This window comes from Pseudomonas sp. R3-18-08, from assembly GCF_003852065.1.
Taxonomy (GTDB): domain Bacteria; phylum Pseudomonadota; class Gammaproteobacteria; order Pseudomonadales; family Pseudomonadaceae; genus Aquipseudomonas.
Genome location: NZ_CP027729.1, coordinates 2,389,930 through 2,505,272 on the forward strand (window position 1 = coordinate 2,389,930; position 115,343 = coordinate 2,505,272).

Below are 115,343 nucleotides of genomic sequence, written 5' to 3' on the forward strand. Positions count from 1 at the left end.
CGTTGAGGTGTACGCGGCCGAAGCCGACGACAATGGCTACTGGGAGGTCAAAGGCCGCAAGTCTGACGGCACCGTGTACGAGGCGCGTATCGATGGCGCTTCCGGCAATATCCTGCGTGACCAGAAAGACTGATATACCCGCCGGGAGCCTGTTCAGGCTCCCGCATCCAGCTCTCGGCCGAGTTGACTGATCATGTAGGTCACGGAGTCGGCATTGGCCAGGATCGTGTCGATACGTTTGTCGGCATTACTCATGAAGATCGACCGGGCGTCATCCAGCGTTCGGCCACCGGTGGTGCTCAGTACCTTTGCCTTTTGCGCCGACGTAGCGTGACTGCTGCCGAAGTCTTCCCATTCCTGACTGAAATCGTCCCATGTCTTGAACAGCAGCCTGACCGGCGTCATGAGGGACAGCGCGTTTAAGCGCAGGTCCGAAAGGTCGGTCTGCATCAGCTTGGTACGCGGGGTGCTGACTTTGATCAGGTCTGGGAACGGCCGCATGCTGTCCAGGTAGGCCAGATCCTCGGTCTGGGATTTGAGATGGGTTATCTCGTGAATCAATATGGTCGCTCGTGCATGGGCCGAGATGTCGAAGGGGATGTTCAGATGATTTTGATAGATGTCCATGGGCGGGTCGAAGAAGCGGTCCAGCAAATAGATCTTCTGGCCCGCATCCTTGGGAATCACGAAAGCAAAGGACTGTCGCGGATTGTAGCGATGGGTGCCGCAGACAAAACGTTGTGAATCGGGGTTGATCAAGGTGTGGTTGGTCAACTCGTTGAGTACCTCATCGATGCGCCGCTCGATTCTTCCCACCTGATCGAGCGTCAATGTGACCACGCCGAACAACTCACCGAAAAACCGCCCGAGCCGGCTCAGGGGATCCAGGTGTGTCGCGTAGTGGAGGAGGTTGCGTTTACAGGTGACCGTGTAATAAGTCGCCACGTTGAGCGCTTCATCAATGCACTGTGCTTTCCAACTGGATAACGCGGCAATTTGCCTCATCCCCACCGCTTGGATATTGATGGAGTCGCGTTCGGCTCCTCGCGTCTGAACCTTGTCTGATAAGCGACTCAACGTTTTGCCGTAAAGTGGATGATGCCGGTCGAGGTCCAGCACCCATGCGCCCTGGGCGTCGCGTTGTATATAGGGGCCCTGCAGTTCGCCCTGGTTCAGGCGCCAACGCTCACCGGCACTTTTCACCGGGTACACCTTGCCCGCCAACGGCACGAAATGCCGGGTGCCGGTCTTGTCCCTGTACAGATGAATTTGCGTGCTCAGTTCCAGGTCTTCCAAGGCGATGTCGTGGGCTTCCAGTGCTTGCAGCTGCGTGCGGCCGGGTGCTGTCAAATCCACACCCACCTGTTTGCCCTGTTCCTCTGCGGCGGGCGCCTGCGGCAGCAGCCCGTCCAGCGCCTCGCGCAAGGATGCCAGCTCGGCCACGCCGCCGATAAAGGCCGTGAGCGCCTTTTGCCAGCGGTGTTGCTGCAAGTCTTCGGCGGAGGTTTTGAACAGTTTGTAGCTGCGCCACACCGCCAACGGGTAGGCCAGCTTGCCGGCCAGGAACTGCAGGCCTTTGGGGATTTCCTGGGTGAGCAGGCTGGTGACCGCATCCCATGCTGCCTGGCCTGATCGCGAGAACTGGGAGGTGAGCATCCCCAGGAGCATCTCGACATTGTCTTCAAACAGCCGCTTGAGCAGGTTGCCGGTGATAGGCGTTGCCCCAAAACTGATCTCCGAGCGCTCATGGCGCGGTTTTTCGTTGAGCAAATTGCGGTAAGTGGCTTGCTCGGGCGCCTCCAACTGGCCGACTACCCAGTCCTGCAGCGCACCGGGCGTGGTCAACTCGTTGAGGAACGCCGCTTCATTGGCATATTCCTTCAAGCCATGTGTGGGGCTGTAGGGGGCGTACAGGATCAGGGGGCCCGAAGCGCCGGCCTTGGGACCGATCAAGTAGCAGCCCAGCGCCTTGACCCGCGCCGCGCCTGGGGTGGCGACCAGATCGAGGGGCCGAATGATCGCCGTTACGCCCGGCACGGCGGCACGCGCCAGCGCGTCAGGCATATCGAAGATGTGTTGGATGAAGCCCCAGGCCGACGCGGACAGCCGCTCATCCAGGGTTTGTTGATGGGCATAGTGCAGCAACTGCCAGGGCAATTGCCGACAGAACAATTGACGACGCTCGCGGCTATCCTCGGACTGGCCTTTGAGGTCAGTGGTCAGTTGCTTCTGGAAGATGCCTTTCAAGTCCAGTTGTCGAACCAGTTGCACGATGGCATCGCCGTCCAGTCCCGCCGGTAGCTCGGTGGCTGTACGCGACAGTGGCTTGATGTCTTCGGCGTGCAGCTCGGGCAAGTGCCGCAGGGCGAAGTCGGTCAGGGTCTGCGCGCTGCCCTTCAAGTCGATACGACTCGGTATCAGTACGTTGTCCGGGTTGATCGATTGCCCTGGAAAGCGCTTATCGAGCAAGGTTGAAAGGGTGCTCCTGGCCGCGTCGCGCAGAGGCGTGATGCTGTGCAGGTAGTCACGCTCGTCCGGCGCGCTGATGCGGTATTGCTCGAGCAGTTCGGCGTGCAGGCGTTGCTCGCGGGGGCTTGCCATGCCCAGCCATACCGGCAGCGCTTGCAGGTTGATCAGGGCCCGCGCAATGGCAATGGACCTGGGCAGGTTGGTTGGTGGTGCCCGGCGGATGATGCTGTCCATGCAGTCCTGAAAGCGCTCTGCGTTTAATTTCATCGAGAATAAATGGTCTATCTCGTCTCGCGTGAAGTCACTGTAACTCTGTTGCCGGTCGTGCAGCAGGTGGTCGTCGATACGCCGCAGTGGGCCGAGCTGCCAGGCCTGATGGGGGACACGCTTGGAGATCGGCAGATTCTCCAGCAGGGTTAATCGCTTCAGGGGGTCTTGCAAGCGTTGCTCCACTGCTTGGCGCAGGGCCTTGATCGACCCATAGGCCTCGTAGCCGTTACGTGGCGTCCACAGCAGCGCCGTTCCTGAATGAACGGGGTCCGTGCCGCCACGTTCGGTCAGCACAAAACAGTTAGCCAGGGCCTGAGGCGTGCTCTGCGCGCCGGTTTTGAGGGTCAGGCCAAAGGCATCCGGTATGAACCCGTTCAGGCCGTGACGGGTCATCCGGGTCATGCTGTTGGCGTTCAGAACGCTGTCCAGCAGGGCGAGGCTTTGGGCCGGCAAACTCTTGTGCAGCCGTCTCAACTGCGCCTCACCGCTCAAACCCTGCAACATGCCCAGACTCAGGTGCGCCTGGTTATTCTCCAGGAGGAGATTGGGCAGTGCACGCAGGTCGTCACGTGCAAACGTGCCCAGGACTCGCTCGATGATCGAATTGAAGGTCGCGATGCTCAGGTTATGCAGCTTATAGGCGACACCGGCATGGCGGTCGCCGTAGAACCAGGTCAGGCTGGACTCGCTCAGCGCATCGGTTTGCCGGGCCAGGCGGGCAATGAAGTGCTCGACCATGCTCGATGAGGCCAGGGGCGGGCGGATTTCGCGCTCCAGGGCCTGGGTGGGGTAGGTATTGATATGAACCTCGTCGGCCTTCAGCGCCAATTGGCGCTTGGCCAACTCGGCGTCCAGTGCATGGGCCGCCAGTTCGCGCAAGGTCAGATACCGGCCGCGCTCCTCGGCCATTGCCGCCTCGATCGCCTGCAATCGCTGCAGGTGCAACTTGGACTTTTCCGCCTGGACCGTGGTGGGGCGGCCACTGTCAGTGGTGATGGGATGGACGCTCCAGCGCCCGTCCGTCTCCTGCTCCAGCAAACGGCTGTCGAGCATGGTCCGTACGTCCAGGGCACTTTCGACTTGTGCGGCCAGGTCGACGCCGCCCGCGCTGCGCCGAAACAGCCCCAGCGCCGTTTCCAGGTTGTCGAATTGCTTGGCGATGATGTCCTCGATGATTTCCTGGAACACATCGCCAGCGACGGGCTTGCCGGTCACCTGAATGTGATCCATGCCGACAAACACACTGCGCTCATCCACGGACAGGAAATTGAGCAGCTCATCTTCGTGTCCTGCGGTTTTGAGCATGCTCAACAGGGCATCGTTAAGGTCGTTCAGGTCTGCGAGTACCTGCAAACCCCGTGATTGGGTGTAGAGGTAAGCGTGGGAATTGCTGATCATCAGGGTGCTGGCCAGATCGACGTAATGTTGAAACGGCGCATGTATGCGCACCTTTTCTACGCTCAGCCGATTGTCGGAGGCGGTACGCGCGGCTTGGTCGGGAAGGAACAGCGTCCTCAGTTTTTGACTTTGGTCGGCGGTCAGAATCATTTCCTGTTGCTTGAACAGCAGGTCAACGCGGCATTTGTCACTGATAACCCGGCTGAAAAAGCGTCGGCGTGACTGGCGGCCGTTGAAGTCCTCGTTCCAGTAGGTCTGCAACAGGCTGTTCAACAACGTTGAAAGTATGCCGCTGGTTTGTTCGATCACGCTGTCCCAACGCTGCTGGTCTTGAGCCTGTTGCTCCGGGGTATGGGCGGCGGTGTCGAGACCGATATTGGAAAAAGTATGCGTCTGCTCCGTCGGCCACGCGTGATTCACATAAAAACGCAACAGCGCATCGCGCAGGGGCTCGGAGGTGACCCATCGACGGTCTTCTGCGGGCGACTCTCGGCTGAAGAAGCTCACCCGTGTATCGCGCTGGTTCAGTCCCGGGAAATAGGGGCGGGCCATGATGCCGAGCAAGGTGTCGAGCATCCCGTGCAGGCTTGGGAGTTTGCGCAACTCGTCGAGCATGACTGCTACGTTTTTCTGCTGGCCGTCCAGGATGGCTTGCTGCTGGTCCTCCATCACCGCACCCTGGATGACGGAGGTGGTCGCGGTCAGGCGCACCGCCAGCGGCAGCGCATCCTGCTCGTCGATAGACAAAAAGCGCAGCAAATCGCTGCGTTGTGCAGGTTGTCTCAGCCGCTCGTCCACTTCATTGAGCAGGGCGGTGTGGCTGTCGAACAACTCCAGCCCTGTGTACGGGGTGTAGAGCACGGCCTTTGCCTCGTCCGGCGTCGGGCTGATGACAAAGGCGCCTGCCAGTGGGGTGGGGTGTTTGCCGGTGGGGTTGATCAGCAACCTTTCCACCAGCATGGGGTACTCGTTTAAGGCCGTGTCCCTGCGTGCCGTGTCAGTGGCGTAGTACAGCGTGTGCAGCCAATTCAGATCTTTCACCGTGAAGCCCAGCGCACGCTCCCGTGGCGTGGGCTCCTTGCGGCTGACAGGATGCAGGAATTCATCGAAAAAGTAGGGCACGGTCACATTCGCCATCCGGCATCTCCATTGTTGCGCGGTTATGAACCGTCAACGTAGAGGGCGGCGGCGGGCGTGCTGCGGTAGATAACTGGCTCAGACGTCAAGCGCCCGTTGACAGCAGGCACGGAAGGCGTTGTTTAATCGTCGGTCTGGATTCTTGTTGCCTCTTCCAATTACAAAATCGGAGCTACAGATGTCTGCCCAGTCCCCGATAGTTGACAACGCGACAGCGCTCATCGGTTTCAACGACCTTGTTGGGTTGCTGCAAGCGGTGTTCGTGAAGCACGGCACCTCGCCACAAGTGGCTGCGATCCTGGCGCACAATTGCGCCAGCGCCGAGCGAGACGGCGCACATAGTCACGGCATTTTCCGCATCCCCGGTTACCTCAGTAGCCTGGCCAGTGGCTGGGTCAATGGCCAGGCCGTGCCGGTGGTGACCGATGTCGCGTCCGGCTTCGTGCGGGTGGACGCCGGTAGCGGGTTTGCCCAGCCCGCCCTTGAAGCGGCGCGAGCGTTGCTGGTGGACAAGGCCCGTAGCGCCGGCATCGCGCTGCTGGCGATTCACAATTCCCATCACTTTGCCGCCCTGTGGCCGGATGTCGAGCCCTTCGCCGAAGAAGGGCTGGTGGCCTTGAGCGTGGTCAACAGCATGACCTGCGTGGTGCCCCATGGTGCCGACCGCCCGTTATTCGGCACCAACCCCATTGCCTTTGCCGCGCCGCGTGCCGACGGCCCGCCGATCGTGTTCGACCTGGCCACCAGCGCCATCGCCCATGGCGACGTGCAGATCGCCGCGCGCAAGGGCGAACGCCTGCCTCCGGGCATGGGCGTAGACAGCCTGGGCCAGCCGACCCAGGACCCTAAAGCCATTCTGGAAGGCGGCGCACTGTTGCCGTTTGGCGGGCACAAGGGCTCGGCGCTGTCGATGATGGTCGAGTTGCTGGCGGCCGCGTTAACGGGCGGTCATTTTTCGTTCGAATTCAGTTGGGCTGATCATCCGGGGGCGCGTACGCCGTGGACGGGCCAGCTGCTGATCGTGATCGACCCGAGCAAAACCGCCGGTCAAAGCTTTGCTGTGCGCAGCCAGGAACTGGTGCGGCAGATGCATGCGGCGGGGTTGCGGCGGTTGCCGGGAGATCGGCGGCATCGCGCACGGGCGAAGTCGCAGGAAACGGGGATTGAACTTGAGGTACAGGAGCTGCAGCAGCTGCAAGCGTTGGCTGCGGTTTGAAGGGGCTGCGCCTTGGGCGCAGCCCCTACTTATCAGTGACGGCGACCGAGCAGCAGGCCTACCACCAGGCCAAAGCCTGCGGAAATCGCCACGGTCTGCCAGGGGTGACCACCGATATAAGTCTCGGTGGCATCGACTACTGGCTTGCTGCGCTCACGGACGTTGGACACTGAGTCCAGGGCTTGCTTGAGTTTGATGGCGACCTGCTCGCGCAGGGTTTCGCCTTCCTCACCCACCAGTGATGCACTGCTCTTGAGCAGTTTGTCGGATTCTTCAATCAGCGAAGTCAGTTCGCTGAAGGCTTGATCCTTGATTTGATCTTCGACAGATTGGGCGGCGGTTTTGCGGGCCATGTGTGACTCCTTGCAAGTGTAAGTGGCAGTGAACAATGGAGTATCGGGCGCGGGCAAAAGTTGCAGTTATTTTGCCGGCTACCCATTTGCGGCAAAATCGAAATCGGGTCTTTTCGACCTACAGTGTAAGATGTCACCTATTTGTGCAGCAGGTAATTCAACATGAGCTTCAATCTCGCCAACAAGACCCTCGCCGAACGCGCCGAGCTGGAAGATGAAAAGTCGCGTCTCTACGACCTGTGGCAAACCAACCTGGGCAAGGCCAAGGGCGAAGCCGCGCGCTTGTTCGGCGAGCGCGCCAAGCGCAAGGGCAAATGGGCCGAGTGGGTGCGCGCGGAACTGGACGGCATGTCGCCGCCGGAGTTTTCCAACATGGTGCGCAGCGAAGTCAACAAGCTGATGGCCGCGGCTAAATAAAGCACGCCTCGATTGCCTCGCGAACCTTCAACAGCAAGGGGTCGAGCTGGGCCTGGGTGCGCCAGCCCAGCTCGACCGGATAGCGGGGCAACGCCAGTGGGCAGGGCAGTACGCGCAAGCCGGTCAGGCGGGCGATGGCCTCGGCGGCATGCCCAGGGATCGTCGCCACCGCCGCGCTGCCCTTGAGCAGAAACGCCAAGGCGGCAAAGTGGCTGGTGGACGCGCACACCTGGCGGCTCAAGCCGTGCGCCGCCAAGCCTTCATCGGTAATGCCGATAAACCCACCCGACGACACAAGCACATGTTCGCGCGCGACGAACTCCGTCAGGTCGAGCTGTTGCTGGCCGGGCGCCAGGCTGTCCGGATCCACCAGGCAGCGATAGTCACCTTCCCCGAGCACTTGCCGACTCAGGCGCCGCTCGGCAAACCCGCCGGCGGTGATCGCCAGGTCCAGGCTGCGGTCGAGCAGGGCGCCGGCGACGATCTGGCTGTGGGTCTGGCGGAAGATCACCCGCAGCTTCGGCAGACGCTGTGCGACGCTGTCCATCAGGCGACGGCCATAGGCAATCTCGAAGTCGTCCGACAGGCCCAGCACCACGGAACGGCCCTGATAGTTCGGGCTCTGTGGATCAATCATCGCCAGGCTTTGCCGACAACGGTCCAGCGCTTCGCTGATCACCGGTTTCAATTGATTGGCGCGTACAGTCGGCGCCAACCCACGTCCCGTGCGCACAAATAGCTGATCGCCATATAGCTCGCGTAGACGCCGCAAACCGGCGCTGATGGCCGATTGCGTAACCCCCAGGCGCAACGCCGCGCGGCTGGCGCTGGATTCGTCGTGCAGGGCTTCGAAGGTTTTGAGCAGGTTCAGGTCGACCTGGGCGATATTGATTTGGCTCATATCATTCAGCACTGAGGTGGGCTTTATTCATGATCCTGCTTGGCCGGAGAATGGGCAACCCCCACTGACTTGGAGTGACCGTGATGCCTGTTTCTACTGTGGCCGCCTTACAAATGGGTTCGTTGCCGGGCGGCAAGGCCGAAACCCTTGAACAGATACTCGCCTATGAAGACGAAATTCGGCGCAGCGGCGCGCAGCTGGTGGTGATGCCGGAGGCCTTGTTGGGCGGCTATCCGAAAGGCGAAGGGTTTGGCACGCAACTGGGTTACCGCCTGCCGCAAGGGCGCGAAGCCTTCGCCCGCTACTTTGCCAATGCCATTGATGTGCCAGGCGCCGAGACCGATGCGCTGGCCGGGTTGTCCGCGCGCACGGGTGCCAGCCTGGTAGTCGGTGTGATCGAGCGCAGTGGCAGCACCCTGTATTGCACCGTGTTGTACGTTGAACCCATGGGCGGGCTTGTGGCCAAGCACCGCAAGCTGATGCCCACCGGCACCGAACGGCTGATCTGGGGCAAGGGCGACGGCTCGACGTTACCGGTGATCGACACCGCAGTCGGGCGGATTGGCGGCGCGGTGTGCTGGGAAAACATGATGCCGCTGCTGCGCACCGCGATGTACGCCAAGGGCGTACAGGTGTGGTGCGCGCCGACCGTGGATGAACGCGAGATGTGGCAAGTAAGCATGCGCCACGTGGCTCATGAAGGGCGTTGCTTTGTGGTGAGCGCCTGCCAGGTACAGGCATCGCCCGCGGCGTTGGGCGTGGAGGTCGCCAACTGGCCGGCGGATCGACCGTTGATTGCCGGAGGCAGCGTGATTGTCGGGCCGATGGGAGACATTCTGGCCGGGCCGCTGGTGGGTGAGGCGGGCCTGCTGACAGCGCGGATCGATACCGATGAGTTGGTGCGGGCCAGGTATGACTACGACGTGGTGGGGCATTATGCCCGGCCGGATATATTCGAATTGGTGGTGGATGAACGCGCCAGGCCGGGCGTGCGCTATATCACTGACTAAACGCGGTTAAACATGTGGGAGGGGGCTTGCTCCCGATAGCGGTGGGTCAGTTGCAGATAGGCTGACTGGTACACAGCCATCGGGAGCAAGCCCCCTCCCACATTGGATCTTCAGCGTTTGTCGCCCGCCGTTTACCAAGTGGCGGTGTTGGGCAAATCCAACGTGCCCCGCTCGACAAAGCGCATCGTCCCAAACAGCCCGCCCGCCAGTTTGCCGCGCAGTACATAGGGCAGGTTGTTCAAGCTCTGGGTCTGGCTCAAGCCCAAAGTCTGGCGCAATACGGTGAACGCCGAAACGCTGACCGGCACCATCAGCACGGCTTCGGAAAAGCGCGGGATGCTGCCGGCCTGGTCGCTGACGCCCGAGGCCAATGGGCGGCCGTTGACCTCCAGGTCCAGGGCCACGCCGTTGTAGTCGATTGGCGTTTCATTAGGGTTCTGCACCCGCAGCTTCACGGCGAAGCGTACTTCCAGGTCCTGGCTTTGCAGGGGTTCGATGCCGACCACGTTGATGTTGACCGGATCGCGATTGGGGAACAGCGCGCAGGCGCTCAAGGTCAGTAGCAACAGCGATAGAACCATGAGCTTGCGCATACAAAGGTGCTCCTAGTGTTTGGTGACGTCCGGGTCCTGCATGACCTTGAGGGTAGAGGACTCCGGATCGAATTCATCTTCTTGCAGCTCTATGAACTCTTCCGGCAGGAAAATGTTCAGCAAGATTGCACAGAACGCCCCCACGGTGATCGGTGATTCGAAAATGTTGTGCAGCGCCTTGGGCAGGTCGCGCAGCACTTCCGGCACGGCGGCCACGCCCAGGCCCATCCCCAGGGAAATCGCCACGATCAGCACATTGCGTCGGTGCAGCCCGGCTTCGGCGAGGATCTTGATGCCGGCCACGGCCACGGTGCCGAACATGATCAGGGTCGCGCCGCCCAGTACCGGCTTGGGCATCAATTGCAGCACCGCGCCGATCATCGGGAACAGTCCCAGCAGTACCAGCAGGCCGGCGATGAAGTACGCCACGTAGCGGCTGGCAACGCCGGTCAGTTGGATCACGCCGTTGTTCTGGGCGAACGTCACCATCGGCAGGCTGTTGAAGGTGGCCGCCATGGCCGAGTTGAGCCCGTCGGCCAACAGGCCGGACTTGATGCGCTTGATGTACAGCGGGCCCTTGACCGGCTGCTGGGAAATCATCGAGTTGGCCGTCAGATCCCCGGCGGCCTCCAGCGGCGAAATCAGGAAGATCACCGCCACCGGGATAAACGCCACCCAGTCGAACGAAAACCCGTACTTGAACGGCACCGGCACGCTGATCAAGGGCACCTGGGGCAGGGCGGTCATGTCCACCCGGCCCAGCCACCACGCCACCACAAAGCCCAAGGTCAGGCCGATCACGATCGAGCCCAGGCGCAGGAACGGGTTGTCGAAGCGGTTGAGCACCACGATGGTCAGCAGCACCAGCGCCGCCAGGCCCATGTTGCTGGCAGCGCCCAGGTCGCCCGCACCAAAGCCGCCGGCCATGTCGGTCACCGCTACCTTGATCAGCGACAAGCCCATCAAGGTGATGATGGTGCCGGTGACCACCGGGGTAATCAGCTTGCGCAGCTTGCCGATGAACTGGCTGAGCACCACTTCGATGAAGGCTGCAAAAAAACAGATGCCAAAGATCGTCGAAAGAATCTCATCAGTGCCGCCGCCGCGGGCCTTGACCATGAAGCCGGCACTCAGGATCACGCTGATAAAGGAAAAACTGGTGCCTTGCAGGCATAACAGCCCGGAGCCGATGGGGCCGAAGGTACGTGCCTGTACGAAAGTGCCGAGCCCCGAGACAAACAGCGCCATGCTCACCAGATAGGGCACTTCGCTTTCCAGGCCCAGCACGCCACCGACGATCAGGGTCGGCGTGATAATGCCTACGAAGCTCGCCAGCACATGCTGCAAGGCGGCAAATATCGCCGCCGTGAAGTGCGGACGGTCTTCCAGGCCGTAGATCAGGTCGGATTTATAGCGCGGGCGGGGGGCTTGAGCGTCAGACAAAATGAGGGCTCGGGTCAGAAAAGGGAGGCGCAGGATGCCAGAAACGGCCAGTCGTCAGAAGTGTAATAAATTATTTATAAAGCGCCTGCATAAAACGTCGACATCAGCCGATACCCCGTATAGGCCAACCTATCCATTACACCAGGGGTGGCCAAGGTCTGGGTAGCGCGTTGGCGCTGACGGATCGATTCGCGGCAGGTCGCTGCCGAACATCACTTCTGAGAGCCCCCCTTATGTCCCTGCGTCATCTGAATATTGCCCCTCGCGCATTTCTCGGATTTGCCTTCATTGCAGTGCTGGTGGTCATTTTGGGGGTATTTGCGGTCAACCGCATGACCCTGATGCGCCAGGCTTCGCTGGACATGAGCACCAATCAGCTGCCCAGTGTGACGTACCTGGGGCATATGACGGAAAACGTGTTGCGCATGCGCATCCTGTCCTTTCGCGTGTTGGTCAACCGTGAGCCGGCGGCCCTGCAGGAAGCCGAAGCCCGCATCGGCGTGTTGGTGGACAAGGTCAGGGTCGCGCAGACCCATTACGCCGCGTTGCCGGCAAATGTCGAGGAGGCGGTGTTGTATAAGGCATTCGCCACTACCTTGGACAACTACGTCAAGGCCCAGGCCGACATGATTGCCCTGTCCAGGCAAGACAAGGTCGATGAAATGCGCGCCCTGATCAACAGCCGTATCAAGGAAGGCACCGACCAGATGGGCGAGCAGTTGAACAAACTGATCGCCCTCAACGCCGCCGGCGCCAAGGCTGCCGATACCCAGGCAGAGCACAGTTACGAAGGCGCCATTACCGGCGTCATCGTGGTGTCGGTCGCCGCTGCGTTGCTGACGGTGTTGCTGGCCTGGCTGCTGACCCGCAGCATCGTCACGCCGTTGCGCAAGGCCGTGCAAGCGGCTGAAAGCATCGCCGGCGGCAACCTGACGACAACCATCGAGGACGACGGCAAGGACGAACCGGCGCGCCTGATCAGTGCCTTGTCGACCATGCAGGCCAACCTGCGTCAGACCATCCAGCACATTGCAGGCTCGGCCACGCAGCTTGGGTCGGCTGCCGAAGAATTGAGCGCAGTCACCGAAGAAGCCTCCCGTGGCTTGCAACAGCAGAACAATGAAATCGACCAGGCGGCCACGGCGGTCAATGAGATGACTGCAGCCGTGGAAGAGGTGGCGCGCAATGCGGTGTCCACCTCCGAAGCGTCCGGCCAGTCCAACCAGGCGGCGCGGGAAGGGCGCGACCGGGTGGTGGAGACGGTCGGGGCAATCCAGACCATGACCCAGGATGTGCAGAACACGGCGGCGATGATCGAAGGGCTGGCAGCGCAAGGGCGTGACATCGGCAAGGTACTGGACGTGATCCGTGCGATCGCCGAGCAGACCAACCTGTTGGCGCTCAACGCCGCGATCGAGGCGGCGCGTGCCGGTGAAGCCGGACGTGGCTTCGCCGTGGTGGCCGACGAAGTGCGGGCGCTGGCCCATCGCACCGCGCAGTCCACCCAGGAAATCGAGAAAATGGTCGCCGGCATCCAGAACGGCACCGGTGAAGCCGTGCAATCCATGCAGCAGAGCAACCAGCGCACCCAACACACCCTGGAACTGGCCCGCGCCGCTGGCGTGGCGCTGGAGCAGATCACCCAGTCGATCAGCCTGATCAACGAACGCAACCTGGTGATCGCCAGCGCTTCGGAAGAGCAGGCTCAGGTGTCGCGCGAAGTGGACCGCAATCTGGTGAATATCCGTGACCTGGCGACGCAGTCGGCAGCGGGCGCCAACCAGACCAGCGCGGCCAGCCATGAGCTGTCGCGGTTGGCGGTGGATTTGAATGGGATGGTGGCGAAGTTTGTTATCTGACCATTTGAAATGCAGGCAAAAGGTGGGAGGGGGCTTGCCCTGATGCCATTGTAGGAGCGAGCTTGCTCGCGAAGAACTCAGGGGCCCCGCGTTCATTCAGAATGAACGTGTTGCCTAGACGTTTTTCGCGAGCAAGCTCGCTCCTACAGTGATAGGGCTCGCCCCTTATTTCCAGGCACCTGGGTTCACCAGGTTCTGCGGCCGCTCTCCGTCCAACGCCTGCAGCAGATTATCCACCGCACATTTGGCCATCGCCTCGCGTGTCTCATGGGTAGCCGAGCCTATGTGCGGCGTCGCCACCACATTGTTCAACCGCAGCAGCGGCGATGCGTGGTCGAGCGGTTCTTTCTCGAACACATCCAACCCGGCCGCGCGAATGGTGCGCTGTTGCAAGGCTTCGACCAGCGCCGCTTCGTCCACCACCTTGCCCCGGGAAATGTTGATAAAGATCGTCTCCGGCCCCATCAACGCGAACTCTTCAGCGCCAATCAGCTTCTCGGTTTCAGCCGTCAGCGGCAAGGTCAGGCAGACAAAATCGGCCTCTTTGAGCAGTTCCGGCAAGCTGCGGTACTGCGCGCCAAAACGCGCCTCTACCGCAGGCTTGGGCGAATGGCTGTGGTAGATCACCGGCATGCCGAAGCCAAAATGCCCACGCTGGGCCAAGGCTTCGCCGATGCGACCCATGCCGATGATGCCCAAAGTCTTGCCGTGTACATCGCTGCCGAAGTGTGCCGGGCCGATGTTCTTGTTCCATTGGCCGGCGCGCACCATGTCGGCCAGTTCCACCACGCGTCGGGCGGTCGCCAGGATCAGCGCAAAGCCGGTGTCGGCGGTGGTTTCGGTGAGCACATCCGGGGTGTTGCTGAGCAGGATGCCGCGCTGGGTGAGGTAGTCGATGTCGTAGTTGTCCACCCCCACGGAAACGCTCGCCACCGCTTCCAGCTTCGGCGCAAGGTCAAGCAGCCCGGCATCCAGGCGCAGGCTGGCGCCCAACAGCCCGTGGGCGTTGGGCAGGGCGCTGCGCAGTTGGGCCAGGCCGGCCTCGTCCAGTGAGTCGATCAGGGTCACGTCGGCCTGCTCATGCAGGCGGGCCATCAGCGGCGCGGAGAGTTTCTTGTATAAAACCACGGATTTTTTCATCAGGAATTGGCCTTCATTTCGAGGGTAGCCACGGGCTCGCGTACGCGGTCGCTGGCGCCGGGCTTGAGGAAAATTGTCAGCACCACCGACAGCATCAACGCACCGCTCATCAACAGGTACGAAGCGCCCGGCGAACCGGTGCTGCTATTGAGATAACCCACCAGGTACGAACCGCCGAACGAGCCCAGTGCGCCCATGCTGTTGATCAGCGCCATGGCGCCGCCGGCGACGTTGGCCGGAAGGATTTCCGGAACGATGGCGAAGAACGGACCATAAGGCGCGTACATGCATGCCCCGGCGATCACCAGCAGGGTGTAGGACCACCAGAAGTGTTCAGCCCCGAGCGCGTAGGAGGCATAGAACGCGATGGAGGCAACCAACAGCGGCGGCCAGACGAAGCGTTTACGCTTTTGCAGCTTGTCCGAACCCCAGGACACCACCAGCATGCCGATCACCGCCGCCAGGTAGGGCAGGGCTGACAGCCAGCCGGCTTCGACCATGTCCATCTTCAGGCCGGCCTTGAGGATCGACGGCAGCCACAGCACGAAGCCGTAGACGCCAATGCTCCAGCAGAAGAACTGCAGCGCCAGGATGATCACCTTCGGCGAGCGAAAGGCCTCGGCGTAGTTCTTCACCGCCTTGATCCCGACTTGCTCGGCGGCCAGGGCAGTTTCCAGGCTGTGCTTTTCCGTGTCGCTCAGCCACTTGGCGTCCTTGGGACGCTCGTCGGCCAGCTTCCACCAGATAAACGCCCATAACACCGCCGGCAGGCCCTCGATGATAAACATCCAGCGCCAGCTGAAATGCTGCACCAGATAGCCCGAGACCACCGACATCCACAGCATGGTCACCGGGTTGCCGAGGATCAGGAAGGTGTTGGCCCGCGAGCGTTCCGCACGGGTGAACCAGTGGCACAGGTACACCAGCATCGCCGGCATCACCGCGGCTTCGACCACCCCGAGCATGAAGCGAATGACGATCAGCATGTAGGCATTGGAGACCACCCCGGTCAGGGTAGCCAGGCCGCCCCACAGGATCAGGCTGACGAAAATCAGCTTTTTGACGCTGCGCTTCTGCGCATAGATCGCCCCCGGCACCTGGAAGAAAAAGTAGCCGAGGAAAAACAGCGCGCCGAGCAGGGACGACATGCCCGGCGTGATCATCAGGTCTTCGGCCATCCCCGAGGCGGCGGCGAAGCCGTAGTTGGCGCGGTCCAGGTAGGCCAGGCTGTAAGTGATAAACACGATGGGCATGATGTACCACCAACGGCGGGTGGCGAGTTTCACGGTTTCCATAAGGTTGCTCCTGAGCTTGTTGTAGTTGTGGCAACAGGGAGAGTGGGTAATGGGTCAAGCAACGGATCGGCTGGGTAATTCGGCGCGGGTGGGCAGCCCTTCCATGTCGCCACGGCTCTGTACGGCGCGGCTGCCGATCCAGTTGCCGCGTTGTACCGCCTCGGGAAAGCTGGCGTTTTCCAGCAGGGCGCTGATCATGCCCACGGCAAAACCATCGCCGGCGCCCACGGTGTCGACCACCTTGTCCACGCGCACGGCGGCGACGAAGCCCTGGTCCATCTGGGTGCGGTAATACGCGCCATCGGGCCCGAGCTTGATTGCCACCGCTTCGGCGCCCTGGTCGAGGTAGAACGCGGCAATATCCGCCGGGTCATCGAAGCCGGTAAGCAGTTGGCCTTCGCTGAGGCCGGGCAATACCCAGTCAGCCAGGCCGGCCAGGGCGTTGATTTCGCGGATCATCTGCGCCTGGCTGGCCCACAGGGATGGACGCAGGTTCGGATCGAAGGACACGCTGCGCCCGGCCTTGCGCATCTGTGTCATCAACTCCACGGACAATTCGCGGGTGGCCTCGGACAACGCCGGCACAATCCCGGTGGCATGCAAGTGCCGGGCTTGCAACAGCGCCGGGCTGATGGCCGCAATCGACAGATGGCTGGCCGCCGAACCTTTGCGGAAGTACTCCACCTGAGGATCGGCGCCAGCTTCTTCGCGGGATTTGAGTTGGAAACCGGTGGGGTGCAGCGGGTCGATGGCTACGTGGCTGCAGTCCAGGCCTTCGTTGACCAGGGTATCGACCACGAAGCGCCCGAGGGAGTCGTTACCTACCCGGCTCAACCACGCGACATTGAAACCCAGGCGCGACAGGCCAATCGCGACATTGCTGTCGGCCCCGGCAATGCGCTTGTGAAACTGGCCGACCTGGGCCAGGTCGCCGGTCTGCTCGGCGACGAACATCGCCATGGTCTCGCCAAACGACAGGATATCGATCTCAGACATGGGCATTCTCCACGCGGGGTTGGCCAAGGCGGGCGAGGGTGGCGACCTGTTGCGCGGTGACCTGGATCAGGTCGTCGCCCTGCAGCGGAAACTCCACCGCCCGGGTAATACCTTGGGTCATGTGCGTGAGCAGTTGTTCCCACAGATGCAGGTCGGTGGCGCCAGGCGGCTGGGCTACCAGCTTGCCGTCCGGGCGACGGGCCACGGCCTTGCAGTGCAAGTAGTCGACGTGCCGGCCCAGCAGGCGCGCGGCGGTGAGCGCGGATTGGTCCTGCCATTGCCAGTTGCCGATGTCGAAGGTCATCCTGACCGGCAGGCCCAGGCGGTCGACCTCGGTGAAAAACCGTTGCATCGGCTCGATCCGCCCACCGTGCAGGGTCTGGTCATTTTCCACCAGCAGCTTGACCGCGTGGCGATTGAGCAGGGCGTGCAGGCTTTCGAGGTCGTTGGTGTCGGTGAAGTAACCCAGGGACACTTTCAGCCAGCGCGACCCGAAGGCCTGGGCGCGGTCCAGGGTCGCGGCCAAGTCTGCATTGGGCTGGGCACGGCCGGCGACCCAGAGTTCCAGGGGCGAGGAAAACACCGATTCCAGGCCTTGCTCGGCGGCGGCCTGGGCCAGGGTGCCAGGCGGTTCGGTGGTCAGCAGTTCTTCACGCCATTCGATGCGCCGGGCACCGGCGGCGTGCAGCAGCGCGACAAAACTCAATTGGCCCTGCTGGCGGACCAGTTCGGCGCCGTAGCTGGAAAGGCTGATAGAGACGGGATATTCATGCATTGTTGTTTACCTCTGAAACCGGTTTCATTTTTATGCGCAGAACAAAATGTGGGAGGGGGCTCGCCCCCGATAGCGTTGGGTCAGCTACAGCTAAGCTGACTGATATACCGCAATCGGGGGCAAGCCCCCTCCCACAAGGAGTTGGGTCGAGCCTCGGATGATCAGTTGGGGCAGGAAATCCAGGGTACGCGTCGGGGCTGTATCACCGCGCAAGCGCTTGAGCAGGCAGTCGAACGCACTGGCACCGATCGCCTCGGTCGGCTGGGCGAGCGCTGTGATGCCACTGCCCACCAGCGGATACCAGTCGAGGTCATCCAGGGCAATCAGGCCGATATCGTCGAATAAGTGGCAGCCCAACGCCTTGAGCGCACGGGTGCACGCCAGCGCCGCCACGCCGTTGGCGCAGAACAGCGCTTTGCGCGTGGGTTTGGCCAGGAAGATGCGCAGGTGATTTTCCAACGCGTCGTTCAACTCAAGTACTGCGCCGTTCATGTGCGGGCGGTTGGCGACTTCAGTTTTGAAACTGTGCAGGCGTTCGAGCCGTGAACTGGTGCCGTCGGTCGCCTCGCTCACCAGCAGTACCTCGCGATAACCCTGCTGCTCAAGATGCTCCAGCGCCATACGCACCGCCGCCGGGTTGTCCAACCCCACCAGGTCGCTGTGCAGCGGCTCGACCTTGCGGTCCACCAGCACCAGGGGCATTTCCCGTTGCAGTTCCAGCAGTTGGTCGAGGTGATGGCCGAGGGTGTTCACGATCAACCCTTCGATGTTGTACGAACGCAGCGCCGCCAGGTGCTGGCGCTCTTGTTCGTCATCGCGGTCGGTGTTGCATACCACCAGGCTATAGCCGTGCTGGCGGCAGGCGGTTTCGACGCCGTGCATCACGGCAATGGAATAGGGGTTGCGGATATCGGCCACCAGCATGCCGATCAGGCGCGTGCGCCCACGTTTGAGGCCACGGGCCATCTGATTGGGGCGGTAGCCAAGTTCATCGATGGCTTGCTCGATGCGCAGGGCGATGGCATCGGAGAGCAGGGCGCGGTCATCGCCGATAAAGCGCGACACGCTGGCCTTGGACACACCTGCGCGCTCGGCGACATCAAGCATGGTCACGCGGCTGCGCTGGGCGGCGGAAAATGAAGTCACGTTGGCGGGCCTTTCTTATTGGAATAGAAAATTGTGGGTCAGGCTGAAACCGGTTTCAGAAGACACCACACCGTGCGAGTCGTCAAGAAAAAACCTAATGGATTTGCGTTTGTGACCGGCTGGAATCCGACGAATGGATAGCTGCACCTGTGAGTTCTGACAGTATCGAACGGGTGTGATTGAGGCTTTAATTTCTTCCACCCCAGGCCGGCTTATACGGTGATCGCTGGTTATTCCCGGCTGCAATGTTGAGGAAATATTTATGTCCGATACCGACGAACCAGCTATCACCGCCGACAGCTCCAGGCTGTATGACAACGGGCCTCTGGCATTGGCCCCGATGATTATTCCCGGGGTGGACCCGCTGGATCCGGAGGGCCTGATTCCGGCGGCGCTGATGCTTGCACCGCTTGAAGTGCTTATTCCCCAGTGGGGGCCGCCACCAGAACCGCTGGATACACCCCATATCCTGACGCTGTTTTGGGCACGGGGCGGTGCGGTGGTCTATCGCGACTTCCTGACGATCAATGCGCCGCCCCCCCCGTTGCCGATCGAGCATCAGATGTTTGTCCCGCTGGTGGTACTGCGCGCCTTATCGGGCCCCGTTGAGCTCTATTACTCAGTCACGGACTCATTTGGCGGCGAGACTGTGCTGGACCCCAAACGCACACTCACCGTGGATATGGATGAGCCGCAGTTGTTGGATCCGGCGGATCATCTGGAGTTCGTGGTGCCCCCTTCACCTGTGATGGACGAGGCTTATCTGCTCGCCAACCCTCTGGTGGCGTTTCATGTGCCGGCTTACAGGGGGCGCAGCGATGGCGACGTCATTCACTTTTACACCTCCAATCTGGCCAACCCACCGGTCGCGCGTGAGGACGGCGTGTACGAGTGGGTATCGAGTGGCGAGCCCCTGATCGCGTATCTGCCCGCCGACGTATTTCGTCATCTGGCCAATGGTGCCGCTTATATCTTTTTTCGCATTTTCGACAAGGCCGGCAATTTCAGTGATCGCAGTGCGGGCCTTCCGTTTCAACTGGGCCTGGTCCCTTTGCCTTCTGATCTGCCGCCTCCCGAAATCTATCCTCCAGAGCTTTACACCGACTTGTTGATCAATCGCGAAGACGCCAGGGCCGGAATTTTTGTGCGGATCGGCAGCTATACCGGCTGGGCGCCGGGCGATCAGGTTGTGGTGTATTGGAAAGGCAGGCCCACATCGCTCCATCCCGTTGACGGCTCCCCCACCGATGTGCCGATTCCATGGCCGGTGTTGCGCGGACCTCTGACGGATACGCTGGCGCCGGAAACGGTGCCGGTACGCTATGAGATTATTCGCGGCACGCTGCCCGCCTTTCCTTCGTTTGCCATTCGCGTGAATGTGAACCTGACCATCGCCGGGCAGGACCACGCCAATGCGCCGGCACTGCTGAATCCGGATTTACCCCTGGCAGAGGTCCGCGGCCTGGTGTCCAACCTCCCGAATGTGGTCAACCATGATGACAACCCTGCCGGCGCACGGGCCCGAGTCTTCCTGTATGAAAAGCCGGAGCCGGGGCAAGTGCTGCGGTTTTTCTGGGACGGTGTCGGGCCGGTTGCGTCCTACACGGTGCAAGCGGGGGATGTGGAAGGGCAGTTGGTGTTTTCCACGGTCATTCCGTGGGCGGTCATGGCGGGTTTTATTCATCCTGCCTTGCCCGTGTACTACACCACCAGTAATGGTGTGAATGAGCAACAGTCTGAAAACACCTTCGTCAATGTCAATACCGGCACGCTGATCTCATTTCCAGCGCCGATCCTCAAACATACCCTGGTAGGCGGAGCCGGTTATTTAGCCTGTTGCTCAAAGCCCGAAGTGTTTTATGGCGTGCATTGGCATATAGCCAATGATCAACGCTTTGAACTTAATGATGTCGTGAGGTTTTTTTGGGCTGGATACCACACGAATAATTGGGAGGGGCCGGTGATTGAAGACTCTCGCTATGCTGAAAGTAAATCCTTTGATAGCGATTATGACTTGATCAATGGATTGGACTTTACGGTAGCGCCCTATGAAGAGAAAGTTGTACCGATGCACGACTTTGGTTCCGCTCAAGTGTTTTATCAAGTCAGGCGCCATGGCCTATTGATCGGCGAGTCCGTGCCCAGAAAAATTCGTATCGATTTAAACTATTCCGCCGGCGGCTATTGTAAGGCGGGTGACATTATTAGCTGTTCAACGACGGGGCAAGCCACCCGCGTCCTGCCTGAATAAGTTAAAGCTACTGCAGTGTTTTATAGGTTGAAGTTAGGCTGCTGTTATTGAGCGAGTGCTAGACATTTTCGCAATGTTGTAGGGCGCGGATTCTCTCGCCTCGAAGTTACCCCTACCTGAAGAGTCATGGAGATATCATGAAAAGGCAAACGTTGGACGCTATTCGCAATTTCCAAAATGAACGCAAAGCCAACCCTAGCTTGCTTGCCTTGCCTGACGCCAGGCTGGAGGGGGAGGTGCCCGGATTTCCCGGATTGATCAGCAAATCCGTCGCTCTCGCCGAAGACATGATGGTAAGCATTCCGCGGCCGGATGATTTCAGTACCAATCCGCTGGAACCTGATGTCTATACGCTGTGGGTCCAGCCCAACGACCAGGCGGACTGGGCAAACCCTATCATCGTTCCGGCGGCGAATGTCCCGGCCACCGGGCTGGAAATAAATGTTGTACGCGGGCGGCGCCCTGTCGGTATCAATAAGCTGAAATATAGAATAGATGTTTTCAGTGTTGGCAACAGTACCGAGTCCAGCCCGCAATTGCTCATCATCGATCTTGAACCGCCCTATGCAAGTTGGGTGGGTACCATCCCCGCGCCTGTTCCCCCGGTTGATTTACCCGAAAGCGTAGATGCCGATTATTTCTTGAGTAAACCCAATCAGACGGCAATCTTCAGATTCCCCGATTATGTGGGGCAAGGTAAAGCCCCAGGGGACAGGGCGCTGCTCTACTTTGCAAATTCGGATGAACCGTACTTGCCGGTACCCGGTAACCCGGACCCGTTTTGGACGATCCCCGCAGACCTCAGTTTGCCTTTACCGCTGTCGGTAGTTCAAAACCATCCGGATGCCCTGCATAGTTTGCGCTATGTGATTGTGGATGCGGCGGGTAATGAGTCAAGGTTGTCTGGCGCGTTTAACCTGGATGTGAGCCTGTTTCCCAGACCCGGCAATTTTCGGGAGCCTACCATCGACTTGGCGGTTCCCGGCGATGGTTTGATCAACCGTGCTGATGTGGCGGCACTTAACGGCGCGATAGTGCGTATTCCCCAATACGATAATGTGCTGCGCGCGGACGATGAACTGATTATTACCCTCACCACCAGCCTGGGCACGCAAACCTTGCCCGGCTTTCCGGTTGGAAGCGCAATTTTTCCGATTCCCGTGCATGTCGATTACGCGACGCTGGTCGCACTCTACGGGGCCACGCTAGGGTTGCTGCCGTTGACGGTTTCTTATGCGGTCAAGCGCCGCTCGGTCAGTTACCCGGCGGGCTTGACGGCGACGACGGACCTGGACCTGTTTGTCGTAGGCCCAACCCCGGAGGGTCCCGATCCGATCAACACCAAACTCAATCCGGTACGTGTGATAGGTGTGCGGCTGGACGGCACTGAAGGGCCGGATGACAACCAATTGACTCCGGCGCATGCGTCCAGAGATGCCATCGGGCGAATCAGACTGTGGGATGAACCACCGACACCTGACGCCAGAGACTTTACGATCAAGCTTTTTTATAACGGAAATATGGTTGATTCCCGCTTGATAACCGGTGGTGTCGCTAACGAAGAGGTCGATATGGTTATTCCGTGGGCCGCCATCTTCGACGGTAAAAACGGTACCAACAAATTGGCGTATTACACGATTGAGTCGACAGGCACTACCAATTCGCAGCAGTCGCCTCTCACACCCGTCAATGTGACTGCGATCGTTATCTCGCTGGACGCACCGCGGGTGAGAAACCTCAACGCAGCCGGCTTCATCAATTGTGACAGTTTCAGGCCTGTCGGGCCGCCCCCTGGCGACCTGGTGGTGTTTATTCCACCCAGCAATGAGTTCCGAATCAATATGGTGGTGACGCTGCATTCGCAGGGCTATAGCGATGACCTCGGAACAACGCCCGTTGGCGCTGCTGTTGGCCTGGCTACCAGGACCATCCTGACGGAAACTGACATAAACCTCGGGTTCGAAATGAATCTGGGACCTTACGCGACCATCTTCAAAACCATTCAACCAAACGCTGCTGCGCGCCTTATGGGGTCGATGAAACTCTGGTACAGCATCCCAGGTCCCTTGGACTCCGATGAGACGCTCCATCGTGCCCGTGGTCACAGAGCTGGGGCACCAGGCACTCCCGGAACTTTCTGTGATGGAACTGCCGTACCCGTTTAGTTGGGTGTAACGGTCCAGACCTAAGAGCGGCAGACCCGCTCTTAGGTTTTTTTGACAAAGAAACTATGTATTGACTCCGGGCTCAAATCCGCATTCATACGGCCGCTTAAGACTAATCCTACATAAAATGGTAACCGCTCTGGATACCTTGGCACCGCTCGATCGGCTGGCTCCCGCGCACTTTGGAACCGGCCAGATTTTTTCCGTGAAGGAATGCCAACCCAGAGGTCCATTCAATGTCAACTGTATTCAATTTCAAGCCATCGCCTTTAAGTCTGGCGTTGAAAGTCAACGCTGTCACCTTGTTGATGCTTGTAGCGCATGCCGCCGATGCCCGTGTCATCACCAAGCCTGACGATTTCGTCGTGCCTGGGCCAACTCCGGACGCGTTTGAGTTAAAACCAGGCTCCGGCTTTACCGTCAAGGGTGCCGTCACCAAGAACATTACCAGTCAGTCCGCAACCCTGACACTCGAGCCGGGCAGTTCTACCCAGGACATTACGGCCTATGCGTCCACTGTTCGTATCGACGGTTCCGATGTCATTGCGCGTAGCACCGCGAATGCCGCCGTGCAGGCCAGCGACAGCAATGTGTTGATCACCAACAGCAATATCCTCAACAAAAACGGCAGCGGGCTGGTCGCCGGCCGGCAAGACGGGTCCAAAGTGGGCTCTAAAATCAGAGTGGTCAACTCCACCATCACCGGCACGCAGCGCGGCGCCAGTGCCAGCGCCTACAGCGTACTTGACCTGGTCGATACCAAGGTTGAAGCCACCGGTGCGACCGGTGTGGGGATTGCCCTGTTCAGCGGTCAGGCCTATGCCACCAACAGCCAGATTGTCGGCGGGCAGAACGGTGTGCAAATGGGTATAGACGGCTCCTCCGGCGTACTGGGCAACAGCCTGGTGCTGGACGGATCGAGCGTTGAAGGCAAAAGCGGCGCGGCCATTCTCACCCGGCAAGGCAGCAACGCCGACATCCAGGTGCGCAATGGTTCCAACCTGATCGGCGGCAATGGCAATCTCCTCGAAGTCACCGGTGGCTCCACGGCCAACCTGAACGTGGACAGCAGCTCACTGTTCGGCGACGTGGTGGTCGAAGACGGCAGCCAGGCAAAAGTGCAACTCAATAACGGTGCCTTTCTGACCGGCCAGTTGAAGAACGTCGCCGAACTGAGCGTGAACGAAGCGTCCAGGTGGGTGCTGGTCGGCAACAGCAATGTTGACGCCTTGAAAATGGGCGGTGGCTCAGTGGAATTCGGCGCGCCAAACGAGTTTTACCAACTGGATGTGAAGAGCCTGGACGGTAACGGCACCTTCATCATGCACACCGACTTTTCCACCAACCAGACCGACTTCCTCAACGTGCAGGGCAAGGCCGAAGGCAACCACAGCCTGCTGCTGGCCGCCACCGGTTCGGAGCTGGCCAAGGGCGAGCCGATCAAGGTGGTGCACACCGAAGGCGGTGATGCGCAGTTCGCCCTGGCGGGCGGCACCGTTGATATTGGCGCCTATGATTACGGCTTGAAGAAAGAAGGTACCGACTGGCTGCTCGACCCCTCTCGTCGCGGCACCAGTACTACCGCCCACTCGGTGCTGGCCTTGTTCAACAGCGCGCCGACCGTGCTGTATGGCGAGATGAGCATCCTGCGTACGCGCATGGGCGAATTGCGCTTCAGCGAAGGCGCGGGCAACGGTATGTGGATGCGCAGCTACGGCAACAAATTCAATGTGGCGGCCAACAAGAACGGTGCGGGCTACACGCAAAACCAGAAGGGCTTCACCATCGGTGCCGACGCGCCGTTGTCCGGAGGGGATGGCCAGTGGATCGCCGGTATGATGGCCGGTCACAGCGTCTCCGATCTAAGCCTGAACCGTGGCAGCAGCGGCGAGGTCAAGAGCTACTACGTGGGCGGTTATGCCACCTGGTTGGACGCTGAAAGCGGTCTGTACTTCGACGGTGTGGCCAAGCTCAACCGGTTGCACACCGACAACAATGTGACCATGAGCGATGGCAAGAAAGCCAAAGGCAACTACGCGCAAAACGCCGTGGGTGCCTCGGCTGAGTTCGGTCGCCATATCAAGCTGGACGACGGCTTTTTCGTCGAGCCTTATGGGCAGTTGTCGGCCACCATCACCCAGGCGCAAAGCTACGACCTGACCAATGGGTTGCACGCCAAGGGTGACCGTTCCAGTTCGGTGGTCGGTAAGCTGGGTGTGACTGCGGGCAAGAACATCCAACTGGATAGCGGCGGTATCCTGCAGCCTTACTTGCGTACTGCGGTCGCCCACGAGTTTGACCAGAGCAACAAGGTGTTCATCAATGACCAGAGCTTCAATAACGACCTGTCCGGCTCGCGCATCGAGCTGGCGGCCGGTGTAGCCATGGCCGTATCGGAGAACGTCAAGCTGCATGCCGACTTCGACACCAGCCAGGGCAAGAAGATCGACCAGCCTTGGGGCGTCAACTTCGGCGTGCGGTACGACTTCTGAAGTTGTCGTTCGATTGAACAGGGGGAAGCTATGGCTTCCCCTTTTTTTTACATTCAGATCACTACACTCAGCCAGGTCGAACCCAGCAGAAGCAGGGCCATACAGCGGTTGAAGCGTTGCATGGCACTTGGCGAACGCAGGAACTGGCTTGAGCCCGCACCCAGCGCGGCCCAGGTTGCCAGGCATGGCAAGGAAATCAGGAAAAAAACCATCGACAGGGTCATTACCTGGCTCTGGCGTTCTGCACCATTACCCGCAAATACACTGACCACTGCCAGCGCCATCATCCAGGTCTTGGGGTTGATCAATTGCAGGCTGGCGGCACCGCTGAAACCCAGTCGCTTTTGCGCTGACTGTACGTCCAAGGCCTCCACTGGCGCGCTGAAAATCTGCCAGGCGAGATAGCTCAGCCAGGCCACGCCGGCCCACTGCATCGCACTTTGTACCTTGGGCAAATGCACTAGTGACTGGCCCACACCGGAGCCCACCAACAGCACAATGCCTGCTGCACCCAGGCAGGCGCCGAGGATGATCGGCAGTGCGGCCTTAAAGCCATACCGTGCGCTGTTACTCAGCACCAGGATATTGGTCGGACCCGGGGTGATGGAGGCGACAAAGGCAAACAGGATAAACGGCAACATGGCGGGCGACTCCCAACAATCGATTGATGGAGTCGATCTTCACAGGCCCGAACGCTACCTGTCTGGAACATTTGAGCAACGCTTGCGGTACGCAGCGGGCGTGAGGCCGTAGGCGCGTACAAACCAGCGGCCCAGGTGGCTCTGGTCGGCAAAACCCAGGGCAATCGCCACATCCGCCGGTTGCTCGCCCTTGCCCAGCAAATGCCGAGCGTGAGCCAGGCGCAGTTGCACCAGGTAGGCGTGAGGCGGCAGGCCGAACGCGCTCTTGAAGGCGCGGCTGAGGCGGAAGCGGTCGACACCGCAGGCCAGAGCCAGTTCGTCCATGCCGATGTCTGCGTGCAGATGGGCATGCAGGTATTCCCTGGCCTTGTGCGCCACCTGCGGCAATCGCGGGTCCTCGCGGTAGCGGATGCGCCAGTAGAGGTGGCCGGTGAGGCGCTCCAGCAATTGGTCCATGGCGCGTTGCCGCACAATGCGCAGCTCGCCGCTGTGCAAGGTTTGAAAGGCCTGGCTGGTGGCCAGGGCCAGGCGCGGATCGCCGGTCAAGGTGCTGGCGAAACTCAACTGGCTGTCCAGCGGCGCCTCTTCGAACACCGCGCTCACTTCACGCGCCAACCAGTGCGGGTCGAGGTACAGCATGTGATAGGTGAAGCCGTCCGGGGTGGGCGCGTCGCCGTCGTGCAACTCACCGGGTTCCACCAGGAACACTTGGCCCGGTACGCTGTTGTGGCGCGTGCGGCGGCAGTTGAATTGCTGTACGCCTTGCTCGGTGACGCCGATCAGGTAGCTGTCGTGCCAGTGGGGATCGTAGGCGTGGCCCTCGAAATGCGCGCGCAGGGTCTCGATGCCGGTGTCGGCGTCCTGGGACAGGTCGATCCAATTGCGCGCGGCCATAAAACACCGAGGATGAATGTGTAATGCCATTAGCGCCCAAGGGCGGCCAGGCGTCTAGAAGGTTTGTGCAACTCAGCCAAACAGGCCTGCGGCGATATTGATCGAAAACCCCAGAATCGCCGTGTTGAACAGAAAACCGATCAATGATTGCCCCAGCACTACCTTACGCAAGCCACGGGTGGCGACGCCCACATCGGACGTCTGCACCGCCACGCCGATGGTGAAGGAGAAATACAGGAAGTCCCAATAGTTGGGCGTGAGTAAGCCTTCGGCAAAACGCAGCGCCGGCTCCTTGCCGTTCCAGGTGTAATAGAGCCTGGCGTAGTGCACGCTGAAGATCACCCCGATCAGCAGCCAGGAGCCGATCACCGTCAGCCCGGTGAAGCCGTAGTGCAACAGACGTTCGGTGGGCGCCAGGTCTTTGCTGCCGACCAGTTCGAAGGTGATGGTGGCCAGGCTGGCGATGGCGGCGATGCACACCGTGAACAGCACCAGGCCGGCGTTTTCGTCCTCGACCTCGGCGATGCGCTTGACGTCCTCTGCCTTGGCACGGCTGGTCAGCCACAGCATCAGCACCAGATAGGTCCAGACCCCGGCGTTCCAGCCGATCAAAACTTTGCTGGCCAGCGTATCGGCGGGTACCAGGATGCCCACGGCGAGGCCGAGCACGGCGGCGGCTGAGAGGCGAGGGTGGGTGCGGGCGAGGAAGGGCATGGGTGCTCACAGCTAGCGATAGTTGAGCAGACTGTAACTGATCCTGTGGGAGGGGGCTTGCTCCCGATGGCGGTATATCAGTGCCAAATATGCTGACTGACACACCGCCATCGGGAGCAAGCCCCCTCCCACATTGGATTAATCTTTGTTGTGGCGCTTGCGCACCAGTTTCATCACCACCACAAAGAACACCGGCACGAACACCACCGCCAATGTCGCGGTGATCATCCCGCCAATCACGCCGGTGCCGATTGCCTGCTGGCTGGCCGAGCTGGCACCGGTGGCAATCGCCAGCGGCACCACGCCGAGGATGAACGCCAGCGATGTCATGATGATCGGGCGCAGGCGCAGCCGCGCCGCCTTCAGGGTGGCGTCGATCAGATCCTCACCCTGCTCGTACAGGTCCTTGGCAAACTCGATGATCAGAATCGCATTCTTCGCCGACAAACCGATGATGGTGATCAAGCCGACCTTGAAGAACACATCGTTGGGCATGCCGCGCAGGCTCACGGCTATCACCGCGCCGAGCACACCCAGCGGCACCACCAGCAACACCGAGGTCGGGATCGACCAGCTTTCATACAGTGCCGCCAGGCACAGGAACACGATCAACAGCGACAGGCCCAGCAGCAATGGCGCCTGGGAGCCGGACAATCGTTCCTGCAACGACAACCCCGTCCATTCCTGGCCCAGGCCCGCCGGCAACTGGCTGACCAGGCGCTGGATTTCGTCCATCGCCTCGCCGGTACTGTGCCCCGGCGCCGCTTCGCCGCTGATGGCGATGGCCGGGTAGCCGTTGTAGCGGGTCAATTGCGTCGGGCCCTGGGTCCATTTAGCTTCGACAAAGGCAGACAACGGCACCATCTTCCCGGCGTTGTTGCGTACGTTGATCTTCATCAAGTCCGCCACCTGGCTGCGCTGGTCGCCTTCAGCCTGCACCACCACACGCTGCATGCGGCCCTGGTTGGGGAAGTCGTTGACGTAAGCCGAACCGATGGCCGACGACAGCACATTGCCCACATCGGCAAACGACACGCCCAGCGCATTGGCCTGTTTGCGGTCCACTTCCAGCTGCACCTGCGGCGCTTCGGCCAGGGCGCTTTCGCGCACGTTGGCCAGGACCGGGCTTTTGCCGGCAGCTTCCAGCAGCTCGGTGCGCGCAGCCATCAGCCCCGCATGGCCAACGCCGCCGCGGTCCTGCAGACGGAACTCGAAGCCGCTGGAGGTGCCCAGGCCGTCTACCGGCGGCGGCAGGATCGCAAAGGCAATCGCATCCTTGAGCCCGCTGAAAGCCATGTTCGCGCGGTCGGCAATCGACGCCGCGGAGTCATCGCCGCCGCGCTCCGACCAATCCTTGAGCGTGGTAAATGCCAGCGCCGCGTTCTGCCCGGAGCCGGAAAAACTGAAACCCATGATCATGGTGGTATCGCCCACCCCCGGCTCACCGGCGTTGTGCGCCTCGATCTGCTCGGCCACCTGCACCGTGCGGTTCTTGCTGGCACCCGGTGGCAGCTGGATATCGGTGATGGTGTAGCCCTGGTCTTCCACCGGCAGGAAGGAGGAGGGCAGGCGACTGAACAACAGCCCCAGGCCCACCAGCAGCACCAGGTAGATCAGCAGGTAGCGGCCGCTGCGCTTGAGCGCATAGGCCACCCAGCCTTCGTAGCGGTCGGTGAGCTGTTCAAAGCGTTTATTGAACCAGCCGAAAAAGCCACCCTTGGCATGGTGCTCACCCTGGGCAATCGGCTTGAGCAAGGTGGCGCACAGCGCTGGCGTCAAGGTCAGGGCCAGAAAGGCCGAGAACAGGATCGAGGTGGCCATCGACAACGAGAACTGCTGGTAGATCACCCCCACCGAGCCTGGCATGAACGCCATCGGCAGGAAGACCGCGACCAGCACCAGGGTGATACCGACAATGGCGCCGGTGATCTGGCCCATGGCCTTTTTCGTCGCCTCCTTGGGCGACAGGCCTTCAGTGGCCATGATCCGTTCGACGTTCTCCACCACCACAATCGCATCGTCCACCAGGATGCCGATCGCCAGCACCATGCCGAACATGGTCAGTACGTTGATCGAAAAACCCAGCAACAGCATGGTGGCAAAGGTGCCCATCAGCGCGATCGGCACCACCAGCGTGGGGATCAGGGTGTAGCGCACGTTCTGCAGGAACAGGAACATCACCGCGAACACCAGCGCCATTGCCTCGAGCAGGGTGTAGACCACCTTGGTGATCGAGACTTTGACGAACGGCGAGGTGTCGTAGGGGATCTTGTATTCCACGTTGGCCGGGAAATAGCGCGACAGTTCGTCCATCTTCGCCCGCACCAGGGTCGCGGTGTTCAGCGCGTTGGCCCCCGGCGCCAGCTGCACGCTGACGGCGGTGGACGGTTTGCCGTTCAGGCGTGTGGAGAACTGGTATTCCTGGCTGCCGACTTCGACCCGCGCCACATCGCCGATGCGCACGGTGGAGCCGTCAGGGTTGGCCTTGAGCACGATGTCGGCGAACTCCGCCGGCGTCGACAGTTGGCCCTTGACCAGAATGGCGGCGGTGATTTCCTGGGTATTGGTGCCCGGCAAGTCGCCGATGCTGCCCGCCGACACCTGGGCATTCTGCGCGCTGACGGCGGCATTCACGTCGGCCGGGGTGAGGTTGAAACCGATCAGCTTCTGCGGATCGATCCAGATGCGCATCGCGCGCTCGGCGCCATACAGCTGGGCCTTGCCCACCCCGTCCAGGCGCTTGAGTTCGTTCATCACGTTGCGCGCCAGGTAATCGCTGAGCGCCACATCATCGAGCTTGCCATCGCTGGACGTCAGCGTGACCAGCAGCAGGAAGCCGGCCGAGACTTTCTCCACCTGCAAGCCTTGTTGCGTCACTGCTTGCGGCAGGCGCGGCTCTACCGCCTTCAAGCGGTTCTGCACATCCACCTGGGCCATTTCCGGGTTGGTGCCCGGCTGGAACGTGGCGGTAATGGTCGCCGAGCCGAGGCTGCTCTGGGACTCGAAATACAGCAAATGATCGGCGCCGTTGAGCTCCTGCTCGATCAGGCTGACCACGCTTTCGTCCAGGGTCTGGGCCGAAGCGCCAGGGTACACCGCGTAGATTTCCACCTTTGGCGGCGCGACGTTGGGGTATTGGGCCACCGGCAATTGCGGGATCGCCAGGAAGCCGGCCAGCAAGATGAACAGGGCCACCACCCAGGCGAAAATCGGGCGATCGATAAAGAACTGCGGCATGGCGGGTTATTCCTTTACGAGCGGGCTGTCGTCCACTTCAACTTTTTCACCGGGGCGCGCGTGTTGCAGGCCCTCGACGACAATGCGGTCACCGGGCTTGAGGCCGCTGCTGACCACCCAGCGATCGTTGATTACCGCGCCCAACTCCACCGGCTGCTGGCGCACGCTTTGCTCGCCGTCCAACAACAGCACCATGGGGATGCCGGCGCTGTCGCGGGTGATGGCGCGCTGCGGCACGCTGAGGCCTTGCTGGTCGACCGCTTGTTCCAGGCGCACCCGCACGAAGCTGCCGGGCAGCAGGTCGAGGTCCGGGTTGGGAAATTCGCTGCGCAGGATGATCTGCCCGGTGCCCGGGTCGACGCTGATCTCGGCGAACAGCAGCTTGCCCGGCAGCGGGTACAGGCTGCCGTCATCCTGGATCAGGGTGGCCTTGGCCTGGTCCTGGCCGACCTGCTGCAAGCGACCGGCGCGAAACGCGCGGCGCAGGTCATTCAGCTCGCGGGTCGACTGAGTGAGGTCGGCATGGATCGGGTCCAGTTGCTGGATGATCGCCAGCGGCGTGGCTTCGTTCTGGCCGACCAGGGCGCCTTCCGTCACCAGCGCCCGGCCGATGCGCCCGGAGATCGGTGCAGTCACCGTGGCGTAACCCAGGTTCAACCGGGCCCGCTCGACGGCGGCCTTGTTCGCGGCGACCTCGGCGTTGGTCTGGCGCAGGGCAGCGCGGGCGTTGTCGTACTCCTGGCCGCTGATGGCGTTGCCTTCCACCAACTGGCTGTAACGCTGCTCCTGCAGGCGCGCCTGGAACGCATTGGCCTCGGCTTTGCTCAGGTTGGCCTGGGCGCTGTCGAGGTCGGCCTTGAACGGGGCCGGGTCGATGCGAAACAGCACGTCGCCCTGTTTCACGTCGTGACCTTCGTTGAAGACCCGTTGCATCACCACCCCGGCCACCCGTGCGCGCACCTCGGCCATACGCGGCGCGGCGATACGCCCGCTCAATTCGCTGGTGATGGACAGGGGCTTGGCCTGCAGCGTCTCGATGCGCACTTTGGCCAGGGGCACTTGCGGCGTCTCGGCTGTGGAGTTGTCACACGCGCTCAACGCCAGGGTGAGCGCCAACAGGCAAAACGGCGCAAACAGATTCTTCGACATGCTCTTATCCCAATATTGACTGGCGCATCCTAAGGTCACCTGCGCCGTGGTGCTGTGAAGCTGTGTAGTGCGTCTGTGAAGAAATGTAAGGGTCGGGGCGCTTGGCCTCGGGGGCGTATATCCTTGCACAACCTCGCTGACAACAAAGACCAAATGTGGGAGGGGGCTTGCTCCCGATGGCGGTGTGTCAGTCACAGATGTATTACTGACACTCCCTCATCGGGAGCAAGCCCCCTCCCACATGGGGTTTGCGTACGACTTATCACTGTATTTTCTGGAAACACCTTCATGCCCAACATCCTGCTGGTGGAAGACGACGCCGCGCTCTCCGAGCTGATTGCCAGCTACCTGGAACGCAATGGCTACCACGTCAGCGTGCTCAGCCGGGGCGACCAGGTGCGCGAACGCGCGCGCCTGAACCCGCCGGACCTGGTCATCCTCGACCTGATGCTGCCCGGCCTCGACGGCCTGCAGGTCTGCCGCCTGCTGCGCGCCGACTCGGCGGGCCTGCCGATCCTGATGCTTACCGCCCGTGACGACAGCCACGATCAGGTGCTGGGCCTGGAAATGGGCGCTGACGATTATGTGACCAAACCCTGCGAGCCACGGGTGCTGCTCGCCCGTGTGCGCACCTTGCTGCGCCGCAGCAGCCTGTCGGAGCCCCAGGTGGCCAGCGACCGCATCATCATGGGCAACCTGTGCATCGACCTGTGCGAGCGTACCGTGACCTGGCGCGAGCAGGCGGTGGAGCTGTCCAGCGGCGAGTACAACCTGCTGGTGGTGCTGGCGCGACATGCCGGTGAAGTGCTCAGCCGCGACCAGATCCTGCAACGCCTGCGCGGCATCGAATTCAATGGCACCGACCGTTCGGTGGACGTGGCCATCTCCAAGCTGCGCCGCAAGTTCGACGACCACGCCGGCGAAGCGCGCAAGATCAAGACCGTGTGGGGCAAGGGCTACCTGTTCAGCCGTTCCGAGTGGGAATGCTGAGCCATGTTTCGAGTCCTGCTGCGCCTCTACCTGATCACCATCGTCACCTACAGCGCGGCGATCTACTTGATCCCCTCCCTGGTGATCCAGCTGTTCGAACACCGTTACATGAACTACAACATCGAGCAGACCCGCGGCCAGCAGAAGCTGATCGTCAAGCAATACGTGCGCGCACCGGTGGAGCGCTGGTCACAGGTCACCGAGCAGCTGGGCCGCGATTTTGCGCCGTTGAAGGTGCAATTGCTGCTGCGCCAGGATGCGCGCTATACCCCGGCGGAAGAAAAACTGCTGGAACAGGGCAAATCGGTGGTGCGCCTGGGGGAATGGGGCTGGATGGAGGAAATCAGCTCGCCGATCAATGAGCAATTCGTGGTCAAGCTGACGGTACCGCCCGATCCGTTGGACATGAACGTGCTGTATTGGGCGATCAACGTGCTGATCGTCGCGGCGCTGCTCGCCTGCCTGCTGGTGTGGCTGCGCCCGCATTGGCGCGACCTGGAACGCCTGAAAAGCACCGCCGCGCAATTGGGGCGGGGCAACCTGGCCGAGCGCACGCTGATCCCCGCCAGCTCCAGCATCGGCAGCCTCGCCTCGGTGTTCGATACCATGGCCGACGACATCGAACACCTGCTCAACCAGCAGCGCGACCTGCTCAACGCGGTGTCCCATGAACTGCGCACGCCGCTGACCCGCCTGGATTTCGGCCTGGCCCTGGCCCTGGCGGAGGACTTGCCTGCGGCCAGCCGGGAGCGCTTGCAAAGCCTGGTGGCGCATATTCGTGAGCTGGATGAGCTGGTGCTGGAGTTGCTTTCCTACAGCCGTCTGCAAAACCCGGCGCAGGAGCCGGAACGCGTGGAGGTGGTGCTCGACGAATTCATCGACAGCGTATTGGGCAGTGTCGACGATGAACTGGAGAACCCCGAGATTGTTATCGACGTGGCGCTTGACTGCGCCGTGGAGCGCTTCAGTCTCGACCCGCGCCTGACCGCCCGCGCCCTGCAGAACCTGTTGCGCAACGCCACGCGTTACTGCGACAAGCGCATCCAGGTCGGCGTCAGGGTCTGCCCCAACGGCTGTGAAATTTTCGTGGAGGATGATGGCATCGGCATTCCGCCGGACCAGCGCGAACGTATCTTTGAGCCGTTCTACCGTCTGGACCGTAGCCGCGACCGCGCCACCGGTGGTTTCGGCCTGGGCCTGGCCATCAGCCGGCGGGCCTTGCAAGCCCAGGGCGGCAGCTTGACCGCCGAGGCTTCACCCTTGGGCGGCGCGCGGTTTCGTGTGTGGTTGCCTGCCGTCGATCCAGCGATTAGAAAATAACCGCGAGACGGCGCACACTGTGGCCCCCGCTTTACCCGAAGAGAGATTGGCAATGACTGGTGTCCACACGTCCGCTCAGCAAGGTTTCTCTACCCAGGCCCGTACTTACGCGCAAGGCCGCCCCGGCTATCCGCGACAACTCACCGGCTGGCTGGCCGACGCGCTGGGCATCGATGCCCACTCGACCGTGATCGACCTGGGGGCCGGCACCGGCAAGTTCACGCGCTTGCTCAGCAGCCTGGCGCCGACGCTGATCGCCGTCGAACCGGTGATGGAAATGGGCGCCCAGTTGGTCAAGCTGCTGCCGGGCGTACGGCTGGTCAATGGCACGGCCGAGTCCATGCCTTTGGCGTCCGCGAGCGCCGATGCGGTGGTCTGCGCCCAGGCCTTCCACTGGTTTTCCAGTGAGGCGGCGCTGGCGCAGATCCACCGTGTACTCAAACCCGAAGGGCGTTTGGGGCTGGTGTGGAATGTGCGCGATGAGTCGGTGGACTGGATCGCTGCGATCACGGCCATCATTACCCCCTACGAGGGCGACACCCCGCGTTTTCATAGCGGACGTTGGCGCGAGGCCTTCACCGGTGAATATTTTTCCGCCCCTGAACTGACCTGCTTTGCCTATCACCATGTCGGCAGCCCGAAGGAAGTGATCATGGACCGCATCCTGTCGGTCAGCTTTATCGCCGCACTGCCTCCTGCAGAAAAAGCCGGCGTCACAGCGCAATTGCAGCAACTGATCGACACCCATCCCGCCTTGAAGGGCCGTGACACCGTGGCTTTTGCGTATCAGACCCAGGCGTATGCCTGCCGGCGATTAGCAGGAAAGGCATAAAGTCAGATCATATTGATATAAGTGGTTATAAGAAAAATCGCTATCCTGCCGCCAGAATTTTATAAGGCCGCAGGTAGCTGTAATGGATGTGGGTAATGTGGGTTTCGTGGTTGCCGGCCTGATCGTAGGATTTATCGTGGGCATGACCGGCGTGGGTGGCGGCTCGCTGATGACGCCGATCCTGTTGTGGTTCGGCATCAACCCGGCCACCGCCGTGGGTACGGACCTGTTGTATGCCGCCATTACCAAATCCGGTGGTGTGCTGGTGCACAGCAAGAACCGGAACATCGACTGGTCCATCACCGGTTGGCTCACTCTCGGCAGTGTGCCTGCGGTGTTGCTGACCCTGTGGTTCCTCGCCAGCCTGCACACCGACCCCAGCGCCATGAACGCGGTGATCAAACAGGCGCTGGGTGTGGTGTTGCTGCTGACCGCCCTGGCGATCCTGTTCAAGCAACGCTTGCTGGCGTTCGCCCAACGCCATGCCGGCGACGACTATCACATGCGCCCGCGCAACCTGAATGCGCTGACCGTAGTGACGGGCGTCGTCCTCGGCACCATGGTGGCGCTGACGTCCATCGGTGCCGGCGCGCTGGGTACCGTGGCACTGTTCATCCTGTACCCGTTCCTCGCCACCCGCCGGCTGGTGGGCACCGAGATCGCCCATGCCGTGCCGCTGACCCTGGTGGCGGGCCTGGGCCATGCGAGCATGGGCAATATGGATTGGCACCTGCTGGGCTTTTTGCTGATGGGCTCGTTGCCCGGCATTTACCTGGGCAGCCACATGACCGGCAGGATCCCGGACGCTGTGCTGCGCCCATGCCTGGCGGTGATGTTGATGGCGGTGGGCTACAAACTCGCATTCTAAATGTGGGAGGGGGCTTGCCCCCGATGAGGGAATGTCAGCAATACATCCATGACTGACCCACCGCTATCGGGAGCAAGCCCCCTCCCACATGTGTTTGGTAGTGTTGCTTGGATTGTATTCCAGGCATAAAAATGCCGCGTATCTCCAGGTGGCGATCACTGCTCTGGTTGACTCGCTGATTGCTTGAGGCCTGACACAATCTCCAAGGCTGTCTCAGATCCAAATGTGGGAGGGGGCTTGCCCCCGATGAGGGAATGTCAGCAACACATCCATGACTGACCCACCGCTATCGGGAGCAAGCTCCCTCCCACATTTGGAACCGGCGTCAGGCCTTGGCCGGGCCGTTGCCAATTTGCCAGACAAACGGCGGCTCAGTGCCGTTGATTACCCAGTCACCGACGATCCGCGCCTTGTAGATCAGCGGATTATGCGACGCCACCGTCCGCGCATTGCGCCAGTGCCGGTCCAGGGCCTTGCCTTGGCGCACATCCGAGGCTCCCAACGCGTTGAACAGTTGGCTGGTGGCACGCTGGATCAGCTCCGAGACCACCACCTGGGCCGTCGCCGATTCGATCTCGGCCACCACGTTGGCCTCGCGCTCGGCCACCTCATCCCCACCGAAACGTGCCAGATAAGCCCGTTGCGCCGGCAGCGCGGCCTTCAACGCACTGGCCTGGGCGGCGTAAACCAGCGCGGCGACTTCGCCGACCACCTGTTGAACCTGCGCGTCCTGGCTGACGTGCGGGGCATTGCCGTGGCTGTAGATGCGCTTGCGGCTGCGTACCTGCTGGGCCACGTCGTTGAGCGCGGCGCGGCCGATGCCGGCCAGGGTGGCCAGCAACACCAGTTGATAGAACGCGGTCTGGTATTTGAAACGCTCGGCAAAGTCGATCACGTTGTGCGCTTGCACCACCGCATCGGTAAAGCGCGTGGTGCCGCTGCCGGTGGTGCGCTGGCCAAAGCCGTCCCAATCATCGCTTTGCACCACGCCTGGCTGGCGGGTGCGGGTGGCGGCGATCACGTCGCCGCCGGTGTCGCTGCGCCGGGCGTACACGTCGATCCAGTCGGAAAACAGGCTGCCGGTGCTGTAGAACTTTTCACCGTTGAGGGCCCAATCGTCACCGTTGGGGCTGACCTGGGTGACCACGTCGCCAATCGCGACAGCGCCGATTTCTGTCCAGGCGCAGCCGACGAGGTCGCCGTCGACAAAACGCTTGAACCACAGGTCGCGCCCCGCACCCGGCGGCGCGTTCAGGCGGTCTTCGGCAAACGCGAAATGCCCGCGCAGGGCCTGGGGCACGTTGGAGTCGGCGGCGGCGAGTTCGATCAGCAGTTCGAACAGCTGCGGCAGGGACGCGCCGCCACCGCCATATTCCACCGGCACTCGCACCGCGCCAAAGCCGGCTTCCTTCAACCAGCGGATCGGCTCATGGGGCAGGGTGCGGCTGTGCTCGCGTTCAACCGCGCCGTCGGCGATGCGCTGGAAAATAGGGCGGAAACGTTCGGCCAGGGTTGTGTAGTCGACGCCGATGGACAGCGGGTTGATGACGTGTTGCTCGGTCATGGGGTTGGGCTCCTGGGCAGTGATCAAGTCCCAGGGTGGTTGCACACTCCGTGCCGGGCGCGCGGGCCCGTGTTTACGGCGCGGGGACGCCCGCCACTGTTGCTCCAGCAACAGCGTTTGGACAAAGCGCAGCGATCCATGACAGTCGCGGCACGCCGTGCAACCCCCGGGTTTTGCGCCGCAACCCGCACGGCCAGGACGTTTAACCGTGACTGGCACACTTGCTGCTCAAGCCCTGGGTACAACCCTGTGTGCGAGGAACCGTTCAATGAGTCAGCAAGCCGTGAAATTTGCCTATTGGGTGCCCAACGTCAGCGGTGGGTTGGTGGTCAGCAAGATCGAACAACGTACCCACTGGGGCATCGACTACAACCGTAAACTGGCGCAACTGGCCGAAGCCGCCGGCTTCGAGTATGGCTTGACCCAGATCCGCTTCACTGCCGGCTACGGCGCCGAAAACCAGCACGAATCAGTGGCCTTCAGCCACGCGCTGCTGGCGGCGACCACCACCCTCAAGGTGATTGCGGCGATCCTGCCGGGTCCGTGGCAACCGGCGCTGGCGGCCAAGCAACTGGCAACCATCGACCAGCTCACCAACGGGCGTATCGCGGTGAATATCGTCAGTGGCTGGTTCAAGGGCGAATTCCAGGCGATCGGTGAACCCTGGCTGGAACACGATGAGCGCTATCGGCGCTCCGAAGAATTCATCCGCGCCTTGAAAGGCATCTGGACCCAGGACGATTTCACCTTCAAGGGCGACTTCTACCGCTTCAACAACTACACCCTCAAGCCCAAGCCGCTGGGCCAGCCCGAGGTGTTCCAGGGCGGTAGCTCGCGGGCGGCGCGGGACATGGCCGCGCGCGTGTCGGACTGGTACTTCACCAACGGTAATACCCCGGAAGGCATCAAGGCCCAGGTCGATGACATCCGCGCCAAGGCAGCGGCGAATAACCATTCGGTCAAAGTCGGCGTCAACGCCTTCGTGATCGCCCGCGACACCGAGGAAGAGGCGCGTGCCGTGCTCGCCGAGATCATCGACCAGGCCGACCCGGAAGCGGTCAACGCCTTCGGTGACGCGGCCAGACAAGCCGGCAAGGCATCGCCGGAAGGCGAGGGCAACTGGGCCAAGTCCAGCTTTGAAGACCTGGTGCAGTACAACGACGGCTTCAAGACCAACCTGATCGGCACGCCGCAGCAGATCGCCGAACGCATCGTGGCGCTCAAGGCGGTGGGCGTGGACCTGGTGCTGGCCGGTTTCCTGCATTTCCAGGAAGAGGTGGAGTACTTCGGCAAACGCGTGTTGCCACTGGTGCGTGAGCTGGAGGCCAAGGCCGCGATCAAGCAGGTGGCTTGAGGTTCAAGCGCTCGCTTGCAGCGTCAATACTTCGAACCCATCGGCCGTCACCGCTACCGTGTGTTCCCATTGCGCCGAGAGGCTGTTGTCTTTGGTCACCACGGTCCAGCCATCCTTGAGGCTGCGCACCTTCGCGCTGCCCTGGTTGAGCATCGGTTCAATGGTGAACACCATGCCTTCACGCAGCTCCAGCCCAGTGCCGGGGCGGCCGAAGTGCAGGATTTGCGGCTCTTCGTGCATTTCCCGGCCAATGCCGTGGCCGCAGTATTCACGCACCACGCTGTAGCCGTTGGTATGCGCATGGTGCTGGATCGCATGGCCAATATCACCCAGGCGGGCGCCGGGCCGCACCTGGCGGATGCCCGCCCACATGGCCTCGAAGGTCATCTCCACCAGGCGCCGCGCCTTGGGGGAGACATTACCGATCATGTACATCTTGCTGGAGTCGGCGATAAAGCCACCTTTTTCCAGGGTGATGTCGATGTTGATGATGTCGCCATCCATGAGCAATTGCGTGGCGCTGGGCATGCCGTGACACACCACTTCGTTGATCGAGGTATTGATGCAGAAGGGGTAGTCATATTGCCCGAGGCTGGCCGGGCGGGCTTTGAGCTCCTGGCGGATGAAGGTTTCGACGGCGCTGTCCAGCTCCAGGGTGGAGCGGCCGGCGACGACAAAGGTGTCGAGCATGCTGAACACCTGGGCCAGCAGGCGCCCGGCTTCGCGCATGACCACCAGCTGCTGTGGCGTCTTGATCATTGGCTGCGCCCTCGGATCAGGTCGGGTTTGTCCAGCAACAGCTTGTTGATCAGCTCGTTGTAGGGCAGGTGGGGATTGAGTTCAGCCAGCAGGCCGATCTTGATCCAGAACTCGGCCTGGGCGTTGATGGAGCGGTCCATCGCGGCGCTGGCCATGCGCAGTTGTTCGTGCAGTTGGTCGGTGATCTTGACGATGCCCATAAGCTTCACTGTGTTGGGTTGATATACGAAGCGTATATGTTTCGTATGGTTTGCGTAAGTCCCTCTCGACCCAACGGCGACAGATGAATTGGTTGCCATATGTTGCTGGAAAAACCGGCCTGCGCACGCATCCTGTGGGTTAAACGTTTAATCGAAGTGGTTCGACGAGGATGCAGACAGTCAGTTTTTTCATATATAAGCGCCGTCAGCGCTTATGAAGAATGGTTACAACAGCAGGAGATTTTGCCGAGTAGGCTTATTTCTGTAGGCGTCTTCCAGGGCCGGCAAGACGTGGCAGGCAAGTGCCTGCCGGATACTTATAAAACCATTGGCAGTCTCAACAAAGGAGAGGTTAGCCATGCTTTCGGAACTAGAGCTTCGCAGCATTATTGAAGGAAGTTTCCTGCCTAAGCGGTGTGAGTGCACCAAAGCCGAAGACGCTTCACTGACAATCAAGGTGTACGACGACCGCGACCGTGATCGAGTGGACTTGGAGGTGAAAGGGATAAACGCCGACAAACTCGACAGCAGTCGCGCCATTTGCAACCTGATCGCTGAACTGCGTGAAGACCTCAAGCACAGCCACACGCCCATCCTGCAGCGAGCAGGAGGGCGCAGATTTTAAGGGTGTGCTTCGTTCAACGCTGACCTGTGGGCCTGGTATTGACCAGGCCCTCAAACCACACGGTCTTTACCAACTCATACGCACTCCGGCATTGCCGCTCACGCCCTCCTGGGCGTTGCCATCCAGGTTGGTGCTGTAGTCCGCCGCCAGGTAAACGCTCACCGTTGACGATAATCGGGCGACAAGCCCCACGCCGAGATCGGCGGTGGACGCCTTGTGATCGCTCTTGATGCGGTCCACATCATCATAAGTCACCGTGTCCCTGCCGCCGAAGGTACGCCAGGCATTGGCGCGCACGTAGGGTTCGACGGGGGTGTTGCCCACCAGGTAGCGGCCTTTGAGACGTGCGCCAAGACGGCCGGTCCAGTATTCCTGGGAATCGAACGCTACCTTGGAAATGCCGTCGTGCTGGCTGTCCAGGTCGATGGTCTGGCGGATCACCTGGACCTGGGGCTCCACCACCCACTGCTCGGACAGGGTGATCGGATAACCCGCTTCGGCGGACAGCGCCAGGGCGTGGCCCTTGGTGTTCATCTTCACGCCACGGTCGGATTTGTTTTCACCGTCCAGGCGCGTGAACATCGTGACCACATCGACGTACCCACCTTCGGAGCCGGTGAGGGTCCAGTAGGCGCCGAAATTGTCGCCATCGAGTTTGACTCGTCCCGAGCGCCGGTCCTGGAAGCCTTCGGCAAATCCCTTGACGTCGCCGTTCAAGCGGCTCTGCCCGACGAACAGGCCAAACCGTTGCAGTTGCCCGCCGCTGGTGTGCGCCGCAAAAAGGTCGTGCCCCACCTGATAGCCCTTGACGCTGCCGTCGAAGCTTGGCGATACGGTGCCCGACCAGCTTTTGTTGAAATCACTGCCATAGGCCCGCGCCCAGCCCGCCGGCACCGCGCCGGTTTCGCTGAGCAGGCTTTGCTCGCCCTGGCGGTCATGGAAGGTGCCCAGGGCCATGCGGGTCATGACCTGCGCGGCGGGGACCACTACCGAGTACACCGGTACTTCCAGGCGGTACAGCGCGATAGGTTCGGCACCGGGCACCGCCGTCGGCACGGCCGGGTTGCTGGCGGCCGATTGCGGTGAAGTGGCTGCCGCGACTTGGCTCGGCGGTGGTGCCGGGGGTTCGATCGGCGCGACCGGCTGCGCGGTCGGTGGCTCCACCGGGGGTTCATCGGGGTCGACCACCGGCGGCGTCGGCGGAATCGGCGGAACCGGCACCACCACCGGCGGAGTGGGCGGCACTGGCGGCACGGCGGGTGGCTGCACGGCCACTACCGAGGAGCGCAGGTACCAGTTGTTTTCCGTGCCGGCGGTCACGCCACCTTTAAACAGCCGGTATTCATAGGCACCGGCCGACACCGAGCCCTTGAGGGCGAAGGCATCCGTGCTGCTGACCGCGCCGTTGACGGCCTGGACCACCTCGATGCCGTTGTTCTGGGTAAAGCCACCGGCACCGCCGAGGTTGGTCACGGCCAACTGGGTATGACCGCTGAGCGTGCCATTGGACACCACCAGCTTGTCGGTGGCGGAGGTGTCGTCACCGAGCACGGTTTGCAGCCACAGTTGACCGTTGTTGCCCACGTAATTGCCATGCACCGTGAGCGCATCGGCGGCACTTGCGCTGCCGGTGGTCATGTCGATCGTGCCGGCGTTGTTCAGCGTGGCCAATTGGCCGGTGGTGTAAGGGCGAATGGCGCCTTGCGTCACGGCCAGGATGCTGGCGCCATCGATGTTGAACGTACCGGTGTTGCTGGCGCTGTCGCCGAGGAAAAAGTCACCGGCCAGGTCAAAACGCGAGGCGTTATTGAGGTTGACCGTCTCCCAGCCGACATAGCGCGCAGCGTTGCCGGAGGTGGTGTTATCCAATGTCAGCTGATCATTGCCCAGACCACCGTCAATCGACGGCGTGGCGGCCAACCGGCTTTCAGTAAGGCCGCTGAGCAAGGCGGTATCGTCACCATCGCCCATCAATACTGAAGACTGGATCTCACCGCCGTTGCGCCAGGTGAACGTGTCGTTGCCGAAACTGGCGCGGATTTCACCTTTGATCACGCCGCCGCTCACCCTGATGATGTCATCGCCGCCGCTGGTGCTGATGTTGCCGCCTACGCTGCCTGTTCCCGAGATGTCGACCCTGTCCTTGCCGAACCCGGTGACCAGGTTGCCGAGGATCTCGCCGCCGGTCATCTCGTATACGTTATCGTCCAGCTTCATGTCGACCCGGCCAATGGTGCCGCCGGTTTGTCTCGCCACGTCACCGTCGACGAATTCTCTTTCGATGACGCCGTTGGTCATCAGGAAGGTGTCGAGGCCATCGCCCTGGGCCAGGGAAGGAATTCGCCCGCCGTTCATAACGAAGTCATCGATGCCGGAGCCTTGTTGCACAGCACCCAGGATGCTGCCGGCATCAATCCGGATTCGATCTTCGCCCGCGCCGAACGTGACAGGGCCGTTGACGGTTCCCGTACCACCGACGGGCAGCGACAGACGATTGTTGCCCAGAAGATCGGTGAGTCCGGCGGTGCTGGTGCCGCTGTCGCAGACGTAGGTATCGTCGCCGGGGCCTGGGGTAAAGGCACACGCGGAATGCGCGGCCTGGGGGGTGATGTACTGCAGTGAAAGGATGCCGACAGCAATAACGGCTCGGGTTGGAAAGCCTGAGACCTTGGTCATAACGTGTCCTACGTTGTGTTTTTATTACTGCTGTTCTTTGGTCTAGCACACACCTCGTTCATCGGTGAAATTTCTGACAAAAGGTTGCAGGCCACGCAGTGCGTGGCCTGTGGGGCGCTCAGCCTAGCTGGCTGCGGTAAGGCAGGTCCGGCCCGGTGCGGGTGCAGGTCAGCGCTGCGGCGCGAATCGCAAAGCCGAGCATGGCGTCGATCTGTTCGCGGCTGAGCTGTTGCAGCCCCGCGACCGAGTCCAAGCGGTGCTCGGTCAACCAGGCGATCAGCGCCGCCTGGAAGGTGTCGCCGGCACCGACCGTATCTGCCATCACGATATCGATTGCCGGTTGCGACCAGTTGCCATGGCGGCGGCTGAACACACTGGCGCCATCGCCGCCACGGGTGAGAAATACCAACTGGCAGCGGTGTTGCAGCCAGCCTTGCAGCACGTTCTCCGGCGACTGCTCGGGGTAGAGCAGGTGCAGGTCTTCATCGCTGACCTTGATCAAGTCCGCATGCTTGACCAACTCCGTCACACGGTCGCGCCACAGCTGGATATCCGGTTGCGGGTTCAGCCGTACGTTAGGGTCGAGGCTGATCAGGCGCTTGCCGCTTTCGCGCTTGACCAGCGCCAGCAGTGTGTCGCCAATCGGCTGTACCACCAGCGAAAACGAGCCCACATGCAGCCCGCGAATCTCATCACCCAAGGGCGGCAGATGCGTCAACTGCAGTTGCCGGTCTGCACAGCCTTCGCCACGAAAGCTGTATTGCGGTGAACCATTGGCACCCACGGCCACCATGGCCAGGGTGGTCGGCGCGTCGAAGGGCACCAGGAAATCTTCACTCACGCCTTCGTCCTTGAGCACCTGTAGCAAGCGCCGGCCCAGGTAGTCATGGGAGATCCCGGCGAAGAACCCGGACTCGATTCCCAAGCGGCGCAGGCCCACCGCCACGTTGAACGGCGAACCACCGGCAATCGCCGTGTAATTGAGCTTGGCAGCCTGCCCATCGGCATTCTCCTCGCTGAAAAAATCGAACAGCGCTTCACCACACACCAGATACATAGTCACTCGCTCTTAAAGGGTTGCCACAAGCTGTTGATAGCGCTCATAGGCCTGTTGATAGGCGCTCACGTTGGCCGGCACCGGCAGGGTGCGGCTGGCCGGGTCCAGGCTCACGCATTTGTCGCACAGGCTGGCCAGGGATTCACCGGACTGGCACCACGCCGCCTGGATCGCCGCGCCCAGGGCCGCGGCCTCGCTCTGTTCGGTACAGACCACTTCGGTGTTCATGATATCGGCGACCATCTGCCGCCACAGCGGGCTTTTCGAACCGCCGCCGATCAAGCGGATGCGCAGGCTTTGCAGGCCGGTCTGGCGCAGCAGGTCCAGGCCGTAGCGCAAGCCGAAAGTGGTGCCCTCGACCACCGCGCGGCACAGGTTGGCGCGGGTCAGGTTGGACATGGTCAGGCCGTGCAGGCTGCCGGTGGCCTGGGGCAGGGCGGGCACCCGTTCGCCGTTGAGGAACGGCAGCATGCTTACGCCGTCCGCGCCAATGGGGGCCTGCTCGACCAGGGCGTTGAAGGCGTGCAGGTCGAGTTCGAACAGCTCGCGGATCACCCCGGTGGCGTTGGTCAGGTTCATGGTGCAGATCAACGGCAACCAGCCACCGCTGGAGGCGCAGAAGGTGGCGACCGACGCCTGGGGGCTGACGTTGGGCTGGTCGGCAAAGGCGTAGACGGTGCCCGATGAGCCCAGGCTCATGGTGATCACCCCAGGGGCGATGTTGCCGGTGCCGATGGCGCCCATCATGTTATCGCCGCCGCCGCTGGCGACCACCGCGTTGGGGTTGATGCCCAGCCGCTCGGCGATGGCCGGCAGGATCGTGCCCACGGCTTGATCGGCTTCAATCAGCTCAGGCAGCGCCGCCTGCAGACGACCACTGGGGTCGATGTGCGCGAGCAGCGCCACGTCCCATTCACGGCGGCGCACGTTGAAGTAGCCGGTGCCCGAGGCATCGCCGTATTCGGCGACAGCGCGGCCGGTGAGCCAGTAATTGAGGTAGTCGTGGGGCAGCAGGATATGGGCGATGCGCGCAAAGAGGTCCGGGTGCTGTTCACGGGTCCAGAGCAGTTTGGACACCGTGTAGCCCGGCGCGATGGCCACGCCTAGACGCTCCAGCGAGCCGCTTTCGCCGCCCAGATAGTGCAACAGGCGCTCATTTTCTGTGGCGGTTTCGGTGTCGCACCACAACTTTGCCGGGCGCAGCACCTGACCCTGGGCATCGAGCAACACCAGGCCGTGTTGCTGGCCGGAAACACCGATGCCGAGGATGTCCTGGCCGTCCACCCCGGCCTGTTGCAGGGCGCGGTGGGTGGCTTCGGTGAAGGCGTCCAGCCATTCCTGGGTGTGTTGCTCACGCCGGCCGTTGGCGCCGCTGATCAGGGTGTGCGCAGCGGCGCCCAGGCCCAGCACCTTGCCGCTGGAAGCGTCGAGGACGATGGCTTTGGTGCCCTGGGTGCCGCAGTCGATGCCGAGGAACAGGTTTTGCTGGGTCATGATGGAGTGCTCAGCAGTCTTATTGTTGGAGTGGTAACACAGTCAAATGTGGGAGGGGGCTTGCTCCCGATAGCAGTGGTTCAGTTGATAAATCTGTGACTGATACACCGCTATCGGGAGCAAGCCCCCTCCCACATTTCAAGCCGGTTTCTGCAGGAGGTTCTGTAGGGTCGCGCTGACGCCGTTGTCACGCAGGCTCACATAACACCGCTCGAACGCTGCCACAAATGCAGGCGAGTTGGGAATAGCCGTGCCGAAAATCTCTTCAACCCCCAGCAGACGCTGGCTGATCAAGGCGTCATCACTCACCAGCGCCTGGCAGAACGCGGCACGCGGATCGGGAATCGTGTAGGCCACGCCATTTTCGTCGACACCCTTCAAATACAAGGCCCAGGCGGCCACCACCAGCGCCGCGCGTTCGGTCTCACGCCCATCGGCGATCAGGCGGTTGATGGTTGGCACGGTGAACTTGGGAAACTTCGACGAACCGTCCGAGCACACCCGTTCCAGCTGATCGGCAATCGCCTGGTTGGAGAAGCGGTCGACCAGGGTCTGCTTGTACGCCGTCAGGTCGATGCCCGGCACCGGCGCCAGGTGTGGCGTGACGTCGAGGTCCATGTAGGCGTGCATGTAGGCGACGAACAGCGGGTCGTTCATGGTGTCGTGAACAAACCGGTAACCCTTGAGAAAGCCCAGGTACGTCAGGGCCAGGTGGCTGCCGTTGAGCAGGCCGATCTTCATTTCTTCGTAAGGCGTCACGTCATCGGTGAACTGCACGCCGACCTTTTCCCAGGCCGGGCGGCCGTTGACGAACTTGTCTTCCAGCACCCATTGCACAAAGGGTTCGCACACCACTGGCCAGGCATCGTCGATGCCGTGCTCATCATGCAGTTGCAGGCGGTGGGCGGTGCTGGTCATTGGCGTGATGCGGTCGACCATGGCGTTCGGAAAGCTCACATTGGCTTCGATCCAGTCATGCAGTTGCGCGTCGTGCAGCGCGGCGAATGCGAGCAGGGCCTTGCGGGTGACGGCGCCGTTGTGGGGCAGGTTATCGCAGGACATCACGCTGAACGCCGGGGTGCCGGCGGCGCGGCGCTTGGTCAGCGCGGCGCAGATAAACCCGAACACGGTCTGCGGTGCGCCGGGGCGCGCCAGGTCATGCTGGATCTGCGGCAGGTGGGCCATGAATTGGCCGTTGCTGTCGTCGATGCAGTAGCCGCCTTCGGTGATGGTCAGCGACACGATACGGATGGCCGGTTCGGCCAGTTTATCGATCAGGGCCTGGGCGCCGTCTTCTGCCAGCAACATGTCGCTGATGGCGCCGATCACGCGCACTTCGGTGTCGTCGGTGTCGCCCAGTTCATACAGGGTGAACAGATAATCCTGGCCGGCCAGGTCGTCGCGGGCCTTGCGGTCTTCGGCCCGCAGGCCAACGCCGCAGATGCTCCAGTCCAGGCCCTCGCCGGTGTTCATCAAGGCGTCGGTGTAATACGCCTGGTGCGCGCGGTGGAAACCGCCGACGCCGATATGCGCGATGCCCTGGGATGTACTGGCAATGGCATAGGCTGGCACTTTCACGTCGGGCGCCAACTGGGTGAGGTTCTGTTTATTCAGCTTCATAGCGTCAATACTCGCGAAATCAGGCGGCGGCGCGCAGGGGACGGGCCACGGCCACGCCGTCGGTGTCGAACAGATGGCAGTGGGCCGGGTCGAGGTGCAGGTGCAGCGTTTCGCCATATTGGCTGGCCATGTCGCCGCGAATGCGCATCGTCAAAGGCTCGTCGTTGGCGGTGATGACGTGGCAGAAGGTGTCGCTGCCCAGGCGCTCGCCGACGTCGGCGGTGACGGTCAGGGTGGTCTGGCCGGGCGTGGCGATTTCCAGGTGTTCCGGGCGAATGCCCAGGGTGACTGCGCTGCCCACGCTCAAGGTCGGGCCGCTGAGCGGCAGGCTGATCAGGGTGCCGGCGTCGAGCTGCACGTCGCAGCCCTGGCCTTCGACACGCGTGACCTTGCCCTTGAGGAAACCCATCTTCGGCGTGCCGAGAAAACCCGCCACAAACAGGTTGGCCGGCTGGTGGTACAGGTCCAGCGGCGAGCCGACCTGCTCGATGCGCCCGCTGTTGAGCACCACGACTTTATCGGCCAGGGTCATGGCTTCGACCTGATCGTGGGTCACGTAGATCATGGTCGCTTGCAGCTCTTTATGCAGGCGTGCCAGCTCCAGGCGCATCTGCACGCGCAGGGCGGCGTCGAGGTTGGACAGCGGCTCGTCGAACAGGAAGATCTTCGGGTTACGCACAATCGCCCGGCCGATCGCCACGCGCTGGCGCTGGCCGCCGGAGAGCTGCTTGGGCTTGCGCTCCAGCAGCGGGCCCAGTTCCAGAATGCGCGCCGCTTCGTTGACCTTGCTGTCTACCAGTTTTTTGTCGACGCCGGCCAGGTCCAGGGCGAACGACATGTTCTTGCGCACGCTCATGTGCGGGTACAGGGCGTAGGTCTGGAACACCATCGCCAGGTCACGCTTGGCCGGGGTCACTTCGGTGATGTCGCGCCCATCCAGCTCGATGGTGCCTTCGCTGACTTCCTCAAGGCCCGCGATCAGTCGCAGCAGCGTGGATTTGCCACAGCCCGACGGGCCGACGAACACCACGAATTCCTTGTCGTTCACTTCCAGGTCGATGCCCTTGATGATGGAAAAACCTTCGAAGCCTTTTTGCAGATTCTTGATTTTCAGGTTGGCCATGATGGGCCCTCCGCTTGGAATTATTATTTGACTGCGCCAAAGGACAGGCCGCGCACCAGCTGTTTCTGGCTGATCCAGCCAAAGATCAGGATCGGCGCGCAGGCCAGGGTCGACACGGCGGACAATTTGGCCCAGAACAAGCCTTCGGGACTGGAATAGGAGGCGATCAGCGCGGTCAGCGGCGCGGCGCTCGATGACGTCAGGTTCAACGACCAGAAGGCTTCGTTCCAGCACAGGATCAGCGACAGCAGCACGGTGGAGGCCAGGCCGCCCTTGGCGATCGGCAGCAGCACCCGCACCATTTCCTGCCACAGGGTGGCGCCATCCAAACGTGCGGCTTCGAGGATGTCCTTGGGAATGTCCTTGAAGTAGGTGTACACCATCCACACCACGATCGGCAGGTTGATCAGGGTGTAGATAATGATCAGCGCGATGCGCGTATCGAGCAGGCCAAAGCTCTTGGCCAGCAGGTAGATCGGCATCAGTACGCCCACCGGCGGCAGCATCTTGGTGGAGAGCATCCACAGCAGTGTGCCCTTGGTGCGCTTTGTCTCGTAGAAGGCCATGGAGTAGGCGGCCGGCACCGAAATCAGCAGGCACAGGGCGGTGGCGCTGAACGAGATCAGCACCGAGTTCCAGGCGTAGGCGAAGTAGTTGCTGCGCTCGTTGATGTGCAGGTAGTTCTCCAGCGTCGGCGTGAAGATGAACTGCGGCGGCGTGGCGAATGCGTCGATTTCGGTCTTGAAGCTGGTCAGTACCATCCAGAAGATCGGGAAGAAAATCAGGATGGCGATGGCCCAGGCCAGGGTGCCGAGCAACAGGCTTTGCAGGCGGCGGGATTGTTGAAGCGTCATGGCGCGGCCCTCAAGGCTTGTCAGTCAGGTTTTTGCCGATCATCCGCACCAGGATGATCGCCGCGATATTGGCGATGACCACGGCGATCAAGCCGCCGGCCGAGGCCATGCCCACGTCGAACTGCACCAGCGCCTGGTTGTAGATCAGGTAGGCGAGGTTGGTCGAGGCGTAACCGGGGCCACCGTTGGTGGTGGTGAAGATTTCGGCGAACACCGAGAGCAAAAAGATGGTTTCAATCATCACCACCACGGCAATCGGACGGGCCAGGTGCGGCAGGGTCAGGTGCCAGAAAATCGCGATGGCGCCGGCACCGTCCAGGCGTGCGGCTTCCTTTTGTTCCTGGTCGAGGGACTGCATGGCGGTCATCAGCAGCAGAATGGCGAAGGGCAGCCACTGCCACGACACGATGATGATGATCGACAGCAGCGGGTAGTGCGCCAGCCAGTCCACGGGCTCTGCGCCAAAGAACTTCCACACCGCAGCGAGAATCCCCGACACCGGGTGGAAAATCAGGTTCTTCCAGATCAACGCGCCGACGGTGGGCATGATGAAGAACGGCGAAATCAACAACACCCGCACCAGGCCGCGACCGAAGAACTCACTGGCCTCCAACAGCGCACTGATCAGCACGCCGAACACCACGCTGATCAGCAGCACGCTGCCCACCAGCAACAGCGTGTTGGTTGCGCCGGGCAGGAAGCCGGAGTCGGTGACGAAGTAAGTGAAGTTCTCCAGCCCCACGAACTGGTTTTCGCCGGGGTAGAGCAGGTTGTAGCGGATCAAGGAGAAGTACAGGGTCATGCCCAGGGGCACGATCATCCACAGCAGCAGCAAGGCCACCGAGGGGCTGACGAGGAACCAGCCGGGGTTGGCCAGGCGGTTTTTGGGTGTTGTATTCATGGTATTCGAGACCAGTCAGGTACATGCAAACGCGGTCAATGTGGGAGGGGGCTTGCTCCCGATAGCAGTGTGTCAGTCACACAATCTTCAACTGATAGAGTGCTATCGGGAGCAAGCCCCCTCCCACATTTGACTGTGGTGAGGCAGGGCTACTTGGGGTAACCGGCCCGCTTCATTTCCCGCTCGGTGGTGGTCTGTGCGGCCGTCAGTGCGGCATCCACCGTCTGCTGGCCGGTCAGCGCGCCGGAGAAGAACTTGCCGACCTGGGTACCGATCGCCTGGAACTCAGGAATGGTCACCAACTGAATACCGATATACGGCACCGGTTTTTCGGTGGGTTTGGTCGGGTCCGCGACTTTCAGCGATTCCAGGGTCACCTTGGCGAACGGCGCGGCCTTCATGTACGCGTCGCTGTAGGTGGATTGGCGCGTGCCTGGCGGTACGTTGGCGACGCCGTCGGTCTTGGCGACCAATGCGCCATATTCCTTGGAGGTGGCCCAGGTGGTGAACACCTTGGCGGCGTCCTTGGCCTTGGAGCTGGTGGGGATCGCCAGGCTCCAGGAGTACAGCCACGAAGTGCCCTTGTCGGTCTTCTCGTGTGGAGCGAAGGTGAAGCCGACATGCTCGGCGACCTTGCTCTGGCTCTTGTCGGTGACAAACGAGCCGGCCACGCTGGCGTCCACCCAGATTGCGCACTTGCCGCTGTTGAACAGCGCCAGGTTCTCGTTGAAGCCATTGCTGGACGCACCCGGCGGGCCGGATTTTTTCATGTTGTCGACGTAGAAATTCAGCGCGTCTTTCCACTCGGGGCCATTGAATTGCGGCTGCCACTTCTCGTCGAACCAGCGTGCGCCGTAGCCGTTGGCCAACGTGGTGATCAGTGCCATGTTTTCGCCCCAGCCGGCTTTACCGCGCAGGCACAGGCCGTATTGCTCTTTGCTCTTGTCGGTGAGTTTGGCCGCGTATTCGCCGATCTGGCTCCAGGTCGGATGCTCGGGCATGCTCAGCCCCGCGTCCTTGAACAGGTCGGTGCGGTAATAGGTGATCGAGCTTTCGGCATAGAACGGCAGGGCGTACAGCGAGCCTTTGACCGACAGGCCGTCGCGTACCGAAGGGAACACATCATCGAGGTCGTAGGAAGCCGGCAGGTCCTTCATCGGCTCCAGCCAGCCCTTGGCACCCCAGAGTGCGGCTTCGTACATGCCGATGGTCAACACGTCGAACTGGCCGCCCTGGGTGGCAATGTCGGTGGTCAGGCGCTGGCGCAGCACGTTTTCTTCGAGCACCACCCAGTTCAGCTTGATCTCCGGATGCTCGGCCTCGAAGGTCTTCGAGAGCTTCTGCATGCGGATCATGTCGCTGTTGTTGACGGTGGCAATGGTCAGGGTTTGCGCGCCGAGGCTGACGGCGCTGAGGGTCATGCAGGTCAGCATGCAGGTAGAGACAAGCAGAGCTTTTGCTGTGAACTTCATCGCGCACTCCATTTCCGCGCCCAGAGGGCTACAGAAGGACGGTTATTGTTGTTGTGTCTTCCCACAGGGAGTCAGGAAGAGTGTGCGTTGATTACAGCCCTCAAATGCGCCGGTGACAAATCCTTGGGAGCACTGAGACTGATACTTTTTTGCACTGCACGGGCACGGCGGTAGCGCAGCGTCATGGCGCGCTCACCTGTTACTTCTGACAGTAGACGCAGAAAAACAACGGGGAGTTAATGGCGTGGCATACACCAACCTGGAGATGTTTATGAATCCTTTCCGTGTAAACCTCAAAAGCAATAAAGCCCTATTAGTCTTGATGATTGCAGGTTTTATCAGCGCTTGTAGCACCGAATCGCCATTGGCATCACGAGAACCGGAATGTACGAAAGAAGGCTATTTTAAAAGCACCAATGTGGTAGGTGGATTCCATCGGTGTGTTTATAACGCCAACATCCAGCGGTATATTCAATACCCCTACAACTGCCCGACCGGGTTGGAGTTCGATGAGTCCGTGCGTACCTGTGTAAGACCCTGACGGAACTGCCTGTCCCCAACATTTTCAAGCCGCAGCAAGCCAGTTAAAAGGGATCGGTACCCAGGTACCGATCCCTTTTTCACCTCTACATCACGGTCGGATACGGCGTCTGCGTGATACAGATATCATCGATGTCATACACCCCGCCGGTGGTCGGGTTTCTGACCGAAACGGAGGCCTCGAACGGTTTGCCGGGCAAATAACCGAGCGGCACATTGACGCTGAGCCAGGTATTCAACGTGGGCACGTTTTGCGTCCATTTCAACGTGCCCAGATGAATCTCGACAAAGGTCGGCGCCCCAATCGCGGCAAACTTGCTGATCCTGTAGCGGAAGCTGACGCGGTAGTAGCCCTCGGCGGCGGGCGTCAGCACTTTGTACAGGCTGACGCCCCTGCCGGTAGTCGGTGTCGACTGCCAGAAATAGTTGCCATTCGACTCGCGGCGAATGCCTGCGTCCGGCCATTCACTGAGCCAGTAGTTCATGTAATTGTCATTGAACGTCGTGCACTCCTTGATCATCACGCTTTGCAGCGTGTAACGGGTGGGTGGAAATTCAATCGCTTGCAATTCATCCCTTACGCCATTGAGCGCCGCTTTGAATTGCAGGGTCAGCTGGCTGCGATTGCCAAGGTCTCGCAGGTAGTTGATCAATACGGTTTCCAGGTGATAACCCTGGCTGATCCAGGCCGAGTCGACCTCGGCCTTGTTCGAACCATTCATCAGGGTCAGGTTATGCGGCGTACCGTCGGCTCTGAAACCGTACAAATACAGCCATACGGGCAGGTGTGGGGCAATGAATGGGAAGGTCGTCACCCTTGCGGTGGCGTTGCCGGGCAGGGCGTCCACATCGATCACGCCGCTGGCGGATGCTTGATCGATACGAATCACGGTTTTTCTCAGTTCGCTCAGCGGCAGGCTTTCAAGATTGACCGTGAGCGGTACCGAGGGCCGGGTTTGCCCGCCTCGCGTCACCGTATACCTGATCGTGAACTGCGTAGGCGTGTTGCCGATATTCGCGGCGATCACTGAAGCGGGCACGTCGATGATGACGGTGCCATCGGTTTCGCCATACTTCGGCCCGATCACTGCCGAGCCTGCAGCGGTTTTACCCACGATCTCCACGAAGATGATGTCGCTGGTATACATCGGGCTGATGGAAACCTGCACATGCGCCCCGTACTGTGCGTTCAAGGGGGCCAGGGTGACCAGTGTGCCGGAGCCGGTTGCCTCGATCAGGGTCGGCACCGGGAACTGAGCGGGCAAGGCCTGAATGGTATAGCGCCGCTCCTTGAACCAGACCGCATTGGCCAGATCGGCGCTGCGGTCGAACGTTACTCCAAAGCGCATTTTCAGTGGGGAACCGTCCTTGAGCTTGCGCAATTCAGCGACCGGCGCCGGTGGGCGAATACCGTTCAATTCGCCGTCCTGTGTCACCAGGTCTGCCGTGTAAAAGGTGTGGTAGAACGGATAACCGTCAGCGTAGGTGCCGGACATCTCGAACCACATGCGCTGGAACCGATGACTGAAGTGCCAGCGGTCTTCAATGGCGCGTTCGGTACCGTTCAATGTGCCGATATTCAGCACGCCATCATAGGAGTGGCCTTCTATGTAGGGTTCAGGCAGCGGCGGTGGCAACAACTCCAGGGCCAGCACAGGCGAAGGGGACTCGTGCTCGCCCCGCATGACGAAGTACTGCACGTGGATGACGTGTCCCTGGGCCTGGATGTTGGCGCCCACCACCTCCGGGTCGATATCAAGGTGCAGGACTTTCGAAGAGCTGCCGTATTGGGTCTCGCAGTAAGTGCCGATGCCCGCAATGCCGGTCCAGCAACAGCGAACCTGATGGGAAGGCAGCATCTGCGGGTACTCGACGACGACAGTCGCGCCCTTTATCGCGGCCACCGCCGCCAACTGGTCGGGATAGCGCGTGGCCTGCACGACCTCGGGACGCTTGAGGGTCAGCGCCTGGCCCACGGTAATGGTCCGGCGCTCCGAATAACGGCGTCGGCTGCCGTCCTTGGGTGCCAAGGCGTAGCTCAGGCGGATTTCCTTATTGTCATTGGCAATGACGAACGCTTCGTCCACCAGGACCACTACCGGCTTGCCGGCCGTATCGGAATAGAGTTCGACTTCCCCTCCCGTGGTTCCGCTGGCGTTGGCGCCCAGCCATGCCCAGATGAACTTGTCCCCAGGGAACGTGCGTGTGTAGGGCAACGTCAGCTTGAGCTGACCTCCGATCACGCTGGCTGGGTCCAGGTTGTCGAACACGTCGACATACTGCAATTGCGGCGCCGGCAACTCGGCGACGACCGATCCGAAAATGACTTCCAACACTTCGGACTTGCGCACCGTCTGTACGCCTGGGCCAAGCGCGCGCATTTGATGGTCATTGACGAGGTAGTAGACCTTGACCGGTCCCACGCCAATGAAGGGCGCAAAATCTCCTGCAGTACGATGCGAAAGCGGTCAGGTGGCGGTGGGGCGCCGGCATTCACGGTTTCTTCGTATTCAATCAGTCCGCCGCCAGGTCGCGGTGCTTCCATGCGAAAGGTCACGCTGTTGCTGGGGGCGTAAGGGCTGTAGACCGGGAAAATGGCTCTGATGAAAGGGTGTTCCGGATCAATCAGGCCGCCCTCGTCCTGCTCGATTCGCATCGGGGGCATCATTTTTTTCGTGCCGAACACGCGAATACTCAGGCGTCGAGACGCGCGCAGGAAGGCGCCGCTGGCCGTTGTCAGGATATATTCGATGCGCAGTTGGCCATCGATCACGTCTTCAAGGTACTTATTGTCCAGCACGATGGAGGACGAAAGGCCGATGCGTGCAGGAAAACCAGGCAGCGTCACCACGCTGGATGAGCCATCCGGGTAAAACTGGGTCAGGGTTACATGGATCAGCGCGCCGGCGGGGGTAGGTCTGGCGGTATCATTGGGCGTAGCGGGCAGCGTTCGAGGAACGACCATTTCCGCAGTGAACACCTCGTCTCCATGGGTATCAAAATTCAGCTCGTCGACGGACTCACCGCCGACCACGAAGTGCGGCCGATCAAGCAAGCCGAGTTCAAGGTCGGTCTCCAGCTTGACCACCTTCGACCACTGCGGGTCTTCCCCGGAATAGTTGAGTACGCGGTCAAACACCCGGAAGAGAATCGAGACTGCGCCGCTGCCCCCTGAAATAATCGTTTGTTCAGGTACATGCACGATGATGGGCTTGGTGCCATCAACGTGTTGCTGATCGATTTTTTGAAAAATAGCGATACCGTTCCACCACACTTCAATAGTGTCGCCTACCGTGCAGAACGGATAAAAGTCACAGGTCAAGTCCACTCCTGCCTTGGCACGCTCGGCGTCCAGCGGCGTGTATTGCAGGTCTTCAGGCAGGTGTATCACCAGGTTCGAGTGGAACCATGGGTAGATGCTGCGACCACCTGGCCGTGAGGTTTTGGTGTACCAGGTCTGAGGTGGGGATGTGCTGGGCGTGGCGCTGCCCACTCTGATCACTTCACCGAAGCAGGGATAAATCGTGCCCTCGGGCACCAGCGATGCAGGAATGACCAACTGCACACGGTCCTTGTACAAATCTTCCGGGTAAACCTCGCCTGCACCCAAGGCGTAGTTGGTACTGCCGGCGAAAAATTTATAGGTGTCACCGACATTGAAGTTCGACCATTTTTCAAAGCTCACAATCAGCCACGGATCGATCTGTCGAATGCCCAATCCTACGTCAGCATCCAGATTCGGCTGCAGTGCGCCGTTGACGTAAGGCGGGTCAAGGTTGACGGCGGAGGGCGATGCGGGCTGGTGGGGCGGGGATTCACACAGGGGAATGGACAGGTTGGAGGACGTTGGTTCTTTCATCGTGAGCGCTCCTTGTACAGTGGTGAAACCGGGCAAGGAAATCACACACCCCTGGCAGCAGAGCGGATAGCTGTCAAAGTTGACAGAAGCGACGAGTGGTTGCGTCAGGCTCAGGCCTGGTTACGCTCGGTCAACCGTTGTACGGCCAGGCGCCGATAGTGCGATGGGGTCATGCCCTTGAGCTGCTGAAAGCGCCGGTTGAAGTTGGAAATGTTATTGAAGCCCGACTCAAAGCACACATCCGTCACCGCCTTGTCGCCATCGGCCAGCAACTCGCAGGACTTGCTGATGCGCAGCCGGTTGACGAACTCGATAAACGTGCGCCCGGTAGCCTGTTTGAACACGCGGGAAAAATAGGTGGGCTTCATGCCCAGGTAGTCCGCCACTTCCTCCAACGGTAGCTCGCGGGCGTAGTGGGCAAAGATATAATCCACCGCGCGGTTGGTGCGGTCGATGCTGTGCTCATCGGCCAGCTGCGGTGTAGTGGCACCCGACAGCAGATGGTAGTCCTCGCAGGCGCTCAGTACTTCCAGCAAGATAAAGAAGTGCCCCAGCCGCGCCATGCCCTGGGTGTCTTCGATGCGCTGCATCAGATCCATGGCTCGCGCGATGGTGGTTTTGCAGCGGAATTCGATGCCGTACTGGGCGCGTTCGAGCAGCGGCGCCAGGCTTCTGAGTTCGGTGAAGATCTGACTGCCGTTTTCCAGCAACTCGTCGGTAAAGTTCACCAGCATGTCGCGCTTGGGGACTGTCTCATCGGCCTCCACCTGGCTGATCCAGTTATGCGGCAAATTGGGGCCCGTCAGGAACAGGCTTTCGGGATAGAAGTTGCCGATGTAGTCGCCAATGAACACCTTGCCGGAACTGGCGACGATCAGGTGCAGCTCGTATTCCTTATGGAAGTGCCAGCGCACCAGCGGGCAGGGAAAGCCGTGCTGGCGATAGATGATGGACAGGCCGTTATGGTCGTCCATCAACTCGTAGGAAGGGTCGGTGATGCGCGTTGCTCGGGTCATGTTGCCGTCGCTTTATTGTGGGTGCCGCGTAGGATAATGCCCCGTTGCGCGTGACCTCGCCAGCGGCAGCGCTATAGGGTGCGGTTTTTTGCTTCGATCCACTGGGACATGTACTGGGTGCTCTTGTGCGCATGATGGCGCAGCATGCTGCCGGTGAAGTTGTCCCGGCGATGGGCGGCGAGGTTGCCGCGGCACTGCTCCAGGCACGCTACCAGAGCGGGCCCATGAATAGCCTGGTCATAACGCCGGGCCAGAAGCTGGCGACCGTGTTCCTGGGCTTCGGTCCAGCGCTCGCGGTCCTGGTAGAGGCTCACGGCGGCAGAAGCCAGAGCCGGGGCGTCGTGTTCGATCACGCCCGGCCAGGGCTGGTCATCGCCCATGGCCTCGGCGCCGATCGGGGTGGTGACATTGGGCGTGCCGCACAGCATCGCGTCGACCAACTTGCCTTTGATCCCCGCACCAAAGCGCAGCGGCGCCAGGCAGATGCGTGCGGCCGTCATCACTTGCAGCGCATCTTCGGCCCAGTTCATCACATGAAAGCCCTGCGTCGGGTTGTGCAGGGCGGTGGCCTTGGGCGGGGTGTAGGCGCCGTAGATGTGCAACTGGGCGCCCGGTAATTGCTGGCGGATCAGCGGCCAGAGGCTGTGCTTCATCCACAGTACCGCGTCCCAGTTGGGCGCGTGGCGGAAGTTGCCGATGCTGAGAAAGTGCGCGCGGTCTTCGAACGGCGCAAAGGCTGCGGTTGGCGGCTCCATCATCAGCGGGCACCAGTGGAGCAGGGCGGCGGGCACCTTGAACTGCTCGGTGAGCAGGCGGATTTCCACGTCGGAGATCATCAGGCTGATGTCGCAGCGGTAGATCGCGGCAATTTCGCGTTTGGCCAGGTCAGTGTCGGCCATCCGTTGGAATTCCTGCTCCAGGTCCGGGGCGAACAGGGCGGTGAAGTCATCAGTGTCCGGATCGGCTTTGAGCGCCGCCTTGAGCCGTACGTGCCGGGCGTCGCGCAGGCTTTGCAGGTCGGAGGTTTCCAGCACGCGCAGGGCGTCGGGGCAGCCTTTTTCCACGCGCCAGCCGAACTGTTCTTCCATCATGAAGCGGTCGAACAGCACGATGTCCGGCGCCAGCTCACGGATGAAGTCGTCGAAGCTGCTGTTATTGAGCTCAATGGCGCATTCACGGATGCCCAGCGCCGGCAAGTCGGCCTTGTGCTCGCCGATGGTGGCCGGGCTGCTGAAGGTTATGTCCCAACCTTGTGTAAGAAAACTCTGCAGAATTTGCATCATATGCCCGCCCGCAGCCGAAGAACGCGGCTCCGGCCAGACGTAACCGATGACCAGGACTTTGGTGGCGGGATGATTCATCGGCGTTGATTTCCTTGAAGGGCAGGCGAAAAGCGCGCAATTAAACCACAACCAGATGGCATGACAATTTGTGTCTGGCGGTAGGTAGCCAACGGACTTTGTGGTTAACTTCGGCCTCTCGATTTCGTTTAACCAAAACCCAGCATAAGGATTCCGTTCATGGCTCAAGTTACCCTCAAAGGCAACCCGGTCCAGGTTGAAGGCGAACTGCCGAAAGTCGGCGCCAAAGCTGCAGACTTCACCCTGACCGCCGGCGATCTGTCCAACGCCACCCTGGCCACCTTTGCCGGCAAGCGCAAAGTGCTGAACATCTTCCCAAGCGTTGACACCCCAACCTGCGCGACCTCGGTGCGCAAGTTCAACGCCCAGGCCAACGATGTGGAAAACACCGTAGTGCTGTGCATCTCCACCGACCTGCCATTCGCCCAGGCGCGTTTCTGCGGTTCCGAAGGCCTGGAAAACGTGAAGAACCTGTCGGACTTCCGCGATTCGGATTTCGCCGTTGATTACGGTGTGGCGATTGCCGACGGCCCGCTCAAGGGCCTGACCGCTCGCGCGGTGGTGGTGCTGGACGAAAACGACACTGTGCTGCACAGCGAGTTGGTCAAGGAAATCGCTGAAGAGCCAAACTACGACGCGGCCCTGGCTGTGTTGAAGTAACTGTATCTGCGCGTGACTGTCGTTTGGCAGTAACACGTATGATGCATGATTGCGGCCTGGCCTAGTCCAGGCCGTTTTTATTTGAGCGTCAGCGGTTTAGCGAAATAGCCGGTGGACTAAGATCAATAGTTAAAAGTTGTAAGCCCAAGGTAAATAGCCGGTAAAGGTGCTTTTCTAAACGCACCCCAGTGCTTATCTTTCAGCCTCCCAAAGAAGAAGCTCTCGCGCCCAATGGTTGATCACTCCATGCAATCCTCCTCCCGCAACTCCCGTCGCTGGCTGTTCGGCCTGCTTGTGCTGCTGGTTATCGCCGGCCTGTGCTGGAAATTCTGGCCCGGCAGCGCGGCCCATAAGGACGCTCCGGCCGGGCACACCGGTAAAACCGGCATGGCGCGCCCGGGTTTCGGCGGTGCTACCGGCCCGATTCCGGTGCGTGTGGCATCGGTGGCGCTGGGGGATTTTCCGGTGTACTACAAGGCGTTGGGCACGGTGACGGCGCTCAACACCATTAATGTGCGCAGCCGGGTGGGCGGCGAGCTGGTGAAGATCGCCTTTGAAGAAGGGCAGATGGTCAAGGCCGGCGACTTGCTGGCGGAAATCGACCCGCGCAGCTACCAGAACGCCTTGCTCCAGGCCCAGGGCACGTTGTTGCAGAACCAGGCCCAGCTGAAAAACGCCCAGGTCGACGTCGAGCGCTATCGCGGCCTGTATGCCCAGGACAGCATCGCCAAGCAGACCCTGGACACCGCCGAAGCGCTGGTCATGCAGTACCAGGGCACGGTCAAGACCAACCAGGGCGCGGTCGACGATGCCAAGCTGAACCTTGAATTCACCAAGATCCGCGCACCGATTGCCGGTCGCGTCGGCCTGCGTCAGCTCGATGTCGGCAACCTGGTGGCCGCCAACGACACCACCGCCCTCGCGGTGATCACCCAGACCCAACCAATCAGCGTGGCCTTCACCCTGCCGGAAAATACCCTGGAAACCGTGCTCGCCCGTTACCACGCCGGCAACAAACTGCCGGTGGAAGCCTGGGACCGTGGCGACGCGAAAAAGCAGGCGGTGGGCGTGCTGCAAAGCCTGGACAACCAGATCGACGTGACCACCGGCACCCTGAAATTCAAGGCGCGCTTCGATAACAAGGATCAGGCGCTGTTCCCCAATCAGTTCGTCAATGTGCATCTGCTGGCCGACACCCTGCACAACGTGGTGCTGGCACCTTCCGCTGCGATCCAGTTCGGTAACAGCGGCACCTTCGTCTACAAGCTCGATGGCGACAAGAAGGTCAAGGTCCAGCCGCTGGTGGTGGGCGACACCGATGGCGACAACACCGTGATCAAGCAAGGCCTCGCGGCGGGTGATCGGGTGGTCATGGAAGGCACCGACCGTCTCAAGGACGGCAGTGAAATCGAAGTGGTCAACGACAGCAGTGAAGTGCCGACCACCCCGACCGAACACCTGCAAGGCAAGCCCGCGGCAAAAGGGGAGACCGGTACTGACGCCGGCAAGGCGCAAAAGGTCGGCGCATGAACCTGTCGCGCCTGTTCATCCTTCGCCCGGTCGCCACCACGCTGAGCATGCTGGCCATTGTATTGGCCGGCCTCATCGCCTATCGCCTGTTGCCGGTGTCGGCCTTGCCCCAGGTGGACTACCCGACGATTCGGGTGATGACGCTGTACCCCGGCGCCAGCCCCGACGTGATGACCAGCGCGGTCACCGCGCCGCTGGAGCGCCAGTTCGGGCAGATGCCCGGCCTGACCCAGATGGCGTCCACCAGCTCCGGCGGCGCGTCGGTGCTGACCCTGCGCTTCAACCTCGACATCAACATGGATGTCGCCGAGCAACAGGTACAGGCCGCGATCAACGCCGCCACCAACCTGCTGCCCAAGGATTTGCCGGCGCCGCCGGTGTACAACAAGGTCAACCCGGCGGACACCCCGGTACTGACGTTGGCCATCACCTCCAAGACCATGCTGCTGCCCAAGCTCAATGACCTGGTCGACACGCGCATGGCGCAAAAGATCGCGCAGATCAGCGGTGTCGGCATGGTCAGCATCGCCGGTGGCCAGCGCCAGGCCGTGCGCATCAAGGTCAACCCCGAGGCCCTGGCGGCCAACGGCTTGAACCTGTCGGACGTACGCACCTTGATCGCCGCGTCCAACGTCAACCAGCCCAAGGGCAATTTCGACGGCCCCACGCGGGTGTCGATGCTCGATGCCAACGACCAGTTGGTCTCGCCCCAGCAATATGCCGAACTGATCCTGGCCTACAACAATGGCGCGCCGCTGCGCCTTAAAGACGTGGCAGAAATTGTCGACGGCGCCGAAAACGAACGCCTTGCCGCCTGGGCCAATGAAAACCAGGCCGTGCTGCTCAATATCCAGCGCCAGCCGGGCGCCAACGTGATCGAGGTGGTGGACCGTATCAAGGCACTGCTGCCGAGTATCACCGACAACCTGCCGGCGGGCCTGGACGTGACGGTGCTCACCGATCGCACCCAGACCATCCGCGCGTCGGTGAAAGACGTGCAGCACGAGTTGCTGATCGCCATTGTCCTGGTGGTAATGGTGACGTTCCTGTTCCTGCGCCGAGTCAGCGCCACGCTTATTCCATCCATCGCCGTGCCGCTGTCGCTGATCGGCACCTTTGGCGTGATGTACCTGGCGGGGTTCTCGGTCAACAACCTGACGTTGATGGCCCTGACCATTGCCACCGGGTTCGTGGTGGACGATGCCATCGTGATGCTGGAGAACATCTCCCGCTATATCGAGGAAGGCGAGACACCCATGGCCGCCGCGCTCAAGGGCGCCAAACAGATCGGCTTCACCCTGATTTCCCTGACCCTGTCGCTGATCGCCGTGCTGATCCCGCTGCTGTTCATGGCCGATGTGGTCGGGCGCCTGTTCCGCGAGTTCGCCATTACCCTGGCCGTGGCGATCCTGATTTCCCTGGTGGTGTCCCTCACGCTCACGCCGATGATGTGCGCGCGCTTGCTCAAGCGTGAGCCGAAAGAAGAGGAGCAGGGCCGCTTTTACAAGGCCAGCGGCGCCTGGATCGATTGGCTGATCGAAGCCTACGGGCGCAAGTTGCAGTGGGTGCTCAAGCACCAGCCGCTGACCCTGCTGGTGGCCATCGCCACCCTGGGCCTTACGGTGGTGCTGTACCTGGTGGTGCCCAAGGGCTTTTTCCCGGTGCAGGATACCGGGGTGATCCAGGGCATTTCCGAGGCGCCGCAGTCGATCTCCTTTGCGGCGATGAGCCAGCGCCAGCAGCAACTGGCGAAGATCATCCTGGCCGATCCGGCGGTTGAAAGCCTGTCGTCCTATATTGGCGTGGACGGTGATAACGCCACGCTCAACAGCGGCCGCTTGCTGATCAACCTCAAGGCCCACGGGCAGCGCGACTTGAGCGCGACGCAGGTGATCGCGCGCCTGCAGCCGGAAATCGACAAGTTGGTGGGCATCCGCCTGTTCATGCAGCCGGTGCAGGACCTGACCATTGAAGACCGTGTCAGCCGCACCCAGTACCAATTCAGCATGTCCTCGCCGGACGCCGAGCTGTTGGCCCTGTGGAGCGACAAACTGGTGCACGCCCTCAGCCAGTTGCCGGAACTCACCGACGTGGCCAGTGACCTGCAGGACAAAGGCCTGCAGGTGTACCTGGTGATCGACCGCGATGCCGCCTCGCGCCTGGGCGTCAGCGTCTCGACCATCACCGACGCGCTGTACGACGCCTTCGGCCAACGGCAGATTTCCACCATCTACACCCAGGCCAGCCAGTACCGCGTGGTATTGCAGGCCCAATCGGGCGAAACCTTGGGCCCGGCCGCGCTCAACCAGATCCACGTGAAGACCACCGACGGCGGCCAGGTACGGCTGTCGAGCCTGGCCCATGTGGAGCAGCGCCAGGCGCAGTTGGCGATTGCCCATATCGGCCAGTTCCCGGCGGTGATGATGTCGTTCAACCTGGCCCCCGGCGTTGCGCTGGGCAAAGGCGTCGAGCTGATCAACCAGACCCAGAAGGACATCGGCATGCCGGTCGGCGTGCAGACCCAGTTCCAGGGTGCGGCCCAGGCATTCGAGGCCTCGCTGTCGAGCACCTTGCTGCTGATCCTGGCGGCGGTGGTCACCATGTACATCGTGCTCGGCGTGCTCTACGAGAGTTATATCCACCCGATCACCATTCTCTCGACCTTGCCTTCGGCGGCGGTGGGTGCCTTGCTCGCCTTGCTGCTCAGTGGCAATGACCTGGGCATGATCGCGATCATCGGCATCATTTTGCTGATCGGTATCGTCAAGAAGAACGCGATCATGATGATCGACTTCGCCCTCGACGCCGAACGCAACCAGGGCCTCGACCCGCAGACCGCGATCTACCAGGCGGCTCTGCTGCGCTTCCGGCCGATCCTGATGACCACCCTGGCCGCCTTGTTCGGTGCGGTGCCGTTGATGCTGGCCAGCGGTTCCGGTGCCGAGCTGCGCCAGCCCCTGGGCCTGGTGATGGTCGGCGGGTTGCTGGTGAGCCAGGTGTTGACGCTGTTCACCACGCCGGTGATCTACCTGTATTTCGATCGGTTGGGACGGCGCTGGCGCAAGTCTGACATCGAGGAAGTGGTGTGATGGGGGGGGTGAAAGCAGTTGTAAGCGGCAAGTTTCAAGCTGCAAGAGAAGAGCGGGCGCGGCGCATGGCTTTAGCTTGCCGCTTGAAGCTTGCTGCTTGGAGCTCCCCCCCATGAACCTTTCTGGACCATTTATCCGTCGTCCCGTGGCCACGATGCTGCTGAGCCTGGCGATCATGCTGCTCGGCGGCGTCAGCTTCAACCTGCTGCCGGTGTCGCCGTTGCCGCAGATCGACTTCCCGGTGATCGTGGTGTCGGCCAGCTTGCCCGGCGCCAGCCCCGAGGTGATGGCGTCTACCGTGGCCACGCCGCTGGAGCGCTCGTTCGGTGCGATTGCCGGCATCACCACCATGAGCAGTTCATCGAGCCAGGGCTCTACGCGAGTGATCCTGGCGTTCGATTCCGACCGCGATATCAACGGCGCGGCGCGGGAAGTGCAGGCGGCGATCAATGCGTCGCGCAATTTGCTGCCCAGCGGCATGCGCAGCATGCCCACGTACAAGAAGATCAACCCGTCCCAGGCGCCGATCATGGTGCTGTCGCTGACCTCGGACGTGTTGCAGAAGGGCCAGCTGTACGACCTGGCCTCGACCATCCTGTCCCAGAGCCTGTCCCAGGTGCCGGGGGTGGGCGAAGTGCAGATCGGCGGCAGTTCGCTGCCGGCGGTGCGCATCGAACTGGAGCCCAAGGCCCTCGACCAGTACGGCGTGGCCCTGGACGATGTGCGCAATACCATCGCCAACGCCAACCAGCGCCGGCCCAAAGGCTCCCTGGAAGACAGCGAGCGCAACTGGCAGATCCAGGCCAACGACCAGTTGGAAAAAGCCAAGGACTATGAGCCGCTGCTGATTCGCTACCAGAACGGTGCGGCGCTGCGCCTGAGCGATGTGGCGAAGATCAGCGATGGCGTCGAAGACCGTTACAACAGCGGTTTTTTCAACAATGATTCGGCGGTGCTGCTGGTGATCAACCGCCAGTCCGGCGCCAACATCATCGAGACGGTGCGGCAGATCAAGGCGCAGTTGCCGGCGTTGCAGGCGGTGTTGCCGTCCAGCGTCAAGCTCAACCTGGCCATGGACCGTTCGCCGGTCATCACCGCCACCTTGCACGAAGCCGAAATGACCCTGCTGATCGCCGTGGCCCTGGTGGTGCTGGTGGTGTACCTGTTCCTGGGCAACTTCCGCGCCTCGTTGATCCCCACCCTGGCGGTGCCGGTGTCGCTGGTGGGCACTTTTGCGGTGATGTACCTGTACGGGTTTTCGTTGAACAACTTCTCGCTGATGGCGCTGATCCTGGCCACCGGCCTGGTGGTGGACGATGCCATTGTGGTGCTGGAGAACATTTCCCGGCATATCGACGAGGGCGTGCCGCCGATGAAGGCCGCCTACCTGGGCGCCGAGGAAGTCGGCTTTACCTTGCTGTCGATGAACGTATCGCTGGTGGCGGTGTTTCTCTCCATCCTGTTCATGGGCGGCATTGTCACCAACCTGTTTCGTGAGTTTTCCATCACCTTGTCGGCGGCGATCATCGTCTCGCTGATCGTGTCGCTGACCCTGACCCCGATGCTCTGCGCGCGCTGGCTCAAGCCCCATGTCAAAGGGCACATGACCGGGTTGCAGCGCTGGAGCCACCGCATCAACGAGCGCATGGTCGCCGCCTATGCCACCAGCCTGGACTGGGTGCTGCGCCATCGACGCCTGACCCTGCTCAGCCTGCTGGTCACCGTGGGCGTGAACGTCGCGCTGTACGTGGTGGTGCCGAAAACCTTCATGCCCCAGCAGGACACCGGCCAGTTGATCGGTTTTGTGCGCGGCGATGACGGGCTGTCGTTCAATGTGATGCAGCCGAAGATGGAAATTTTTCGCCAGGCCGTGCTCAAGGACCCGGCGGTGCTCAGCGTGGCCGGCTTTATCGGCGGCAACAGCGGCATCAACAATGCGGTGATGCTGGTGCGCCTCAAACCCATCGGTGAGCGCAAGGTCTCGGCCCAGGCGGTGATCGAGCGCTTGCGCAAGGAGGTACCGCTGGTGCCGGGCGGTCGTCTGTTCCTGATGGCCGACCAGGACCTGCAGTTTGGCGGCAGCCGCGACCAGACCAGCGCGCAGTACTCCTACATCCTGCAAAGCGGTGACCTGGCCGCATTGCGCCTGTGGTACCCGAAAGTGGTGGCCGCCATGCGTGAACTGCCGGAGCTGACCGCCATCGACGCCCGCGAAGGGCGCGGCGCGGCCCAGGTCACGCTGATCGTCGACCGCGATCAGGCCAAGCGCCTGGGTATCGACATGGACATGGTCACCTCCGTGCTGAATAACGCCTACAGCCAGCGGCAGATTTCCACGATCTACGACAGCCTCAACCAGTATCAGGTGGTGATGGAGGTCAATCCCAAATATGCCCAGGACCCGATCACCCTCAACCAGGTGCAGGTGATCACCGCCGATGGCGCGCGGGTGCCGCTGTCGACCATTGCCCATTATGAGAACAGCCTGGCCGATGATCGCGTCAGCCATGAAGGGCAGTTCGCCTCGGAAAACATCGCGTTCGACATGGCGCCCGGCGTCACGGTGGAGCAGGGCACCGCCGCCATCGAACGCGCGATTGCCAAGGTCGGCCTGCCGGAAGACGTGATCGCCAAGATGGCCGGCACCGCCGACGCGTTCGCCGCCACCCAGAAAGGCCAGCCGTTCATGATTCTCGGCGCGCTGGTGGCGGTGTACCTGGTGCTGGGCATTCTGTATGAAAGCTATATCCACCCGCTGACGATTCTGTCGACCTTGCCGTCGGCCGGGGTTGGCGCGTTGCTGTCTATCTACCTGCTGGGCGGGGAGTTCAGCCTGATCTCCCTGCTGGGGCTGTTCCTGCTGATCGGGGTGGTGAAGAAAAACGCGATCCTGATGATCGACCTGGCGCTGCAGCTTGAGCGTCATGACGGCATGAGCCCGCTGGAGTCGATTCGCAGCGCCTGCCTGCTGCGCCTGCGGCCGATCCTGATGACCACCCTGGCGGCGATTCTCGGGGCCTTGCCATTGCTGCTCGGCGCCGGTGATGGCGCGGAAATGCGCCAGCCCCTGGGCCTGACCATTATCGGCGGCCTGGTGTTCAGCCAGATCCTGACCCTTTACACCACTCCGGTGGTTTACCTCTATCTTGACCGCGCGCGCCACCGCTTCAATGCCTGGCGCGGCGTGCGTACCGATGCTGCCCTGGACACTGCGCTATGACCGATTCAACCAATCCCTCACCGGTAGGCTCCCGCTTGTTGTGGCGAGGGAGCTTGCTCCCGCTGGGCTGCGCAGCGGCCCCAAAAGCGCGTGGGAGTGCTCCGCCCTCCAGCGGGAGCAAGCTCCCTCGCCACAGCGCCAGTCTCGGCAAGGGTATGAGGGTGCTTACCCTGGTTATCTCTGGTGTGCTACTCAGCGCCTGCGCCATCGGTCCTGATTACCAGCGGCCGGCCGTGGTCGAACCGGCACAATTCAAGCAAGCCCAGGGCTGGCGCCAGGCCAATCCAAGCGATTCCCTGGCCCGCGGCGCATGGTGGGAGCTGTACGGCGACCGCCAACTGAACGACCTGGTGGTGCGCCTCAACACATCCAACCAGACCGTCGCCCAGGCCGAGGCGCGCTTTCGCCAGGCCCAGGCACTGGTGCGCAGTGCTCGCGGGGCGTTTTACCCCAGCGTCGACCTGAGCGTCGGTAAAACCCGCGCCAGCCAGGGCACCGGTAGCAGCAGCGCCAGCCTCAGCAGTTCCAGCAGTGGTATTCGCGACACCCTCAATGCGCAGTTGGGCGTGAGCTGGGAAGCCGATGTCTGGGGCAAATTGCGTCGAGGCCTGGAGGCCAACGAAGCCAGCGCCGAGGCCAGCTCGGCCGACCTGGCCGCAATGCGCCTGAGCCAACAGTCGGAGCTGGTGCAGAGCTATTTGCAGTTGCGGGTCATGGACGAACAGACCCGTTTGCTGCAAGCCACGCTGGACACCTACCAGCGCTCGCTGCAAATGACCGAAAACCAATACCGCGCCGGTGTGGCCGGCAAGGACGCCATCGCCCAGGCGCAAACCCAGTTCAAGACCACCCAAGCCAGCCTGATCGACCTGATCTGGCAGCGCGCGCAGCTGGAAAACGCCATTGCGGTATTGATCGGTGAAGCGCCGGCCAATTTCAGCCTGGCCGTGAGCAAAGACATCCCGGCACTGCCGCAGATTCCCGTCGGCCTGCCGTCGCACCTGTTGGAGCGTCGCCCGGATATTGCCTCGGCGGAACGCTCGGTGATCGCGGCCAACGCCAATATCGGCGTGGCCAAGGCTGCCTATTACCCCGACTTGACCTTGAGCCTGGCGGGGGGCTATTCCAGCAGCACCTATGCAGACTGGATCAGCCTGCCGAACCGCTTCTGGTCGGTGGGCCCGAAGCTGGCCATGACCTTGTTCGACGGCGGCCAGCGCTCGGCGGAAGTCGACCGCAGCGTGGCCAGTTACGACGAGACCGTGGCCAAGTACCGTCAGACCGTGCTGGATGGGTTCCGCGAAGTGGAAAACTACATGGTGCAGCTCAAGGTGCTGGCGGACGAAGCGGTAGTCAGCAACGAAGCGCTGGAGGCTGCCCGCGAGTCGTTGCGGTTGACCGAAAACCAGTACAAGGCCGGGTTGATCGCTTATCTGGACGTGGTCACCGTGCAGGCGACGGCCTTGAGCAACGAGCGCACGGTATTGACCTTGCTGCAGTCGCGGCTGGTGGCGAGCGTGCAATTGATTGCGGCGCTGGGTGGCGGATGGGACGGCAACACTGCTCTGGTCGAGAAGGATTGACCGCAGACACCGATCGTTTCCACGCTCCCGCGTTGGAACGATCATCCCCGTGGAAAAATGAGGACAATGTGGGAGGAGGCTTGCCCCCGATAGCGGTATATCAGCTGAATGAATATCGACTGGCAATCCGCCATCGGGGGCAAGCCCCTCCCACAGGGTTTACCGCCGACCTGCCCGCGTACTCACATCCACCCACACCGCCAGCACCAGGATGCTGCCTTTCACGATCATCTGCCAGTAACTGTCCACATCAAGCATCGACATGCCGTTATCCAAACTGGTAATCACCAACGCCCCGAGCAAGGCGCCATATACCGTGCCCGACCCGCCGCGCATCGAGGTGCCGCCGATGAAGCACGCTGCGATGGCGTCCAGCTCGCCCATATTGCCCGCCGACGGTGAGCCGGCGGCCAGGCGGGCGGTGTTGACCAGGCCGGCGAGGGCGCACATCACGCCCATGATGCCGAAGATCCACAGTTTCACCGCCTGCACGTTGATGCCGGACAGCCGCGTGGCTTCCATATTGCTGCCCACCGCATACACGCGGCGGCCGAACACGGTCTGGCTGGTGACGTAGCTGAACACGCCGAGCAGTACCAGCAGCAGCAACACCGGCACCGGGATGCCGTCGTAGCTGTTGAGGGTGGTGACAAACCCGGCCAGCACCGCGCCGATCAGCACCACGCGCAGTACGTCGCGCATCAGAGAGTGCGCGGCCAGGCCATGCAGGGCGCGGTTGCGCCGTTGTTTCCAGGTGAGGAACAGGGTCAGCGCGAACAGCACTGCACCCAGGCCGATGCCCACGGTGTGCGGCAGGTAGCCTTGGCCGACGTACACCAGCGACGGCGACACCGGTGCGATGGTGGTGCCGCCGGTGATGCCCAGCAAGATCCCGCGAAACGCCAGCATCCCGCCCAGGCCGACAATGAACGAGGGGATGCGCAGGTAGGCGGTCATGTAGCCATTCGCCAGGCCGATCATCAGACCGCATAACGCCACCAGGCTCAGGTTGGCCAGCAGCGGGATGTGGTACACCACATCCAGGATCGCCGCCAGCCCACCCAGCAAACCGAGCAACGAACCCACCGACAAATCGATTTCGCCGCTGATGATCACCAGCACCATGCCGCACGCCAGGATCCCGGTGATCGACATCTGCCGCAGCAGGTTGGACAGGTTGCGCGGCGTGAGGAAGCCGCCGTCGGTCTGCCAGCTGAAAAACAGCCAGATGAACGCCACGGCGATCACCAGGGCGAGCATTTTGTAGCGGGTGAAAAGGTGTTTGACCTGATTCATCTACGCGGTCTTCCGATCATTATTGTTTTGGCTGAGCGCAGCGGCGAGCACCTGTTCCTGGGTGAGCCCCTGATTGATGAAATCACCCCGCAACTGGCCGTCGCCGATCACCAGCACGCGGTTGGACACCCCGAGCACTTCAGCGAGCTCCGACGACACCATGATGATCGATACTCCCTCGGCCGCCAGCGCGCCCATCAGTTTGTAGATTTCATACTTGGCGCCCACATCCACCCCGCGCGTGGGCTCATCGAGGATCAGCACCTTGGGCTTGGCCATCAGCATTTTCGCCAGCACGGCTTTTTGCTGGTTGCCACCGGACAGGCTGGTGATCGGCAGAAACGGGCTGGCTGTCTTGAGGTGCATGCGGGCGATCTGCTGATCGATGCTGCCCAGTTCGGCCTCGGCGTCGATGCGGGTCAGGTGGGCGTAGGTGTCGAGCACCGCCAGGGTGATGTTCTGGCCCACGCCCAGGTCGGGAATGATGCCCTGGCGCTTGCGGTCCTCGGGCACCATGCACAGCCCCGCGCGAATCGACTTGAGCGGCGTGCGCGTGTCGATCACCTGGCCCTCCAGCCATACCTCGGCGCTGTAGCGGCCGGGGTAGGCGCCGAACAGCGCCGACACCAGTTCCGTGCGCCCGGCGCCCACCAGCCCGGCAATGCCGAGGATTTCACCGCGCTTGAGCACAAACGAAATATCGTCGACGCGTTTGCGCCTGGGGTTGTCGACGTCGTAGCAGGTGACGTTGCGTGCTTCGAAGATCACCTCGCCCACCTCGTGGGGTTCGGTGGGGTAGAGGTTGCTCATCTCGCGGCCGACCATCTGCGTGATGATCCGTGGGATGTCCATGTCGGCCATGGCGGTGGTCGCGATGTGCTTGCCATCGCGAATCACCGTAATGGTGTCGCACACGGCGGCCACTTCATCGAGCTTGTGCGAGATATACACACAGGCCACGCCCTTGGCCTTGAGGTCACGGATAATGTCGAGCAGCACCTCGATTTCCGAGCGGGTCAGGGCCGAAGAGGGCTCGTCCAGGATCAGCAGGCGCGCCTGTTTGTTGAGGGCCTTGGCGATCTCCACCAGTTGCTGGTAGCCGCCGCCGTACTGCGACACCGGCAGCGCGACGTTCATGTCCGGCACCTTGAGTTCGCGCATCAACGCCTCGGCGCGGTGCAGCATCGCCGGGTAATTCATGCGCCCACCGGGCAGGGTCAGCTCGTGGCCCATGAAGATGTTCTCGGCCACCGACAGGTCTGGCACCAAGGTCAATTCCTGGTGGATGATGACGATGCCGGCGGCCTCGGTTTCGCTGATCGACTGGGCTTTGAGCGGCTGCCCGTCCCAAAGGATTTCGCCCTCCCAGGTGCCATACGGGTACACCGCCGACAGCACCTTCATCAAGGTGGATTTGCCGGCGCCGTTCTCGCCACACAGGCCGACGCATTCCCCCGGCCGTACCTTGATGTCGATGCCGTTGAGGGCGTTGACACCGCCAAAGCTTTTGACGATGCCGTTCATTTGCAGCAGGTAGTCGGACATGGGAAAGGCTCACACAAATAGGCTGGCCCCCACCCCTGTAGGAGCGAGCTTGCTCGCGAAAAACGTCAACGATAATGCGCGCTTCCTGGATAAACGCGGCGCTCTCGGGTTTTTCGCGAGCAAGCTCGCTCCTACAGGGGGCGAGGTTTTATCGAGGCAGTCATCATTGCCCGGCGATCTGCTCTTTGGTGTAGAACCCGTCCTTCTCCAGCACGTCGATGTTGGCCTTGGTCAGCGGCGTCGGCGTGAGCAGGATGGTGTCTACCTGCTTGCTGCCATTGTCGTATTGCGAGCTGTAGGTGGGCTTTTCATTGCGCGCCAGCTGCACCGACAGTTTGGCCGCCTCGGTGGCGATCAACTTGAGCGGCTTGTAGACGGTCATGGTCTGGGTGCCGTCGATCACGCGCTTGATCGCCGCCAGGTCAGCGTCCTGGCCGGAAATCGGCACTTTGCCCGCCAGCTTCTGCGCGGCCAGGGCCTGGATCGCACCGCCGGCGGTGGCGTCGTTGGAGGCGACGATGGCGTCGATCTTGTTGTTATTGCGGGTCAGGGCGTTCTCGACGATGCTCAGCGCCTCGGTGGGGTTCCATTCCTTGACCCACTGCTGGCCGACAATCTTGATATCGCCCTTGTCGATGGCCGGCTGCAGCACTTTCATCTGGCCTTCGCGCAGCACCTTGGCGTTGTTGTCGGTGGGCGCGCCGCCGAGCAGGAAGTAATTGCCTTTGGGCGCCGCTTGCAGCACGCCGTTGGCCTGCATTTCGCCGACCTTTTCGTTATCGAAGGAAATGTAGGCGTCGATGTCCGCGTTGAGGATCAGCCGGTCGTAAGACACGACTTTGATCCCGGCCTTCTTGGCTTCGGCGACCGCGTTGGTCAACACCGTGGCATTGAACGGCACGATAACGATCACGTCGACGCCACGGGAGATGAGGTTTTCGATCTGCGAGATCTGCTTCTGCTCGTTGGCATCGGCCGATTGCACGAACACCTTGGCATCGAGCTTTTCCGCCGCTGCGACGAAGTAATCGCGGTCTCGAGACCAGCGTTCCAGGCGCAGGTCGTCGATGGAAAAACCGATTTTCGGGTGCGCCGAATCGGCCATCACCGGCAGGGCGAGCAGGGCCAGGGCGGTGGCGAGCAGGGTACGTTTGAATGACTTCATGGTGGTGCGTCCTTTTATTGTTGTTGGAAAGACACAGCGTGGTGCGCCTGAAACTGTAGAGCGTCCTTGGACGCTCTGTGCATAGATTTGTCGCGCAAATGTCACTGCCCCTCTGTAGGAGCGAGCTTGCTCGCGAAGAACGTCAACGATAACGCGACACACTGGGTTAACCGTGTCGTTCTTGCGTTCTTCGCGAGCAAGCTCGCTCCTACAGAGAGGCGTCAGGTGTAGATAAATCGGTTCACAACCCCCTCCAGCATCTCCTGCCGTCCACTCACGGCCTGTGGGTCCAGTTCGTTGGCAAACGCATGGTCGGCCAAAGATTCCAGGCTGAACTCGCCCGCCAATACCGCTTTGCCCAGGGGTTGGTCCCAGCCGGCATAACGCTGGTCCTTGAACTGCTGCAGCCGGTCGTTCTGCACCATCGCCGCCGCGCGTTCCAAGGCCAGGGCCAGTACATCCATAGCCGCTACGTGGCCGTGGAACAGGTCCACATCATCCAGGCTCTGGCGGCGGACTTTGGAATCGAAATTGTAGCCGCCGTTCTTGAACCCGCCGGCCTTGAGAATCTCATAGGTGGCCAGGGTCATTTCCTCGACGCTGTTGGGGAATTGGTCAGTGTCCCAGCCGTTCTGCGGGTCGCCACGGTTGGCGTCGATGCTGCCGAAAATCCCCAGGGATACGGCGGTGGCGATCTCATGATGAAAGCTGTGCCCGGCCAGCGTCGCGTGGTTGGCCTCGATGTTCACCTTGATCTCGTGTTCCAGGCCGTACTCATGCAGGAAGCCGAATACCGTGGCGCTGTCATAATCGTACTGGTGCTTGGTCGGCTCCTGAGGCTTGGGCTCGATCAACAGGTCGCCCTTGAAGCCGATCTTGTGTTTGTGTTCCACCACCATGCGCATGAACCGGCCGAGCTGTTCACGCTCGCGCTTGAGGTCGGTATTGAGCAGGGTTTCATAGCCTTCACGGCCGCCCCACAGCACATAGTTGGAGCCCTTGAGCCGCAGCGTGGCATTCATCGCGCTGAACACCTGGGCAGCGGCGTAGGCGAACACCTCTGGGTCGGGGTTGCTCGCGGCACCAGCGGCAAAGCGCGGGTTGCTGAAGCAATTGGCGGTGCCCCACAGCAGCTTGATACCGGTCTGTTCCTGATGACGCTCCAGGTGATCGACCATCTGCGCAAAGTGGTTGCGATATTCCTTGAGCGAGCTGCCTTCGGGCGCCACGTCAGTGTCGTGAAAACTGTAGTAATCGATGCCCAGCTTGGAGAAGAACTCGAAGGCCGCGTCCGCTTTGCCGATGGCCAACTCCATCGGATCACCGCTGCGCTGCCACGGCCGCTTGAAGGTGCCCACGCCAAACATATCCGCCCCGGCCACACAAAGGTGTGCCAGTAACAGGCGGCCATGCGCAGGTGCTCACGCATGGGTTTGCCGAGGATCAACTTGTTGGCGTCGTAGTGGCGAAAGGCGAGAGGGGCGTCGCTGGCAGGGCCTTCGAAGCGAACCTGCTCGACACCGGGGAAGTACGGCATGGCGTTTTCCTTATTGTTCTTGGCGGTGTCTGGATACTAGCAACGGCACTGGGGCTGCTGATTATGAAAATCACCAAGGGATGGTGCGATTTTGTGCAGCGAGGTCTAGTCTGTCTCAACCGGCCCCAGGACAAAAACAATGAAAACCCTACCGCCCGTTCACCGCATCGCCTTGCTCTTCAACGGCAGCAAAATCTACGACCGTGGCATCATCGCCGGCATCGGCAATTACCTGAGCAGCACCCGGGCGTCCTGGGATTTGTTTCTGGAAGAAGATTTTCTCTGCCGGTTGCGCGGCATCGAGCGTTGGCAGGGCGATGGCATCATCGCCGACTTCGATGACCCGCTGATCGGCGAAGCGTTGGCCGGGAGCCGAATACCGGTGGTGGCGGTGGGTGGTTCGTATGAGGACGCCGGCCAATACCCCAAGGGCATTCCCTATGTGGCGACCGATAACCATGCGTTGATGAAGCTGGCCTACGAGCACCTGATCGAGGCCGGGCTGACGCGGTTTGCCTGTTTCAGCCTGCCCGAAGCCCAGGCCAATCGCTGGGCACAGGAGCGTGAGAAGGCCTTTCGCCGCTTGATGCAGCGCGATGGCCTGCATGTCGAGGTGTACCGTGGCCTGGGTACCAGCGCGCCGTTATGGGACAGCGCGGTTGAGCAGCAGATTGCCTGGCTGCACAGCCTGCCCAAGCCCATCGGCATTATTGCGGTGACCGATGCCCGCGCCCGGCAACTGCTGCAAGCTTGCCTGACGGCGGGCATTGCAGTGCCTGAGGAAGTGGCGCTGATCGGTATCGACAACGACCCGCTGACCCGCACCCTGACGCGGGTGCCGCTCAGTTCGGTGATCCAGGGCACCGAGACCATGGGCCGCACCGCCGCCGCGCTGCTGCACCAGATGCTGCATGGCAAACCCTGTGCAGGTACGCAGGTGCTGGTGCCGCCGGACGCGATCAACGTGCAGGCCTCCAGCCTGCATCAACCGTTGGGCAATCCCTATGTGATGCAGGCCCTGCTGTTCATTCGCCAGTATGCGTGCCAGGGCATCAAGACTGCGCAGGTGGCGGCGTATGTCGGGGTGTCGCGTTCATCGTTGGAGTCGCACTTTCGCAAGGTGCGCGGGTGCAGCGTGCACGATGAGATCCTGCGCTTCAAACTTGCCGCCGCCGCCAAGGGCCTGGAAAACCAGGCGCTGGCGATTGCCGATATCGCGCAGACCTGCGGGTTCACATCGGCGCAATACCTGCACACGGTGTTTCGTCGTGAGTACGGGTGTACGCCGAGGCAGTACCAGCAAGGCGCGGCTTAGAACACCGCCTTGACTTGCAAACCCAGGATCAGCGCATCGTCGATGCTTTCTCCGGAGAACGCCCCCGGTTCGATGATGTATTGCACGTCCGGTCGCAGGGTCAGCCAGGGCGTGGCCTGATAGCCATAACTGAGTTCGATCAACTGCTCGGCGCTGTCGAGGCCAGGGTAGGGGCGGTCGGCATTGAACGCGGCAAGCGCCTGCACGTCGCGACTGCGCGGGTTCGGCACCGCGCGGCCATACCCCAGGGCGACGGTGTCACGCGGGCGGCCCTCGAACGGTTTGTACAGCACCACCCCAGCGCCATACCACTTGCTGAACGGCGACGCCGCCGCGCTGGCCGCCGAATACTGGCCAAAGGCGTGCAGGCTGCGGCCCTGGGATGACTGGGAGGCCCACACGGCCTGGTCGATCAACAGGTAGTGGCCGCCGCGACCGCTGACCTCCTTGTCGCTGCCGATGCGTTTTACATCGGAGCTGTCGTAGTAGTAACCCAGCTTGTATTCCCCCGGCAGGCTGCCGGGGTGTTTGTAGATCAGCTCGATGGGCACCACGGTGCCGGTGGTGTGCTTGGGCCCCAGGTGCCAGGCGCGGCTGGAATTACCGTTGCTGGACGGGTCGACATTGAACGCCGCCACGCGCAGTTGCCAGCTCGGCGAAAAGTCGTATTTAACCCGCGCGCCCAAGTGCGCGTTCGGGTAGTTGGCCCAGCCGCTGCCGCCCGACATGTTTAGCGGATGCCCGCAGAAACCGGCGTTCATGAAATTGCACAGGATGCCGCTGTCCAGGCCGCCGAGATCGTTGCCCATGGCCATGTAGCCGAGCTTGACGTTGAGCGCCGGGGTGAACAGCGTGCGCTCATAGCTCAGTTCGGTGAGGCGCGTATACAGGCCGCCATAATTTTCCTGGATCGGCAGGCGGTTGCCCACCAGGTCATCGGAGGCGCTGTTGCCGCGCCGGTCGTTGATGGTCAGCTGGATGCGGTCGCCATGGGTGAAACCGTAGAGCTTGCCCAGGTCGAACTGCACACCGAGTTTGAGATTCTGCGAATAGCGCGCCGAGCGATGCTGGCCGCCGTGGGCGTTGTAGGCGGTCTCGCCGCTGTAGTCGCCGGTGAAGCGTACGCCCTGTTCGTCGAGTTCACGGCGCAGGCCGCCCCAGTCGCCGGTCAGGGTGGTGTCGTCGGCCTGGACGGGCAGGGCGGCAGCAAAGGCCAGGCCCAGCACCAGGCGCCCAAGGGCGATATGAGAAGTAGGGTTCATGCGGGGATTTTCCAGACACAAAGCTCGGTGCGGGCGCACCGCGCGAACAGAGGGTGGTTACGGCAAGGCGTAGGCGATCACGTAGTCGCCACGGTCGGTGGACTGGCGCGCACCGCCAGCGGTGACGACGATGTATTGCTTGCCGGTTTTCGGCGACACGTAGGTCATCGGGCCGCCCTGGCTGCCGACCGGCAGGCGGGCTTTCCAGATTTCATCACCGTTGCCGCTGTTGAAGGCGCGCAGGTAGAAATCCTGGGTGCCGGCGATGAAGATCAGGCCACCCTGGGTCGACAGCGTACCGCCGAGGGTCGGCAGGCCTACTTTGATCGGCAGGTGCATGCGGATGCCCAGGGGACCGGTGTCTTCAACGGTGCCGACCGGTACTTGCCAGGCGATTTTTTGCGTCTTCATGTCGATGGCGGTCAAGGTGCCGAACGGCGGCGCCTGGCACGGAATGCCGGCCACCGACAGGAAGCGGTTCTTGTTCACCGCATATGGCGTGCCCTTGAGCGGCACGGCGCCCATGCCGGTGTTCAGCGCTTCGCCACCGGAGGCGGCCAGGGCCTTGTTCTGCGACGGCACCATCTGGATCCACAGGCCCAGGCGCATATCGTTGACGAAGATAAAACCGTGCACCGGGTCGGTGGAAATACTGCCCCAGTTCATGCCGCCCAGGGAGCCCGGGAAACTCAGGGATTTATCGGTACCCGGCGCGGTGTACAGGCCGTCGTAACGCATGCCCTTGAAGTCGATGCGGCACAGCAACTGGTCATAGGGCGTGGCGCCCCACATGTCCGATTCAGTCAGGGTCTGCGCGCCGATCTGCGGCATGCCCACTGATTTGGGCTGGGTGGGGGAATACGGCTCGTTGGGAATGTTCGCGGCTTTCACCGGCACTTCCTGCACGTCGGTCAACGGCTTGCCGGTGGCGCGGTCGAGCACGTAGATCTGCCCGGCCTTGGTGCCGATCACCACCGCAGGTACGGCCTTGTCGCTGCCGGGCGGGGTGAAATCGATCAGGCTCGGTTGCATCGGCAGGTCGAAGTCCCACAGGTCATTGTGAACCGTCTGGTAGACCCATTTTTCTGCGCCGGTGGAGGCGTCCAGCGCCAGTACCGAAGCGCCGTATTTATGATTGAGCTCGGTGCGTTCCACACCGTAGATGTCGGTGGATGAGCTGCCCATCGGCAGGAAAACCGTGTTCATCAGCGGGTCGTAGGACATCGGCGCCCAGCTGTTAGGCGTACTGCGCACATAGGTGCTGCCGTCGGCCGGCGCCTGCTTGTCTTGCGGGTTGCCGGGGTCGAACGCCCAGCGCATTTGGCCGCTGATCACATCGAACCCACGGATCACGCCGCCCGGCATATCGGTTTGCACGTTATCGGCCACGCGTCCGCCCACCACCACGGTGGTACCGGCCATCAACGGCGCGGAAGACAATTGGTAGTAGCTGTCCGGGACATTGCCCAGCCCTGCTTTCAGATCTACCTGGCCGTGGGTGCCGAAGTCTTCGCAGAATTTGCCGGTGTCGGCATCCACGGCGATCAGACGTGCATCGATGGTATTGGTCAGCAGGCGCCGCTGGCATTGCGCACCGGCGGGCACGCTGGCGGCAATGACCGGCGAACTGTTCGGTTGGGTCGGCTGGGCAATCGGCGCAGTCGCGTCGAAGTAGGCCATGCCACGGCAGCGCTGCCAGACCGCCGATTGGGCATTGATCTCGTTCTTCCACAGCTCCTTGCCGGTGTCGGCGTCTAGCGCGATGAGGTTGTTGTGCGGGGTGCAGATGAACACTTTGTTGCCGATCTGCAGAGGGGTGAGTTGGTCTTCTGCGCCGTTGCCGTCGCTGATGGCCACGTCACCGGTGCGGTAGGTCCAGGCGACTTTGAGCTTGTCGATGTTGTCGCGATTGATCTGGTCCAGCGCGGCGAAGCGGCTGCCGCCTTCGGTGTTGCCGTAGTGTGCCCAGTCTTTCTGGGCGTCGGCCGCAGCCACCGGGGTGATGCCAGGGCCGGCGCCGGTCGGCGCTACGCTTGGGTGAGCGACGAACATATTGCCCGCCGCCACCGCCGCGCCCAGCGCCAGCACGGCAGCAACGCCATACGCGCCCCGCGCCGGTTTGCCGACCAGCAATGGATAGACCAGCGCAACCACAATGCCGATCACCGCAAACATGAACAGTCGCGAGAACAGCGGCCAGTACACCAGGCCTACATCGGCCACGGCCCAGACGGCCGTGCCGACCAGAAACGCCGCGAACCACCAGGCGCCCGCCGGCTTGCGCCGGGCAATCAACAGCCCGGCAATGGCCATGACCACGCCACCGACCAGGAAGTACCAGGAACCTCCCAGGCTGACCAGTTTGGCGCCGCCGACGGCGAGCGCAAGGCCGAGCAGGGCGATGATTACGCCCAGGCCCAGCAGAAGAAAACGTGAGACGCCAGCGGCGCGCGATGCTCGTTTCATGTCGAAAAGACTCGAGTGAGAGAGGGCAAAGCGCGATTTTAGCAAGATAAGTAACCAGTTAGTACATTGCGCGGCGCAATAGACTGTTACCGATGCTGCGATGATGGGCGCAGGCCAATGTGGGAGGGGCTTGCCCCCGATAGCGGTGTTTCAGACGCAGATGCAGCGACTGACACTCTGCTATCGGGGGCAAGCCCCCTCTTATCAAACAAAAAATAACTCATTGTTTTTGCTCTTAATTTCAAGCCGCTTTAACCAACTGCATTCCCAACTTACGCGCCTTGCGCTCCAAGGCGCGCATCTGCCGGTCACGGCTTTTTTCTTCAAACTCCTCGATTCCTTTTTCAACGTACGGTTGACCTTTAGTCAGCATCGCGTAAATCAGCCGGGCCAGTTGATGCGCTGTCGCCTTGATTGCGCAGCAGGTATCCATTCGGGTTAGGCGCGCCCGATGGCTTGCTCCGATAAAGCTTTTATCATTGCGTGCGATAGAAGCGGCTTGCTTTAAAGCCTGTGCAGCTCGGTTAATCACTTTTAGAGATTTTCCGGGCAAGGGTTTTCCTCCCGAAATTCGCGTTGGCGGCGCGAGGCCCAGCCAGGAACAGAAGTGCTGTGAGGTCGGAAACCGTGACAAGTCCGATCCCAATTCGCTAGCCAAAACTAAAGCCGTATCGATGCCGATGGTAGGAATTGCGGTTAAATCCACCCCCATCACCTTATTCAGCGCTCGGTGCAGGGTCAATTGCTGCTCAGTGGAGCGGTGTGGGTTGCGCAGCGTTTTAGCTGGGAGCACGACCTCGTCTTGAAGAACAGGCAACCGTTCAAGTGCAAAGGCGATGGCTTGGTCGCATTCACCAATCTGTTTTTCAAGGAAGTCGTAAGCCGCCAGTTCCTGACTCAGTGCATGCAAATGCTCAGCTCGCCAGTTACCCCGCAAACTTCGGGCGACAGTGGCCTGGTCGGCTTTGACGCGCTTGTCTCTGAGCATGGCAAGTACTTCGGGATCACGTTCTCCATTAACGATTGCCCGCAAAATACTCATGCCTGTCACCCCGGCAATGTTGCTGATGACTTGAGCCAGTTGGATGTTCATCTGGACCAAAGCCTTTTGCATCCGGTTAAGGGCCTTGGCTTGGTCACGGACCTTATTGCCACGCTGACGGACCAGTGAGCGCAATGAACACACATCGTCCGAGGGTCGAAAAGCACCTCGCAGCAGACCGTGCGTCATGAGCTGAAGGATCCACTGACAATCCAGTACGTCGGACTTGCGACCGGTTATTTGCCGAGTCGCACGGGAATTCACGAGATAGACTTCAAACCCTCGTCTATCGAGTATTTCAAAGAGCGGGATCCAATAAACTCCAGTCGCCTCCATCGCCACCACCTTGACGCCCATGGATTCAAACCAATCGGCCATGGCATGCAAATCATCGGTGAAGGTTGAAAACCGCTTGACCGGATCATCGCATTTGGTCGGATCAACAGCGGCCAAATGCTCACTGCCGCCCACATCAACGGCAGCGCAGTCCGGATGGATAACCTCAAAACGCTTTTGGTTCTTGCGCGTCATGACAATTCCTCGCAGGATTGAACGACGCGGGCGGGGTACACGGTGGCGAGCGGATTCACTCTCTTATACGTGGTCACAGCTTTGCTGTGCCGACAATGACTCCACGCCGATACCGTGCAGGCCACTCTCCCACTCGGGTGCTGTCACACCAGTGTTGGCTACGGCCTTTGCCCCGCACGCGTTCTTCAACCTTACGATGAACCAGTTTGATGCGCGACAGCGCTACGTCGAAGACTTAGTGGGACCTCCCACATGTTTAACCGTGTTCGCCAGGCTATTTGAGGGTTTCATCCACTCCAGCGCGGTGCCCCAGATGCAAGAATTGCCGGATGTACGCAAATCAAATGTGGGAGGGGGCTTGCTCCCGATAGCGGTGTTTCAGGCACAGATGCAGTGACTGACACTCTGCTATCGGGGGCAAGCCCCCTCCCACATTTGTATCTGCGTTGGCTTTAGAACTTGAAGCGGCCCACCAGGCCGTTGAGCTGACCGGAAATGTCGGTCAAACGCCCCGACCCGCTCTGCGCCGTATGCGCAAACTCTTCAACCAACTGCGCATCGGCATGAATCTGCGCGATGTGCCGGTTGATCTCTTCGGCCACTTGGTGCTGCTCTTCGGCGGCGGTGGCGATCTGGGTGTTCTGGTCGCGAATCGAGTCCACCGAACCGCGAATCTTGTCGAAGCTGTCGCGGGCCTGCTGGATGCGTTCCACGCTGGTGTGCGAGCCCTGCAGGCTGCTTTGCATCTGCTGGGTGACTTCCTTGGTACGGCGGGCAAGATTGCCCAGCAGGCTGTCGATCTCGCCGGTGGAGTCGGCAGTGCGGCGGGCGAGGGCGCGGACTTCGTCGGCGACCACGGCGAACCCTCGGCCCTGATCGCCGGCGCGTGCGGCTTCAATCGCAGCGTTAAGCGCCAGCAGGTTGGTCTGTTCGGCAATCGAGCGGATGGTATCGAGGATGGCGTTGATGTTCTGGCTGTCTTGTTCGAGCAACTGCATGGTCTGCGTGGATTTCTGCAAGTCTTCGCTGAGCTTGAGCACGCTGCCGGTGGCTTCGCCGATGTGCTGCTGGCCGTTGTGTACGTCGCGATAGCCTTCGTCGGCACTCGACGCGGCGGCGCTGCACGAGCGCGCCACTTCATTGGCGGTGGCCACCATTTCGTTGAAGGCGGTGCTCACCAGTTCCACGGCTTCGCGTTGGCGGCCGGCGGCCTGGTTCATGTTATTGGCTACTTCACGGGTGTCGGCGGCGGCGGTTTGCAGGTCCGAAGACGCGTTGCCGATGCGCTGCACCAACTGGGCGATCATGCTCAGGAACTGGTTGAACCAGCCGGCCAGGCTGGCGGTTTCGTCTTTGCCCTGCACCTTGAGCTGGCGCGTGAGGTCGCCTTCACCTTCGGCAATTTCCTGCAGGCCGTCGGCCACCCCGCGAATCGGGCGCACGATCACGCGGGCGAAACTGGCGCCGACGATGGCGAATACCACCGCCAAGACGGCGGCGATGGCGGCGATCAACCACGTCAGGCGGGTGGCGCCGGCCATCACTTCGTCACGCTTGATCAGGCCGATAAAGCGCCAGCCCAGGTCTTTGGAGCTGACCACGTTGGCCATATAGGCCACGCCGTCGATGTCGATCCGGGTCACGCCGTCGCCGCCCTTGGCCAGTTCGGCGTAGTTGGGCCCCAGGTCGGCCAGGGGCTTGAAGTTGTGCTTGGCATCGCTGGGGTCTACCAGCACGTTGCCGTTGCCTTCCACCAGCATCAGGTAGCCGCTGTCGCCCAGCTTGATGGTGCGCACCAGTTCGGTGAGCTGCTTGAGCGACACGTCGAGACCGACTACGCCAAGGATATTGCCAGTGGTGTCGGCGACGGTATGCACGGTACCGATCAGCACCACATCGTCCGGTGCCCAGTAATAGGCACCGGTGCGCACGGTCTTGCCCGGCGCAGCAATGGCCGCCTGGTACCAGGGGCGTACGCGTGGGTCGTAGTTGGTCAGTTTGGTGTCGTCCGGCCAGCTGGCGTAGCCGCCGTCGCGCAGGCCCAGGGACAGGTAGGCAGTGCTGGGATGGCTTTTGGCGAACTGGTCGAAAATCGCCAGCAGTTCGGTATTGGTCGGTGTCAGCGGGATTTGCGCGGCGTCCGCGCTGGCGTAGCTCTTCAGGTCCTTGGCCGCGATAACGCGCGGGTCCTTGGCCACGTACTCGACGTTCTGGCTGATGCCGTCGAAAAACTGCTTCATGCCATTGTCGATCTGGCGGATCTCGCGACCGCTGCTGTCGAGAAAGTTGGCGAGGGCGCCTTCGCGCACATTCAGCACCACGATCATCGCGACCAGGATGACCGGGAGGCACGCGATGGCCGCAAACGCCCATGTCAGCTTCTGCTTGATATTCATGACTTCACCCGCGGGTATTTATAGTTTTGGCAAGGGAGAAAACGGTCGTGCTGTGCGTCGCATGCGTTGTTATGAGACAGGAGGCCATGCTTACCCTCGGTATATCGACCGAGGGCGGCGGCACTTGAGGGGAGGGGGGCAATCAGCCGATCTGGTCACCGGCCAAGGCGTCACGGCGCATCGACTGCAGGTTCTTCTCGATGGTTTCGCAGATCGCTTCCATTTGAATCTGATGTTCACTGGAGCGAAACGGGCTTTGCAGGTCGGTGCCGATGCGTTCGATGGCCAGCAGCATGAAACCCACCACCGTGGACGCCAGCGGCGTGAACCAGCCGAGGGATTCCACCAGGCCCACGGGCACGATCAGGCAGAACAGCGAGATGAACAGACGTGGGAAATACACGTAAGGGTAGGGCAGCGGCGTGTTGGCGATCCGCTCCATGCCGCCCTGGGCGTTGGACAGGTCCACCAGGGTCGACTCCAACCGAGCCAGGCGGATGCTGTCCAGGTGACCGGCCTTGTATTCCCGGGCCAGCAAGGCGGCTGAGCCAGTGAGAATGTCGTTGGCGAAGTTGTTGGTTGCGCCATTGCGGGCGAATTCCGCGTCAGGGATGAACGCGCGCACTTCCTCCGGGCAGGGCTCGCCCTTGAGGTACGCGGCCAGGCAATTCACATAGGCCACATGACGGCGCAACAGCGTGGATTTGATCGGGTTCACTTCGCTGTCGGGATCGTCCAGCAGGGTCAGTACCTGGCGCGCGAAGCTGCGCGAGTTGTTGACCATCGAGCCCCATAAGGTGCGCGCTTCCCACCAGCGGTTGTAGGCGCTGCTGTTACGGAAACTGATCAGCACCACCAGTGCCGAACCCAGCAAGGTCAGGGGCATCAGCGGCAGGTTGATCTTGGAGTTGAGGAACAGCATGAAATCCACCGTGACGGCGATATCCCACAGCAACAGCCAGAACAGGGCCCAGCCCACATAGCCCATGGTCTTGATGATCAGGCGGTATTTCTTGAGAAGGGCAGCTTTCAAACGAGAACCTCGCGGCGTGCGGTTGGCAACAGTGCCAGGTTACGACGCCGTAGACGGATGAAGGTTCGCCTGACGGGACCCGGTTCGGGAAATCTGGAACAACTTTGGTACTGATGTCGTCTGGCGCGGCAATCGCTGTACATTGCGCCGAGGCAAAAAGCCATTAACCGCAGGGTTTACCACGTGATTTGTTTTGGGGCCGGGCTGCAGGGATTTCGTAGCTGAGATCAGTGGAATCAAGTTGGATGATCAGGGCTCTTTCATGCATGTCAGTTCGTTGAAGTCGGCTATGTGTAATACCGCGCAAGCGCTCGAACGTCATAGGGATTTTGAATCGTGCTTGAGAGCGCATTACCACGTGCTGCTCGTGCCCTATTCCAGACGACCGTTTTTCTATAAGAGTGCACTTAAATACAGCCGTTTGATGGTGTCGTTTGCGTTATTGAGCGAGTACTTCGCCACACCGCTGCCGTTGTTGTCCGAAGTTAAAAACCTGTGCGTGACGCGCAGGTATTGTTCGAAAAACAGCCTGGAATCGATCTTTCTGTTGTTTCGTGCGCTGGGCTTTATGGAGGTTGCGCCGCACCCCGAAGACAGTCGCTTCAGAGTGTATGCGCCCTCGGACGAAGCCTGCCGTGAAGCGCGCCTGATGTTGACCTCCCTCACGGAGTCGTTGGCGCGGCTGTACCCCGAGAGGGCGATTTTTCAACAATTGCGTGAGTTGGATGACCGCGGTTTCCTGGCCCTTTACTTCAAGGGGTTTGCCATCATTCTCGACGCCGACCTCACGGTCGATGTATTGCTGCCCGAGTGTTACTGGCTGGTGAAAAGAGACGCTGGGCACCTGTTGATGCTGGCCATTTATAACGATGCCTTTGCGCCGGAAAATGATCGGGCAACGTTCAGGTCATCTTCGTATCTGGCATTGGCCAAGCAACTTTCGGTGTCCAAGACCCACATTATCCGAATGGTGCAGGAGGGAGTGGAAAAAGGCTATTTCAAAGCGCACTCCAAGACCCGGCTGGAAGTTCTGCCGCCCTTTGTCAGCCTGGTAAAGCGGTTCATGGCCTTTTCATTTGCGGTTGGCCTGCATGCTATTGAAATGGGAGCGTAGGGATGCCTGCTCACTTGAAGTTAAGGCCCAGGATGCGCCGGTTGCTGTCGCCTGCGGTGACGCAAGCCGAATGGATAGGCATCATTGCCTGGACTGGTATCGGCTTGATCCAGGCCATGCTGTTCGACCCGTATGTGTTGAGCGTCACCCTCGGCCTGTTAGTTGTGTGCCGTATTCATTCGCTGACGACGAACTTCCTGTTGTGGCGGTTGCTGGGGGTGATCTATATCGTGCTGTTGTCGGTGGGGTTTGCCTACATCATTCACTTGAATCCGCCATTGCGTATCTACGGCTTGCCCCTGGCCGTCACGCTGGTGGTCGGCAGCGCGATCCTGTTTATCAGTGTCCAGGATTATCTGGTCGGCGCCCTGTCGGTCTGGCTTATCCTGTGGTCGCCGATGCAGGCCGAACTCTATGCCGCAACCCAAAGTTATCTGCTGATATTTTGCGCGTCGTCGGTGTCGATCGGTTTCATCCTGAGTTACTCATACTTGAAGAACCTGCGTTCGGTGTTGCTGGTGGAAAGTGAGTTTCGCGCATTGGCCGAGACCGATTACCTGACCTCTATCCTCAACCGGCGCGCGTTCATGCAAAGCTTCGAAAAGTTGCTCGACAGTGGCCAGGACGGCTACTTCATCATGTTGGATATCGACAGTTTCAAGGCCAAGAACGACCTGTACGGCCACGACGTCGGCGATAAGATTTTGCGCGCCATGGCGCTCTGCCTGAAAAACGCCAAAGGCAGCCACAGCTTTGGACGCATCGGCGGGGAAGAGTTCGGCGTGTTGTTGCAGGGCGATGACCCGGCGCTGGCCGGCGAGTTTGTGCTGGATCTGTTGCAGGCGATCCGCTGCAGCGTCGCCCCGCCGCACAACTACACCTGCAGCGCCGGCATGGCGCGCTTTTCGGCAGGTGACGAATTGTCGACGGTGCTCAAGTTAGCCGACAAAAACCTGTATGGCGCCAAGCGCAACGGCAAGGACTGTGTGCATCTGGATGGCGCGCCGCTGCGGCCGGTCACGGCCTGAAGCGCAGAGGCCGGTGTTCAGCGCTGGGCAAGCACACTCGCCAGCAATCCGGGGAAGCGACCTTCGAGCTCTTCGCGACGCAACGAGTTCATGTGGGTGGTGCCGACATTGCGCGTGTTCACCAGGCCCGCATCGCGTAACACCCTGAAGTGGTGGGACATACTCGATTTGGGGCGCCCGCCGTCCAGTTCGCCACACGTGGCTTCGGGCACGCTTGCCAGGCAGCGCACGATTTCCAGGCGCACGGGGTCGCTGAGGGCGTAGAGCACGCGCTCAAGTGTCAGCTCTTGCGGGGTAGGGTGTTTGAAGGCTCGCATGGCGCGGATCATAACAGGGGGGTAGCGTTGAATACCATAGTTCGATTACCATCGAACTATCGAATCACGCACGTTTATCCGGAGTATCTGATGTCCGCTTTGTTCGAACCGTTCAAACTCAAAGACGTAACCCTGCGCAATCGCATTGCCATCCCGCCGATGTGCCAATACATGGCCGACGACGGCATGGTCAATGACTGGCACCACGTGCACCTGGCCGGCATGGCCCGTGGCGGTGCCGGCCTGCTGGTGGTCGAGGCTACTGCCGTCGCGCCGGAGGGGCGTATCACCCCAGGCTGCGCCGGTATCTGGAGCGATGCCCATGCCGAGGCGTTCGTGCCGATGGTCAAGGCCATCAAGGCTGCGGGTTCCGTACCCGGTATCCAGATTGCCCACGCCGGCCGCAAAGCCAGCGCCAACCGTCCATGGGAAGGCGACGACCACATCCCGGCCTCCGATGCCCGTAGCTGGGAAACCATCGCCCCGTCGGCCATTGCGTTCGGCGCGAACCTGCCCAACGTACCGCGTGCCATGACCCTGGACGACATCGCCCGCGTCCAGCAAGACTTCGTCGACGCCGCCCGTCGCGCCCGTGACGCCGGTTTTGAATGGATCGAGCTGCACTTCGCCCATGGTTACCTGGGCCAGAGCTTTTTCTCCGAACACTCCAACCAGCGTACCGACGCCTACGGTGGCAGCTTCGACAACCGCAGCCGCTTCCTCCTGGAAACCCTGGCCGCCGTGCGTGAAGTCTGGCCGGAAAACCTGCCGCTCACCGCTCGCTTCGGCGTGATCGAGTACGACGGCCGTGATGAGCAGACCCTCACCGAGTCCATCGAACTGGCCCGCCGTTTCAAGGCCGGTGGCCTGGACCTGCTCAGCGTCAGCGTCGGGTTCACCATTCCCGACACCAACATCCCATGGGGCCCGGCGTTCATGGGGCCGATTGCCGAACGTGTGCGCCGTGAAGCCGGTATTCCGGTGACGTCGGCGTGGGGCTTTGGTACCCCGCAACTGGCCGAAAGCGCGCTGCAGGCCGGGCATCTTGACCTGGTCTCCGTGGGCCGCGCGCACTTGGCCGATCCGCATTGGGCGTACTTTGCGGCCAAGGAACTGGGCGTGGACAAGTCGTCCTGGACCTTGCCGGCGCCTTATGCGCATTGGTTGGAACGTTATCGCTGAGTTAGCGACTCGGTAAAACTGTGGGAGGGGGCTTGCTCCCGATGGCGGTGGGTCAGTGCCAGATTGTCTGGTTGATCCACCGCTATCGGGAGCAAGCCCCCTCCCACATTTGGTTTATGGACATCAGGAATACCGAGCCAATCGATACAAAGGCGATACGCGAAAAATAACAAATGAGAATGAATGTTAAACGCGAATGCGTTGATATATGATGCGCGGCGAATTCTTGGCAGGTTTGCCGCCCCATCTGGCTCATTCACTAGGTTCAACATCCATGCGTCGTACCCTGATTTCCATCTGTGTGCTTCAGGCGTTTTCCCCTTTTACCTGGGCAGAAGAAGCCCCGACTGAAAAAACCGGTATCGAGCTGCAAGCAACCAATGTGACCGCCACTGCGGATTTCGAGTCGGCCCAGGGACCGGTGCAGGGCTACCACGCCACGCGATCAGCCAGTGCGACGCGCACCGACACCTCGATTCATGAAACCCCGCAGTCCATCAGCGTGGTGTCCCGGGATGTGGTCGAAGACATCGGCGCAACGCGCCTGCAGGATGCCCTTGACTATGCCGGCGGGGTCGGGCGCGCCAACAACTTCGGTGGCCAGGGCCTGACCACCTTCACCGTGCGCGGCTTTACCACCGGTGAGTTCTACCGCAACGGTTTCCCGATCAATCGCGGTTACCCGAACATGCCGGATGCCAATACCATCGAGCGCCTCGAGGTGTTGCGCGGCCCGGCGACCATGCTCTACGGCCGTGGCGACCCCGGTGGCACGTTCAACGTGGTGTCCAAGCAGCCGCTGGCCGAACGCAGCGTCACCCTGGGCAGCCAGGTCAATGACCAAGGCATGAAGCGCGGCACCCTGGATGCCTCCGGCCCGCTGGACGAAGCAGGCCGCCTGGCCTATCGCCTGAACGTGGTGGGCGAGGGCGGCGACACTTTCCGCGATCACGTCGAGACCGAACGCTACGGCGTGACGCCGGTGCTCACCTGGCAGGCCAGCGATGACACCAAGGTGATCTTCGAAGGCGACTTCATGCGCAACAATGCCCCCTTGGACCGTGGTCTGACGCGTTACCCGAATCAGCGCGGCACGCCGTCGCGCGAGACGTTCTGGGGCGACAAGGACGTGGGCAAGCTGCATAACGACAACAACATGGCGCAGTTGCGTTTCGAGCATGCGCTCAATGACAACTGGACGTTGGGCGGCGGTTTCCAGTGGTTGGACGGGACGTTGAAGGGCAACGCAATCGAGGCTAACGGCCTGGGTGCCGATGGCCGCACCCTGCAACGCAACTTCAACTACCGCAAGCTGGAATGGACCGACAAGGACTACCAGCTCAACCTGACCGGGCATTTCTCCACCGCTGGTTTCGAGCACACCCTGCTCACCGGCATCGAGTACGAAGACTACGACTATAAGTCGATCATCCAGCGCTCCAGCGCCGCCTCGGGCACTTACCCGATCGATATCTTCAACCCGGTCTACGGCCAGGCGCGCCCGCCGCTGACGCGCACGCCGACGCATGACAAGGAAAACCTCAAGACCTACGCGGCCTTCGTGCAGGACCAGGTGGCCCTGACCGAGCGCTTGAAAGTCCTGGCCGGTGCACGTTTCGAACGGTTTGAACATGACTACGAAAGTTATGTGCCCGGCGTGAACCCCTTCCAGAGCGCAGAAAACGCCGTCACCCCACGTGTGGGTGTGATCTACGACCTCACCGATACCGTCGCGGTGTATGCCGACGCCGCACGTTCGTTCAAGCCGAACACCGGTGCGGCTCGCGAAGGCGGCGGCTTCGCGCCGGAAAAGGGCAAGTCCTATGAGATGGGGATCAAGTGGGAAGCCCTGGACCGCCAACTGAGCGTCGACGCTTCGATCTATCAGATCGACAAGAAAAACGTACTGACCACCGACCCGGTGATCAACACGTTCAACGTCGCAGCGGGTGAAGTGCGCAGCCGAGGGTTTGACCTCAACGTCGCGGGCAACCTCACGCCTGAGTGGCGCATGATCGGCGGCTATGCCTACGTGGATGCCGAAGTCACCAAGGACAACAGCATCCGCTCAGGCACGCGCTTGTTGAACATCCCGCGCAACAGCTTCAGCCTGCTCAACGTCTATGAGTTCCAGGACGGCGCCCTCAAGGGCCTGGGCCTGGGCGCCGGCGGCAAATACGTCGACCAGCGCGCCGGCCAGACCGCCAATACCGCCTTCTCGATGGACGCCTACACCGTGGTCGACCTGCTGGGCTACTACAAGGTCAACGAACAGGTACGCCTGAACCTGGACGTGAAAAACCTGTTCAACCGCGAGTATGAGGAAGGTGCCTTCGGCAATATCTATGCGTACCCAGGCGCGCCACGCACCGTGCAGTTGGGTATCTCCTACACCCTCTAAATGTGAACACACATCCAAATGTGGGAGGGGGCTTGCTCCCGATGGCGGTGTGTCAGTCAAAAATATTGAGACTGACACACTGCCATCGGGAGCAAGCCCCCTCCCACATTTGATCCCATTTATCCCTTGGGCACGTTACAACGGCGTCAACACATTCATCACCGTATCCAACGCCACCCGTGTGTCATCCAACTGCACCAACGATGCATGCCGCGCGCCCAGTGCGTCGCGGTTTTTGATCGCGGTCAGGATCGCCTTGTGCCGGGGCAGGCTCAGGCCCTGGATATCCGGGCGACGGTTGGTGATGTTGATCGACTCGCGCAACGGCAGCGAGAGCATGTTGCACATATAGGCGAGCAGGTCGTTGCGGGTGGCGTCGGCAATGGCGCGGTGGAAGTCCAGGTCGGCCTGCAACAGGTCATCGTGGGTTTTCGCGGTTTCCATGCCCACGTAGGCTTTTTCGATGGTGGCGATGTCTTCATCGGTGGCGGTGGTCGCGGCCATGGCGGCGATTTCCGGTTCGAGAATGCGCCGCACCCCGGCCAGCGTGTTGAAAAACTCGCTGTGGGGCGTGGACTGCATCAACCAGGACAGCACGTCCGGGTCGAGCAGGTGCCACTTCAAGCGCGGCCGCACCACGGCGCCCACCCGAGGCTTGGAATACACCAGGCCCTTGGCGCTGAGCACCCGCGTCGCCTCGCGCAACACCGAACGGCTGACCTTGTATTCCTCGCACAGCGTGGCTTCCATGGGCAGTCTTTCTTCCGGCTTGAAGCGCCCGGAAACGATGTGCATGCCCAAGTCCTGAACGATCTGGGCATGCATGCTCTTGCGCGGCTTGGGCGGCTGGTGATCCATAACGACGGGCAGGCTCTGGCTTAAATTCGCCGCATCATAGCATCCCAATTAGTGGGAATGCCGTGGGACTTCGGCGCCACGGCAGCCCACCAGGAAGTCGAAGTCGCAACCCTGGTCGGCCTGCAGCACATGGTCGATGTACAGCTGACGATAGCCGCCGACGATGAGTTTTTCGGGCGGCGCCAAATCGGCCATGCGCGATGCCAATTCGGCGTCGGGGATGTCCAGGTGCAAGCGCCCATTGGCGCAGTCGAGTTCGATCCAGTCACCTTCCTGCACGGCCGCCAACGGCCCGCCCGCTGCGGCTTCCGGCGCCACATGCAGCACCACCGTGCCATACGCGGTACCGCTCATGCGCGCATCGGAAATCCGCACCATGTCGGTCACGCCCTGGGCCAGCAATTTGGCCGGCAGCCCCATGTTGCCGACTTCGGCCATGCCTGGGTAACCCTTGGGCCCGCAGTTTTTCATGACCAGAATCGAGTTGGCATCCACGTCCAGTTCCGGATCGTTGATGCGCGCCTTGTACATGTCGAAGTTTTCGAACACTACTGCGCGGCCGCGGTGTTGCATCAGCTCGGCGCTGGCTGCAGACGGTTTGAGCACCGCACCCAGCGGCGCCAGGTTGCCGCGCAGCACGCAGATGCCGCCGTCGGCGCGGATCGGGTTGTCGAGGGTACGGATCACTTCGTCCTGGCCGTAGATCGGTGAGTCCTTGGTGTTCTCGCCCAAGGTTTTGCCGTTGACGGTCAAGGCATTCGGATGCGGGATCAGGTTGGCTTCGCCCAGGCGGCGCAGTACGGCAGGCAGGCCGCCGGCATAGTAGAACTCTTCCATCAGGAAGCGCCCCGAGGGTTGCAGGTCGACGATGGTCGGCATGCCACGCCCGATGCGGGTCCAGTCATCCAGGTCCAGTTCCACGCCGATGCGCCCGGCGATGGCTTTCAAGTGGATCACCGCGTTGGTCGAACCGCCGATGGCCGCGTTCACCCGGATCGCGTTTTCGAAGGCTTCCTTGGTGAGGATCTTCGACAGCTTCAAGTCTTCGCGCACCATCTCTACCGCTCGCATGCCCGACATGTGCGCCAGCACATAACGCCGTGCGTCCACTGCCGGAATCGCCGCGTTGTGGGGCAGGGACGTGCCCAGGGCCTCGGCCATGCAGGCCATGGTCGACGCGGTGCCCATGGTGTTGCAGGTACCCGCCGAGCGCGACATGCCGCCTTCGGCCGCGAGGAAATCATCCAGGGTAATGGTGCCGGCCTTGACCTGTTCGCTGAGCTGCCACACCACCGTGCCCGAGCCGATGTCCTGGCCCTTGTGCTTGCCGTTGAGCATCGGCCCGCCAGTGACGACGATGGCTGGCACATCACAACTGGCGGCGCCCATCAGCAGCGCCGGGGTGGTTTTGTCACAGCCGGTGAGCAGCACCACGCCATCGATCGGGTTGCCGCGAATCGCTTCTTCCACGTCCATGCTCGCCAGATTGCGCGTCAGCATGGCGGTGGGGCGCAGGTTGGATTCGCCGTTGGAGAACACCGGAAATTCTACCGGGAAGCCACCGGCTTCGATCACACCGCGTTTAACGTGCTCGGCGATCTGGCGGAAGTGCGCATTGCACGGGGTCAGCTCCGACCAGGTGTTGCAGATGCCGATGATCGGCTTGCCATGGAACTGATGGTCGGCAATGCCCTGGTTCTTCATCCAGCTGCGGTACATGAAGCCGTTCTTGTCGGCAGTACCGAACCACTGGGCGGAGCGTAGGCCGGGCTTTTTATCAGACATGATCGATTCTCTTATTGTATGACTATATGTTCTGAGCGTGGTTAAACATAAGCGCAAAATCGAAGCTTTGGAAGAGTTGTTTTGCAAATAGTCCTACTATATAGTCTTTCTCAACTGAGGTATGACCCTGGCGGATTTTCGCGAGAGGCGTCCCCCGAGCTTCTATAAAAACAACAATCGGAGATCGACCCCATGAGCCAGGAACTGCGGCTTATTCGGCGCATCACGCTGAAACTGATTCCCTTCCTGATCCTGCTGTACCTGATTGCCTACGTGGACCGCTCCGCCGTGGGCTTCGCCAAACTGCACATGGGCGCTGACGTCGGCATCGGCGATGCAGCCTATGGCCTGGGCGCGGGGTTGTTCTTCATTGGCTACTTCCTGTTCGAGATTCCCAGCAACCTGATGCTCGACCGCTTTGGCGCGCGCCGCTGGTTCGCGCGCATCATGATCACCTGGGGCACCATCACCATCGGCATGGCCTTTGTACAAGGGCCGCACAGCTTCTATGTGATGCGCTTTCTGCTCGGTGCGGCCGAGGCCGGGTTCTTTCCGGGCGTGCTGTACTACATCACCCAATGGTTCCCGGTGCGCCATCGCGGCAAGATCCTCGGGCTGTTCATCCTCTCCCAACCAATCGCGATGATGATCACCGGGCCCGTGTCCGGCGGCTTGCTGGGCATGGACGGCACCCTGGGCCTGCACGGCTGGCAGTGGCTGTTCATCGTGATCGGCACCCCGGCGATCCTGCTCACCTGGCCGGTGCTGCGCTATCTGCCGGACGGCCCCAGCCAGGTCAAGTGGATGAGCGAGGAAGAAAAGGCCTGGCTCACCGGTGAGCTCAACAAAGACCTGCAAGCTTACGGCCAGACCCGTCACGGCAACCCGCTGCATGCGCTCAAGGACAAGCGCGTGTTGCTGCTGGCGCTGTTCTACCTGCCGGTGACCTTGAGCATCTACGGCCTGGGCCTGTGGCTGCCGACCTTGATCAAGCAATTTGGCGGCAGTGACCTCACCACCGGCTTCATCTCCGCCGTGCCTTACATCTTCGGCATCATCGGCCTGCTGATCATCCCGCGCAGTTCCGACCGTTTGAATGACCGTTACGGCCACCTCGCCGTGCTCTATGTGCTGGGCGCCATCGGCCTGTTCTTCAGCGCCTGGCTCAGTGTGCCGGTGTTGCAGATGGCGGCGCTGTGCCTGGCGGCGTTCGCGATGTTTTCCTGCACGGCGGTGTTCTGGACCTTGCCGGGGCGCTTCTTCGCCGGTGCCAGTGCAGCGGCCGGTATTGCGTTGATCAATTCGGTGGGCAACCTTGGTGGCTACATCGGCCCGTTCGTGATCGGTGCGCTCAAGGAATACACCGGCAACCTGGCCTCGGGTTTGTACTTTCTATCCGGTGTGATGCTGTTCGGGCTGGTGCTGACCCTGGTGGTCTACCGCCTGCTGGAACGCAAGCATGTGCTGCCCGTCGACCAATTCGCCGCCAGTGCCCGTGGCGCCACACGTACTTAATTCAGGAGAAATGGCATGCGTTTAGTTCAGTTCGAGTTGCCCAACGGCGAACGCCGCGTCGGCGTAGTGCAAGGCACACAGCTGCGCGAAGTTCAGGCGGCGCGCAGCGTGCGTGAATTGGCCCTGGCCGCGATCGAAGCCGGCGTTGGTCTGGAGCAACAGGTGAACAGCCTCGGCCTGGGCGACAGCCACGACTACGCCGCGTTGCTGGCCGAGCTCAAGGTGCTGCCGCCACTGGACCACCCGGACCCGGCCCATATGCTGATCAGCGGCACCGGCCTGACTCACCTGGGCAGCGCCTCGGCGCGGGACAAAATGCACCAGGCCGGTGACGACACCGCACTGACCGACACCATGCGCATCTTCAAATGGGGCGTTGAGGGCGGCAAGCCAGCCGCCGGGCAGGCGGGCGTGCAGCCGGAGTGGTTCTATAAAGGCGACGGCAGCACCGTGGTGCGCCCCGGCGCCGCGTTCCCGGTACCGCCGTTTGCCGAAGACGCCGGCGAAGAGCCGGAAATCGGTGGCCTCTACGTGATCGGCCCGGACAGCAAGCCCTACCGTGTGGGCTTTGCGGTGGGCAACGAATTCTCCGACCATGTGATGGAACGCAAGAACTACCTGTACCTGGCCCATTCCAAACTGCGCAGTTGCAGCTACGGGCCTGAGCTGCGCGTGGGCGAGTTGCCCCAGCACCTGGCAGGCACCAGCCGCATCCTGCGTAACGGCGAAGAAATCTGGCGGAACGAATTCCTCAGCGGCGAGGCCAATATGTGCCACAGCCTGGAAAACCTCGAATACCACCACTTCAAATACCGCCAGTTCCTCAAGCCCGGCGATGTGCACATCCACTTCTTCGGCACCGCCACGCTGTCATTTGCCGACGGTATACGTACCCAGCAAGGCGATGTGTTCGAGATCACCCAGGCTGAATTCGGCGCGCCGCTGGTCAACCGTGTCGGCAGCAGTGATGCGGCATTCGAACCCGGCAACGTCATTACCCTTTAAAGGAGAGCCCCATGCCCCAGTTCCTCGGTCACAACTACATCGGCGGCCAGCGCAGTGCCAACGGCAGCACCCAGTTGCAGAGCGTCGACGCCACCACCGGCGAAGCCTTGCCCCAGGCGTTCTACCAGGCCACCCCGCAGGAGGTCGATGCCGCCGCCAAAGCAGCCGCCGCCGCGTACCCGGCTTACCGCGCCTTGAGCGCGTCGCGCCGTGCGCAATTTCTCGATGCGATTGCCGACGAGCTGGACGCATTGGGCGATGATTTCGTCGAACTGGTCTGCCGCGAAACCGCCTTGCCGGCGGCGCGCATCAAAGGCGAACGTGGGCGTACCAGCGGCCAGATGCGCCTGTTCGCCACGGTGTTGCGTCGCGGTGACTTCTACGGCGCGCGCATCGACAAAGCGCTGCCGGATCGCCAGCCATTGCCGCGCCCGGACCTGCGCCAATACCGCATCGGCCTGGGCCCGGTCGCGGTGTTCGGCGCCAGTAACTTCCCCCTGGCATTTTCCACCGCTGGCGGTGATACCGCCGCTGCGCTGGCAGCCGGTTGCCCGGTGGTATTCAAGGCCCACAGCGGGCATATGGCGACGGCGGAGCAGGTGGCCGATGCGATCATCCGCGCCGCCCAAGCCACCGAAATGCCAGCGGGCGTGTTCAACATGATCTTCGGCGGCGGCGTTGGCGAAGCGCTGGTCAAGCACCCGGCGATCCAGGCCGTCGGCTTTACCGGCTCGCTCAAGGGCGGCCGTGCCCTGTGCGATATGGCGGCGGCGCGCCCGCAGCCGATCCCGGTGTTTGCCGAGATGTCGAGCATCAACCCGGTCATCGTGCTGCCGCAGGCGCTGCAAGCCCGCGCCGACAGCGTCGCCCGCGACCTGACCGCCTCGGTGGTGCAAGGCTGCGGCCAGTTCTGCACCAACCCTGGCCTGGTGATCGGCATCGCGTCCCCAGCGTTCAGCGCGTTCACGCAACAGGTCGCGAAGCTGATCGGCGAGCAACCGGCGCAGACCATGCTTAACGCGGGCACCCTGGGCAGCTACGGCAAGGGCCTGGAAAAGCTCCTGTCTCATCCCGGTATCGAGCACCTGGCGGGCAACGCACAAGCGGGCAACCAGGCCCAGCCGCAGTTGTTCAAGGCCGATGTGCGCCTGTTGATCGACGGCGATGAAGTGCTGCAGGAAGAAGTGTTCGGCCCGACCACGGTGTTCGTCGAAGTCGCCGACCAGGCCCAGCTCAGCGCCGCCTTGCACGGCCTGCACGGGCAGTTGACCGCCACGATCATTGGCGAACCGGCTGACCTGCAACAGTTTGCCGAGCTGACGCCGCTGCTGGAGCAGAAAGTCGGGCGCATCCTGCTCAACGGTTACCCCACCGGTGTGGAAGTCTGTGATTCGATGGTGCACGGCGGGCCGTACCCGGCCACCTCCGATGCCCGTGGCACCTCGGTCGGCACCTTGGCCATCGATCGGTTCCTGCGCCCGGTGTGCTTCCAGAACTACCCTGATAGCCTGCTGCCCGACGCGCTGAAAAACGCCAACCCGTTGCGTATCCAGCGGCTGGTGGATGGCGCGCCGTCTCGAGAATCCCTGTAAGTCACCCGGAGGCTTCATGTCGTTGAGCGCAGTCACCCCGCACCGTGCCCGGTTGGGCGAAGGGCCGTTCTGGGATGCTCCGTCCCAGGCCCTGTTTTGGGTGGATATCGCCGCCCGCCAGGCCCTGCGCCTGATGGACGGGCAGTTGCGAGTCTGGCAATTACCTGAACACGTCTCGGCGTTCATCCCCTGCGAAAGCGGGGATGCGCTGGTGACCCTGAGCAGCGGTGTGTACCGGCTGGACTTGAACACCGAAGCCCTGACCCTGCTGTGCGTGGCCGACCCGCAACCGGGTAACCGCGGCAACGAAGCCCGCTGCGATGCCCAGGGCCGACTATGGCTGGGCACCATGCAGAACAACATCGGCGCCCACGGCGAAGACCTGCCCATCACGCGACGCTCCGGCGGGCTGTTTCGTATCGACGCCGATGCGACGGTCACGCCGTTGCTGAGCGGCCTGGGCATTCCCAACACGCTGTTATGGAGCGACGACGGCGGCCATGTGCATTTCGGCGACAGCCTGGATGGCACGCTGTACCGGCATGCCATCCAGCCCGACGGCCAGCTCGACGCCGCCCGGACCTGGTTCGCTGCCCACGAACGCGGCGGGCCGGACGGCTCGGCCATGGACAGTGAGGGTTACATCTGGAATGCGCGTTGGGACGGCAGTTGCCTGCTGCGCCTGACGCCCCAAGGGCAGGTGGACCGCATCGTCGAACTGCCCGTCAGCCGCCCCACCAGTTGCGTGTTTGGTGGGCCTGATCTGACCACCCTGTATATCACCAGCGCCGCCGGCCCCTTGGATCACCCATTGGACGGTGCGGTACTGAGCCTGCAAGTGGAGGTGCCAGGCAAGCCCTGTCACCGCTTCGCCGGATAAAGCGAAAAACGAATATTCAAAAACAACAACAAGGAGTCACCCGTATGAATCGTCGTCGTGGTTTGCGTTCCCTGTGCTGCGCCGCTGTGGCGGTCTCGGCCATGAGCTTGAGCGGCCTGCTGCTGGCCGCTGAAGAAGTGAAGATCGGCTTTCTGGTCAAGCAGGCCGAAGAGCCCTGGTTCCAGACCGAATGGGCCTTCGCCGAAAAAGCCGGCAAGGAGCACGGTTTCACTGTGATCAAGATCGCCGTGCCCGACGGAGAGAAAACCCTTTCGGCCATCGACAGCCTGGCGGCCAACGGCGCCAAGGGCTTCGTGATCTGCCCGCCGGACGTGTCCCTGGGCCCGGCGATTGTCGCCAAGGCCAAGGCCAACGACCTGAAAGTGATCGCGGTGGATGACCGTTTCGTCGATGCCAAGGGCAATTTCATGGAGGACGTGCCGTACCTGGGCATGGCCGCCTTTGAAGTGGGCCAGAAGCAGGGCGCCGCGATGGCCGCCGAAGCGAAAAAACGCGGTTGGGACTGGAAAGACACCTATGCGGTGATCAACACTTTCAACGAACTCGACACCGGCAAGAAACGCACCGACGGCTCGATCAAATCCCTGGAAGAAGCCGGCATTCCCAAGGACCATATCCTGACCGCCGCGCTGAAAACCCTCGACGTCCCAGGCAGCATGGACGCCACCAACTCGGCGCTGGTCAAGCTGCCCAGCGGCGCGAAAAACCTGATCATCGGCGGCATGAACGACAACACCGTGCTCGGCGGCGTACGTGCTACCGAAAGCGCCGGTTTCGCGGCGGCTAATGTGATCGGCATCGGCATCAATGGCACCGACGCCATCGGCGAGTTGAAGAAAGCCAACAGCGGCTTCTTCGGCTCGATGCTGCCCAGCCCGCATATCGAAGGCTATAACACCGCGCTGATGATGTACGAGTGGGTCACCAAAGGCACTGAACCGCCGAAGTACACCGCCATGGACGAAGTGACCCTGATCACTCGCGAGAACTTCCAGGCGGAACTGACCAAGATCGGGCTGTGGAAATGACCGCTGCGGCCCTGCGTTTTGACGGTATCGGCAAAACCTTCCCTGGGGTCAAGGCGCTCGACGGCATCAGCTTCACCGCCCACCCAGGGCAAGTGCATGCGCTGATGGGCGAGAACGGTGCGGGTAAGTCGACGCTGCTGAAGATCCTCGGCGGCGCCTATATTCCCAGCACCGGCACGGTGCAGATCGGCGAGCAGGTCATGGCCTTCAAATGCGCCGCCGACAGCATTGCCAGTGGCGTCGCGGTGATCCACCAGGAATTGCACCTGGTGCCGGAAATGACCGTGGCGGAGAACCTGTTCCTCGGGCATTTGCCGTCGCGTTTTGGCGTGGTCAATCGCAGCCTGCTGCGCCAGCAGGCGCTGGCGTGTCTCAAGGGCCTGGCCGATGAAATCGACCCCCAGGAAAAGCTCGGGCGCCTGTCCCTGGGCCAGCGCCAACTGGTGGAAATCGCCAAAGCGCTGTCCCGTGGCGCCCATGTGATCGCCTTCGATGAACCGACCAGCAGCCTCTCGGCGCGGGAGATCGATCGCTTGATGGCGATCATCACGCGCCTGCGCGATGAGGGCAAAGTGGTGCTGTACGTGTCTCACCGCATGGAGGAGGTGTTCCGTATCTGCAATGCGGTGACGGTGTTCAAGGACGGCCGCTTCGTGCGCACCTTCGAGGACATGAGCGCGCTGAACCACGACCAGCTGGTGACCTGCATGGTCGGCCGCGATATTCAGGACATCTACGACTACCGCCCGCGCGAGCACGGCGACGTCGCCCTGAAGGTCAACGGCCTGCTCGGCCCCGGCTTGCGCGAGCCGATCAGTTTTGCGGTGCGCAAAGGCGAAATCCTCGGCCTGTTCGGGTTGGTGGGGGCAGGGCGCACGGAACTGTTCCGACTGCTCAGCGGCCTGGAGCGTGCCAGTGCCGGCAGCCTGGAGTTGTGCGGTGAGCCGCTGCAATTGCGCTCACCTCGCGATGCCATCGCCGCCGGCGTGCTGCTGTGCCCGGAAGACCGCAAGAAGGAGGGCATCATTCCGCTGTCCAGCGTCGCCGAAAACATCAACATCAGTGCCCGTGGCGCGCATTCCGCGTTCGGCTGGCTGTTGCGCGATGGCTGGGAGAAAGGCAACGCCGACCACCAGATCAAGGCGATGAAGGTCAAGACCCCGAACGCGGCGCAGAAGATCATGTACCTGTCCGGCGGCAACCAACAGAAAGCCATTCTCGGCCGCTGGCTGTCGATGCCGATGAAGGTGCTGCTGCTGGACGAACCGACCCGTGGCATCGATATCGGCGCCAAGGCCGAGATCTACCAGATCATCCATAACCTGGCGGCGCAGGGCATCGCGGTGATCGTGGTGTCCAGCGACCTGATGGAAGTCATGGGCATTTCCGACCGCATCCTGGTGCTGTGCGAAGGCGCCCTGCGCGGTGAACAACTGCGCGCACACGCGACTGAATCCAACCTGCTGCAGCTGGCCTTGCCGCGCGGCCTGGCGAACTGAGAGACGACCATGACCACTCAAAACAACACGCTGCCCTCGGCACGCAAACCCCTCGACCTGCGCGCCTTGCTCGACAACTGGGCGATGCTGCTGGCGGCGGTGGGCATCTTTGTCCTGTGTGCCTTGCTGATCGATAACTTCCTCTCGCCGCTGAACATGCGCGGGCTGGGCCTGGCGATATCCACGGTGGGCATTGCGGCGTGCACCATGCTGTTCTGCCTGGCCTCCGGGCATTTCGACTTGTCGGTGGGTTCGGTGATTGCCTGCGCCGGCGTGGTGGCGGCGATTGTGATGCGCGACACCGACAGCGTGATGCTCGGCATCGGCGCGGCGCTGCTGATGGGCCTGATGGTGGGGTTGATCAACGGTATCGTGATCGCCAAGCTGCGGGTCAACGCGCTGATCACCACCCTGGCGACCATGCAGATCGTGCGTGGCCTGGCCTATATCTTCGCTGACGGCAAAGCGGTGGGCGTGTCCCAGGACCAGTTCTTCGTGTTCGGCAACGGCCAGTTGCTCGGCGTGCCGGTGCCGATCCTGATCACCATCGTGTGCTTCCTGTTCTTCGGCTGGTTGCTCAACTACACCACCTACGGGCGCAACACCATGGCCATCGGCGGCAACCCGGAAGCGGCGTTGCTGGCGGGGGTCAATGTGGATCGCACCAAGATCCTGATCTTCGCCGTGCACGGCTTGATCGGCGCGTTGGCCGGGGTGATCCTTGCCTCGCGCATGACCTCCGGCCAACCGATGATCGGCCAGGGTTTTGAACTGACGGTGATTTCCGCCTGTGTGCTGGGCGGGGTGTCGTTGAGCGGCGGTATCGGCATGATCCGCCATGTGATCGCCGGGGTGTTGATCCTGGCGATTATCGAGAATGCGATGAACCTGAAGAACATCGATACCTTCTACCAGTATGTAATTCGCGGCTCGATCCTGCTGTTGGCCGTCGTCATCGACCGCATGAAACAACGCTGAACCAAGCCCTACAAAGATCCAATGTGGGAGGGGGCTTGCCCCCGATGAGGGAGTGTCAGCACATGCACCTGTAACTGACACACCGCCATCGGGAGCAAGCCCCCTCCCACAGTTTTAGTTGGCGGTGAACTTGAACACGGTGTTCTGGGTATAGGTCTGCCCAGGGTTCAAACGGGTCGAGGCAAACTTGGGCTGGTTAGGCGCATCCGGAAAGTGCTGGGTCTCCAGGGTGAACCCGCTCCAGTGCTGGTAGGTCTTGCCAGCCTTGCCCTTCACCGAACCATCCAGGAAGTTACTGGTGTAGAACTGCACGCCCGGTTCGCTGGTGTAGAGCTGCAAACGCCGCCCCGACTCAGGATCATGCACCTCGGCCGCCAGTTGTTTTACGTCGCCTTTGGTGTCCAGCGCCCAGTTGAAGTCGAACCCACCCTGTTTCGGTTCGGCGAACTTGAGCTGCGGATGATCCTCCTTGATGTGCTGGCCGATGGCGGTAGGCTTGAGGAAATCCATCGGCGTGCCCTTGACCGGCGCCAGTTCGCCGGTGGGAATCAGGGTGGCATTCACCGGTGTGTAATGGCTGGCATGCAAGGTGGCGACCTGCTTGAGAATATCGCCATTACCCGCGCCAGCCAGGTTGAAGTAGCTGTGGTTGGTGAGGTTGAGCACGGTCGGTTTGTCAGTGGTGGCCTTGTAGTCGATGTGCAGTTCGTTCTTGTCGTTGAGGCGATAAGTGACTTCGGTTTTCAGGTTGCCGGGGAAACCCATTTCACCGTCCTTGGACAAGTAGGTGAGGGTGACCCCGACCGAGTCCTTGTCCTTGACCGGCTTGGCTTGCCACACCTGCTTGTCGAAGCCCTGGGCGCCGCCATGCAGCGAGTTCGGGCCGTCGTTGAGCGGTACCTGGTAGCGTTTGCCGTCGAGTTCGAAGGCACCGCCGGCCAGGCGATTGCCGAAGCGGCCGATGGTCGCGCCGAAAAACGCGGTACCGCCTTGATAGCCTTGTACGTCGTCAAAGCCCAGCACCACGTCGTCGACCTTGCCGTGTTTGTCCGGCACCTTCAGCGATTGCAGCACACCGCCGTAGGTAATCACCGTGGCTTGCATGCCATGGCTGTTGCGCAACACGTATTGTTCGACGGCGGTGCCGTCATTGGTTTTGCCGAAGGGTTTGTGTTCGCTGGTCAGGCCTGCGGCCTGGGCGCCGCCGCTGGCGATCAACATGGACATTGCCAGGCCGGACAGCAAGTATCGGGGGTGCTTCATGGTCGAACTTCCTTTTGTTGTTTTTGGATTGAATAGTTCTACTAATGTGCGATATTTCGTGATTGAGACAGCGAATTTATAGCCTTTAACGCCGATTTCGTAAAATAAAATAAGACTAATTGATCGAGGCATTACGTTATGAGTACTCAGCAGGCCCTGTATCCCGACCTTAAGGGCAAGACCGTATTGATCTCCGGCGGGGCTTCCGGGATTGGCGAGTTCATGGTGCGGGCGTTCGCCGCCCAGGGCGCCAAGGTGGCGTTCGTGGACCGCGCCCAAAGCCAGGGCGAACGCCTGGCCGCGCTGTTGAACTCCAACGGGCATAGCGTTGAGTTCGAATGCTGCGATATCACCGACGAGATCGGCTATCGCGCGGCGATCGGGCGCTTCGAACATTCCCTCGGCCCGATCACGGTGCTGGTCAACAACGCGGCGAACGACGTACGCCATACCCTGGAAGAAATCGACTCGGAAATGTTCGACCGGCTGATTGCGGTCAACCTCAAGCACGCCTTCTTTGCCGCCAAGGCCGTGGTACCAATGATGAAAGAGGCCGGTGGCGGCTCGATCATCAACTTGGGCTCGGTCGGCTGGATGATGGCCTCCGCCGGCTACCCGGTGTACGCCGCCAGCAAGGCCGCCGCCCACGGCATGACCCGTGGCCTGGCGCGGGAGTTAGGGCCCCACCACATCCGCGTCAATACCCTGGTGCCGGGCTGGGTGATGACGGAAAAACAACTGGCCATGTGGGTGGACGACGCGGCCCGCGAGCTGATCGCCCGCAGTCAGTGCCTGCCGGGCAGCGTGATGCCCGAGCATATCGCCAATATGGCGTTGTTTTTGGCTTCCGATGCCTCGGCGATGTGTTCGGCGCAGAACTTTATCGTGGATGGTGGTTGGGTCTAGGCCGGGCGCCTCTGTCCAACTGTGGGAGGGGGCTTGCTCCCGATAGCGGTGGGTCAGTCAAGGATGCATTGACTGACATGCCCTCATCGGGAGCAAGCCCCCTCCCACATTTGAACAGTGGTATTTATTCGATCGGGTCAGGCTTTGAAGGCCGCGTGCTGCGCGAGGCTTCATGCCGAACGCCTGGCAGCCCCCGGCGGCTGCCCGGTGATGCGTTTGAAGGCACGGCTGAACGCTGCCTGGGAGGTGTAACCCAGGCGTTGTGCCACGGTTTCGATGGGCATGCGTTCCAGGGTCAGCCATTGGCTGGCCAGGCGCATGCGCAGTTCCGTGGCGTAGCGCAGCGGCGGTATGCCGAGGACGGCCTGGAAGCGGTCGGCGAACACCGAGCGCGAGGTATGACACTGGGCGGCCAGCTCCGCCACGCTCCAGTCGTGGCCCGGCTGCTGGTGCAAGGCGAGCAGGGCGCTGGCCAGGCGCGGGTCGCGCAATGCGGCCACCAGGCCCGAGGCGTTGCCACAGGCGCACTCGACCCAGCCGCGTACGATCATCGCCGCCACCACATCGGCGAGGCGCGCAAGAATGCCGGCAAAGCCTACGCGCGCCGTGGACATTTCGCGTTCCATTACCGCCAGGATCGGCATCAGCCCCGGGTAACGCTGGCCGCCGGCATCGATCAGCATCAGGGCCGGCATCAGGTTGCCGAGCCCCTGGAGGCTGCCGAGCTCAAACTCCATGCACGCACTGAACAACACCAGGCTGGGGACGGTATCGGGTGATGCATTCACGGCGCACACGGTATCCCCCAACGGTGCGCTGTCGAAATGGTCGATGTCCTGCACGACGGCATCCGCTGCGGATAACAGCGCGTGCGCGCCGCCGTGGGAGATGAACACCGCATTGCCGGCCGACAGTGCGAAAAGGCTGCCGTCCTCAGCGCGCAGCGTGGCGCGGCCGGCCGCGATGAAGTGGAAATAGGCGTGGCCCGGCCTGGCGCCAAAGCCCATGCCGAAGGTGGGCCCGGCCTGGATGCGTCGGTACTGCACACCCCGCAGGCGCATGCCGCGCAGCAACTCGTTGATCAGCTCTGAAGAAGCGGTGAATGCGTCCACTGAAGTCACGCTCGGGGTTTCGGTTAAAAACTCAAGGCTTTGTATCATAGATCATCCTGGCCGGCCTACCTAGACTGAGCACCTCGCTAATGACTTGAGGAAGACCTGCGATGACTGATTGTGCAGCCCATGCGCCTGCGGGCGTTGTGACAGAGCCGGCCTGGCTGGCGGTATTTTCCCTGGCGATGGGGGTATTCGGCTTGCTCACGGCGGAGTACTTGCCGGCCAGCCTGTTGACACCGATGGCCCTGGACCTGGGCGTTACCGAGGCGCTGGCCGGGCAAGCTGTCACGGTGACGGCGGTGGTGGCGCTGTTCGCCGGTCTGCTGGTGCCGGGGCTGACCCGTGGTATCGACCGGCGCGTCGTGCTGCTGGGGTTTTCCACGCTGATGATCGCCTCCAACCTGCTGGTGGCATTGTCCTCCAGCCTGACGGTGCTGTTGTTGATGCGCATCCTGCTGGGCATCGCCCTCGGCGGTTTCTGGAGCATGGCGGCTGCAGTGGCGATGCGCCTGGTGCCGGCGGCGTCCTTGCCCCGTGCGCTGTCGATCATTTTCAGCGGGATCGCGCTGGGCACCGTGGTCGCCGTGCCACTGGGCAGCTATTTGGGTGGCCTGTACGGCTGGCGCAGTGCGTTTATTGCGGCGGCCGCCGTCGGCCTGCTGACCCTGGCGTTCCAGGCATTCACGCTGCCGCGCATGGCACCCCATGGCACCGCGCGCCTGCGCACCGTGCTGGACGTACTGCAGCGCCCCGGCATCGCCATCGGCATGTTCGGCTGCGTACTGGTGCACACCGCGCATTTCGCGCTGTTCACCTACATCCGGCCGTTTCTGGAAAGCACCACCGGGGTCGACACCGAGGGGCTGGCGCTGATGCTGCTGGGGTTCGGCGTGGCGAACTTCGCCGGCACGCTGTTCGCCGGGTGGCTGCTGGTGCGCCGCCCACGCACAACACTGGTGTTAATGCCGGTGTTGGTGGCAATCGCGGCACTGGCGCTGGTCTGGTTGCCGGCGTCACTGCCGGGCCAGGCGATGCTCCTGGCGCTATGGGGCATGGCGTTTGGCGGCGTGCCCGTGGCGTGGTCGAACTGGGTCGCGCGGGCGGTGCCGGACCAGGCGGAAAGTGCCGGAGGCATGGTGGTCGCGTCGGTGCAGTCGGCCATCGCGGCGGGCGCTGCCGGTGGCGGGCTGATGTTCAGCTTCAGCGGCATTGGTGGGGTGTTTATCGGTGCGGGTGTGTTGATGTTGCTCGCGGCCTTGCTCATCGCCCTGCGTGTGCAGGTGCCTGGGCAAGACGGGGACGCCAGTGTGACGCGCCACGCATCTTTGGTTTAGTCTTAAACCCTTTGTTGATCGCAAGCGCCCCCGAGGAGCACCGAGCATGTCTGACTACGTACCCCCCAAGGTCTGGACCTGGGACACCGAAAGCGGCGGCACCTTCGCCAGCATCAACCGGCCCATCGCCGGCGCCACCCATGAAAAAGCGCTGCCGGTCGGCAAGCACCCGTTGCAGCTGTATTCCCTGGCCACGCCCAATGGGCAGAAGGTCACGATCCTGCTCGAAGAGCTGCTGGCGCTCGGGCACACCGGTGCCGAATACGACGCCTGGCTGATCAAGATCGGTGACGGCGACCAGTTCGGCAGCGGTTTCGTGGCGGTGAACCCGAACTCGAAGATCCCGGCGTTGATGGATCACAGCGGCGCTGCGCCGATTCGCGTGTTCGAGTCGGGCGCAATCCTGCAGTACCTGGCCGAGAAGTTCGGCGCGTTTTTGCCCACCGAACCTGCCGCCCGTGCCGAATGCCTGTCGTGGCTGTTCTGGCAGATGGGCAGCGCACCGTATCTGGGCGGCGGCTTCGGGCATTTCTACGCGTATGCGCCGAGCAAGATGGAATACCCGATCAATCGCTTCGCCATGGAGGCCAAGCGCCAGCTGGATGTGCTGGACAAGCGCCTGGCGGTGAGCGAATACATTGCCGGGGACGCCTACACCATCGCCGACATCGCCATCTGGCCCTGGTACGGCGGGTTGGTCAAAGGGCGGTTGTATGGTGCGGCGGAGTTTCTCTCGGTGCATGAATACAAGCACGTCATGCGCTGGGCGGATGCGATTGATGCACGCCCGGCGGTGCAGCGCGGGCGGCGGGTGAATCGGGTGTCCGGCGACGATCAGTTGGCCGAGCGCCATAGCGCGAGCGACTTGGACTGAAAGTGTGGGAGGGGGCAAGCCCCCTCCCACATTTGGATCTTCTTGGCTTCAATTATTTGTAGCGCTGTTCAAACACCGCTACCTGTTCGGGTTTTATGAGTTCGAACGGTACCCACACCTCCGACTCAATCGGCTCGCCCTTGATCATCCGCACCGCCGCTTGTACCGCTTGAGTCGCCTGGGCTTTGGGGTCCTGGAACACCGAGGCGGTGAGCACGCCGCGCCTGATCGCCGCCAAGCCATCGGGCAGGCCATCGATGCCGACAATCGCCACTTCGCCCTTGGCCTTGCCGGCCTGCTGCAAAGCCATGGCCGCGCCAATCGCCATTTCATCGTTGTTGGCCACGATCGCGTCGAACTGTGTGCCCGCCAGCAGCCAGTTGCTGGTCAGGTCCATGGCCTTGCTGCGTTGCCATTCGGCACTTTGCTGCTCGACGATCTTGATCCCGGGAAAGTCCTTGAGCACCTGCTTGGCGCCTTCAGTGCGGTCATGGGTGGCGTTTTGCGCCAGGTCGCCCATGATGATCGCCACGTTGCCCTTGCCGCCGAGTTTTTCCGCGAGGTAGCGCATCTGCAGTTGCCCGGCTTCGATGTCGTTGGACGCCACGGTCACGACCCCCTTGGGCAGCGTGCGTTGGTCGGGATGGCGGTTGACGTACACCAATGGCTTATTGGCGGCCACGGCGGCGCGGGTCATGTTGGCGGTGGCGGCGGTGTCCACCGGCAGCACGATGACCGCGTCGACGTTCTGGTTGAGGAACCCTTCGACCTGGTTGAGCTGACGCACCACGTCGCCCTGGGCGTCCTCGAACTGGATCTGCACGTCTTGTTGTTTGGCGGCCGTTTCAAGGCCGGTGCGCACATAGGTCATGAAGTTATCGTCGACCCGCGCGATGCTCACACCAATGCGGTACGCGGCGAAGGTCCATTGGCTGAACAGCAGCAACAGGGTGGCAACGATCAATGAATAGCGATGCATGAGGTGTTCCTCTTGTTGTTATAGGGTGAATGCCTGGCGAAAACGCTCCAGGGCGGCTTCGCTGTCGCCGCTGGCCCAGGCTTCCAGGCCGACCACGCCGCTGTAGCCGATGGCCTGCAGCGCCCTGGCAATCGCCGGGTAGTGGATTTCGCCGGTGCCAGGCTCCTGGCGTCCGGGCACGTCCGCCACTTGGATTTCGCCGATGGCGCTGCCCGCGCGCTGGATCAACTCGATCAGGTTTCCTTCGCCGATCTGCGCGTGGTAAAGGTCCAGGTTCATTTTCAGGTGTGGGCTGCCCACGGCTTCGATCAGCGCCAGGGTGTCGTCGGCGCGGGCGAATGGCGTGCCGGGGTGGTCGACCTCGGTGTTGAGGTTTTCCAGCAGGAACACGCGGCCGGCGTCTTGCCCCAGGCGAGCGATTTTCTCCAGCGTCTTGCAGGCGCTCAGCCACATGCGCCCGGTGGTCCGGCTGACGGGTTGCACCGGCAGGCCGCCGTCACCCAGGCCGGTGCCATGCAAATTGAGGCTGGGGCACTTGAGGCGCTCGGCAACGCTTAAGGATTCGCGGGCGCTGTCGAGCATGTGGCGGATACCGTCGGGGTCGGTGAGCGTGCCGCTGATGTAGCCGGTCATCGAGGTGAAGTCCGCGCCCGTCGCGGCCAGGGCGTTGATGTCTTTGTCGGTCCAGTTCCAGATTTCGGCGCTGAAACCCAGGGCATGTATCCGCTTGACCCGCTCGACGAAGGGCAGGTCCAGAAACACCATCTCGGCACTCACCGCCAGCTTGAACGGGCTCATAAGCTCACCGCCGTGCCTTGCTCATAGGATTGGATACAGGCGCGGGCAATCGCCAGGGCGGCGCGGGCATCTTCCCCGCTGGCCAGGGGTTTGGCGCCGCTGCGCAGGCAGTCGACGAAGTGGCTGAGTTCGGCAATGTAGGCATCGCGCAACAGGTCGGTGTCCAGGCGCTGGGTGTCGGCCTGGATGCCCTGGGCCTGGTAGCGCACCAAGTCGCAGGCCTGCACGCCGCCCATGGTCAGCATGCCGGCGCTGCCGAACACTTCACCGCGCACGTCATAGCCATACACCGCCTGGAAGCTGGCTTCGGCGGTGGCAATCGCGCCGTTATCGAAACGGATCGTGACCACGGCGGTGTCGAGCAAACCCTGGCTTTTGTAGTCCGGGGCGATCAGGGCGTCGGCCATCACCTGCACCTGCACCGCTTCGGCGCCGGGGTTGAGGTAGCGCAGGGTGTCGAAGTCGTGGATCAGGGTTTCCAGGAAAATCACCCATTGCGGTGAGGCGCCAGGGTTGTTCAGCGCCGGGTCGCGGGTCAGGGAGCGCAGCAACTGCGGGGTGCCGATTCGGCCTGCGGCGACGTCGAGGTGGGCGGCGCGAAAGCTCTTGGCGAAGCGCCGGTTGAAGCCGACTTGCAGTGGCACCCGGGCATCGGCCGCAGCGGCGATGGCGCGGTCGGCTTCATCGAGGGTGATGGCCATGGGCTTCTCGCAGAAGATGCCCTTGCCGGCACGGGCGGCGCTGATTACCAGTTCGGCATGGCTGCGGGCGGGGGCGGCGATGAGTACGCCGTCGATATCCGGGTCGTCGAGCAGTTGCTGCGGGTCGGTGTACACCTTGGCTACCCCCAGCTCTGCCGCCAGACGTGCGGCTTGCCCTGGGGTAGGGTCGGCGATGGCGGCGAGGCAAGCGCCGGGAATGTGCCGGGCGGCGGTCAGGCCGTGGAAGCTGCCCATGCGACCGGCGCCGATCAAGCCCAGGCGGATGTTTTTTGTATTCATGTATGACCCCTTTTTATTGTTGGCCTCAGGACGATCCTGGCGGGCAAAGGGGTAAGAGCAAGGGCTGTGCCAAAATCCAAGTGACTGATATTTAAGGGTTATAAATAAACATCAGAAAAATAGTGTTCATTTAAAAGACATGTCTATGCTGACATGTCGAAAACATAAACATGGACACCGCTTATGAGCATGGCGATCAGTGGGCAAGACCTCGATTACCTGACGGCGTTGGGCCCCGTCGCGCTGAATGATGGCCCGGTCGCAGCCTTGGAGCAGGCGTGGCAGGCCTGCCTGGGCGGCCAGCTGCAGCGCCCGCCCGAGGTGCGTCAGACGATCTGGGATTCCTGGCGGCGCAGCCTCGAGGCAGGCATCGATCCGGCAGACAACGCCTACCGTTTCGTCGCTGCCGACACACTGGCGGCCACCCTGGCCAGCCACCGCGTGCTGATCGCCGCCGCCGCGCAAGTCATGCATGGTTTGCTGGCCTATAACCCGCGCGGTCATATCAACCTCACCGACGCCGACGGCACCACTTTGTATTTCTGCGGGCTGGACATCACTCCCGTGGGCAGTCGCCTGCTCGAATCGGTGCAGGGCACCAACTGCACCGGCCTGGCGCTGGCCGAAGATCATCTGGTGTATGTGCTGGCCGAAGAGAACTTCGCCGTTGGCCTGCGTCAACGCCGCATGCACTGCGCCGCCGCGCCGATCAAGAATGCCCAGGGCCAGACCCTGGCCATGCTGACGCTGACGGCCGAGCCCGGCTGGTTTCACTTCCATACCCTGGGCACCGTCCAGGCGGCTGCCGAGGCCGTGTCGCGGCAGATGGCGCTGCAAGCGTTGCTGCAAGAGCAGCAAACCGTGCTTGAAGTGCTTAACGAAGGCTTGGTGGTGCTGGATGAACGCGGGTGCATCAAGGCGATCAATCGCTACGCGCGGCAACTGTTCAACGTAGGCCTGGAGCTGCTCGGCAGCCCCTTCAATCGCCTCGCTCGCAGCGAGCTGAGCGACGCCATGCTGCTGCGCGGCGGCGAAAACCTGCGCGACCTGGACTGCACCTTTCATTTGCACGACCGCAGCCAGCTCGCCTGCCTGGTCTCGGTGTGCCCGCTGGAGCAGGGTGGGGTGATCGTGTCGGTGCGTGAAAACCGCCGCATCCGCGAAATCACCCGGCGCATTGTCGGCACCCAGGCCCGCTACACCTTTGAAACCATCCAGGGCACCTCGCGCGCGATCCAGGACGCGCTGCACCTGGGACGCATCGCCAGTCGCAGTGATTCCACCACCTTGATCCTCGGCGAAAGCGGCACCGGCAAAGAGTTATTTGCCCAGGCCATTCATAACGCCAGCGAGCGTTGCACTGGCCCATTCGTCGCGGTCAATTGCGGCGCGATCCCACGGGACCTGGTGCAAAGCGAATTGTTCGGCCATACCGAAGGCGCATTCACCGGCTCGGCGCGCGGCGGTTCGGCGGGCAAGTTTGAACTGGCCGATGGCGGGACTATTTTCCTCGATGAAATCGGCGACATGGCCTTCGACGCCCAAGTCAGCCTGTTGCGCGTGTTGCAGGAAGGCGAGGTGACCCGCGTGGGCGCGAAGACCTCACGGCCAGTGGATGTGCGCATCATTGCGGCGACCCACCGCAATCTCAGCCAGGCGGTGGCCGAGGGGGCGTTTCGCGAAGACCTTTACTACCGCCTCAACGTGCTGAATATCACCGTGCCGCCCCTGCGTATGCGCCGTGACGATATTCCCTTACTGGCGCGGCATTTCCTGCAGCGTTGCGCGCGTTCGTTGCGCAAATCGCTGCAAGGATTCTCGCCGGATGCGCTGGCGTTGCTGTCGGCCCATGGCTGGCCGGGCAACGTGCGCGAGCTGGAAAACGCGATTGAGCGGGCGACCAACCTGGCGATGGGCGAGTGGATCGAGCCTGGCGATTTACCTTTGGAGCCCAGGCCGCGCGCCCCGGCCAGCCTACATGCTGCGCCGCCTACGCAAGACCTGAGCAGCCACGAAAGGCACGCCATCATCACTGCGCTGAAAAACACCGCTGGCAATATCCGCCTGGCCGCCCAGCAGCTGAACGTGTCCCGTGGCGGGCTGTACAACAAGATGAATCGGTTCGGGTTAAATGCCGGGGATTTTCGCGGCCGGTGAACGGTTACCGATGCGGGAGGGGCGAAGCGCACGCCGCCCTCTGTAGGAGCGAGCTTGCTCGCGAAAAACGCCCAGGCAACGCGTTTATTCTGGATAAACGCGGGGGGTCTGAATTTTTCGCGAGCAAGGGCTAGCCGCCCGCCTCGCTCCTACAAAAAGCTCTGACTGACTGGCATCAGGGCAAGCCCCCTCTTCAGCTGCCCATGTTTTCCGAGGTGACGATGTGCGGCGGGATGTGCACCCGATGCCGCGCCGGATCGAACGCCTCGTCGCTCTGCAGCGCCACCAGCAGGTCCACCAGCGCCACCGCCGTCTGCTGCGGCTGCGAATCCATCACCACATCGATCAACCCTCGGCCCAGGGCCTGGCGCGACAGGTCGGTGGACTCCTGCAAAATGCAGCACAATGCCGGGCGCTTGGGCAGTTGCGCCAGGGCATTGATCACGCCGTCACCGCCACCGCCCACCACGCACAGCCCGCGCAGGTCGGTGTGGCGGCTGAGCAGGTCGAGGGTGGCTTCTTCGGTGATGTCGCAGTTGTCCAGATTGATCAGTGGTTCCAAGGGTTTGAGCCCCGGTGCGTGTTCGGCCAGGTAGCTGTGCAAGCCTTCGACCCGCGCCTGGTGGCCGAGAAAGCGGTGGCCCCCCAGCAAAATGCCCACGCTGCCTTTGCGCGCACCACAGGTGCGCGCCAACAGCCAGCCCATGGTGCGGCCGACGACGTGATTATCCTGGCCCACATAAGGTTCGGCCGCGCGTTCGTGGATGTCCGAGAGCAGCGCCACCACCGGCACGCCGGCTGCGCGGATCTGCGCCAGGCACGCATTGATCAACGGGTGGGCGAAGCTGACCACCGCCAGCGCGTCGCACTGCACGGCCAGTTGCTCGATCTGCGCGACGATGGCGCTGGGTGTGCGGTCGACGATGTACTCGAACTGGCAGCTCAGGTTGGCGCTGGCGTGCTGCTGCGCCGCCGCGCTGATCGACTGGGCCAGGTTGGCATAGAACGCCTGGGCGGTGCCCAGCAGGAGAATGCCGAAACGGTAGGTCGGGCGCCGTTCGCGAATGCGCTGGCCGATCAGCCGCGCGGCGAAATAACCGACCGCTTCGGCAGCCTGGAACACCTGTTCGGCGGTGTCCGGGTTGACCGGTGCGCGAGCGTTCAATACACGGTCGACGGTGGCCACACTGAGTCCCGCATGGGCGGCAACCGTAGCAATGGTCGGGCGTTTAGGGTTGTGCATGGCGAGTCCCTTGAGCGTCTTGATAGAAAACTATCAAGCCCCGCTGGGCCTGGATGATAGCTTGATAGGGAATGGATTCAAGCCCTTGAGGCTGATTTGGCCGCGCTCTATGGTTGGTTTCGCAAAGCCCCTGAAACCCCACGCTTGCGGAGAACAATAACAATGCCTGAACACACCGCTCAACGCGCCCGGCGCGATTACAGCCTGACCGGCCCCGAAGCTGTCCGCGCCGCCGAAAAAGGCCTGGTCTCGGCCCGTTGGTACCAATCGCCGATCCCGCGCAAACGCATGAAGGAACTGATGCAGCGCCGTGACGGCCCAGCCCTGGTTGACACGGCCATCTGGTTCACCGCGTTGTTCGTCACAGGCTTTGGCGGCTACTGGTTCTGGGGCTCCTGGGCCTGTGTGCCGTTCTTCCTCGCCTATGGCGTGCTCTACGGCACCGCCTCCAACCCGCGCTGGCACGAAACCGGGCATGGCACGGCATTCAAGACCCGCTGGATGAATGACGCGCTGTACCCGCTGGCGTGCTTCATGTGCCTGTTCGAACCCCATGTGTGGCGCTGGAGCCATGCCCGGCATCACACCGACACCATCGTCGTCGGCCGCGACCCGGAGATCGTCGAGCCGCGCCCGCCGAGCTTTTGGATGATGTTCCTGAGCCTGTTCAATCTGCCCCTGGCCTGGAAGACCTTCAGTGGCGTGGCCCGCCATGCCATCGGCCGCATGAGCGCCCAGGAACGGGACTTTATCCCCGAATCCGAATGGCCCAAAGTGTTTCGCGCCGCGCGCATCTGGGTGGGCGTTTACGCGTTGATCATCGGCACCGCCTTGTACCTGCACAGCTGGCTACCGCTGATGCTGGTGGGGCTGCCGAGTATCTATGGCGCCTGGCTCGGCTACCTGTTCGGCCTCACCCAGCATGTGGGCCTGGCCGAAGATGTGCTCGACCACCGCAGCAACTGCCGCACCATCTACATGAACCGCGTGCTGCGCTTTATCTACATGGACATGAACTATCACCTCGAGCACCACATGTACCCGATGGTGCCGTACCACGCGCTCCAACAGCTGCACGAAGAAATCCGCAGCGACTGCCCGCCGCCGTACGCCAATCTGTTCGAGGCCTACAAGGAAATCCTGCCAACCCTGTGGAAACAGCGCAGCGACCCGACCTATTTCGTCCAGCGCCCCACCCATAGTGGCGAGCGAGCTTGCTCGCGCTGGGCTGCGCAGCAGCCCCAATAAACCTGACGCGGTCTTTCAGATAACCCTCAATCGCGATCCTGGGGCCGCTTCGCAGCCCAGCGCGGGCAAGCGCTCGCCACCAGGAACGTTATTCACCTGGAGAAAAATCATGAACGATCAATGGATCGACGTCTGCGCCGTGGGCGAAATCGACGAAGAAGACGTTTTGCGCTTCGACCACGGGGCACACACCTATGCGGTGTTCCGCTCCGCCGACAACGAGTTTTTCGCCACCGCCGGCCTGTGCACCCACGAAAAAATCCACCTGGCCGACGGCCTGGTCATGGACCATGTGATCGAATGCCCCAAGCACAACGGGCGTTTCGATTACCGCTCCGGCAAGGCCCTGGGCGCGCCGGTCTGCGTCAACCTGAAAACCTACCCGGTACGGGTCGAAGCGGGGCGAGTGTTGCTCGCTGTCACGGCGTGATGATGAGCGCGCCCCTGATTATCGTCGGCGCCGGCCATGCCGGTGGCCGCGCGGCGTTGACCCTGCGCGAGGAGGGTTACGACGGTCGGCTGATCCTGATCGGCGACGAACCGCACGCGCCCTACGAACGACCGCCGCTGTCCAAGGCCCTGTTGCAAGGCAGCCAGGACCTGGCCGGGTGCAGCCTGTGCGACAGTGCACGGCTGGCCGAGCTGGATATCGAGCATATCGCCGGCAATGCGGTCAGCCAGCTGGCGCCGCAGCAGCATCGGCTGCAGCTGGCCGATGGCCGCTGGCTGGCCTATGCCGGCGTGTTGCTCGCCACTGGCGGCCGTGCGCGGCGTCTGCCTCAAGCCCAGGCCAATGTGCTTTACCTGCGCACCCACGATGAAGCGCTGGCCCTGCGCGCCCATTTGCGCCCCGGCACCCGGCTGGTGATCGTCGGCGGTGGGTTTATCGGCCTGGAAGTGGCAGCGACCGCGCGCGGCCTGGGCTGCGCGGTGACGGTGCTCGAAGCCGGGCCGCGCCTGGCGGGCAGGGTATTGCCAGCGGCCGTCAGTGCAGCATTGCTGGATCTGCACCGCGAGCAGGGTGTGGACGTGCGCTTGAACGTCACTGTGGAATCCATCCAGGCCGACGCCGTACACCTGGTGGACGGGCAGACGCTGCCGTGTGA

Annotated in this window: 84 protein-coding genes and 3 pseudogenes (2 of these 87 only partly in view); 39 read left to right on the top strand and 48 right to left on the bottom strand. The window is 61.8% G+C overall.

Annotated elements, in window-relative coordinates; all coding sequences use genetic code 11:
- Positions 1–133, top strand: the 3' end of a protein-coding gene (locus tag C4J92_RS11150) for a PepSY domain-containing protein (RefSeq protein WP_016979404.1). The gene continues 137 nt to the left of window position 1, outside the view; 133 of the gene's 270 nt are visible here — the last part of the coding sequence; the start codon falls outside the window, past its left edge; its stop codon occupies positions 131–133.
- 20 nt (positions 134–153) lie between these two features.
- Here the strand turns inward: C4J92_RS11150 and C4J92_RS11155 are convergent, their stop codons facing one another.
- Entirely contained in the window at positions 154–5,274 is a 5,121-nt protein-coding gene (locus C4J92_RS11155; protein ID WP_124403859.1) for a dermonecrotic toxin domain-containing protein, read from the bottom strand.
- A 178-nt stretch (positions 5,275–5,452) separates the two neighbouring features.
- On the opposite strand from C4J92_RS11155, the gene C4J92_RS11160 reads away from it, so the two are divergent.
- Positions 5,453–6,490 (top strand): Ldh family oxidoreductase, encoded by a 1,038-nt coding sequence (locus C4J92_RS11160; protein WP_124403860.1) that lies wholly within the window; start codon positions 5,453–5,455, stop codon positions 6,488–6,490.
- Between the two features lie 32 nt (positions 6,491–6,522).
- Here C4J92_RS11160 and C4J92_RS11165 read toward each other — a convergent pair whose 3' ends face one another.
- Entirely contained in the window at positions 6,523–6,843 is a 321-nt protein-coding gene (locus C4J92_RS11165; RefSeq protein ID WP_124362397.1) for a YqjD family protein, read from the bottom strand.
- 162 nt (positions 6,844–7,005) lie between these two features.
- Here C4J92_RS11165 and C4J92_RS11170 point away from each other — a divergent pair, with 162 nt between their 5' ends.
- Entirely contained in the window at positions 7,006–7,260 is a 255-nt protein-coding gene (locus tag C4J92_RS11170) for a hypothetical protein (RefSeq protein ID WP_003190904.1), read from the top strand.
- Here C4J92_RS11170 and C4J92_RS11175 read toward each other — a convergent pair.
- A complete protein-coding gene (locus tag C4J92_RS11175; protein ID WP_124405794.1) occupies positions 7,253–8,152 on the bottom strand; it encodes a LysR family transcriptional regulator in 900 nt (299 codons plus the stop codon). The two genes, C4J92_RS11170 and C4J92_RS11175, sit on opposite strands and share 8 nt — an antisense overlap.
- 92 nt (positions 8,153–8,244) lie before the next feature.
- Between C4J92_RS11175 and C4J92_RS11180 the strand changes: the two genes are divergently transcribed.
- On the top strand, positions 8,245–9,171 hold the full coding sequence (locus tag C4J92_RS11180; RefSeq protein ID WP_124403861.1) for a carbon-nitrogen hydrolase family protein: 927 nt from the start codon (positions 8,245–8,247) through the stop codon (positions 9,169–9,171).
- A 131-nt stretch (positions 9,172–9,302) separates the two neighbouring features.
- Here the strand turns inward: C4J92_RS11180 and C4J92_RS11185 are convergent, their stop codons facing one another.
- Together C4J92_RS11185 and C4J92_RS11190 are read right to left on the bottom strand one after the other, a co-directional pair.
- Positions 9,303–9,764 carry an LEA type 2 family protein gene (locus tag C4J92_RS11185; RefSeq protein ID WP_124370363.1) on the bottom strand — a complete coding sequence of 154 codons (462 nt, stop codon included), beginning with the start codon at positions 9,762–9,764 and terminating at the stop codon, positions 9,303–9,305.
- Positions 9,765–9,776: 12 nt separating this feature from the next.
- Positions 9,777–11,207, bottom strand: coding sequence for a nucleobase:cation symporter-2 family protein (locus tag C4J92_RS11190; RefSeq protein ID WP_124366648.1), 1,431 nt, complete (start codon positions 11,205–11,207; stop codon positions 9,777–9,779).
- A gap of 233 nt (positions 11,208–11,440) precedes the next feature.
- Here C4J92_RS11190 and C4J92_RS11195 point away from each other — a divergent pair, with 233 nt between their 5' ends.
- Complete coding sequence (locus tag C4J92_RS11195; protein WP_124366649.1) at positions 11,441–13,066, top strand: methyl-accepting chemotaxis protein; 1,626 nt, start codon at positions 11,441–11,443, stop codon at positions 13,064–13,066.
- A 165-nt stretch (positions 13,067–13,231) separates the two neighbouring features.
- Here C4J92_RS11195 and C4J92_RS11200 read toward each other — a convergent pair whose 3' ends face one another.
- From C4J92_RS11200 to C4J92_RS11220, 5 genes are all read right to left on the bottom strand, one after another.
- Positions 13,232–14,206, bottom strand: coding sequence for a D-glycerate dehydrogenase (locus tag C4J92_RS11200; protein WP_124403862.1), 975 nt, complete (start codon positions 14,204–14,206; stop codon positions 13,232–13,234).
- Positions 14,206–15,501, bottom strand: a complete 1,296-nt coding sequence (locus C4J92_RS11205) for an MFS transporter (RefSeq protein ID WP_124362403.1) — start codon at positions 15,499–15,501, stop codon at positions 14,206–14,208. The genes C4J92_RS11200 and C4J92_RS11205 overlap by 1 nt, the downstream gene beginning before the upstream one ends.
- Positions 15,502–15,555: 54 nt before the next feature.
- A complete protein-coding gene (locus C4J92_RS11210) occupies positions 15,556–16,497 on the bottom strand; it encodes a sugar kinase (protein WP_124403863.1) in 942 nt (313 codons plus the stop codon).
- Entirely contained in the window at positions 16,490–17,272 is a 783-nt protein-coding gene (locus C4J92_RS11215) for a sugar phosphate isomerase/epimerase (RefSeq protein ID WP_124403864.1), read from the bottom strand. The genes C4J92_RS11210 and C4J92_RS11215 overlap by 8 nt, the downstream gene beginning before the upstream one ends.
- A 90-nt stretch (positions 17,273–17,362) precedes the next feature.
- Positions 17,363–18,418 (bottom strand): LacI family DNA-binding transcriptional regulator, encoded by a 1,056-nt coding sequence (locus C4J92_RS11220; RefSeq protein ID WP_124403865.1) that lies wholly within the window; start codon positions 18,416–18,418, stop codon positions 17,363–17,365.
- A 262-nt stretch (positions 18,419–18,680) separates the two neighbouring features.
- Between C4J92_RS11220 and C4J92_RS11225 the strand changes: the two genes are divergently transcribed.
- The 3 genes from C4J92_RS11225 to C4J92_RS11235 all read left to right on the top strand — a co-directional run bounded on the left by C4J92_RS11225 (position 18,681) and on the right by C4J92_RS11235 (position 25,326).
- Positions 18,681–20,669: a hypothetical protein gene (locus C4J92_RS11225; RefSeq protein WP_124403866.1), complete on the top strand. Its 1,989-nt coding sequence runs from the start codon at positions 18,681–18,683 to the stop codon at positions 20,667–20,669.
- 137 nt (positions 20,670–20,806) lie between these two features.
- Entirely contained in the window at positions 20,807–22,834 is a 2,028-nt protein-coding gene (locus tag C4J92_RS11230) for a hypothetical protein (RefSeq protein WP_256657477.1), read from the top strand.
- 236 nt (positions 22,835–23,070) lie between these two features.
- Positions 23,071–25,326, top strand: a complete 2,256-nt coding sequence (locus C4J92_RS11235; RefSeq protein WP_124403867.1) for an autotransporter outer membrane beta-barrel domain-containing protein — start codon at positions 23,071–23,073, stop codon at positions 25,324–25,326.
- A 53-nt stretch (positions 25,327–25,379) separates the two neighbouring features.
- Here C4J92_RS11235 and C4J92_RS11240 read toward each other — a convergent pair whose 3' ends face one another.
- The 5 genes from C4J92_RS11240 to C4J92_RS11260 all read right to left on the bottom strand — a co-directional run bounded on the left by C4J92_RS11240 (position 25,380) and on the right by C4J92_RS11260 (position 31,961).
- Entirely contained in the window at positions 25,380–25,967 is a 588-nt protein-coding gene (locus tag C4J92_RS11240; RefSeq protein WP_124403868.1) for a LysE family translocator, read from the bottom strand.
- Positions 25,968–26,021: 54 nt separating this feature from the next.
- Positions 26,022–26,861 carry an AraC family transcriptional regulator gene (locus tag C4J92_RS11245; protein ID WP_124403869.1) on the bottom strand — a complete coding sequence of 280 codons (840 nt, stop codon included), beginning with the start codon at positions 26,859–26,861 and terminating at the stop codon, positions 26,022–26,024.
- Between the two features lie 72 nt (positions 26,862–26,933).
- Positions 26,934–27,575 carry a DUF1345 domain-containing protein gene (locus C4J92_RS11250; RefSeq protein ID WP_124403870.1) on the bottom strand — a complete coding sequence of 214 codons (642 nt, stop codon included), beginning with the start codon at positions 27,573–27,575 and terminating at the stop codon, positions 26,934–26,936.
- A gap of 138 nt (positions 27,576–27,713) precedes the next feature.
- Complete coding sequence (locus tag C4J92_RS11255) at positions 27,714–30,812, bottom strand: efflux RND transporter permease subunit (RefSeq protein WP_124403871.1); 3,099 nt, start codon at positions 30,810–30,812, stop codon at positions 27,714–27,716.
- A 6-nt stretch (positions 30,813–30,818) separates the two neighbouring features.
- Positions 30,819–31,961, bottom strand: coding sequence for an efflux RND transporter periplasmic adaptor subunit (locus tag C4J92_RS11260; RefSeq protein ID WP_124403872.1), 1,143 nt, complete (start codon positions 31,959–31,961; stop codon positions 30,819–30,821).
- 288 nt (positions 31,962–32,249) lie between these two features.
- On the opposite strand from C4J92_RS11260, the gene C4J92_RS11265 reads away from it, so the two are divergent.
- From C4J92_RS11265 to C4J92_RS11280, 4 genes are all read left to right on the top strand, one after another.
- Entirely contained in the window at positions 32,250–32,951 is a 702-nt protein-coding gene (locus C4J92_RS11265; protein WP_124362415.1) for a response regulator transcription factor, read from the top strand.
- Between the two features lie 3 nt (positions 32,952–32,954).
- Positions 32,955–34,271 (top strand): ATP-binding protein, encoded by a 1,317-nt coding sequence (locus C4J92_RS11270; RefSeq protein WP_124403873.1) that lies wholly within the window; start codon positions 32,955–32,957, stop codon positions 34,269–34,271.
- A gap of 52 nt (positions 34,272–34,323) precedes the next feature.
- Positions 34,324–35,103: a class I SAM-dependent methyltransferase gene (locus C4J92_RS11275; protein ID WP_124403874.1), complete on the top strand. Its 780-nt coding sequence runs from the start codon at positions 34,324–34,326 to the stop codon at positions 35,101–35,103.
- Between the two features lie 82 nt (positions 35,104–35,185).
- Positions 35,186–35,971, top strand: a complete 786-nt coding sequence (locus C4J92_RS11280) for a sulfite exporter TauE/SafE family protein (protein WP_124403875.1) — start codon at positions 35,186–35,188, stop codon at positions 35,969–35,971.
- A 325-nt stretch (positions 35,972–36,296) separates the two neighbouring features.
- On the opposite strand, the gene C4J92_RS11285 is transcribed toward C4J92_RS11280, so the two are convergent.
- Complete coding sequence (locus tag C4J92_RS11285; protein WP_124403876.1) at positions 36,297–37,535, bottom strand: acyl-CoA dehydrogenase family protein; 1,239 nt, start codon at positions 37,533–37,535, stop codon at positions 36,297–36,299.
- A 268-nt stretch (positions 37,536–37,803) separates the two neighbouring features.
- On the opposite strand from C4J92_RS11285, the gene sfnG reads away from it, so the two are divergent.
- Positions 37,804–38,889, top strand: coding sequence for a dimethylsulfone monooxygenase SfnG (sfnG, locus tag C4J92_RS11290; RefSeq protein ID WP_124370380.1), 1,086 nt, complete (start codon positions 37,804–37,806; stop codon positions 38,887–38,889).
- 3 nt (positions 38,890–38,892) lie between these two features.
- Here sfnG and map read toward each other — a convergent pair whose 3' ends face one another.
- Positions 38,893–39,648 carry a type I methionyl aminopeptidase gene (gene map, locus C4J92_RS11295; protein ID WP_124403877.1) on the bottom strand — a complete coding sequence of 252 codons (756 nt, stop codon included), beginning with the start codon at positions 39,646–39,648 and terminating at the stop codon, positions 38,893–38,895.
- The gene (locus C4J92_RS11300) at positions 39,645–39,848 is read right to left on the bottom strand and encodes a ParD-like family protein (RefSeq protein WP_124403878.1); all 204 of its coding nucleotides are present in this window, start codon (positions 39,846–39,848) and stop codon (positions 39,645–39,647) included. The genes map and C4J92_RS11300 overlap by 4 nt, the downstream gene beginning before the upstream one ends.
- A gap of 358 nt (positions 39,849–40,206) precedes the next feature.
- On the opposite strand from C4J92_RS11300, the gene C4J92_RS11305 reads away from it, so the two are divergent.
- A complete protein-coding gene (locus tag C4J92_RS11305; RefSeq protein WP_124403879.1) occupies positions 40,207–40,473 on the top strand; it encodes a DUF1652 domain-containing protein in 267 nt (88 codons plus the stop codon).
- Positions 40,474–40,539: 66 nt separating this feature from the next.
- Here C4J92_RS11305 and C4J92_RS11310 read toward each other — a convergent pair whose 3' ends face one another.
- The 8 genes from C4J92_RS11310 to C4J92_RS11345 form a co-directional block, all read right to left on the bottom strand.
- Complete coding sequence (locus C4J92_RS11310; protein WP_124403880.1) at positions 40,540–43,149, bottom strand: autotransporter outer membrane beta-barrel domain-containing protein; 2,610 nt, start codon at positions 43,147–43,149, stop codon at positions 40,540–40,542.
- A gap of 118 nt (positions 43,150–43,267) precedes the next feature.
- A complete protein-coding gene (locus C4J92_RS11315; RefSeq protein ID WP_124403881.1) occupies positions 43,268–44,206 on the bottom strand; it encodes a carbohydrate kinase in 939 nt (312 codons plus the stop codon).
- A 12-nt stretch (positions 44,207–44,218) separates the two neighbouring features.
- Positions 44,219–45,700: a xylulokinase gene (gene xylB, locus C4J92_RS11320; protein WP_124403882.1), complete on the bottom strand. Its 1,482-nt coding sequence runs from the start codon at positions 45,698–45,700 to the stop codon at positions 44,219–44,221.
- A 138-nt stretch (positions 45,701–45,838) separates the two neighbouring features.
- Positions 45,839–47,320 carry a mannitol dehydrogenase family protein gene (locus C4J92_RS11325; RefSeq protein ID WP_124403883.1) on the bottom strand — a complete coding sequence of 494 codons (1,482 nt, stop codon included), beginning with the start codon at positions 47,318–47,320 and terminating at the stop codon, positions 45,839–45,841.
- Between the two features lie 19 nt (positions 47,321–47,339).
- A complete protein-coding gene (locus tag C4J92_RS11330) occupies positions 47,340–48,443 on the bottom strand; it encodes an ABC transporter ATP-binding protein (RefSeq protein ID WP_124403884.1) in 1,104 nt (367 codons plus the stop codon).
- 23 nt (positions 48,444–48,466) lie between these two features.
- Positions 48,467–49,297 carry a carbohydrate ABC transporter permease gene (locus tag C4J92_RS11335; protein WP_003233033.1) on the bottom strand — a complete coding sequence of 277 codons (831 nt, stop codon included), beginning with the start codon at positions 49,295–49,297 and terminating at the stop codon, positions 48,467–48,469.
- Positions 49,298–49,307: 10 nt separating this feature from the next.
- Complete coding sequence (locus C4J92_RS11340; protein WP_065952553.1) at positions 49,308–50,198, bottom strand: carbohydrate ABC transporter permease; 891 nt, start codon at positions 50,196–50,198, stop codon at positions 49,308–49,310.
- Positions 50,199–50,347: 149 nt separating this feature from the next.
- Positions 50,348–51,631, bottom strand: a complete 1,284-nt coding sequence (locus tag C4J92_RS11345; RefSeq protein WP_372237497.1) for a sugar ABC transporter substrate-binding protein — start codon at positions 51,629–51,631, stop codon at positions 50,348–50,350.
- A gap of 283 nt (positions 51,632–51,914) precedes the next feature.
- On the opposite strand from C4J92_RS11345, the gene C4J92_RS11350 reads away from it, so the two are divergent.
- Positions 51,915–52,211: a chitin binding peritrophin-A domain-containing protein gene (locus C4J92_RS11350; protein WP_124403885.1), complete on the top strand. Its 297-nt coding sequence runs from the start codon at positions 51,915–51,917 to the stop codon at positions 52,209–52,211.
- A gap of 85 nt (positions 52,212–52,296) precedes the next feature.
- Here C4J92_RS11350 and C4J92_RS11355 read toward each other — a convergent pair whose 3' ends face one another.
- The 3 genes from C4J92_RS11355 to C4J92_RS11370 all read right to left on the bottom strand — a co-directional run bounded on the left by C4J92_RS11355 (position 52,297) and on the right by C4J92_RS11370 (position 58,446).
- Positions 52,297–54,591 (bottom strand): hypothetical protein, encoded by a 2,295-nt coding sequence (locus C4J92_RS11355; RefSeq protein WP_164487531.1) that lies wholly within the window; start codon positions 54,589–54,591, stop codon positions 52,297–52,299.
- Between the two features lie 1,588 nt (positions 54,592–56,179).
- The gene (locus tag C4J92_RS11365) at positions 56,180–57,085 is read right to left on the bottom strand and encodes an AraC family transcriptional regulator (protein WP_124362431.1); all 906 of its coding nucleotides are present in this window, start codon (positions 57,083–57,085) and stop codon (positions 56,180–56,182) included.
- A gap of 71 nt (positions 57,086–57,156) precedes the next feature.
- A complete protein-coding gene (locus tag C4J92_RS11370; protein WP_124403888.1) occupies positions 57,157–58,446 on the bottom strand; it encodes a glycosyltransferase in 1,290 nt (429 codons plus the stop codon).
- 159 nt (positions 58,447–58,605) lie between these two features.
- On the opposite strand from C4J92_RS11370, the gene tpx reads away from it, so the two are divergent.
- The 5 genes from tpx to C4J92_RS11400 all read left to right on the top strand — a co-directional run bounded on the left by tpx (position 58,606) and on the right by C4J92_RS11400 (position 68,528).
- A complete protein-coding gene (gene tpx, locus C4J92_RS11375) occupies positions 58,606–59,106 on the top strand; it encodes a thiol peroxidase (protein WP_124370392.1) in 501 nt (166 codons plus the stop codon).
- A 231-nt stretch (positions 59,107–59,337) separates the two neighbouring features.
- On the top strand, positions 59,338–60,636 hold the full coding sequence (locus C4J92_RS11380) for an MdtA/MuxA family multidrug efflux RND transporter periplasmic adaptor subunit (RefSeq protein ID WP_124403889.1): 1,299 nt from the start codon (positions 59,338–59,340) through the stop codon (positions 60,634–60,636).
- Positions 60,633–63,725: an MdtB/MuxB family multidrug efflux RND transporter permease subunit gene (locus C4J92_RS11385; protein WP_124403890.1), complete on the top strand. Its 3,093-nt coding sequence runs from the start codon at positions 60,633–60,635 to the stop codon at positions 63,723–63,725. Before C4J92_RS11380 ends, C4J92_RS11385 begins: the two co-directional genes overlap by 4 nt.
- A 112-nt stretch (positions 63,726–63,837) precedes the next feature.
- On the top strand, positions 63,838–66,945 hold the full coding sequence (locus C4J92_RS11390) for an efflux RND transporter permease subunit (protein ID WP_124403891.1): 3,108 nt from the start codon (positions 63,838–63,840) through the stop codon (positions 66,943–66,945).
- A 155-nt stretch (positions 66,946–67,100) separates the two neighbouring features.
- Positions 67,101–68,528 carry an efflux transporter outer membrane subunit gene (locus C4J92_RS11400; RefSeq protein ID WP_124403893.1) on the top strand — a complete coding sequence of 476 codons (1,428 nt, stop codon included), beginning with the start codon at positions 67,101–67,103 and terminating at the stop codon, positions 68,526–68,528.
- Positions 68,529–68,687: 159 nt separating this feature from the next.
- Here the strand turns inward: C4J92_RS11400 and C4J92_RS11405 are convergent, their stop codons facing one another.
- From C4J92_RS11405 to xylA, 4 genes and pseudogenes are all read right to left on the bottom strand, one after another.
- Entirely contained in the window at positions 68,688–69,824 is a 1,137-nt protein-coding gene (locus tag C4J92_RS11405; protein WP_124366683.1) for a sugar ABC transporter permease, read from the bottom strand.
- A complete protein-coding gene (gene xylG, locus C4J92_RS11410) occupies positions 69,825–71,369 on the bottom strand; it encodes a D-xylose ABC transporter ATP-binding protein (protein ID WP_124403894.1) in 1,545 nt (514 codons plus the stop codon).
- A 163-nt stretch (positions 71,370–71,532) separates the two neighbouring features.
- On the bottom strand, positions 71,533–72,534 hold the full coding sequence (xylF, locus tag C4J92_RS11415; RefSeq protein ID WP_124370398.1) for a D-xylose ABC transporter substrate-binding protein: 1,002 nt from the start codon (positions 72,532–72,534) through the stop codon (positions 71,533–71,535).
- A 221-nt stretch (positions 72,535–72,755) separates the two neighbouring features.
- Positions 72,756–74,071 (bottom strand): annotated as a pseudogene (xylA, locus tag C4J92_RS11420) (xylose isomerase).
- Between the two features lie 139 nt (positions 74,072–74,210).
- Here xylA and C4J92_RS11425 point away from each other — a divergent pair.
- Positions 74,211–75,386, top strand: a complete 1,176-nt coding sequence (locus C4J92_RS11425; RefSeq protein WP_124403895.1) for a XylR family transcriptional regulator — start codon at positions 74,211–74,213, stop codon at positions 75,384–75,386.
- Here C4J92_RS11425 and C4J92_RS11430 read toward each other — a convergent pair.
- The 6 genes and pseudogenes from C4J92_RS11430 to C4J92_RS11450 all read right to left on the bottom strand — a co-directional run bounded on the left by C4J92_RS11430 (position 75,383) and on the right by C4J92_RS11450 (position 84,116).
- The gene (locus tag C4J92_RS11430) at positions 75,383–76,648 is read right to left on the bottom strand and encodes a carbohydrate porin (protein WP_124403896.1); all 1,266 of its coding nucleotides are present in this window, start codon (positions 76,646–76,648) and stop codon (positions 75,383–75,385) included. The two genes, C4J92_RS11425 and C4J92_RS11430, sit on opposite strands and share 4 nt — an antisense overlap.
- A 57-nt stretch (positions 76,649–76,705) precedes the next feature.
- Positions 76,706–79,114 (bottom strand): glucose/quinate/shikimate family membrane-bound PQQ-dependent dehydrogenase, encoded by a 2,409-nt coding sequence (locus tag C4J92_RS11435; protein WP_124403897.1) that lies wholly within the window; start codon positions 79,112–79,114, stop codon positions 76,706–76,708.
- Positions 79,115–79,355: 241 nt separating this feature from the next.
- Positions 79,356–80,687, bottom strand: a complete 1,332-nt coding sequence (locus tag C4J92_RS11440; RefSeq protein ID WP_124403898.1) for an IS110 family transposase — start codon at positions 80,685–80,687, stop codon at positions 79,356–79,358.
- Between the two features lie 452 nt (positions 80,688–81,139).
- Positions 81,140–81,676: pseudogene (locus tag C4J92_RS27460) on the bottom strand (methyl-accepting chemotaxis protein); the annotation flags it as partial.
- A gap of 327 nt (positions 81,677–82,003) precedes the next feature.
- Positions 82,004–83,083: pseudogene (locus C4J92_RS27465) on the bottom strand (cache domain-containing protein); the annotation flags it as partial.
- Between the two features lie 142 nt (positions 83,084–83,225).
- A complete protein-coding gene (locus C4J92_RS11450; RefSeq protein ID WP_124403899.1) occupies positions 83,226–84,116 on the bottom strand; it encodes a bestrophin family protein in 891 nt (296 codons plus the stop codon).
- A gap of 262 nt (positions 84,117–84,378) precedes the next feature.
- On the opposite strand from C4J92_RS11450, the gene C4J92_RS11455 reads away from it, so the two are divergent.
- Positions 84,379–85,230, top strand: a complete 852-nt coding sequence (locus tag C4J92_RS11455) for a hypothetical protein (RefSeq protein WP_177412812.1) — start codon at positions 84,379–84,381, stop codon at positions 85,228–85,230.
- 2 nt (positions 85,231–85,232) lie between these two features.
- Positions 85,233–86,258 carry a GGDEF domain-containing protein gene (locus C4J92_RS11460; RefSeq protein ID WP_124403900.1) on the top strand — a complete coding sequence of 342 codons (1,026 nt, stop codon included), beginning with the start codon at positions 85,233–85,235 and terminating at the stop codon, positions 86,256–86,258.
- Positions 86,259–86,275: 17 nt separating this feature from the next.
- Here C4J92_RS11460 and C4J92_RS11465 read toward each other — a convergent pair whose 3' ends face one another.
- On the bottom strand, positions 86,276–86,575 hold the full coding sequence (locus C4J92_RS11465) for a helix-turn-helix transcriptional regulator (RefSeq protein WP_124362465.1): 300 nt from the start codon (positions 86,573–86,575) through the stop codon (positions 86,276–86,278).
- A gap of 90 nt (positions 86,576–86,665) precedes the next feature.
- On the opposite strand from C4J92_RS11465, the gene C4J92_RS11470 reads away from it, so the two are divergent.
- Positions 86,666–87,757 carry an NADH:flavin oxidoreductase/NADH oxidase gene (locus C4J92_RS11470; protein ID WP_124370414.1) on the top strand — a complete coding sequence of 364 codons (1,092 nt, stop codon included), beginning with the start codon at positions 86,666–86,668 and terminating at the stop codon, positions 87,755–87,757.
- A gap of 274 nt (positions 87,758–88,031) precedes the next feature.
- Entirely contained in the window at positions 88,032–90,158 is a 2,127-nt protein-coding gene (locus C4J92_RS11475) for a TonB-dependent siderophore receptor (protein WP_124403901.1), read from the top strand.
- A gap of 135 nt (positions 90,159–90,293) precedes the next feature.
- Here C4J92_RS11475 and C4J92_RS11480 read toward each other — a convergent pair whose 3' ends face one another.
- Positions 90,294–91,016, bottom strand: a complete 723-nt coding sequence (locus C4J92_RS11480) for a FadR/GntR family transcriptional regulator (RefSeq protein WP_124403902.1) — start codon at positions 91,014–91,016, stop codon at positions 90,294–90,296.
- Between the two features lie 48 nt (positions 91,017–91,064).
- The gene (locus tag C4J92_RS11485; protein WP_124362469.1) at positions 91,065–92,801 is read right to left on the bottom strand and encodes an IlvD/Edd family dehydratase; all 1,737 of its coding nucleotides are present in this window, start codon (positions 92,799–92,801) and stop codon (positions 91,065–91,067) included.
- Between the two features lie 192 nt (positions 92,802–92,993).
- Here C4J92_RS11485 and C4J92_RS11490 point away from each other — a divergent pair, with 192 nt between their 5' ends.
- From C4J92_RS11490 to araH, 7 genes are read left to right on the top strand one after another with little or no spacing between them, the layout of a single operon-like run.
- Complete coding sequence (locus C4J92_RS11490; RefSeq protein ID WP_124403903.1) at positions 92,994–94,316, top strand: MFS transporter; 1,323 nt, start codon at positions 92,994–92,996, stop codon at positions 94,314–94,316.
- A gap of 15 nt (positions 94,317–94,331) precedes the next feature.
- Positions 94,332–95,321, top strand: coding sequence for an AraD1 family protein (gene araD1, locus C4J92_RS11495; RefSeq protein ID WP_124403904.1), 990 nt, complete (start codon positions 94,332–94,334; stop codon positions 95,319–95,321).
- Positions 95,322–95,332: 11 nt separating this feature from the next.
- A complete protein-coding gene (locus C4J92_RS11500) occupies positions 95,333–96,913 on the top strand; it encodes an aldehyde dehydrogenase (NADP(+)) (protein ID WP_124403905.1) in 1,581 nt (526 codons plus the stop codon).
- A 16-nt stretch (positions 96,914–96,929) separates the two neighbouring features.
- Positions 96,930–97,793 carry an SMP-30/gluconolactonase/LRE family protein gene (locus tag C4J92_RS11505; protein WP_124403906.1) on the top strand — a complete coding sequence of 288 codons (864 nt, stop codon included), beginning with the start codon at positions 96,930–96,932 and terminating at the stop codon, positions 97,791–97,793.
- Between the two features lie 44 nt (positions 97,794–97,837).
- Positions 97,838–98,842 carry a substrate-binding domain-containing protein gene (locus tag C4J92_RS11510; RefSeq protein ID WP_124403907.1) on the top strand — a complete coding sequence of 335 codons (1,005 nt, stop codon included), beginning with the start codon at positions 97,838–97,840 and terminating at the stop codon, positions 98,840–98,842.
- Positions 98,839–100,341 (top strand): L-arabinose ABC transporter ATP-binding protein AraG, encoded by a 1,503-nt coding sequence (araG, locus tag C4J92_RS11515; RefSeq protein ID WP_124403908.1) that lies wholly within the window; start codon positions 98,839–98,841, stop codon positions 100,339–100,341. Before C4J92_RS11510 ends, araG begins: the two co-directional genes overlap by 4 nt.
- Before the next feature lie 9 nt (positions 100,342–100,350).
- A complete protein-coding gene (araH, locus tag C4J92_RS11520) occupies positions 100,351–101,319 on the top strand; it encodes an L-arabinose ABC transporter permease AraH (protein ID WP_124403909.1) in 969 nt (322 codons plus the stop codon).
- A 114-nt stretch (positions 101,320–101,433) separates the two neighbouring features.
- On the opposite strand, the gene C4J92_RS11525 is transcribed toward araH, so the two are convergent.
- Positions 101,434–102,582, bottom strand: a complete 1,149-nt coding sequence (locus C4J92_RS11525; protein WP_124403910.1) for an aldose epimerase family protein — start codon at positions 102,580–102,582, stop codon at positions 101,434–101,436.
- 138 nt (positions 102,583–102,720) lie between these two features.
- On the opposite strand from C4J92_RS11525, the gene C4J92_RS11530 reads away from it, so the two are divergent.
- Positions 102,721–103,488 (top strand): SDR family NAD(P)-dependent oxidoreductase, encoded by a 768-nt coding sequence (locus C4J92_RS11530; protein ID WP_124403911.1) that lies wholly within the window; start codon positions 102,721–102,723, stop codon positions 103,486–103,488.
- A 170-nt stretch (positions 103,489–103,658) separates the two neighbouring features.
- Here C4J92_RS11530 and C4J92_RS11535 read toward each other — a convergent pair whose 3' ends face one another.
- Complete coding sequence (locus tag C4J92_RS11535) at positions 103,659–104,648, bottom strand: AraC family transcriptional regulator (protein ID WP_124403912.1); 990 nt, start codon at positions 104,646–104,648, stop codon at positions 103,659–103,661.
- Positions 104,649–104,710: 62 nt separating this feature from the next.
- Between C4J92_RS11535 and C4J92_RS11540 the strand changes: the two genes are divergently transcribed.
- Positions 104,711–105,937, top strand: coding sequence for an MFS transporter (locus C4J92_RS11540; RefSeq protein WP_124403913.1), 1,227 nt, complete (start codon positions 104,711–104,713; stop codon positions 105,935–105,937).
- A gap of 46 nt (positions 105,938–105,983) precedes the next feature.
- Complete coding sequence (yghU, locus tag C4J92_RS11545) at positions 105,984–106,811, top strand: glutathione-dependent disulfide-bond oxidoreductase (protein ID WP_124403914.1); 828 nt, start codon at positions 105,984–105,986, stop codon at positions 106,809–106,811.
- Positions 106,812–106,863: 52 nt separating this feature from the next.
- Here yghU and C4J92_RS11550 read toward each other — a convergent pair whose 3' ends face one another.
- From C4J92_RS11550 to C4J92_RS11560, 3 genes are read right to left on the bottom strand one after another with little or no spacing between them, the layout of a single operon-like run.
- Positions 106,864–107,790 carry a sugar ABC transporter substrate-binding protein gene (locus C4J92_RS11550; RefSeq protein WP_124403915.1) on the bottom strand — a complete coding sequence of 309 codons (927 nt, stop codon included), beginning with the start codon at positions 107,788–107,790 and terminating at the stop codon, positions 106,864–106,866.
- 18 nt (positions 107,791–107,808) lie between these two features.
- Positions 107,809–108,588: a TIM barrel protein gene (locus C4J92_RS11555; protein WP_124403916.1), complete on the bottom strand. Its 780-nt coding sequence runs from the start codon at positions 108,586–108,588 to the stop codon at positions 107,809–107,811.
- Positions 108,585–109,589, bottom strand: coding sequence for a Gfo/Idh/MocA family oxidoreductase (locus C4J92_RS11560; RefSeq protein WP_124403917.1), 1,005 nt, complete (start codon positions 109,587–109,589; stop codon positions 108,585–108,587). Before C4J92_RS11560 ends, C4J92_RS11555 begins: the two co-directional genes overlap by 4 nt.
- 183 nt (positions 109,590–109,772) lie before the next feature.
- Between C4J92_RS11560 and C4J92_RS11565 the strand changes: the two genes are divergently transcribed.
- On the top strand, positions 109,773–111,746 hold the full coding sequence (locus C4J92_RS11565) for a sigma-54-dependent Fis family transcriptional regulator (RefSeq protein WP_124403918.1): 1,974 nt from the start codon (positions 109,773–109,775) through the stop codon (positions 111,744–111,746).
- A gap of 193 nt (positions 111,747–111,939) precedes the next feature.
- Here the strand turns inward: C4J92_RS11565 and C4J92_RS11570 are convergent, their stop codons facing one another.
- On the bottom strand, positions 111,940–112,989 hold the full coding sequence (locus C4J92_RS11570) for a LacI family DNA-binding transcriptional regulator (protein WP_124403919.1): 1,050 nt from the start codon (positions 112,987–112,989) through the stop codon (positions 111,940–111,942).
- 162 nt (positions 112,990–113,151) lie between these two features.
- On the opposite strand from C4J92_RS11570, the gene C4J92_RS11575 reads away from it, so the two are divergent.
- The 3 genes from C4J92_RS11575 to C4J92_RS11585 all read left to right on the top strand — a co-directional run.
- Positions 113,152–114,237, top strand: a complete 1,086-nt coding sequence (locus tag C4J92_RS11575) for a fatty acid desaturase family protein (RefSeq protein ID WP_124403920.1) — start codon at positions 113,152–113,154, stop codon at positions 114,235–114,237.
- 109 nt (positions 114,238–114,346) lie between these two features.
- Positions 114,347–114,667, top strand: coding sequence for a MocE family 2Fe-2S type ferredoxin (locus C4J92_RS11580; RefSeq protein WP_053128781.1), 321 nt, complete (start codon positions 114,347–114,349; stop codon positions 114,665–114,667).
- 2 nt (positions 114,668–114,669) lie between these two features.
- Positions 114,670–115,343, top strand: the 5' portion of a protein-coding gene (locus tag C4J92_RS11585; protein WP_124403921.1) for an NAD(P)/FAD-dependent oxidoreductase. The gene runs 526 nt beyond the window's last position; the window shows 674 of its 1,200 coding nt (coding positions 1–674); its start codon is at positions 114,670–114,672; its stop codon lies off the right edge, out of view.

Coding starts and splice junctions, on each gene's coding strand:
- C4J92_RS11245 (WP_124403869.1), bottom strand. CDS start 26,861: ATGGCCGCGCGCAATTGGATCGACCTGTCCCAGGACGCCGACACCGGC.
- C4J92_RS11465 (WP_124362465.1), bottom strand. CDS start 86,575: ATGCGAGCCTTCAAACACCCTACCCCGCAAGAGCTGACACTTGAGCGC.
- C4J92_RS11200 (WP_124403862.1), bottom strand. CDS start 14,206: ATGAAAAAATCCGTGGTTTTATACAAGAAACTCTCCGCGCCGCTGATG.
- C4J92_RS11540 (WP_124403913.1), top strand. CDS start 104,711: ATGACTGATTGTGCAGCCCATGCGCCTGCGGGCGTTGTGACAGAGCCG.
- C4J92_RS11365 (WP_124362431.1), bottom strand. CDS start 57,085: ATGACCCGAGCAACGCGCATCACCGACCCTTCCTACGAGTTGATGGAC.
- C4J92_RS11440 (WP_124403898.1), bottom strand. CDS start 80,687: ATGACGCGCAAGAACCAAAAGCGTTTTGAGGTTATCCATCCGGACTGC.
- C4J92_RS11530 (WP_124403911.1), top strand. CDS start 102,721: ATGAGTACTCAGCAGGCCCTGTATCCCGACCTTAAGGGCAAGACCGTA.
- C4J92_RS11535 (WP_124403912.1), bottom strand. CDS start 104,648: ATGATACAAAGCCTTGAGTTTTTAACCGAAACCCCGAGCGTGACTTCA.
- sfnG (WP_124370380.1), top strand. CDS start 37,804: ATGAGTCAGCAAGCCGTGAAATTTGCCTATTGGGTGCCCAACGTCAGC.
- C4J92_RS11325 (WP_124403883.1), bottom strand. CDS start 47,320: ATGAAGCTGAATAAACAGAACCTCACCCAGTTGGCGCCCGACGTGAAA.
- C4J92_RS11345 (WP_372237497.1), bottom strand. CDS start 51,631: ATGCTGACCTGCATGACCCTCAGCGCCGTCAGCCTCGGCGCGCAAACC.
- C4J92_RS11550 (WP_124403915.1), bottom strand. CDS start 107,790: ATGCATCGCTATTCATTGATCGTTGCCACCCTGTTGCTGCTGTTCAGC.
- C4J92_RS11215 (WP_124403864.1), bottom strand. CDS start 17,272: ATGCATGAATATCCCGTCTCTATCAGCCTTTCCAGCTACGGCGCCGAA.
- C4J92_RS11505 (WP_124403906.1), top strand. CDS start 96,930: ATGTCGTTGAGCGCAGTCACCCCGCACCGTGCCCGGTTGGGCGAAGGG.
- C4J92_RS11525 (WP_124403910.1), bottom strand. CDS start 102,582: ATGAAGCACCCCCGATACTTGCTGTCCGGCCTGGCAATGTCCATGTTG.
- C4J92_RS11160 (WP_124403860.1), top strand. CDS start 5,453: ATGTCTGCCCAGTCCCCGATAGTTGACAACGCGACAGCGCTCATCGGT.
- araG (WP_124403908.1), top strand. CDS start 98,839: ATGACCGCTGCGGCCCTGCGTTTTGACGGTATCGGCAAAACCTTCCCT.
- C4J92_RS11475 (WP_124403901.1), top strand. CDS start 88,032: ATGCGTCGTACCCTGATTTCCATCTGTGTGCTTCAGGCGTTTTCCCCT.
- yghU (WP_124403914.1), top strand. CDS start 105,984: ATGTCTGACTACGTACCCCCCAAGGTCTGGACCTGGGACACCGAAAGC.
- C4J92_RS11565 (WP_124403918.1), top strand. CDS start 109,773: ATGAGCATGGCGATCAGTGGGCAAGACCTCGATTACCTGACGGCGTTG.
- C4J92_RS11485 (WP_124362469.1), bottom strand. CDS start 92,801: ATGTCTGATAAAAAGCCCGGCCTACGCTCCGCCCAGTGGTTCGGTACT.
- C4J92_RS11270 (WP_124403873.1), top strand. CDS start 32,955: ATGTTTCGAGTCCTGCTGCGCCTCTACCTGATCACCATCGTCACCTAC.
- C4J92_RS11570 (WP_124403919.1), bottom strand. CDS start 112,989: ATGCACAACCCTAAACGCCCGACCATTGCTACGGTTGCCGCCCATGCG.
- C4J92_RS11460 (WP_124403900.1), top strand. CDS start 85,233: ATGCCTGCTCACTTGAAGTTAAGGCCCAGGATGCGCCGGTTGCTGTCG.
- C4J92_RS11405 (WP_124366683.1), bottom strand. CDS start 69,824: ATGAATCAGGTCAAACACCTTTTCACCCGCTACAAAATGCTCGCCCTG.
- C4J92_RS11300 (WP_124403878.1), bottom strand. CDS start 39,848: ATGGGCATCGTCAAGATCACCGACCAACTGCACGAACAACTGCGCATG.
- C4J92_RS11370 (WP_124403888.1), bottom strand. CDS start 58,446: ATGAATCATCCCGCCACCAAAGTCCTGGTCATCGGTTACGTCTGGCCG.
- C4J92_RS11330 (WP_124403884.1), bottom strand. CDS start 48,443: ATGGCCAACCTGAAAATCAAGAATCTGCAAAAAGGCTTCGAAGGTTTT.
- C4J92_RS11555 (WP_124403916.1), bottom strand. CDS start 108,588: ATGAGCCCGTTCAAGCTGGCGGTGAGTGCCGAGATGGTGTTTCTGGAC.
- C4J92_RS11355 (WP_164487531.1), bottom strand. CDS start 54,591: ATGCGCGCGCTTGGCCCAGGCGTACAGACGGTGCGCAAGTCCGAAGTG.
- C4J92_RS11255 (WP_124403871.1), bottom strand. CDS start 30,812: ATGCCGCAGTTCTTTATCGATCGCCCGATTTTCGCCTGGGTGGTGGCC.
- C4J92_RS11430 (WP_124403896.1), bottom strand. CDS start 76,648: ATGAACCCTACTTCTCATATCGCCCTTGGGCGCCTGGTGCTGGGCCTG.
- xylF (WP_124370398.1), bottom strand. CDS start 72,534: ATGAAGTCATTCAAACGTACCCTGCTCGCCACCGCCCTGGCCCTGCTC.
- C4J92_RS11250 (WP_124403870.1), bottom strand. CDS start 27,575: ATGCCCTTCCTCGCCCGCACCCACCCTCGCCTCTCAGCCGCCGCCGTG.
- C4J92_RS11230 (WP_256657477.1), top strand. CDS start 20,807: ATGAAAAGGCAAACGTTGGACGCTATTCGCAATTTCCAAAATGAACGC.
- C4J92_RS11425 (WP_124403895.1), top strand. CDS start 74,211: ATGAAAACCCTACCGCCCGTTCACCGCATCGCCTTGCTCTTCAACGGC.
- C4J92_RS11315 (WP_124403881.1), bottom strand. CDS start 44,206: ATGTATCTGGTGTGTGGTGAAGCGCTGTTCGATTTTTTCAGCGAGGAG.
- C4J92_RS11185 (WP_124370363.1), bottom strand. CDS start 9,764: ATGCGCAAGCTCATGGTTCTATCGCTGTTGCTACTGACCTTGAGCGCC.
- map (WP_124403877.1), bottom strand. CDS start 39,648: ATGATCAAGACGCCACAGCAGCTGGTGGTCATGCGCGAAGCCGGGCGC.
- C4J92_RS11155 (WP_124403859.1), bottom strand. CDS start 5,274: ATGGCGAATGTGACCGTGCCCTACTTTTTCGATGAATTCCTGCATCCT.
- C4J92_RS11310 (WP_124403880.1), bottom strand. CDS start 43,149: ATGACCAAGGTCTCAGGCTTTCCAACCCGAGCCGTTATTGCTGTCGGC.
- C4J92_RS11470 (WP_124370414.1), top strand. CDS start 86,666: ATGTCCGCTTTGTTCGAACCGTTCAAACTCAAAGACGTAACCCTGCGC.
- C4J92_RS11165 (WP_124362397.1), bottom strand. CDS start 6,843: ATGGCCCGCAAAACCGCCGCCCAATCTGTCGAAGATCAAATCAAGGAT.
- C4J92_RS11180 (WP_124403861.1), top strand. CDS start 8,245: ATGCCTGTTTCTACTGTGGCCGCCTTACAAATGGGTTCGTTGCCGGGC.
- C4J92_RS11265 (WP_124362415.1), top strand. CDS start 32,250: ATGCCCAACATCCTGCTGGTGGAAGACGACGCCGCGCTCTCCGAGCTG.
- xylG (WP_124403894.1), bottom strand. CDS start 71,369: ATGTCCGACTACCTGCTGCAAATGAACGGCATCGTCAAAAGCTTTGGC.
- C4J92_RS11280 (WP_124403875.1), top strand. CDS start 35,186: ATGGATGTGGGTAATGTGGGTTTCGTGGTTGCCGGCCTGATCGTAGGA.
- C4J92_RS11210 (WP_124403863.1), bottom strand. CDS start 16,497: ATGTCTGAGATCGATATCCTGTCGTTTGGCGAGACCATGGCGATGTTC.
- C4J92_RS11480 (WP_124403902.1), bottom strand. CDS start 91,016: ATGGATCACCAGCCGCCCAAGCCGCGCAAGAGCATGCATGCCCAGATC.
- C4J92_RS11385 (WP_124403890.1), top strand. CDS start 60,633: ATGAACCTGTCGCGCCTGTTCATCCTTCGCCCGGTCGCCACCACGCTG.
- C4J92_RS11510 (WP_124403907.1), top strand. CDS start 97,838: ATGAATCGTCGTCGTGGTTTGCGTTCCCTGTGCTGCGCCGCTGTGGCG.
- C4J92_RS11340 (WP_065952553.1), bottom strand. CDS start 50,198: ATGAATACAACACCCAAAAACCGCCTGGCCAACCCCGGCTGGTTCCTC.
- C4J92_RS11580 (WP_053128781.1), top strand. CDS start 114,347: ATGAACGATCAATGGATCGACGTCTGCGCCGTGGGCGAAATCGACGAA.
- tpx (WP_124370392.1), top strand. CDS start 58,606: ATGGCTCAAGTTACCCTCAAAGGCAACCCGGTCCAGGTTGAAGGCGAA.
- C4J92_RS11260 (WP_124403872.1), bottom strand. CDS start 31,961: ATGTCGAAGAATCTGTTTGCGCCGTTTTGCCTGTTGGCGCTCACCCTG.
- C4J92_RS11195 (WP_124366649.1), top strand. CDS start 11,441: ATGTCCCTGCGTCATCTGAATATTGCCCCTCGCGCATTTCTCGGATTT.
- C4J92_RS11490 (WP_124403903.1), top strand. CDS start 92,994: ATGAGCCAGGAACTGCGGCTTATTCGGCGCATCACGCTGAAACTGATT.
- C4J92_RS11575 (WP_124403920.1), top strand. CDS start 113,152: ATGCCTGAACACACCGCTCAACGCGCCCGGCGCGATTACAGCCTGACC.
- C4J92_RS11205 (WP_124362403.1), bottom strand. CDS start 15,501: ATGGAAACCGTGAAACTCGCCACCCGCCGTTGGTGGTACATCATGCCC.
- xylB (WP_124403882.1), bottom strand. CDS start 45,700: ATGACCCAGCAAAACCTGTTCCTCGGCATCGACTGCGGCACCCAGGGC.
- C4J92_RS11335 (WP_003233033.1), bottom strand. CDS start 49,297: ATGACGCTTCAACAATCCCGCCGCCTGCAAAGCCTGTTGCTCGGCACC.
- C4J92_RS11170 (WP_003190904.1), top strand. CDS start 7,006: ATGAGCTTCAATCTCGCCAACAAGACCCTCGCCGAACGCGCCGAGCTG.
- C4J92_RS11305 (WP_124403879.1), top strand. CDS start 40,207: ATGCTTTCGGAACTAGAGCTTCGCAGCATTATTGAAGGAAGTTTCCTG.
- C4J92_RS11560 (WP_124403917.1), bottom strand. CDS start 109,589: ATGAATACAAAAAACATCCGCCTGGGCTTGATCGGCGCCGGTCGCATG.
- C4J92_RS11455 (WP_177412812.1), top strand. CDS start 84,379: ATGCATGTCAGTTCGTTGAAGTCGGCTATGTGTAATACCGCGCAAGCG.
- C4J92_RS11285 (WP_124403876.1), bottom strand. CDS start 37,535: ATGACCGAGCAACACGTCATCAACCCGCTGTCCATCGGCGTCGACTAC.
- C4J92_RS11400 (WP_124403893.1), top strand. CDS start 67,101: ATGAGGGTGCTTACCCTGGTTATCTCTGGTGTGCTACTCAGCGCCTGC.
- araD1 (WP_124403904.1), top strand. CDS start 94,332: ATGCGTTTAGTTCAGTTCGAGTTGCCCAACGGCGAACGCCGCGTCGGC.
- C4J92_RS11380 (WP_124403889.1), top strand. CDS start 59,338: ATGGTTGATCACTCCATGCAATCCTCCTCCCGCAACTCCCGTCGCTGG.
- C4J92_RS11390 (WP_124403891.1), top strand. CDS start 63,838: ATGAACCTTTCTGGACCATTTATCCGTCGTCCCGTGGCCACGATGCTG.
- C4J92_RS11240 (WP_124403868.1), bottom strand. CDS start 25,967: ATGTTGCCGTTTATCCTGTTTGCCTTTGTCGCCTCCATCACCCCGGGT.
- C4J92_RS11435 (WP_124403897.1), bottom strand. CDS start 79,114: ATGAAACGAGCATCGCGCGCCGCTGGCGTCTCACGTTTTCTTCTGCTG.
- C4J92_RS11500 (WP_124403905.1), top strand. CDS start 95,333: ATGCCCCAGTTCCTCGGTCACAACTACATCGGCGGCCAGCGCAGTGCC.
- araH (WP_124403909.1), top strand. CDS start 100,351: ATGACCACTCAAAACAACACGCTGCCCTCGGCACGCAAACCCCTCGAC.
- C4J92_RS11275 (WP_124403874.1), top strand. CDS start 34,324: ATGACTGGTGTCCACACGTCCGCTCAGCAAGGTTTCTCTACCCAGGCC.
- C4J92_RS11235 (WP_124403867.1), top strand. CDS start 23,071: ATGTCAACTGTATTCAATTTCAAGCCATCGCCTTTAAGTCTGGCGTTG.
- C4J92_RS11225 (WP_124403866.1), top strand. CDS start 18,681: ATGTCCGATACCGACGAACCAGCTATCACCGCCGACAGCTCCAGGCTG.